The following is a 115,343-nucleotide window of genomic DNA, read 5'->3' on the forward strand; positions in this document are numbered from 1 at the left end:
ACCACCTTTATTTACATTTCCAACTATTTATTTTACATTTTTTCCATCTTTTTTGATTTTATTTCTTAACTCCCTGATAACACAATTTTTACAGCACAAACTTTTTTTGCACTTTGTCAGGTTTTTCTGCACTGCATTGTACTTTTGATAGTCTGCCGGGCTTTTTCACCACCGTTTTTATCAGGTTTTCATTCCCTAGGCCCTTTTCTAAACAAATAAACCGTTTTTCAAAACTTACTTTTATCGCTTTGTTATCAAAAAGATTTCCGGTTTTCCGCTTCCTACTTTAAAATCCTGTTTTCTTTCCTGAAATCTTTACCCAAAACAAATCTCCTAGCCCCGATAGAAGTGGAAATCCTTTTATTTTGGGGTTCAAAATAAAAGATTGGAGCGTATAGCGGGAACAGCTCCTTAATATTAGCTTTGAATTAAATCAGCCTGACAAAGCTTTTACTCTTATATAATAATGGTGAATTACACTGCGCATAAGACGCACTGCGATGCGCCCCTACAGAAAATTGGGTTTCGTTAGAATTCTATACATATATATGTATAGATAAATCGTCATATAGACTAAAGCACTATATAATACCAATAAAAGCAAGTCTATCTTTATCGTAATATCACTTCTTACATAATAAAGAAATCTTATACATATATATATTGTATGTATTTTTGTAATCACTTATATTTGCATTCACAAAATTATAAACAATGATCAAGATTACTTTACCCGATGGGTCAATTAGAGAGTTCGCTTCGGGCGTAACTCCAATGGAGGTCGCTAAAAACATTAGCGAAGGTTTTGCAAGAAATGTTATTTCTGCATCTTTTAATGGTACAACTATTGAAAGCGAGACTCCATTAACGACCGATGGTAATCTTATATTATATACTTGGAATGATGCTGAAGGTAAAAAAGCTTTCTGGCATTCGACTTCGCACGTAATGGCTCAAGCACTGGAGGAATTGTATCCCGGAATTAAATTAACTCTTGGACCTGCTATTGCTAATGGATTTTATTACGACGTAGATTTTGAAGACCAAAAGATTACTGAAGCTGATTTTAAAAAGATCGAAGATCGTGTTCTTGAAATTGCAAGAGAGAAACATGATTTTAAAATGCGTCCGGTAACTAAAGCAGAAGCTTTAGATATGTACAAGGATAATGTTTACAAGACTGAATTAATTTCAAACCTTGAAGACGGAACAATTACTTTTTGCGATCACTCTACTTTTACTGATTTATGCCGCGGTGGACATATTCCGAATACCGGGATCATCAAAGCTGTGAAAATTATGAGTGTGGCCGGTGCTTACTGGAGAGGTGATGAAAAGAATAAACAGCTTACTCGCGTTTATGGAACTTCTTTCCCTAAACAAAAGGATTTAACAGAATATCTCGAACTTCTTGAAGAAGCTAAGCGTCGTGATCACCGTAAATTAGGAAAGGAGCTTGAATTATTTGCTTTCTCACAAAAAGTTGGTCAAGGGCTACCTTTATGGCTTCCAAAAGGAGCTGCTTTAAGAGAGCGTTTGGAGCAATTTTTAAAAAGAGCGCAAAAGAAGGCAGGATACGAACAAGTTGTGAGTCCGCATATTGGTCAGAAAGAATTATATGTAACTTCCGGTCACTATGCCAAATATGGTGCAGATAGTTTTCAGCCCATACATACTCCTGCAGAAGGCGAAGAGTTTTTATTAAAACCGATGAACTGTCCTCACCACTGTGAAATTTACAATGTGAGACCCTGGTCATATAAAGATTTACCAAAACGTTACGCTGAATTTGGTACTGTTTACAGATACGAGCAATCTGGTGAATTACACGGCTTAACACGTGTTAGAGGTTTTACTCAGGATGATGCGCATATTTTTTGTACTCCGGAACAGCTGGATGAAGAATTCAAAAAAGTAATTGACTTAGTATTATATGTATTTGGTTCATTAGGTTTTGAAAACTTTACAGCGCAAATCTCATTAAGAGATCAGGAAAATAGAGAAAAATATATTGGTACAGATGAAAACTGGGAAAAAGCTGAAAATGCAATTATCAATGCTGCAGCTGACAAAGGTTTAAATACTGTCGTAGAATATGGTGAAGCTGCATTTTACGGACCGAAGCTTGATTTTATGGTTAAAGATGCTTTGGGAAGACAATGGCAGCTGGGAACAATTCAGGTAGATTACAACTTACCTGAACGCTTTGATTTAACATACAAAGGCGCTGATAATGAATTACATCGCCCAGTTATGATTCACAGAGCTCCTTTTGGCTCGATGGAACGTTTTATAGCAATTTTACTAGAGCATACTGCAGGAAATTTCCCACTTTGGCTAATGCCGGAACAAGCTATTATATTGTCTTTGAGCGAGAAATACGAAAATTATGCTAAAAAAGTTTTAGATTTGCTAGAAAATCACGAAATTCGCGCCCTAATTGACAACCGAAACGAAACTATCGGTAAGAAAATTAGAGATGCAGAAATGCAGAAAATTCCATTTATGCTTATCGTTGGTGAGGAAGAAGAGAAAAACGGAACGATTTCTATTCGTCGTCACGGACAGGAAGGAAAAGGTAACATTACAGTTTCTATCGAAGAATTTGCTTCGATTGTAGACGAAGAAATAAAAAAGACATTAAAAGTATTTACAGTTTAACTTAAATTAGAAAGTCATAGCAATAAAAAGTAACAGAGGTTTTCAACCTCGAGTAGAAAAAAAAGATGCACACAGAATAAACAATCTTATTCGTGTTCCTGAAGTACGTCTTGTAGGTGAAAACATTGAACCTGGGGTTTTTAAAATCGCTGACGCGTTACGTTTAGCAGACCAATTTGAATTGGATCTGGTTGAAATTTCGCCAAATGCAGAGCCGCCGGTTTGTAAAATCATGGATTACAAGAAATTTGTTTACGAACAAAAGAAACGTGACAAAGCTCTAAAGGCTAAATCATCGCAGGTTGTAGTAAAAGAAATTCGTTTTGGTCCTCAGACAGATGAGCATGATTATGAATTTAAAAGAAAAAATGCTGAGAAGTTCTTAAAAGAAGGAGCTAAATTAAAAGCATTTGTTTTCTTTAAAGGACGTTCTATCATCTATAAAGATCAGGGACAGATTTTATTATTACGTCTTGCTACCGATTTAGAAGAATATGGTAAAGTTGAAGCAATGCCTGTTCTTGAAGGAAAGAGAATGATTATGTTCATTGCTCCAAAAAAGAAAAAATAGTTTTCAGTTGACAGTCTCAGTAAACAGTTTTAACTCAAACTGAAACTTTAAACCTCAAACTAAAAAATATAAGTAAGTAAGAATAAATTAAAACACTAGGAAAAATGCCTAAAATGAAAACTAAATCTAGCGCTAAGAAACGTTTTAAAGTTACTGGCTCTGGAAAGATTAAAAGAAAGCATGCTTTTAAAAGTCACATCTTGACTAAAAAATCTAAAAAACGTAAATTAGCTTTGACACACTCAGCGCTAGTTCACAAAACTGATGAAAAAAGCATCAAACAACAATTAAGAATTATCTAATTATAAGTCAAAAGTTAGAAAGTCATAAAGTATAAAAGTCAGTAGCTGACTTTTGACCTTTGACTTTAAAACATTAGACTAAAGATTTTCTTTAGGTTAAAAAATTATTTATATAACCTTGGAGTATGGCTTTCAAGTTCCTTTGATTAAATTCAGGACGCCTGCTACAAAAACACATTAAAATTATGCCAAGATCGGTAAATTCAGTTGCTAAAAGAGCAAGAAGAAAAAAAATAATGAAGCAAGCCAAAGGTTTCTTTGGAAGACGTAAAAACGTTTGGACAGTTGCTAAGAACGCGGTAGAGAAAGCGATGAGCTACGCTTACCGTGACAGAAAACAGAATAAAAGAAACTTCCGTTCATTATGGATTCAACGTATTAACGCTGGAGCAAGATTAGAAGGAATGTCTTATTCTCAATTCATGGGGAAAGTTAAAGCTAACGGAATCGAATTGAACCGTAAAGTTCTTGCAGATTTAGCTATGAACCACCCGGAAGCTTTCAAAGCAATACTTAATAAAGTAAAATAAACGTTTTATAAACTCAATTTAGATTACTTACTTATCATAAAAAAGCCATTCGTTTATTCGAATGGTTTTTTGTTTTTACAACAATCTATTTTTACCTTTAAAGTCCTTTATAAACTGTCCTAAAATGTTTGCAGTACTTTTTGATCATATACAAAAATTTACAACCCTTGAACCTTCAGAAATTGATATTTTAGAATCATGCCTGAATGTTTCAAAAGTTAAAAAGAAAGAACATTTATTAAAAGAAGGGCAAGTCTGCAATACATTATATTTTATTATAAAAGGCTGCGCAAGGCAATACATTATTAATCCCAAAGGAAGCGAACAAACCTTACAGTTTGCTATAGAAAATTGGTGGATAACCGATTATTTAAGTTTACACAATCATACTCCATCACACTTTTATATTCAGACAGTAGAAAACTGTGAATTAATTGCGATTGAAAAACCTACTTTGGAATCGCTATTAATTGAAATTCCCAAGTTAGAGCGCTACTTTAGAATTGTTTCTCAAAAATCGTTTGGAGCTGCTCAAATGCGAATTAAATTTCTATTTACAATGTCGGCAGAAGAAAGATACCATCATTTTAACAATCAGAATCCAGAGTTTGTGCAGCGTGTTCCGCAGTATATGCTTGCCTCCTATTTAGATTTTTCGGCAGAATTTATGAGTAAAATCAGAGCCGGAAAAGTATGATTTGAATTTCTTGAAGTAGTTCAAGTTTTTAAAAAGATACATTACTGACCTTTGTAATGAACTTTTAAAACACATAAAATGAAATCAAGAATTGTTATCCCAAATGCTGCACCCGAAGCTTATCAGGCCTTAATGAACTTAGAAAAATACATTTCGTCTACTTCATTAACTCCTGTACATAAAGAATTAATTAAAATACGCGCATCCCAAATTAATGGCTGTGCATATTGTATTAACATGCATACAGCAGATGCAAGAAAACACGGAATTTCTGAACAAAGAATATATTTAACAAGTGCATGGCGCGAAGCAGATGTTTACACAGAAGAAGAAAAAGCAATTTTGGCTTTGACAGAACAGGTAACATTAGTTTCAAATCATGTTTCAGATCAAGTTTATCAAAATGCAGCAAACTTATTTGATGAAAAATATTTAGCCGAAATCATCCTTGCTATTATCACAATTAACTCATGGAACAGGTTAGCAATTACAACCGGAATGAGAGCTGTTTAATTTTTTATCAAGATAAAATTTACAAGATTTTAAAATTTGAAACCCTCCTGCAAGAGGGTTTCTTTGCATCTACTTGTAAATGAACCTCGATTAAATAAAAGATTGATCATTCTACAAAAACAGGTATTTATACTCTTTCACAAGAAAATAGATTTTTTAATTTTTGAGAATTGGCACAAGTAATTTTACGGAATTCCGTAATGATATAGCTGCATATAAATTTAAGTTTGCTTAAAATAATACCTGCAAATGAAATCTAAATACAAATTTGGTTTAATCTCCAAGATAAATACGGCCAACAATAAGATAATCATCAAAACAATGCTGCTTTGTTTTTTCTTATCCACAAGTTTTGCTTTCGTATCTGAAAAATCCGGCTGGCTCGAGGTAGACTGGAAATTCATTTTCATACCCTCACTTTTGGTTTTACAGATAATAATCATCAGTTCCGCTTTAAAAAGCAGGTATAAAAAACACTAGATATTTTACTACAAAATATCTAAAAATGTTATATTTGATTTTTCTTAAAAACCTCATGAAAATCATTATCACCTGCGTTCTTTTATTGTTTTTTTCCTCACAATCTTTTGCTCAAACCAAAATTATTTCGTGGAATATTGAAAATTTTGGGAAGTCAAAATCACAAGCTTCATTAGATTTTATCGCCGGTACAATTAATGACTATGATATCGCTGCAATCCAAGAAGTTGTTGCAGGATTTGGAGGCTCGCAAACAGTTGCAAAACTTGTGGCATTATTAAATCAAAAAGGAACAAAATGGGACTATTCCATAAGCGATCCTACCAGCGGAAACAGCTATAAGAAAGAACGATATGCTTTTTTATGGAAAACTAATAAGGCGAAACTAAAAGGAAAAGCCTGGCTTGAAAAAAAATATCATTCAGAAATTGACCGTGAACCTTATTTTGCCACTTTTGAAATCAATAAAAAGACTTTTACGGTGGTTAATTTCCACGCAATTACGAAAAGCAAACAACCTGAAACGGAAATTAAATACTTCAAATTTCTTCCTCAGGAATATCCGGATTTAAATCTTATTTTTTCCGGAGATTTTAATTGCCCTCAATCGCATACTGTTTTTTACCCATTGAAAAAAATGGGATATATCTCCATGTTACAAAATCAAAAAACGACTTTAAAACAAAAATGCCAGGGCGAAAATTGCCTGGCATCTGAATTTGATAATATTTTTTACTATCCCGGTAAATTAAAATATATTAATTCAGGAGCAATTTTATTCTATAAAAATTTTGATTCATTAAAAGAAGCACGCAAGATATCAGACCATATTCCTATATGGCTTCAGTTTTCCTTAAACTAAATTTACGTTTTAAGCTTTTTCTTTTTAGCTGCAGGAAACAAAACGTTGTTTAAAATCAAACGATAACCCGGAGAATTTGGATGCAGATCTAAAACTGTTGGCGGGTCTCCAACCTGATGCTGAAAATCTTCGGGATCATGGCCGCCGAAAAAGGTAAACATGCCTTTTCCTTTTTCTCCATGTATATATCTTGCTTCTCCATTAAGCTCGCAGGTTCCCATCACCAAAACATTTGATTTTACTAATGTTTCATTAAAAGAAGTGGTTTGTCCCATGAATCCTTTTACCAGTTGTGTATGATTTTGGCACAGCATACTTGGTATCGGATCCCATTTTGCCGAAAATTCCATTAAAGTAAAATAATCTTTTTCCATTGGAACTCTTCTTTTTCCCGTCATATCAATATCAGAAAACTCATAAACCTCCGGTCTTCTTTCTAAAATAAAGTCCTTAAAAGCAAAAGAATTTGAATAATTAAGTTTTGCCTGATAGTTAGATTCACTTGGGTCACCATCAAACATGGTTTCACAAATATCAACACCATCTGCTGCAAGTGCAATATCAAAACTATCAGTTGCTGAACACATTGCAAACATAAATCCTCCGCCAATAACAAAATCCCTGATTTTTTTTGCAACAGCACCTTTTTCCTGAGAAACTTTTGAATATCCCAGCTTAGCCGCTAAAGCTTCTGCATCTTTTTTTTGTTCAATATACCAAGGTGTGTTTTTATAAGCAGCATAAAATTTTCCATATTGTCCGGTAAAATCTTCATGATGGAGATGCAGCCAATCATAAAGCAATAACTGGTCTGTTAAGACTTCTTCATCATATATTGGTGTAAATGGAATTTCTGCATAAGTAAGCACTAAGGTAACTGCATCATCCCATGGCTGTTTTCCTTTTGGTGTGTAAACTGCGATTTTTGGTGCTTTTTCAAGAACTACAGATTCCATATTTTGAGATGGACTCGAAATATCATTTAATATAGAAGCTTCTTCACTATCTGAAAGTATTTCAAAACTAACCCCGCGTATTTTACACTCCTTTCGAATTTCTTCTGCATCAGGCAGCAAAAATGAACCGCCACGGTAATTAAGCAGCCAGCTCGCTTTGTAATCCCTGCTTAAGCACCAATAAGTAATTCCGTAAGCTTTTAGATGATTTTGCTGCGTTGTTTCGTCCATTGGAAGTAAAATAAACGAAGCTTTTGCAGTAAAGGAAAGCAATAAAATAAAGAGGTAAACTAAACTTTTTTTCATTAAAAAATTATTTCAGTAAAGATATAAAGTAAGCTTTTAAAAACACAAATAAGAATTGTTTTATAAGTTCATCAGACTGTTAATTAACAATAAGCTGAAATCTAATATTGAAATTATATAAAAAACAAGTAAAAGTACGTAAACTTTGAAACCATTTTCTGTCTAAATTTGAAATTCTAAAATCGACCAAAGTAATAGATTAAAAAAATAACCATGAATTATAACCAGAATAACCAGCCAAAAGGATTTAGTATAATGCAAAAAATAGGACTTTGTGTTCTTGTATTTACAATAATTGTTTACTACGTTTTATCTATTCAATTTTTAACAAGCTAAATTAAAGTGTCAATACTGCAATTTCATTTTGAATAGCATACACAACAAGACCGGCAATATTTCGTGATTCTGTTTTAAGTAATAAATTATTTCGATGTCCCTCTACAGTTCTCGGGCTCAGGAAAAGATGTTCTGCAATTTCCGTCGTTGTTTTCTGCTGACAAATAAGCTGAAGAATCTCAATTTCACGAGGAGAAAGAAAACTTGTTTCCAGGCTGCCTTTTGAGTTTTTTGAAGATACGATTGTTTCCTGAATTGTTTTTAAAACATTTTCATTGTAATAAAATCCTTTTCTGTCGACTTCGTTTATTGTGCGGATCAGATCTTTTGGGGTTGTATTTTTAATAAGGTATGCCACTGCTCCAACCTGAATCATATTGGCAATAAATGATTTTGAGTCATAACTTGTTAAGGCAATTATTTTTATTTCCGGAAAAGTTTTTCGTATAATTTTTGTTGCTTCCACGCCATTTAAAACGGGCATTTTCAAATCCATAATAATAATGTCTGGTTTGACTTCATTACTATTTAGTTTTGCAACAAGTTCTTCACCGTTTGAAGCCTCAAAAATAATTTCAATATTATCTTCTCTTTGCAATAGAAAAGCTATTCCTTTTCGAAATAAAACTTCGTCATCGACTAAAGCAATTTTAATAACGGCATTCATTTTGTCTGTTTTTGGTCATTTGGTTTATCGAAATTACAAAATATGAATTAATAAAAGCTTAAGTTCCTACTTTTATTACCATTTAAACGTGATTATTTTCTGTTTTTATCTTAAAAAGTAAAAATTACTGCAATACCTTTATTAATTTCTGAATCAAATTTTATGGTTCCATTTAAAAAAGAAATACGGCTGTCAATATTTTTCATTCCCAGACCTTTTTGATTTTCTAAATTTTTACTGTCAAAACCAATTCCGTTATCTTCATAATAGCAGGTATTAATTCCGTTATTTTTTCTAAAAGCTATCCAGATTTCGGTTGCTTTACCATGTCGAAGAGAATTATTCATTAATTCCTGCAAAATTCTAAAAATGTGTAAATGACGATCAATATTATCGTCAAAATCGATTTCATTTTTATAATACGTTTTTACAGATTTACTGCTTTCAAATTCTTCACATAATTCCTCAACACCGGCATTGAGTCCAAATTTTTCAAAAACCGGAGACAATAAATTATGAGCAATTTTTCTGGAATTTTCCAGCGCTTTTGCTGTTAAATTAATTATGTTGCCTGTAATTTCAGCCGTTTCTTCTTCTGTCAGGTTTGGAGAGGAAAGCAAATGCGTATTCAAGGATACAATATTAAGTTTAGAGCTTATATCATCGTGCAAATCTTGTGCGATGCGTTTACGTTCTTCTTCCTGGGTAATAATTACAGCATGAAGCTGTTCTTTTTGATATTGAAGTATCAAATCTTTTTTCTCCAGTTCTTTTTGAATGATTTTTTTTCTTGAGAAGTAAAAGAAAATTATTAACGAAACTGCAACAATTATAAAAAAAAGTGAGATGTATAATATAATTGTAACAAGGTCTTTTTCAGGAATTGAATGAGTATTCATGTCAAATTTCTTAATTAAAGATTTGAAATTTAGGTTAGGGTCGCTTTTTTATAAAAATTTTTAATCCAGTCGTATAAAATTAAAAACTGATAGATTAAAATTAAGAAAGCGTTTAATATCCATGTCAAATATTTGAGATCTTTACTGAGCCCAAGAGAAAAGTTTCCAATTAAATATAATACAGTACTGGCCAATAAATAAAATACAAGCCCCACAGTAGTATAATAATATGTCTTACTTTCTGTGAGCATATTGTAAAGGTGAAACAAAGCGAAAATTACTGTAAGCAGATTGGTTAAGGTAATTTCAAATAAATTAAACTTCAAAAACTCACTCGAATCCATACTAAATTGTATCAATAAAACCAGTAAAGCAATAATTAAGCTGATTTTGATGAATATTTTTTGAATCCTTATCGTTGTCAATGAATTATAAAATATTCCAAGTAACACCATTTGCCCTATAAAAAATGTATTGAGAACAATTAAATTAGTCATCGAAAGATGATACAATAGTTCCATCGTAAATTGCATGGCAAAGCAAAATGCTAAATAAGCAACAAAAAAAACATTAGCTTTTTCCTTTCGGAAAAAGCTATATGAGTAGACTATTAAATTTATTAGTAAAACAAAATAAGTCGAGTATATTAAAACATCGTTCATTTTATATACTTACAATAAATTAATAGGGCGGACTAGGACGCGTTCCATCAAAAACAATATCATCTGCAGACTCAGCCGATTTATTTTGCAGCAAAGACTGAGCGTACACATCAATGTACTTATCTGTTTCTTTGTCATACCTGGCGCCAACAAAAAGCAATGTTTTTTCGTCCTGGTCATTAATACCAATATAAGCACGAACAGCTTCAGTACCGAGTTCCAGTACTTTTTCTAAACTTTGTCTTGGTATTAAAAAAGATTTTACCTTGTTTGCACTGGTTTCAATTGTGGAGTCATCCTCATATCTTTTTTCCCATTGCTTGGCTGTAGACAGAGGTACCTGGATAGGTCCTGGAAAGGCTTTTTCACTCATAGTTTTTTTTAGATTTTAATTGGTTAATAGTTCTTGAATTGTTTATGGTTTTGCTAATCTACCGAATTAATTTTTATATAAGAAATATTATTTTGTGAAATTATAAGTGTGAGTAGAGAATCATAAAACAAAAAAAATCTTTATAAGCAGTTAACTCATAAAGATTTCTTTGTTAGTTTTTTATTTTTAATTAGAACGGAACGTCGCTGTCATCATCGTCATCATTTAAATTGCTTCCAAATGCTTCATTGGCCGAAGGAAGGTTTTTAGTAATAAACGGATTATCGTCATGGTTCATTTTTGAAGGCAGATCATCATAACCACCGCTAAAATCTTCAAGATTGTCAAATTTACCTAAATGTCCTAAGAATTTTAAACGAATATTTTCCAGTCCACCGTTACGGTGTTTTGCAATAATAAATTCTGCCTGACCTGCAGTTGGAGATGCTTCATCATCATCCCATTCTTCAATTTTATAATATTCAGGACGATAAATAAATGATACAATATCGGCATCCTGTTCAATAGCTCCGGATTCACGAAGATCCGAAAGCAGCGGACGCTTGCTTGATCCACGGGTTTCAACGGCACGCGACAACTGCGAAAGTGCAATTACCGGCACGTTTAGCTCTTTTGCCAGTGCCTTTAAGTTTCGGGAAATTGTAGAAATTTCCTGCTCACGATTTCCTCCTCCTTTTCCATTTCCACCGGCTGTCATCAGCTGTAAGTAGTCAATGATAATCAATTTAATTCCGTGTTGTGAAGCCAAACGACGACATTTCGCACGTAAATCAAATATGGAAAGCGAAGGCGTATCATCAATAAACAAAGGTGCTTTTTCTAAATCTTTTACTTTAGTACTCAGCTGTTCCCATTCATGTTTTTCTAATTTTCCTGTTCTTAATTTTTCAGAAGACAATCCCGTTTCAGAAGAAATAAGCCTCGTGATCAACTGAACCGATGCCATCTCCAGAGAGAAAACGGCTACTGCATGCCCGAACTGAATGGCAACATTTCTTGCCATCGAAAGTACAAAGGCTGTTTTACCCATACCCGGACGTGCCGCAATAATAATTAAATCCGAAGGCTGCCAGCCGGACGTTACCTGATCTAATTTTTCAAAACCAGTTGCAATACCACTCAAACCTTCTTTACCGGCAATTTCTTCAATACGCTTCTTTGCCTGAAGAACTAAACTTTGTGCAGTTTCAGAACTACGTTTAATATTCCCCTGCGTTACTTCATACAATTTTGACTCGGCTTTGTCCAGCAAATCAAAAACATCTGTCGTTTCATCATAAGACTCTTCGATAATTTCAGAAGAAATCCTAATTAAACTTCTTTGAATAAATTTTTGAAGAATAATACGCGAGTGAAATTCAATGTGGGCAGAAGAAGCAATTTTCTGAGTAAGCTGAATCAGATAAAAATCTCCTCCGGCTAGTTCTAGCTTTCCGTTTTTCTTTAACTGCGTCGAAACTGTCAATAAATCGATTGGCTGTGTTTCGGTAAAAAGCTGCAAGATTGCTTCAAAAATATGTTTGTGTGCATCTTTATAAAAAGCATCTGGCTGTAAAATATCAATTACGTCATCTACACCCTTTTTATCAATCATCATTGCACCAAGTACTGCCTCCTCCAGGTCTAAAACCTGTGGCGGAAGTTTACCTTTTTCGAGATTAATAATAGTGGTTTTGTCTACCTTTACAGGGCTTACATTCTTGAAATTTTCCATATAGCGAAAGTAACAAAATTTAAAAAAAGATTGTCAGCGAGTTATAACTATTAAATGTTTATAAATAAGTTTTTTTTGTTGATAACCAAAAAAAAATCCGAAACCGCAGGGCTTCGGATTTTTAATCATATTATATGAATTTACTCTTTATACTCACCCATATTGCTGTATTTGTCCATTCTTTGGGCAATCAGCTCGGCTGTTGATAAATCTTTCAATTCGTTATATCCTTTTGTGATGTATTCTGCTACGGTTTTAAAAGTAGTTTCACGGTCATAGTGCGCTCCGCCTAGTGGTTCCGGAATTACATCATCAACTAGTTTTTGTTTTTTCATGTCAGATGATGTCAATTTTAAAGCTTCGGCAGCACGTTCTTTGTACTCCCAGCTTTTCCATAAAATAGACGAACATGATTCCGGAGAAATTACAGAATACCAAGTATTCTCTAACATATAAACTTTATCTCCAACACCTATTCCTAATGCTCCTCCAGAAGCACCTTCTCCAACAATAATCGTTATGATTGGCACCTGCAGACGAACCATTTCAAAAATATTTCTCGCAATAGCTTCTCCCTGTCCTCTTTCTTCAGCCTCAAGCCCTGGATATGCACCCGGAGTATCTACTAAAGTTAAAACCGGAATACCAAATTTCTCCGCCATTTTCATTAAACGAAGTGCTTTACGGTATCCTTCAGGATTTGCCATACCAAAATTACGGTACTGACGTGTTTTTGTATTAAAACCTTTTTGCTGGCCAATGATCATAAACGATTGTCCGTTTACTTTTCCAAGACCTCCAACCATTGCTTTATCATCTTTAAAACCTCTGTCTCCATGAAGTTCTAAGAAAGTATCGCCGCAGATTGCTCTGATGTAATCTAATGTATAAGGTCTGTTTGGATGTCTTGACAATTGCACACGCTGCCAAGCCGTAAGGTTTTTATATATTTCTTTCTTAGTTTGTTCTAATTTTTTGTTGATTTCTTTACAAGTTGGCGTAACGTCAACTTCAGATTCTTTTCCAATTATAACACACTTTTCTAACTGTTCTTCAAGTTCTTTTATTGGAAGCTCAAAATCTAAATATTCCATGGATTTTTGAATTTTGTTTTTAAATCGAACCGCAAATATAAAAATATTATACTATTCGTATTATTATTTCGTCTTTAAAATGAAAAAATGCAATTTAAAAATAAGACAAATACTACACTTTGTCTTTGTTCTGGTAATGTTTAAAAACACCATTAAGAATAACTGTAATTACAATTATTACAGCGCCAATATAAAATTCTGTACTCATTTTTTCTTTTCCTCCAAGAATAAAATAAGCCAGCAAAATACCGTAAACCGGTTCTAAATTGGTGGTTAGCATTACTGTATACGGCGTTAATCGCTGCATAACTTTTACAGATGCCGTAAAAGCATAAGCGGTGCAGACAGAAGCTAAAATCAACAGCAAAATCCAGTTATTTAATGACATTACAAAAAAGTCTGCGTTGAACTTTCCCATCACTAAAAAATAAACAGAGATAAAGAAAACTCCTGCTCCAAATTCATAAAAAGTTATAACTGAAGGTTCATGATCTGAGATTAATTTTCCGTTCATGAGCGTAAATAAAACTCCCAAAATTATGGAAATCAATGCATAATATACGCCTGTAAGATATTTAATTTCGACCTGCAGAATCAATCCAAGGCCTGCAATGATAATTAATCCGAAGAAAACTTCATACCATAAAATCTTTCTTCCATAAAATAACGGTTCCAGCAGCGAAGCAAAAAAAGCCCCGAGTGAAAAAATAGATAGTGTTATGGAAACATTTGATACATGAATGGCTTTAAAAAAGAAGATCCAATGCATGGCAATTAATAATCCAACGAAAATTAATTTGGCAAAAGATTGTGCAGATATTTTAAAAGACTGTCTTTTATAAATAATAAATCCGCCCAGAAAAATTCCTGCAATCAGCATTCTGAACCATACCAGATTTTCAGCATCAATAGTAATCAACGCTCCAAGAATAGCCGTAAAACCCCAGATAAAAACAATTAAATGAAGATTTAAATAACTTTTTAAATTATCGTTTCGCATTACGTAATAGATAAACGGCCAGAATTCCAAAAACTATGTTTGGAAACCAAACGGCTAATAAAGGTGAGAAAGTAGATTTTTCGGCAAGAGTACCAAATATTTTATCAAAAAATACGAATGAAAATGCAATTGCAATTCCAATTGCAAGGTTCATTCCCATTCCGCCTCGGCGTTTCATTGAAGAAACAGATACGGCAATAATTGTCAGAATAAATGCAGAAACCGGTATACTGTATTTTTTATACAGCACTACTAAATAAGTATTTATATTTCCTGAACCTCTTTTTCTTTCTTTTGCTATAAAATCAATCAGCTTTCCTAACGTCAGCGTTTCTGCGATGTATACAACCGGTGTCAAATCAGCAAGTTCAAACTTAAACTTTATATTTTTTTCCGGTGCTTTTTCGATAACATCATTCAAATCTCCAACGGTTCTTTTTGAATAATCATATAAAATATATGTTTTCAGTTTCGAATCCCACTTAATTCGGCTTGCCGTAATTTTATAGGTCAGCTTGTCTTTTTCAAAATGTTCAAGCGTAAAATTAAAGGCTGTTTTCGACTCTTCGTTAAAACTGTTTACAAAAATAAAATCGTGATCATTGATCTGTCTGTAAACATTGGTGTTTTCGCCCCGCATGAGCTCCTTTCCGTTTCCTTTCAAATAGGTGTACCTAAAATTATTATAACCTTCACTTGCCGCCGGAACAATAAAAAATCCCATCAGCAAAACAAAAATAGAAACAATTGTAGCCCCTATAATATAAGGACGAAGGAAACGCGTAAACGAAATACCCGAACTTAAAATCGCAATAATCTCTGTATTGTTTGCCAGTTTTGAAGTAAACCAGATTACCGATAAAAACAAAAATATCGGAAACAAAGAGTTTATAAAATAAATAGTGAAATTGTAATAATAGAAAGCAATATCCATAAACGGAATCTTGTTTTCAAGCATCTTATTTACTTTTTCAGAAACGTCAATTACGATCCCGATTGGCGCAAACAAAAGCAGCATCACAGAAAATGTTCCGAGATATCTTTTTAAGATGTATTTATCTATTATTGACAGCATATATATTTTTTGTTTTTTTTATTTCAGGTTTGAGTTCTTTACAGAACATGAAACCTGAAACCTGAAACTTTTTTAAAGTCTTTGACTCATATTTTTAACCATCATTTCTTTCCATGGTCTGAAATCGCCTGCTAAGATATGTTTTCTAGCCTCACGAACCAACCACATATAGAAGCCAAGGTTATGAATTGTGGCAATTTGTTTCCCCAAATATTCATTGGCAGCAAACAAATGGCGTAAATAAGCTTTTGTATATTCTGTATCTACAAAAGTATGTCCCATTTCATCAATTGGAGAAAAATCTGCTTCCCACTTTTTATTTTTGATATTGATCGTTCCGTTTGCCGTAAACAGCATTCCGTTTCTCGCGTTACGTGTTGGCATAACACAGTCAAACATATCAATTCCTAACGCGATATTTTCTAATATATTTATAGGAGTTCCAACACCCATTAAATAACGTGGTTTGTCTTCTGGCAGAATTTCGCAGACTACTTCAGTCATTGCGTACATTTCTTCTGCAGGTTCTCCTACAGATAATCCGCCAATGGCATTTCCCTGCTGACCTGAATTTGCAATATATTCTGCAGACTGACGGCGCAGGTCTTTGTACGTGCTTCCCTGAACAATTGGAAAAAACGTTTGTTCGTAACCATATTTATAAGGCACTTTTTCCAAGTGATTAATACAACGATCTAACCATCTGTGTGTCATGTGCATTGATCTTTGCGCATATCTGTAATCGCACGGGTATGGCGTACACTCGTCGAATGCCATAATAATATCTGCACCAATTGTACGCTGGATTTCCATCACATTTTCGGGAGTAAAAAAGTGGTAAGAACCATCAATATGCGATTTGAATTTTACGCCTTCTTCTTTAATTTTTCTGTTTGAAGAAAGAGAATATACCTGATACCCCCCAGAATCAGTCAAAATATTACGATCCCAATTCATGAACTTGTGCAGTCCTCCTGCTTTTTCAAGAATTTCGGTCTGCGGACGTAAATATAAGTGGTAAGTGTTTCCCAGAATAATATCCGGGTTAATATCATCTTTTAGTTCGCGCTGATGCACACCTTTTACAGAGGCAACTGTTCCAACAGGCATAAAAATAGGCGTTTCGATTACGCCGTGATCAGTAGTAATGCTTCCCGCTCTTGCTTTAGACTGCGGATCTTTTTGTAATAAATCAAACTTCATAAATTCGTTTTTCTCCCTATTGTTCGGGACGGCAAAGATAAATCAATTTAAGGGAAATTTAATTAGAAAATTTGTCAATTAGATAATTACAAAAATGAAACTCAAATCAAAATAGAAAAATCATATTTCCGGTGACAAATTCTTTTTGATTTTATCTCATTTGAAAAAATTACAAAATGAGATAAAAAAGAAATGAACTCAGAACCTTAAAGGCAAACGTGAGTGATAATGCAAAATTTGCAACAATTAAACTGCAAAAATATAACGCCTGCCAAAATTCATTGCTTAATTTTAATATCCTAACACAACGAGTAAAATCGATTCATTTAAATTATAGAAATCATGGCAAATTCAGAAGATAAAAATACAAACGAAGATCAAATCGAAAGAAATCTTGAAAATTTAAATTATCCTTCAAATGAAGATATTTATAATCAGGAAGACAAATTAGAAGATATTGATCCGGAAGATATTTCTGGAGAAAGAATTATCAATCAGGACAATCATGAATGGAAACAAAACAGTGACAAACTTGGTGACGATCTTGACGTTCCGGGTTCAGAACTAGATGACAATCAGGAAGAGATTGGATCTGAAGATGAAGAAAATAATTTCTACAGCGAGGGCGATAATAACTAAAAAACATCTGCCCGACATTTTAAAGCCCATTTTGGGCTTTTTTTATTGATAATCAGATTTTTGAAAATATAACTCAGAATATATATATTAAGTCTTTATTGTTTTAAGCAATGTGTTAATTATTATCTAATACAAAAGTAAATCTTAAAAAAGTAGTATTTTTGCCACAAAATAATTTAAACACATAATTATGGGATTAGCAGAAAGACGTTTAGCAGAATCAATTAAGTCAAATGAACTTCCGGCATTTCAAAACAAAATAAATGAAATTGCCGGTTATGAAATAAAAATTGAAGTAGACTGGGATACTTTTACATCATTTGACGAAACTCCTCTTAACAGACTTACGAGTGTGATGTTTGAGAGTGTTGAATTTATAATAAAAAGCATTTGCATTGATGAAATGGGCAAAGAAGCATTAAAAGAAAAATTAAACACGATTCATTTAATTAATACAGATGATTTTGACGCAATCAAAATGGAACTCAAAGACAAGAATTTTTATCTGACATTTCAGCTTGCAGCCTATTCATATGGAAGCCTTCCAGATTCTGAAATATTAAAATACATAGAAAATCAATTATAATGATGTCAGATTATAAAAAGCATTTAATGAAAGACTTAAACACATGGTTTAAGGATTTAACAGATTTGGCAAGAACTACAGATAATGATTCCAGTTTACCAAAGCTGGAATTATTATTAACAAATGGCAGGAGTATTAGCGGGATTATTGTGGAATCACAGCAAAGGAAAAAATCGCATTTGTTAATGATTGCCAATTACACCAATCATTATTCAGAACCTAATATTACCATAATTAAAAGTTCTCAAATAGCAGGTTTAACTTTTATTGAGCCTCAAAACTATCCTCGCCTATTTACTTCAAATAATGTTGACGAGACACAACTAACCGGGGCATTACAATTTAAACGCGGGGTCAAAGATGCTGCCGAAGAATTAAATAATATTATACCAGCACCCATAAATCTTTTAATTGATATTGATTCGTATCTGGAAACAGAAAGACATATAGTTTTAAACTCTTTAAAATTAATTCCGGCTGTATTTAAAGAACTTACAGCAGACGAATTGGGAAAAAGACTGGTTTCTGAAAAGATAAAGACTATCAAAATCTCAATTGGATCAGCAAATGTTGCCACATTAAATGACCAAAATCTAGAACTCATCATAAAGAATACGTCTTTCATATCATCATCTGAAGAAACAGAAAGAATAAAAACTTCAATAGAGAACTTGCTTTAACCACAAGCTTTTATTTGTATAAAAGACAACGAAATTCATCTAATTATTTACAGCCCTAACATTTTAAAGCGCAAAATCACTTGTGTTCCCGCAAAATAAAAATTACATTTGCAATAGTTTAACTTTTACATACAAAATGAAGCCTAACACACAACAATTAAGCGATTTAACGATCCAAGTAAGAAGAGATATTCTTAGAATGGTACATGCTGTAAACTCTGGTCACCCAGGGGGATCACTAGGCTGTACTGAGTTTCTGGTAACATTATACCAAAATATTATGGACCGCAAAGAAGGTTTTGATATGGACGGAATTGGAGAAGATATTTTCTTCCTTTCAAATGGTCATATTTCTCCAGTATTTTACAGCGTTTTAGCACGCAGCGGCTATTTCCCTATTTCAGAACTTGCCACTTTTAGGTTATTAAATTCTCGTTTACAAGGACATCCAACAACTCACGAAGGTTTACCTGGAGTTCGTATGGCATCCGGATCATTAGGACAAGGTTTATCTGTTGCTCTTGGGGCGGCACAAGCTAAAAAATTAAATGGTGATAATCATTTGGTATTTACTTTACACGGTGACGGAGAATTGCAGGAAGGTCAAAACTGGGAAGCTATCATGTATGCTTCTGCTAAAAAAGTAGACAATCTTATTGCAACTGTAGATGTTAACGGAAAGCAAATTGACGGAACTACGGATGAAGTTTTACCAATGGGAAGTCTTCGTACTAAGTTTGAAGCTTTTGACTGGGATGTTTTAGAAATAAAAGAAGGAAATAATATCGATGCGATCCTTGCAGGATTAAATGATGCAAAATCCAGAACAGGAAAAGGAAAACCTGTTTGTATTTTACTTTACACTGAAATGGGTAACGGAGTAGACTTTATGATGCATACTCATGCCTGGCATGGAAAAGCTCCAAATGATGAGCAATTAGAAAAAGCATTATCTCAAAATTATTCTCCGGATCAAATCGATTATTAAAAAAGCTTTTTAGTCTCGATGTCAGTTACAGCCATGAGCTTAACCATACTTGGAGACATAGCATCTCAAAAGAAACAAAATGAAAAAATATACAAATACAGGAAGTAAAGATACCCGTTCTGGTTTTGGAGCGGGAATGACTGAATTAGGTCAAAAAAACGAAAATGTTGTAGCATTATGTGCCGATTTAATTGGTTCATTAAAATTTGATGATTTCAAAAAAAATCATCCGGAGCGTTTTTTCCAGATTGGAATTGCAGAAGCGAATATGATTGGTATTGCTGCAGGTTTAACAATTGGAGGAAAAATTCCATTTACAGGAACTTTCGCCAACTTTTCAACAGGAAGAGTTTACGACCAGATCCGTCAATCTGTTGCTTACTCAGATAAAAACGTAAAAATCTGTGCTTCTCACGCTGGTTTGACATTAGGAGAAGATGGTGCAACCCACCAAATCTTAGAAGATATCGGATTAATGAAAATGTTACCAGGAATGACCGTAATCAATACTTGCGATTACAACCAGACTAAAGCCGCAACAATTGCATTAGCAGATCATCATGGTCCTGCGTATTTACGTTTCGGCCGTCCTGTTGTGCCTAACTTTACTCCTGCTGATGAGCCATTCGTAATAGGAAAAGCAATTTTATTAAACGAAGGAACTGATGTAACTATTATTGCTACAGGTCACTTAGTTTGGGAAGCTCTTATTGCTGCAGAAGCTCTTGAAGCAAAAGGAATTTCTGCTGAAGTAATCAACATTCATACTATTAAACCTCTTGACAAAGAAGCGATCTTAAAATCAGTTGCAAAAACTAAATGTGTCGTTACTGCAGAAGAGCACAACTATCTTGGAGGTCTTGGAGAAAGTGTTTCGGGAGTATTAGCGTTGAACAATCCAACTCCACAGGAATTTGTTGCAGTACAAGATAGTTTTGGTGAATCTGGAACTCCGGAGCAGTTAATGAACAAATACAAATTAAACAATCAGGCGATTGTTGAAGCTGTAGAAAGAGTTATCAAAAGAAAATAATTTTCAGTTTTCTTACTTTATAAAACAAAAAACCTCGAAATTGAATTTCGAGGTTTTTTTATGAATTTAAATTAAAGTTTATTTTCTTGGAAAAGGATATGTTTTATCCAAATGAATTCTTAGTCTTCCGGCAGCAGTATAATCTGCAGGCACATAACTCTTAGGATTTGTTATTGATTCCGGAAGAGCAGGATTAGCAAGAGCACCTGTTGGTCTTCTTGGAATTCCTCTTGGCTCAGTTTCATCTGTATTTGGCGTGTTTGGATTATCAGCAACCGGATCCCAAGGATAATAGGTGCTTAAACCATTAAATACTCCATCTACCCATCCAACCTGATTGGTAGGTTTTGTAACTTCATAATAGGTAGAAAAACCATCTCCGTCATCATCCGTATCAACAAAATCAGCAATACCATCGCCATCTGTATCATCTTTCATAGTCGCCGGCGGAGTTGGGAATTTTGTAGTGTTTCTTAAATCATAAACATATCCGTCACCGTTTATATCTTCGTTCACATCCAAAACACCATCGCCATCATGATCTAATCTTTGCAGATCAAACAATTTAAAACTAAATACTAAAGGAGAATAAGCAGGAATATTGTCTGTACCGCCTCCATAATAAGCAAGACCAGAAGGTAAAAACATTACACCAGCTCCATAATCTTTATAAGTTATTGTACCATCCGGGCCGGCAGCATTTGGCGTACCGGTTTTGAATTGCGGGAAAATCTCACCCCAGCCATCAATTACGGCCTGAGAAGAATTCATATATAATTCAAAACTTCTACCTAAACCGTAAGACGAATCAAACTGTGTTCCGTTTAATAAAGTTCCTCTGTATGAAGCATTAATTCTGTCACTGTTTAATGGAGATTGTCCTACACCTTTGTTCAGAATCAAATAATATACCTCATAATCAACATCATTATTATAAACTTTTCTAATCTGTAAAGGATACGTTGTCTGATCCCATATAGAAACCTGTGTACCGCCCGCAGGGATTTTTTCAATCGTAATATCAAAATTAGCCGTTACTTCCTTTATATAATTAGTCTTTAAATACTTAACAATCGAATCCTTATCAGCTGCATATTGTACCTTATAATCCCTTAAAGGAACTTGTTCCGGTTCATCTTTGTCTTTGTTACAAGAAATTATAGTGATGCTTGCAATTAGTAAAACAAAGTAATATTTAAATTTATTCATTATTGTTAATTTTTTAGGTGCGCAAGATACAATATTGATTTATTTTTGTAAAGAATTTAACTTCTATTTTAGAAAAATTATGAGAATAGATAAATACTTATGGTGCGTGCGTTATTACAAAACACGAAACATGGTAACAGAAGCCTGCAAAAAGAATCAGGTTACTGTTAACGGGCAGGTTGCAAAACCATCAAAAGAGGTTTTTCCTACTGATAGAATTACCTTTAGAAAAGATCAGATTACACAAATTATAACCGTACTGGATATTCCGGAAAATCGTGTCGGAGCCAAACTTGTTGATATATATCGTAAAAACGAAACACCTCCGGAAGCTTACGAACATTTAGAGTTATTAAAACTTTCTAAAGAACATTATCGTAAATCCGGAACCGGGAGACCTACAAAGAAAGACAGAAGGGATATTGACGATTACGGCAATGACTTTATTGATGATGAAGACGAAATCTAAATCTCAAATTTTTTAAATTCCAAATTCCAACCTCAACAAAAATTGGAATTTGGAATTTAAAAAATTTGGAATTTATATACTATTTTAGCAAAAAAATAAATCATGAGCAAAAACATCATCTTAACCAACCAGGAAATCGAACACAAAATAAAACGTATCGCTTATCAAATTTACGAGACATTTGTTGACGAAGAAGAAGTTGTAATTGCCGGAATTGCTTCCAGCGGTTCCGTTTTTGCTCAAAAAATTGCCACTGTTCTAAGCGATATATCTACTCTTAAAGTTTCGCTTTGCGAAGTAAAAGTCGACAAACAAAATCCGCAGTCTCCTATTCAGACATCTTTATCTGCAGAAGAATATTCCAATAAAGGATTAGTTTTAGTTGATGATGTCCTAAACTCAGGCACTACATTAATTTATGCTGTTCGTCATTTTCTGGACGTTCCGCTTAAAAAATTCAAGACGGCAGTACTTGTAGACAGAAATCATAAAAAATACCCTGTAAAAGCCGATTTTAAGGGAATTTCATTATCAACATCTCTATTAGAGCATGTTCAGGTCGTTTTTGATGAAAACGGCGGCGATTACGCATTTTTAAGCTAGAATTTCTAAAATATCCTGAACCGTCTCATCGACAGTTTTATTATCTACCACCACTTTATGCTGTGCGTGATTATAATAAAAGCTCCTGTCGAATAAATGTTTGGCGATAAACTCTTTCATTTCTTCCTCCTCCATATTGGCAATTAAAGGTCTTTTACTTTTATTGTACACTAATCTATTGTATAGAGTTTCGATTGAAGCTTTTAAATAAACAGAGGTAATATCATCTCTTTGCAATAATAAATGATTATTGGCGTAACATGGAGTTCCTCCGCCTAAACCAATAATGCTATTTTCTGAAGACTGAAGTAATTCCAGAAACATTTGGTGTTCTAATTTCCTAAAATAGATTTCTCCATGCTGCTCGAAAATCTCTTTTATAGATAAATTTGCTTTTTTTTCGATGCAATTATCTAAATCAAGAAAAGGAATATTTGTAATTTTTGATAAGTTTTGGGCAATTGTTGACTTTCCGCAACCCATATATCCTAATAAGACGATTTTTTTCATTTTAATAAAACCCTATAAATTAAGGGATTGTAAACTTTGGTTAAAAAAAGACAAATTTATAATAAAATTGCTTGCAAATAATAAAATAAACTCCTTATATTTGCACCCGCATTCAAGAAACGAATATGACTCGATAGCTCAGTCGGTAGAGCACATCACTTTTAATGATGGGGTCCTGGGTTCGAGCCCCAGTCGGGTCACAAAATTTGTGATTTACAAAATAAGTTTCTTGAAAGCAATGACTCGATAGCTCAGTCGGTAGAGCACATCACTTTTAATGATGGGGTCCTGGGTTCGAGCCCCAGTCGGGTCACAAGAGGTCGAGTAATTTATATTACTTGACCTTTTTTCATTTTTGGCCATGTGGAGAAACGGTAGACTCGCCATCTTGAGGGGGTGGTGCTCGTAAGGGCGTGAGGGTTCAAATCCCTCCATGGTCACAAAGCCTGAGAATAAATTTCTCAGGCTTTTTTTTTATTCTAAGATTTTATTTTTTACAAATCAATATTTACTACTAACTTCAATTTGAATTTCACTGACATAATCCTCCTAAAATAATCCAAAAAGCAAAAAAACTGAAGAATTTATTACATTTGATAAGTACCTTATTACTTCAATATTCTTCATTGATGCTTATGAAATTTAATATCTATGAGTAAGATAAATTATAAAATCCAATTTATTTTATTTGTTATATGCCTTTTCTTTATAGGATTGGGTATATTTCAAGTATCAGATGAAGGATTGAAAACCGGAAATGAACTTTTTTGGCAAATTTCTCACTTTGTCCCATTTGTAATGGGAGCAATAGTTTTTGGTGTCAATTTATATTCTAAACACATTCAAAAATTTAAAGTTTAAAAAAATAAAAAATCATAAAAAAAGCCTCTCAAAGTCGTAAAACTTTGAAAGGCTTTTTAAACCAGAATAAAATCTGTACCTAAATTTATTCCTTAATTATTTTTTCAACAGAAATTCCTTTTTCAGAAGTGATTCTGATGAAGTACAAACCGTTTGATTTATCTGAAAGATTAATTTTAGAACTGTTTTTATTTTCTATTACAGACTGTAGTATCCTTCCCTGAACATCAAACAATTCAATTCTTTTAATTGCATTCTCACAATTGATAAACACCTCTCCTTTTGTTGGGTTTGGATATATTCTAATAGTGCTGTCTTTTTCAAAATCTTTATTCCCCAGCGATTTAAAAATAGTTTCGGCTGTGTTGGTATCAATTGCTTCGTTGTAATCAAAATAAATGCTGGCTTCTTTTTCTACGGCATCGCCTGAATTAAGTGACGGCAGTGTTTTTATTTTAAACAGAATATTTCCATGGCCTCCAACCGGCGGTGTTTTTGATACACTCAGATTAATTTTAGCAAAGATAAACTCGGCGATATTTCCTTTAATCACAACCTTTACAGAATGGGACGCATCTAACAACTGAAGCGAATTAATATCGTATTTCGTTTCATCGATAACTACTTTTACCACTACATTTTCAGCTTCGGCAGTTCCTGTGTTTTCAAAATTGATTCCGTAATGCAGGTAATCTCCAATTGTCGATGGCGAAACGTTCTCACCCTCCAGACAAGTAATATCATTTGGATCAAAAGAACCCACTATTTCCTGATTAAAGACAAATTGATTATCTGCCGGAAGAATGTCTCCCGTAACTGGATTTATCGTCGCAGTAAAGCTTAAAATATCGCCAATATTCGCAGGCGGATTTTGAACCGGACTATTTACATTTAATCCAACATAAATTCTTCTGCTTTCAAACGGAAGTAAATCAGAATAATTCCAGCCCATTACACCCGGAGTCTGAATGTTTGGTGCCAGCGTTGCGATTCCGTAATGCAGTATATTTTGATTGTATATAAAATCAACTGTTCCATTTAGCGTTTGGTTTCCCTTATTTCGAATCAAAATTTCATACCAGGCCATAAATCCGGGTTTTGCAGGATATATAGGCGCAATTACAATTTCAGCATCGCTGTTTACTCCTGATGCGCTTACGCAAAAGTTTTGTATCGCAGTATTATTATTGTTATCTGCAAATGAAACCGCTGGTGCTAGTGGTGAGATAGAAAACAAAGCAGGATTTTCAACCGCTGTTAGTATATTAAAATTTCCTGCATCGGTAAAGAAGGTATATTTTCCATTAGCATCTGTAAAGGTTGAACTTATTAAAGAACCATCAATTAAATTCACTTTTACATTGGCTTGTTTAGAATCGGCAGCGTCGCATCCATTATGATCAACATCAAAAGCAATTGTTCCTGTTATGGTATTATAATTCCCGCCCGGGTTAAAACTGCAATACGAATTTACAACAACTGAAGTCAGGCCTAAACCGGTTAAATAACTTTTTGTTTCGGCAACATTGGCGTCGTCCTGACAAACAAAAATTAAGTTTGGATTTCCTGTATTGATAAACAAATCTTCATCACGTCCATTCTTCGCAAATATCATTTTTAAATCCTGATTGTCATTTACGGTCAAAGACTGAAAGGTTAAAAAATTTGAAATATCAATGTTTATCAATCCTGTTTTGGTAATGTTTAAAATGGCAATATTTGGCGAATCAGAGAAATCAACAGCCGCTAAAGGCATATCAAAATAAGAAACATTATTTAATGCGCTGCATCCCGTTAAATCAATGGAGTTCACATTATTGTAACTACAGGATAGCGTTTCTAAATTGGTTAACCCGGATAAATTCAAAGAAGTAAGAGGCGCTTTTTGAACATTTGTTCCGGCAAGTGTAAGCGTTTTCAGTGCGCTGCATCCCTGAACATTTATGGAGTTCAGTACACTGCTGGTACTGCTGATGAATGTAAGCGAACTGCAATTTGAAAAATCCCCGGTTACCAACGGAATATCCTGAACAGCTAAACTTTTTAAAGCTGTACATCCTGAAAGTTCTAAATTTGATGTTGGATTATTATCCAGTTCCAAAATTTCCAAATTGGTATTTCCTGAAACATTTAAGGAAAGGATTTGATTAGAATTCAGATACACATTTTTTAAACTGACTGCACCCGTTAAATTTAAATTTGAAATAGAATTTGTTGCTGCTCTGAGGTCAGTAACATTTGGAGACGAACTCAAATCTAATGCCGTTAACTGATTGTTACTACAGTCTATAGCAGCAAGCGCAGAACATCCTGTTAAATTTAAAGTAGTCAGCGTATTGTTTTTTACATTTAATCCCTGCAAAGCGCTGCAGCCTGATAAATTTAAAGCAGTCAGCAAATTATCCGGGATTTGTAAATTTTGTAAACTCGAGCAATTTGAAAAATCTGCTGTTGTTATTCCGTGATACAAAAGAAAAGTCGATTGTGGAAAGTTGAGCAATGTACAGCCTGCAGCATTTATGTCTGTTAAAGTTGGATTGTCAGTTATTAAAAATGTAGTTAGTTTTGTTAATCCGGAAACATTTATGCCTGTCAGTTTATTGTTTACGGCATTAAAATATTCTAAGTTGGGGCAGCCGGTTAAATCAAGTTCAGCCAAAACATTATCTTCTAAATACAATTGTTTTAATCCTGAAAGACTTGTGAAATTTAATATCGAAAAAACCGGATTTTGCTGTGCTGCAATATTAGAAAGGCTGGGACAATTAGAAATATCTAAAGAAGTCATTACCGGATTTCCCATAAAAGTAACACCCGTTAAACCATTCATTCCGGAAACTGATGCTGTGGTCAGTGTCGGGCTTTTCACGTAAATTGTTTTTAAATTCGGCATCCCGGTCAAATTAATAGAAGTCGTGCTGATTCCGTTAAAACCTAATTCAGTTACATTTGCAAAACCTTCAATTCCCTGGATATTGGTTACTGAATTTGCATTAGCACCTTCTATCCATAGTTTATCGATTAAAGCCGCTTCTGATACCTGAATCTGGTTATCAAAATTAGTATCGATTCTCGTTACCGCCACGCCTCCCGAAAAAGCCGTAAAATTTGCCGCACCGCCATTTACCAGCATTGCTTTAAATGTTGGATCAGCAAAAGTCAAAACCTGAGCTTTTAATATAACGGTGAAAAAAAGTAAAAATATGGGTAATTTTTTTCTCATAACTAATGATTATTTTTTGGTTATTGGGGATAATAATTACAGGGCATTTATTAACTCCTGAAGTTTTTCTTTTTTACTCTGTGCAATCGGAATATTCGAATTATCGGCCATAATTACATAACCGCCATCGGTTTTTATATACGATTTCAGGTAAGACAAATTGATCAGATGCGATTGGTGAATACGTTCAAAACCATGTTCAGAAAGCAGTTCTTCGTATTCTTTAAGTGTTTTAGAAATTAAGATTGGTTTGTGATTTTTAATAAAAAACTGCGTGTAATTAATTTTTGCTTCACAGCGAATGATATCCGAAACTTCAAACAAATGAATTCCATCGCTTGTAGAAAGCGCAATTCTTTTAAAATTGTCTACTTTTTTTCGAATATTTTCCAGCAGCAAATCAATGTTCTCAAAAGAATTATTTTTTCCAACGGCTTCTTTTATTTTCGCCATTGTGTCTTGCAATTCTTCCGGATCAACAGGTTTCAGGATAAAATCGAGAGCACTAAATTTAAATGCTTTTACAGCGTATTGCTCGTGCGCAGTGATAAATACGATGTGTGCATTTAATTTTCCGTTTACTTTATTTAGTCTTTCGAGAATATCAAAACCCGTTCCGTCGGTTAAATGAATATCCAGAAAAATAACCTGAGGCCTTAGTTTTTCAATAACGGCAATTCCGGTTTTTACACTTTCGGCTTCGCCAATAATCAAAATATCATTTGTGTAACGTTCTAAAAGCGCTTTTAAACCCGTTCTCAAATGTTTGTCGTCCTCTATTAATACTGCTGTTATCATTTGTTTGGTATTATGGTATATATTGAACAGGCAGACGCAATACGACTTTTGTCCCTGTTTTTTTATCGTCAGATTTTAATTCGATGATTTCTATTTGTGCTGATTTGGAGGTTATGGATTCCATGATTTCCAAACGTTTCTTTGTGATTCCCAAAGCCATTGATTTATGGGCTGTGACGGAGTTTTCTTTTAAATGTCTGGACTCAGACAAACCGATTCCGTCATCCTTAATCGTGCAGATTAACTGCTCGTTTTCTACATCAAAATCAACTTCAATTTTTCCGGTTCCTTCTTTAGGCACTATTCCATGAAGAATAGCATTTTCTACAAATGGCTGAATCAACAGAGGCGGAAGCCCCATATTAAATTCAACTTTTTCGCTTGACTTAATTTCAAACTCAAATTTGTCGTGAAAACGAAGCTTTTCCAATTCCAGATAATTTTGCAGGCTTTCAATTTCTTTATCAATCGGAATCAGTGAACCTTTTGAATATTCGAGTGTAAGCCGCATCAGCTTGGAGAATTTAGATAAATATTTCAATGCAGAGTCAGTTCCGTTCTGAACAATAAAACTCGAAATCGAACTCAGGCAGTTAAATACAAAATGCGGATTCATTTGCAAATGCAGTGCTTTCTGTTCGTACTCGGCAACTTCTTTTTTTAGTGTAAGCTGGCGTTTTACCTGCATTCGGTTATAAATTACCAGGATCAGGGCAATTAAAAGCAAGGCACCTAAAATAGAGAAAACTATAAACTGAATCTGCCTTTTGTTTTTTTCAGACAATAACGCTTCTTTTTTCCTGTATTCGTAATTGACTTCTGCCAGTGCAAATTTCTGACTTGTAGTTTCGTTAATAATGCTGTCCCGGGCTTCAACATAATTTTTATAATGAAGCAACGCCGCTTTAGGATCATTTAAACCTTCGTACAATTCGCTTAATAATTTTTCAGAATGGTATGTCTGGTCCAGGACCCCTATTTCTTTGGCGTAAGCCAATGACTTTTCTGCAAAAGGCATGGCTTCTTTATATTTTTTTTGATCCTGAAGCAGACCTGCAATATTGTATAAGGAAAGTGAAGCACCAAATTTATTTTGCAATTCTTCATACAAATTCAATGATTTTATATAATATTCATTGGCAAGATTAATGTTGTTTTCTTTTTTATAATAATCGCCCAGATAATTGCATAAAAGGGCAAAGCCGCGTTTATTGTCATTGCTTTCAAAAAGTTTTTTTGCTTTTTCATAGTACAGCAAAGCGTTTTTATTTTGTCCGGTTTCAAAATAAATCGCACCAATGTTTGTTAAAGTAACGGGCGCATTTTGTTCTCCTAAAGCCGATTGAATTTTAGATGCTTTTTTTAGATATTCCAGTGCTTTTGAATAGTTTTGCTGCGATTTATAAATAATTCCAATATTGTTCAGAGCTTTAGAAACACTGCTTTGATCCTCAATTTCCTGATATAATCTTAAAGCTTCTTCGTAGTTTTTCAAAGCCAGAATCTGATTGCTTAATTCCGAATAAACCACACCGGAACTGGCATACGTGCGTGCCAGGCCGCTTTTTACTTTTTTACCGGAATCTTCTTCTAATAGTTTTTTAAATTCCCGCTGTGCTTTTTTAAAATATTGCAGCGCATTTGGATAATTTCCTAAAATGATCGAAGCATTTCCTTCATTAACGTAAGCAGCTGCAAGTCCAAAAGTAAAACCTGATTTCAAGCTTAAACCTGCTGCTTTTTGAGCATAAAACAAAGTCGAATCGGGGTTGATTTCTTTATACAAATCGGCAATTTTATTATACTGATTGACTTTTGAAGTGTCAATTTTAGTATAATGCAGCATTCTCATTAAGCTGTCGATCTGCACATTCTGAGCATTCGAAATCTGCCAGGCAAGAAAGAAAAAAAAGAAAAATATTAGACGTAATTTTTGGCTCACTATTTTTTATTTTGCTTGTTGTGAGACAAATGTATAATATGTTTTCTACTCTCATGACATCAATTATTATTTATGAGGTTTCATTTATTATTTGATTCTTTTCACTTATTCAAAATTCAAAAACACAATCAAAGCCTTAAAACATGGTTTTTGCCTGGCAGAAATCTAAAGCAGACAAAAGTCTGGACTTGCTGCAGCGATGGACTTATGTTGAACAAAAAATAATCCTTAAGGTAGATTCCAAAACAGAATTCATAATTATTTTACCAAAGAATTTCTTTACAAAAACAAAACTTTACTAAATTCGTCTGAAATAATTAATCACTAATCCCAAATTAGTTTTATGAAAAACCTACTATTATTATCATTTATTATGATAAGCTTTTCGTCGTGGTCACAAACCGCAGAAATTTATTTTAATAAAGCTTTTAACAAGGCTGCAGCCGGAAATTACAAAAGCGCAATTGCTGATTACACAAAAGCCATTGGCAAAAATTCAAAATTCGTTGAAGCTTACCAAAATCGCGGTGTCGCCAAATACCAATTGAATGATTTAAAAGGTGCAATGGACGATTTTAACAAAACCATCGAACTCGACGACATGAATGCTGATGTTTTTACGGGACGCGCGAATGTCAACTTTAAATTATCAAAATTTAATGAAGCTGTCAAAGACTGTACTTCGTCACTGGCTTTAAATCCAAGAGATTATATTGCTTATAATTTAAGAGGTTTGGCTTACAATAAAATTGGAGATAAAGTAAATTCATGCAAAGATTTCTCGAAGGCTATCGAATTAGGAAGCCAGAGTGCCATAAAAAACAGAACTTCTTTTTGTAAAAAATAAGTAAAATTTGTAATAAGAAAAAGTAATCTGCAAAAGAATGTCTTTTCAGATTACTTTTTATATCTAATTCGTAAAAAATTAACGCACATCTTTAAATAATTAGGTTATTGTTACATTTGTTACAAACTAACCTGACCATGATAAACCACTACTTCTCAAAACCTTACACAAACAAAAATCTTTTTATTGTATTGATCTTCTTTTTTTCAATGCATACAAAAGCACAAACTTTTACAGACAGCAATTTACCCATTGTTGTCATCAATACTGATCTGGATCCTAATACCGGTCAGCCAGTTGAAATTCCCGACGATCCGAAAGTACTGGCAGCAATGAAAATTATAAAAAGAACAGACGGAAGCAGGAATTATTTAACCGATATTGACAACCCGGCTTATCTTAATTATAATGGAAGAATTGGCATTGAACTTAGAGGGTCAACTTCGCAGTCGCTTCCTAAAAAGCCTTATGGTTTTACTACTTTAAAAGCCAATAATACCAGCAATAACAATGTAAGCCTGCTGGGAATGCCGGCCGAAAATGACTGGGTTTTAAATTCCTTAGCTTTTGATCCGTCGTGTATCCGGGATTATATTTCCTATAATTTATCGCGTCAAATTGGCGATTATGCCTCCAGAACAGTTTATTGTGAAGTAATAATCAACAATGAATATAAGGGATTGTACATTTTACAGGAAAAAATAAAATCGAATGTAAACCGTGTCAACGTAGTTAAAATTGCAGATACAGATAATACACTTCCAAATCTCAGCGGAGGATACATTACCAAAGCCGACAAAACCACGGGCGGAGATCCTGTTGCATGGACAATGTCGTCTTACAGCGGTTCGGTAGATTTTATTCACGAATTACCAAAACCTGAAAACGTAACCACACAGCAAAATGATTATATTAAAAGTCAATTTTTAAGTTTAGAAACAACTTCAAATGCTCACAATACAGATTTGGCAGCAGGATATTCTGCTGTAATCGATGTTCCTTCTTTTATTGATTATATGCTCTTATGCGAATTGGCTTCAAATGTAGACAGCTATCAATTTAGCACCTATTTCCATAAAGATAAAGAAGGAAAATTGCGTGCCGGCCCTATTTGGGATTTTAACTTATCATACGGAAATGATTTATTCATGTGGGGTTATGACCGAAGCAAATATAATGTATGGCAATTTTCAAATGGAGATAACGAAGGCGCTAAATTCTGGCAGGATTTGTTTAATGATCCTGCTTTTAAATGTTATTTTTCTAAAAGATGGAACGAGCTTACACAGCCCGGCCAGCCTTTAAACTACAACAGCCTGAACCAGTTTATCGATCAGACTGTAAGTTATATCAGTGAAGCCAAAATAAGAGAAAACCAGAAATGGGGAACAATCCCAGACGATGCTCTGGAAATAAATAATCTAAAAACATTTTTATCCAGCAGAATTTCCTGGATTACCAGCCAGTTAGGAAGTTTCAGCAGCTGCAGCAATATCGAAACCCCTTCGCTTGTTATTACAAAAATAAATTACAATCCGGGAGTTTCGGCAAATTTTCCAACCGGCAATGATTTAGAATTTATAGAAATCAAAAACACAGGAAACACAACGGTAAACTTAACCGGAGTTTATTTAAAAGAACTGGGACTTTCGTATCAATTTCCTGCAAATTCAACACTGGCGGCAAATCAGACACTTTACATCACTAGCAGTAAAAGTACTTTTGAATCCAGATATGGCATAACCGCTTTTGGTCAGTTTTCAAGAAATCTGTCCAATACCTCTCAAAAAATTGTTTTAGCAGACGGATTTGGAAACACCATCGACACTGTCGAATATTCAAATACAAGTCCGTGGCCAAATGCTGACGGCAACGGAAGCTATTTACAGCTTTCGAGTACAGACCTTGACAATGCACTGGCTTCGAGCTGGACTGCAGTTTCTGATAATAATTTAGCCTTGACTGAAAATCCTGAATTAAAAAATGTAGTTTTATACCCAAATCCGATAAAGAATTCCTTAACGATTCAGGCTTCAAAACCAATCCTGAATTATAAAGTATATGATGTTTCAGGACGTTTGGTATACGAATCGAAACAAGATTCAAATACAATTAAAACAGATTGGAGCGCCTATCCAAAAGGAGTTTATTTCATTTCGATTTCAAATGAAAACGGATCCAGCACCAAAAAAGTAATCAAACAATAACAGTAAAAACTACATGCCGCTTTTAAGAAAAACAAATACCATTCAGACAGATAAAAATTCAGGATTTGGAACTAACGCCGGAAATTACGGAGGAAGGTTTGTAAATAAAAACGGAACTCCGAATATTGAAAAAACCGGGATGAACCTGCTGCGCCGAATCAGCTGGTACCATACTATGATCGATATGCCAAACTGGAAATTCATGCTGATTTTGTTTTCTTTTTACATTGCCATCAATTTTATTTTTGCTGTAATTTATTATGCCATAGGTATCGAACATTTAGATGGAATTGCGCAATCCGGAAGTATTTTAACACAATTTGGGCAGGCTTATTTTTTCAGCGCGCAGACTTTTACAACAGTCGGTTACGGACATATTAGTCCAACGGGTTTCCTGACAAGTGCTTTATCTGCTGCCGAAGCCTTAATTGGTTTATTAAGTTTTGCGATTGCAACAGGTCTATTCTTTGGCCGCTTTAGCAAACCAACTGCTTTTTTAAAATTTTCGCACAATGCCTTAATTTCACCATACGGGGAAGGCAAAGGTTTAATGATACGGCTTGTTCCATTTAAAAACACCAATTTTACAGATGCAGCTGCAAAAGTAACCTTAGGATTGAGCCTCGAGGAAAATGGCCAGAGCGTAAACAAATTCTATAAACTTGATCTCGAGCTGGATCGTATAAATGCGCTTTCGCTCAGCTGGACATTGGTACATCCTATTACAGAAAGCAGTCCGCTGTATAATTTTACCGAAGAAGATTTTAAAACCATACACGGCGAAATTTTAGTTTTCATTACCACTTTTGATGACATGTTCAGCAATACCGTGGCAGCGCGTACCTCTTATACTTTTAGTGAAATAATTTATGGTGCAAAATTCAGAACAATGTACAACAGAAGTAAAGACGGATCAAAAACAATTTTATATCTGGACAAATTAAATCAGTTTGATACTACAAACTTCGCGTAAAGCATCATTTTTATGTTGTTTTACCTGTTTTTTGAGATTTTATTATACTTTTGTTTACATAAGCGTATAAAATGGTAAACAATATTAAAACTGTTTTCAGTATAAAAGATCTCGAGAATTTATCCGGAATAAAAGCACACACAATTCGCATTTGGGAGAAAAGGTATAACATTTTAGAACCAATGCGTACAGATACCAATATCCGGCTTTATAACCTCCAGAATCTGCAGAAACTTTTAAATATTACACTACTACACGAATACGGTTATAAAATCTCCAAAATTGCAACTTATCCCGAAGAGAAAATCCCGCAGTTAGTTCGTGAAATTATTTCAAAGAAAAACTCTCAGAATTACGCTATTACCTCTTTTAAAATGGCGATGATGAATTTTGATCAGGAATTGTTTTTCAACACTTTTGACTGGCTTATTTCTGAAAAAACATTCAAAGAAGTTTTTAAAGAACATTTTCTTCCGCTTTTAAAGGAATTGGGATTGTTATGGCAGTCAGAAACCATTACGCCTGCAAATGAACATTTTATGAGTCATTTGATCAAACAGAAAATCTTAATTTATACGGAAAGCCTTCAAATTCAAAAACCTACAAAAACAGACCGGATTTTTGTTCTTTCTCTTCCTTTAAATGAAATCCATCAGATTGGACTGCTTTATCTGCAGTATGAAATATTATCCAAAGGTTACAAAACCATTTATTTAGGAGAAAGTATGCCTATTGAAAACCTGCAGGATTTAACCAGACATTTTGAAAACATCACTTTTGTTTCCTTTATGACCATCCAGCCGGAGCGCAACGTGATTAATCAGTACGTGAAATCGATGGGACAAAAATTACTGCAAAAAAACAACGAAATCTGGCTTATGGGCAAAATGGTGGAGTACATTGACAGAAAAGTTCTGCCGGAAAGAATCAGAATTTTTGATTCTATGGAAGAAACAATGGAAACAATTTAGATTTTTTGTTTAAAGTTTTTGTATATTTGTTAAACAAATGACAAAAACAATTGCAATAATAGGATCAGGCTTTTCTTCGTTAGCCGCTTCGTGTTACCTCGCAAAGCAAGGAAACAAGGTTACTATTTATGAAAAAAATCCAACGATTGGCGGCAGGGCAAGACAGTTTAAAAAAGACGGTTTTACCTTTGACATGGGACCAAGCTGGTACTGGATGCCGGACGTATTTGAACGTTTTTTTCAGGATTTCGAAAAAAAACCTGCTGATTATTACGAGCTTATAAAACTGAACCCCGCTTACCGCGTTTATTTTGGCATAGACGATTTTATCAGCATTTATGATAATTTAGAAGATATAAAATCTAAGTTTGAAGAAATTGAAAAAGGAAGCGGAAAACAGCTTGACACTTTTATAAAACAGGCAAAAAGCAATTACGATATTGCCATAAAAGATTTGGTTTACCGTCCGGGAGTTTCTCCGCTCGAATTAATCACAAAAGAAACGGCTTTAAAACTCAACCAGTTTTTTAGCAATGTGAGCAGTGATATCCGAAAAAAATTCAAAAACGAAAGACTGGTTCAAATTCTGGAATTTCCGGTTTTATTTCTCGGCGCAAAGCCCTCAAAAACGCCTTCGTTTTACAATTTTATGAATTACGCCGATTTCGGCCTCGGGACCTGGCATCCTAAAACCGGAATGTTTGATGTCATCCGCGGAATTGAAAAACTGGCTCTCGAACTGGGTGTTACTTTTAAAACCAATGCTTCCATCGAAAAAATAATCGTTGAAAATAAAACCGCATCCGGAATTATTGTCAATGGCGAAACCATAAAAGCCGATATTATTTTAAGTGGTGCAGACTACCATCATACTGAAACTTTACTCGAAAAAGAACATCGCGTTTACTCTGAAAAATATTGGCAGAGCCGGACATTTGCGCCTTCATCGCTCCTGTTTTTTATTGGCTTCAATAAAAAAATTGAAAATATTTCGCATCACGCCTTATTTTTTGATACCGATTTTAACCAGCATGCGATCGATATTTATGACGATCCCAAATGGCCGAAAAATCCATTATTTTACGCCAACTTTCCTTCAAAAACAGATCCTACGGCAGCTCCGGACGGAATGGAATCCGGCTTTTTCTTAATTCCCCTTGCTCCCGGAATTGAAGATAATCAGCAACTTAGAGAAGAATATTTTGAAAAAATAATCACTCGTTTTGAAGATGTTACACAGCAAAAAATAAAAAATAACATTATATTTAAGAAGTCATTCTGCAAAAACGATTTTGTGACAGATTATAATGCCTACAAAGGAAACGCTTACGGAATGGCAAATACATTATTGCAGACCGCATTTTTAAGGCCCAAATTAAAAAGCAAAAAAGTCAGGAATTTATATTTTACGGGACAATTAACGGTACCCGGACCAGGTGTTCCGCCTGCCTTAATTTCAGGAAAACTAGCAGCTGAATTAATTCAAAAATCCTAAGATCTTAAAAAATGAAATCACTATTCGACGCCGTTTCTTTCAAATGCAGCAAATTGGTTACCAAAAATTACAGCTCGTCTTTTTCACTTGCTGTAAAAATGCTTTCGCCAAGCATTCGCGATGCGATTTACAGCATTTACGGATTTGTAAGGTTTGCTGATGAAATTGTTGATTCTTTTCATGATTATGAAAAAGAATATCTGATCGACGATTTTGAAAAAGAATATTACAAAGCCATGGAATTAGGAATCAGCCTCAACCCTATTCTCAATTCTTTTCAGCATACCGTAAAAGAATATAATATTACAGACGACCTTGTTCAGGCTTTTTTAAGAAGCATGAAACTCGATCTTATTAAATCGACTTACCACACGCAGACAGAATATGCAGATTACATTTATGGCTCTGCAGATGTCGTGGGTTTAATGTGCCTCAAGGTTTTCGTTTCCGGAAAGGAACATAAATATGAGCAGTTAAAGAGCGAAGCCATGCGTTTGGGTTCGGCTTTTCAGAAAGTGAATTTCCTGAGGGATTTAAAAGATGATAATACGATTTTAAACAGAACTTATTTTCCGGGAGTAAATCTGGAAAATTTCAACGAAGAGTCAAAAGCAAAAATCATTTCAGAAATTGAAGAAGATTTCAGCGCTGCCTATCAGGGAATTGTAAAATTACCAATGGAAGCAAAATTTGGCGTTTACACCGCGTATGTATATTACAGAAAACTGCTGAAAAAACTCAAAAACACGCCGCCGCATAAAATTGGAAATTCAAGAATAAGAGTTTCTAATTATACTAAAGCCGGACTTTTGGCGCAGTCTTTTGTTACTTATAAGCTAAAGCTGGTGTAATCAGGACAAAAGTTTTGTCAGTAGCGAAAAATAACCTTTTGAGTTAATCTTTTGAGATCTAAAGCTAAGCTCGGAGGAATTTAAATTATAATTTTAATAACAACATTTATAAAATGATTTCTTTTTTAATCTTTTTAGGCGTTTTTCTGTTTATGGAGTGTGTTACCTGGCTTACACACAAATACGTAATGCACGGTTTTATGTGGTATTTTCACGCAGATCACCATCAGCCGAAATACGAACATACTTTTGAGCGCAACGACATTTTCTTTGTCATATTTGCGGTTCCAAGTATTGTTTTGTTTTATTTTGGCGTTCAGGGCGGATTCAATTATTTGTTTTTCATTGCCTGCGGTGTTACGCTTTACGGAATCTGTTATTTTTTAATTCACGATGTATTAATTCATCAGCGTTTTAAATGGTTTAAAAACACCAAAAACAAATACCTCATCGGACTCAGAAAAGCTCATAAAATACATCATAAACACCTTAATAAAGAAAAAGGGGAATGTTTCGGAATGTTGTTCGTTCCATTTAAATATTATAAAATTTAATTTATGTAAACATAGAAACATAGTTTTCATGTCGCAGAAAAGGCATTTCACTTTCATGAACAAACATAGAATATGTGGGAGATAATTGGTTTAAATTGGAATTTGGAATTTAAAAAAATTGGAATTTGTAACTTTATGAGTTTATGAAATTATACAAAATAGCAACCGTTCAATATGTAAATGCCAGCGTTGAAGAATGCTGGGATTTTTTCTCCAGTCCAAAAAACCTGCAGACTATTACACTCGATAATATGAATTTTGAAATCAAAGATTTTGATGAAAAAAGAATGTATCACGGACAAATCATAACTTACACTTTACGACCGCTTTTAGGGATTAAAATTTCGTGGGTTACTGAAATTACCGCCTGCAGAGAAAATCAGTATTTTATCGATGTTCAGCGTTTTGGCCCTTACAAATTATGGCACCACAAACACTTTTTTGAACGCACGCCGGATGGCGGGACCAAAATGACAGATGTTGTTCATTATGCTTTACCATTTGGGATTTTGGGGCGCATCATGAACTTTTTCGTCGTAAAAGACAAACTCAAAACCATTTTCGATTTCAGATACAATAAAATTGAGGAATTGTTTAATGGAAAATCGCAGACCAAAATTATCAAAATCAACGCTGAGCAAAAAAGCATTTAAATTAATTTTTAATATAAAAGAAAGGCACAGATTGCACAGATTAACACAGATTCAATCCTTTTAAATCTGTGTTAATCTGTGGCAAAAAAACAAAACGGAATTTCACAAAATGACAAAACAAAAAGTTTCTTTTTTCTGGTTCAGACGCGATTTACGATTAGAAGACAATACCGGATTATACCATGCTTTACAGTCTGAATTTCCTGTAATTCCCTTATTTATTTTTGATGAGGATATCCTGGAACATCTGCCTAAAAACGATGCAAGGGTAAGTTTTATTTACGATTCGCTTCAAAAAATAAATACCGAATTAAACGCCCTTCAGTCTTCTGTCCTGATCAGAAAAGGAAAAACTATTGAAGTCTGGAAATCACTTATATCTGAATTTGATATCGAGACTGTCTTTTACAACAAAGATTACGAACCCTTTGCCATTAATCGTGACAACGCCATTGGTGCGCTGTTAAAAGAAAATAATATTGCCTGTACTGCGTTTAAAGACCATGTTATTTTTGAAGAAAAAGAAATTACCAAAAGCGACGGACTTCCTTACACCGTTTATACTCCTTATAAAAATAAATGGCTCGAAAAATACAAACTTTCCGGAGCGGTACCGGAATACGATACAGCACCGTTTCTGTCTAATTTTGCCAAAAACAACTTTCCGTTTCCGGATTTAGCGGCAATTGGTTTCGAAAGAAGTACGATTAAAGTCCAGCCTCATAATTTGTCGCAAATAACCAATTATAAAGAAACCAGAGATTTTCCTGCCCTGGACAGCACCTCTTATCTTTCGCCGCATCTGCGTTTTGGAACCGTCAGCATCCGGAAATTAGTAAACTGGGCCAACCGAAAAAACCAGACTTTTTTGAGTGAATTAATCTGGCGTGAATTCTTTATTCAGATTCTTTTTAGTTTTCCCCATTGTGTAAATCACAATTTCAAACCGGCTTACGACGGCATTGAATGGCGCAATAACGAAGAAGATTTTAAACGCTGGTGCTCCGGGACTACCGGTTACCCAATGGTCGATGCCGGAATGCGGCAGCTCAACGAAACCGGATACATGCACAACAGGGTCCGCATGGTTGTGGCGAGTTTTTTATGCAAACATTTACTCATTAACTGGCAGTGGGGCGAAGCATATTTTGCCGAAAAATTACTAGATTTCGAACTCGCTTCAAACGTAGGCAACTGGCAGTGGGCGGCCGGAACAGGCTGCGACGCCGCACCGTATTTCAGGGTTTTTAATCCCGAAATCCAGCAAAAGAAATTTGACGAAAAAGGACAATACATCCGCAAATGGATTCCTGAATTTGATTTAGGATATAATGACCCAATGGTTGATCATGCTTTTGCACGCGACCGTGCCATTGCAACTTATAAAAAAGGAATTTTAAAATAAAATATCTTTAAAATTCAATAAAAAAATTCCAAATTCCAATGCTGTATGTCAATTGGAATTTGGAATTTATTTTATTACTCTTTGTTCTTCTGAGCGAAGTCGAAGAACTGCAAAGCGAAGATATACAATACAGACAATCTGCCTATGCGTCGAGTTCGCTCAGCAGGACATGACATTATTCATAGAGCCAAATTCCAATAAAAATTCCAATTGACGTAATCCATTGGAATTTGGAATTTTTTTTAGGTAAGTATACCCTTTACACCGAAAATCTGTTGTTTTTAGTTTTTTACGGGCGGGTTAGTATTTAATACAAATGTTAATTCTAAGTAGTTATCAATGTAGGTGGAGTAATTTGAACAAATTGAGTAATCAATTATTAAATCCAAGTTTTTGTAAATATCAGTTTCAAGTAGTTCTGGTAAAGTAAAGAAAACTTCAGGATTAAATTTACTGATAATTGATCTAAAATATTTAGCAGATAATTTCTCACCTTCACTTGGATGATAAAATACTTTTAGTGCTTTTCCTGTATTATTAATTTCTAATTGTAGTTCTTCGGTAATGTCATAATAATTTATGACACATTTTCTCTTTTCAATTGTAATTTCTTTCGAGTTCATGCCTATTTTTTAATTCTTTCAAATTTACGAAGAATAATAATTGAAAATTCTGCTGTCGTTGATTTTGATTGCATAACTGGTATAAATAAAAAAGCCTAATTAAAGAGGCCTGGTTATGAAGCATATTAGCAAGTTACTAATACTTTGTAATTTAATTCTCTTTGGTTATCGAACCTATACATTATTTCGTTTGACGTATCTTGGAATTCTTTATCATCGAGCAGTTCTGTTTCCATAATATTAAGAATTTAATTCAGTGTTTAGCAGTTTTATTAAAATTCATTTTTATTTAATAGACCATTCCATCGAATGTATTTTGATGCCTCGAACTGGTTTGTGTAATGATGCATTGATAAATTAAATAGATCTTCATCTCCTAATATTTCTTTCATAACCATCTCATCAAATATATCTTCTACAAAATTGTTTTGCAAATAACTTACTGTTTTAGGATGGTCTAAAAAAGATTGTTCGAAGTCATTTAAATCTTTCTTATGAGCTTCTTTTAAATTTTCAATCGTTTCATCTGTATAATGTATATAATATAAACATTCGTCAAAGAAATCTTTTTTCCGATAATTCATATTTTCATCGTAGAAAGACCATTTATGAAGTTTTACAGAAAACAAATCAGAACCCATGTTTAATGGAAAATTAATTCCTTCACCGTCATTATATAATAAAATTGTCTCGTTCTTATAATATAAGTTCAGTATAAATAATGCAGACATAATATCAAATAAATATTTTATGCTGCCAAACTGTAATGAATTAGCTCTGTCATGTTTAAGATTCTGGTAAGAGTTATTCCATGTATAAGTTATTCCATTATGAAAAGTACTTGTTTCATTTTTTATAAATGGTTTTAATTCTTTCAATGTTTGAAAACAATTTGAAGAACTTATTAGTATTACTTTTTGATCCAGCTTCCATAGAGAATTTAAAAGCTCTAATGCATCTGTATCATACTTTATCTTAGTTTTTCTTCCACCGTTTAGTTTATATAATTCTTTTGATATAGATTCAATTTCGGCGGATGCTCGTAAAATAAGATCAGAAATTTGGGATGAATAAACATTTAGGTGATTATCATCAATATGAACTGAGTAACTTAAATTGAGAACTCCTATCTCTAAATTTTTATAGACTGGCCAGTAGATATTAGACATACATTCTTATTGATTTTTTTACCAAATATACCTAATTTATTAGCTCATCTTCTTCTAAAAAAGTATTTTGATTTTATTGCAATAAAATCAGGTATTTGTACTTAGGTGTTGTTTAGGTGTGTTTTATATATTTGAAATGTAATGCCCATTCTGACAAAAATAAAAGAGTTGCTAAAAGTATTAACTTAAATTTCTGAGAATGGGGAAAAGATTGCACAAAAAGGTTTATCACTTTAACTTCAGTGTTAAACTATGGCTGTTCTGGCTTTAGTAAGTGTAAATTATTAAAGGTAAGTTTGCGCTTACCTTTTTTACTTTATGGTTGATAAATTATTTTTTGGCAGGAAAAAATAAAAATAAACTACTAAATATCTAAAAATATGGCTAATTACTCTGTATTAAGTATAATAGCAACCATATATCTAAGCAAATAAGAATACCATTTAATATATACCAAAATTCATATCCTTTTCTGAATCTTATTTTAAGTTTCATCGGGTTAGTGTAAAGTGGGTATACTTACCTTATTTTATTAATCTTTGTTCTTCTGAGCAAAGTCGAAGAACCACATGCTGGTATAAATTTCAATAAAAAATTCCAAATTCCAATTGATTCATTGGAATTTGGAATTTTTTATTTGGGATTTTTTTTTTGAATTTGAAATCAAAAATTTGTCCTATTCTAACATTTTTAAAATTTTTATTAGCAAACCACTCTAAACTGTCCGTGTAATTTTGCAACTTATTATAACCATATAATTCTGTATCGATGAAAAAAACAACTTAGACAGATATGCTTTAATAATAAAGTTAGATAATACCTAGAGCGTCAGGCTTCTTTTAAGGAATTGTTTTAGTACAAAATTTTAAACCTTAAAATGCAATAAACAGATAATAAGTAGTTTAAATAAAATTACATACCTGGAGAAAACCATTAACATTCGTAAAACTTACAAAAACTGGAAATAGAGAAATAACAGATTTTAATTGCCAAACTCCATAAAAACAAAAGTTTAAGCAGTTGGTTAAATACCATTTCGCAATTCTTTATGAAACATATTTGTTTATTTACCGAATGAGGAAACAGATGAAACTGTGTAGTAATCTTTGCTTCATTAGTTTCAAATTTGAAACACATTTAGAAAAATAAACAGTGCAGCAGGGAAAACTTTACGACAGCATTTACCCTATTGGTTTCAAATTTAAAATTAGTTTCAAATTTAAAACTGCCTGATTATAGATTATTAAACAATGATATCTAGTGAAACTTACATCAAACAAGGTAATTACCGGCTGGTGTATTAAAATGAATTAGTTATTTAAAATGAATAATAAAGAAAAATGAATATGAAAAAAATAATAAACCTATTATTGTTATTTGCTTTCGCTCTGCAAGGACATGCACAGCAACAAACAGCTAACTGGGCTTTCGGAACCAGTGCCGGCCTTACATGGAATACAACACGCAGCCTGTCTGCCACTGGGTTAGCGGGAACCCCAAATGCCACTTTGGACGGATTACCAACAACTATTTCCAATATCAAAATCAATACAGGGGAGGGATGTTTTACTATGTCCGACGCCAGCGGACAGCTGCTTTTTTACTCAGATGGTATGTCTATCTGGGACAAGACTAATACAGTCATGCCTAACGCTAATAAGGCCGCAATGAGTGGGCTCACCGGAAATTCCTCATCAGCGCAATCGGGTATTATAATACCTTATCCTGGAAACCCCAATCAATATGTTGCCGTAACGATAGATCAATTTTGGAATAACAACTTAGCTTATTCGGTAATTGACATGACCTTGCGTGGTGGATTAGGTGATGTTGTTGCCGGAAAGAAAAATATACCGCTCACCGGAGGTTCGGGAGCTATAGGAGAAACCGTTACAGCCATACTCGATGCTAATGGTACAGATTATTGGATTATAGCCCTGGGTCGCTCTAATTATATGAATGCGTGGAAGCTCACCTCCAACGGGGTAGTGGCTCCTTCTGCTCCTGTCAAAAGTATGTTCCCGGCCGGTGTGGGTATTAACAGCGCTAACGTCCCGAATGGATATCTGAAAATTACACCCGACGGAAAACATTTTGCAGTTGCGGGCTATGATACTAAGACTGTAATATATGGTGACTTTAACAATAGCACCGGTACTTTTAGTAATGCGCGGCAAATTACAGGATTTGACACTAGCACTTACGGCATAGAATTCTCAAAATCAATGAACTATCTGTATGTTGGCGGTACCGCAAAGTTGTATGTTTATGACTTTAATGCTTTACTGGCGACAACCAATCCTTCATCTGTAACTCCTAAAAAAATTGCTTTTGGAAATGACATAAATGGATTACAGATGGGACCCGATAATCGTATTTACGCTACAGCGTATGGTCAGAGTTACCTGTATGTAGTTGATAACCCTGAAGAATACGATAACCTGAAAACATATCAGCTGCCTGCCAATTTCTTGGGGAGTGGTATATCCAGAATTGGTTTACCTTCATTCTCAGGCTCTTGGTTTACACCGCCACCGGCATTCTGCTACAGTCCTGCGGTTACAGCAGGTACCAGAGAGCCTTTTAAAACTATTGTGTCAACATTAGACAGAACTGCTTCGCCGCGTAATTGGTCAGACCCAAGAACGGGCAGCTTAATACTGGAATCCCAAAATAAAGGTTTGGTATTAACAAGAATCGCATCTCCGGAAACGGCAATCGCCAATCCGGTAGAAGGAATGATTGTATTCGATACCACAAATAAAGTCTTAAAGTTTTATAATGGCACTGTCTGGAAAATACTGGAACAGGGATGTCCTAATTAGTTTGTTTAGTTCTTAGTACTAAGAAATAATAAAGCAATAAAAATTAAATTATTATGAAAAAAATAGCAGCAGTAATTTTTGTGGTTTTCGCAGGATTAGCAGCAAATGCGCAGGCGTCAATTGGTAAGATTCCGCCGGACGGATCAGGAATTGTAGATTTTAATGCAGACGGAAAATCCGGCATGGTACTGCCGTGGGTTACTACACTACCAACAGGATCTGCACTTACGGGAGGTGTCATGATTTATGATACCACCCAGAAAAAGGTAATGTGTTACGACGGAACGGCATGGGTAGATTTATCCAATCACAGCGGTTTTGTCGATTTGTCTATACAGTCATCAACGACTGAGGCATCTACAAAAGGAACCGTTATTGGTGCAGCCAGCAGCAGCGCAGACGGGGTTTTGGTTTTAGAATCTTCAAACAAAGCTCTGATTCTGCCAAAAGTAGCTTCGCCGCATCTTGTTATAAGCAATCCAATGCCCGGAACAATTTGTTACGATACCGCAAGCAAAATGGTTTGCGTATTTAATGGCACAGAATGGACGTTTTGGAAATAATAAATTCACGCATAAATCAAACAATAAACCCGACAGCTTAAAAACTGTCGGGTTTATTTGTTTTTAAAAATTTCAGATTCTATTTTTCATCACAGTTTTGTCATTTCGAGGAACGAGAAATCTCCGCGACAATATTCCACAAAGATTGGAAATACTTTATAAAGCTTCTTGCGGAGATTTCTCGTTCCTCGAAATGACAAGATTGTGGTAATTTTAGTGAGATTGCTTCGTTCCTCGCAAGGACTAATCAAGAGTTTAACTTTGTCAAAGTTCTGCATGACACTTTAAACCTGAAACAAACTTCTAATATTTCAAATAATTCTTCACCACGATTTTGGCTTTTAAATCGAACATTAAATTGTACAAACCAAAAAACGTACGGTTCATGTAAATAAAGTGTTTAGAACCGCGGTTTCCGTTCATTTTTCTTAAACTGGTGTCTTCAGAAAAACGTTTTCCTAATTCGGCAATGGCATTAAAAAAAGATTCATCGGCAAAATCAAAAGTATCGTTTTGAAAAGGTTTTGTAAAGAGCGACAGCAAATCATGGAACATTTCGGTAAAATAGGCCACTTCTTCCGGTGTATCGTCTTCGCGAAGGATTTCCAGTTCAAAAAGCTTTTTATGAAACAGCGCCTGATCTGTAATAACATTTTTGTTGATGAGTTCAAAATACGGAACGTAAAAATCGTCCGGAATTTGCTTCATACAGCCAAAATCCAGAGCAATTAACTGATTGTGATCGTCAACCAAAAAATTTCCCGGATGCGGATCAGCATGCACTTTTCTCAAAACATGAATCTGGTACATATAAAAATCCCAAAGCGCCTGCCCTATTGCATCGCCCGTTTGCTGGTCGAAATTTTTGGAGGTGAATTCAGAAAGGTGAATTCCCGTCATCCAGTCCATCGTAATAATTTTCTCCGAAGAAAACTCAGGATAATAATTGGGAAAAGAAATGTTTTCAATTTTACTGCACGCTTCTACCACTTCCCTGCTCTGTTCCAGTTCCAGCAAATAGTTGGTTTCTTCGATAAGTTTGTCTTCAACTTCCTTAAAATATTTATCAGAATCTTTTCCCTGCAGGTTAAACATTCGAATAGCAATAGGTTTTACCAAAGCCAGATCTGACGAAATACTGTTGGCTACACCCGGATACTGAATTTTTACGGCGAGTTTTTTACCGTTCTTCTTTGCAAGGTGCACCTGCCCGATACTGGCCGCATTTACGGAATTTGGATTGAACTCGTCAAAAATTTCATAAGGCGTTTTTCCCAGATTACTCTTAAAGGTTTTTAAAACCAAAGGTGCAGAAAGCGGCGGAACAGAAAACTGCGACAACGAAAATTTCTCCACATAAGCCTGCGGCAGGAAATTTTTGTCCATGCTCAGCATTTGGGCTACTTTTAGCGCGCTTCCTTTTAGGCTTTTAAGTCCGTCGTAAATGTCTTCGGCATTATTTTCGTTGAGTTTATCGCGGGTTAAATCAGGATTTACTACTTTTTCAGCATAATGCTTAATGTAATTTACTCCAATTTTAGCGCCGGTCTGAACCAGTTTTCCGGCTCTTTCTATTTTTGAAGTGGGAATATAATCGATTGTTTTCATTGTTTGGTGTATATTTTTTCTTTAAACAGAAATTTTCCAAAATCTATTAAATGATTGATTGGGGCAACATTCATAAGTTCAAATGATGCGTTAACCGATTTTTCGATAAAAATATCTGTTTTTTCAAAGGCCGCAGATTCGTCTTCCATCCAGAATTTAATCGTCATCATCAATTGCAGCCACGCCGATTCCTGAATGGCTTTTTCCTGAAATCGCTGCAGTTTTTCTACTTCTAACCTGTAATCGTCCGTCAGGATTTCAGAAACGTAATTTTTAAAACTATCCCGAAGCGTTGTCAGCTGTACCAGATTTTTAAGCGGGTTCCTGTCAATTTTAAGCGACTGCAGAACGTAACTTCTGTTGGCGGTTAAAATCTCAAAAAAGGTAAAATAAAAACTCAGCATTTTATTTTTCATATCGTATTGCTGATACTCTTCATTTTGATGAAGCAGGTTGACGGTATTTTGAAAAAACAGGCGAAAAATTTCTTTTTCTAAACTTTCTAATGTTCCAAAAAAAGAATAAAATTCCGCTTCTGTAAAATCATTTTCTTTGGCAAAATGATACACAGATTTTGGTTTTTGACCTTTATCCAACACTTGATCCATATATTTTGAAACGATGTACTCTTTGGTAATTTCCCTTTTTTTAGTTCCCATTTTATTAAAATTTAGAATTTGCCATAAAGGTAAACATTGTTTAAGTATCTTTACTAATCATTAAACAAGATACGGTGTTAAATATATTATAAACTATTATGGCTCAAAATGTTCTGTTAACGGGAGGAAGTGGATTCATTGGAAAACATTTAACGAATGTTTTAATTGATGCCGGATATTCTGTTTCTGTTTTGAGCAGGTCTGATAAAAAAAACACCGAAGTGACTTATTACAAATGGGATTTAAATAAAAATTATATTGATGAAAATGCCGTTTTAAATGCAGATTACATCATTCATCTTGCCGGCGAAGGAATTGTCGAAAAACGATGGACCCAAAAAAGAAAAAAAGCAATTGTAGAAAGCCGCATCAAACCTATAGATTTGATTTATGCCGTTTTAGAAAAACACAATAAAAAATTAAATGCTTTTATATCTGCATCCGGAGTTGGAATTTACGGTGCCGTTACAAGTCATAAAATTTGTACCGAAGACATGCCGCCTGCCGATGATTTTCTGGGCACAACCTGCCAAATTTGGGAAAACACCGCCGATAAAATTGGTTCTCTCGGCATTAGAACCGTAAAAATCCGAACGGCAATTGTACTGGGCAAAGATGAAGGCTTTTTAAAAAAAGTAAATCCTGGTTTTAAATCGGGTTTTGGTGCTGTTTTAGGAACCGGAAAACAATATTTACCCTGGATTCATATTGAAGATTTATGCCAGATTTACTGCAAATCAGTTTCAGACAATCAAATGCTGGGTCCTTACAATGCTGCAGTAACAGACAATACTACAAATTTGCGATTGTCCAAAATACTGGCTTCATTGTACGGGTATACAATCTGGCTGCCCAAAATTCCTGCTTTTGTTCTTAAACTTTTTCTAGGACAAATGAGCGAAGCGGTATTAACCGGACAGAGGGTTTCTTCAGAAAAAATACAAAAAACAGGTTTTGAGTTTCAGTTCACTGATTTAGAAAAAGCACTTATCGCGAGTATTCATTAAGCTTTATTTTAAAGTCAGGTATTTCATTTCTTCGGTTGTTTTTACTACGCCAAGCAAATTCGTATTGGCCGTTTTAGAAATTTTTGCCGCCACCATACTCGGAATCGAAATATTAAAATCAGAAACTGAAATAGGATAATTACAGGAAATCTGGATGCCTTCCGGAACTCTTTTAATCAAAGCTTTCATGTCAATGATTTTGTATTTCCCATGCAGGTACAGTTTTCCTGTTACATCGTATTCTTTTTCGGTTTCATCAATATCTTTTAAATCGAATTTTTGGATTTTACCTTTAAAAACCGCTTTTGGATAACGGTGGCTTTCAATATAATTTTCATTAAAATGTTCCTGCATTAAATCCATCTTAAAAATAAAATCTTTCATTCCAACCGTACAGGTTAAAGTACTTGTTTCGGGTTCGAGAACAATAGTCCCGAGTTTGTTTACTGCTTTTACTTCTTCAAAAAAAGGTACAGAAGCTTCAAAATTAACAACTGCTGTAGTGGTTTTTAATTTATCCTGGGCTAGTATCGAAAATGCAGTAAAAAATAATATAAGCAATGTAGTTCTTTTCATAATCGTCGTCATTTAAACATTTTTTGTCATTCTGTCTCAAAACAGAACGGCAGGTGATTCCGTTAAAACTCTGCAGCCTTAAATGGTTACACTTAAAGTTACGAAATTTCAAGTTGCAATGTCCCTGAACTTATGCTAAATATTTGTGAATATTTTCGATTATGGTAATTATGTAAAGTTCCTACGGAACAAAAAAATGGCTGTATTGCTTTTTTTTGTTCCGTAAGAACCTCTAAGATTGTTTATCCCGCCATTGGGGTACAAATTTCCAGTAAAAAACCATCCGTGTCCCTTACATACGCCACAACTTGTCCCCAGGGCTTTTTCTTTGGTTCAGATACCAAAACGGCTCCAAACGAGGTTGCTTTTTGTACCAGCTCGCCAACATCTTCTGTTATAAAACCTAATTCTATCGCAAAAGGTTTGTCTTCTAAACTGCTTTCTATAAAACCTTCGCTTAAATTTTGCGATGCCAGTTTTTTTGAGGCAAAAGAAAGTGTCGTTTCGCCTGTACTTAATTCTCCGTAATCATTGTCCGGACTTATAAATTTTCTTGTAAATCCAAATACGTTTTCATAAAACTCTATCGCTTTTTCTACGTCTTCAACGTATAAAATTGTATATCCAAACTTTACCATTTTCAAAATTTTAAAATTATAAAACTATTTGTTTTCCATACAAGATAGTATAATTTTCCTGAAAAGCTGGGCTTATAATTTAATATCTCAATCTTGAGGTATTGTTTTAAACACTTCTTTTGTTTTTAAAACAAATTGAAATCATCCCTGTAATTCTTCATTAATTGTTTTCCCAATTTATGCTTTCTTGGTACATCTTGATTTATTATTTTAAATCCGTCTTTAAAATATTCAAAAACACCCGTATCATTCCACATTTCTTCAAACGTAATTTTTGAAGATGAAGGTTTATTTTATTGAAAAAATAATTCGCATTTAAATCCATAGCCCAAGGTTTCAACCCTGGGAAACGAATGTGGTGAAATTTGCTTTGCGTTCCCAAGGTTGAAACCTTGGGCTATGTTACGAAATCTCCAGCAATACATTATATTTCTCCAAACTGGCCAGATCTTCTATAGAATTGACGCTTCTTACTTTTTCATGGTCTTCGACTTCTTTTCGAACTTCAATATGTTTAATTGCTTTTCTAAATCGGCGGACTTCTTCGAGATTAGATAAAATTAACCCCGGAACCTGAACGCTTTTTCCCTCTTTATCTTTGGCCACCATTGTAAAATAAGAAGAGTTACAATGCTTGACAACGCCAGTTTGTATGTTTTCTGCTTCAACGCGAATGCCCACTACCATCGAGCTTCTGCCTACATAATTTACAGAAGCTTTCATGGTGACTAATTCTCCGACTTCGATGGGTTTAAGAAAGTTTACCGTATCTACAGAAGCCGTGACACAATAATTACCGCTGAATTTTGATGCCGAAGCAAAAGCAATCTGATCCAGTAATTGTAAAATATATCCTCCGTGAATTTTACCGCTAAAATTGGTATGCGACGGAAGCATTAACTCTGAAATACTAATTTTTGAGGAAGAAACGGGTTTAAAATCTGCGGTCATGTTTTGTTTATTTTTGGTGTTTTTTATTGTGTATTATTCTTTTTTGAGATTATAAAATCTATGTTTCTGTGTATTTAAATTATTTTTTAACTGTCAATCTGAGCGAAGTCGAAGACGTTAACTCAACAGCTCATTTTCTTCTGGATTTGAAGCTCTGGCAATAATATTTTCTGGCAGCGATTTCTTGGCCTTTGCCCCCATTTTTTTTAGTCTTTCTACACTCGAAATTAAGTTGCCTTTTCCGTCAACCAGTTTGTTCATAGCGTTTTCATATTCCGTTTTGGTGTCTTTTATTTTGTTGCCAATGCGTACCAGATCGGTTACAAAACCTTCAAATTTATCGTATAAGGCACCCGCCTGTCTTGCAATTTCAAAGGCGTTTTCCTGCTGTTTCTGGTTGGCCCACATACTGTCAATGGTGCGAAGTGTGGCCAATAAAGTACTTGGCGTAACGATTACGATATTTCTGTCGAAAGCTTTATTGTATAAAGTAGAATCTTCATTTAAGGCAATGGCAAAAGCGGGTTCGATCGGGATAAAAAGCAGTACAAAATCAGGGCTTTCTATTTGGTACAAATCGTGGTAATTTTTATTTCCCAGCTGTTCTACGTGTCGTTTAATAGACAAAACGTGTTCTTTAAGCCAGTCCGGTTTTAACAGATCCGATTCTTCGTTTACCCATTTTTCGTAAGCAATTAAAGAAACCTTCGAATCGACAATCATTTTCTTTCCATCCGGCAGATTAATCACAACGTCCGGAAAAACACGATTACCTTCGGCATTTACAAAACTCTGCTGTACTTCATATTCTCTTCCTTTTTCTAAACCGGATTTTTCGAGAACGCGTTCCAAAACTAGTTCGCCCCAATTTCCCTGCATTTTGCTGTCGCCTTTTAGTGCTTTGGTCAGGTTTAGGGTTTCTTTGCTCATTTGAGCATTCATTTCGCTTAAACCAATAATCTGCTGGCGCAGAGCTGCATGATAATCAATGCTTTCTTTGTGTGTCTGGTCTACTTTTTGTTCAAATATGTGAATTTTATCCTGAAGCGGCAAAAGGATATTTTTCATGTTTTCACTATTCTGCTCCGTGAATTTAGCCGATTTTTCTTCGAGAATTTTATTCGCCAGGTTTTCAAATTCTTTGGTAAATTTTTCCTGAAGTTCGTTTATCTCACTCTTTTGCTCTTTGTGGCGTTCCCACAGATTTTCGAAATCAACTTCTTTTTTGGAAAGCTGAATCGCCAGACTGTCTTTTTCGGTTCTTATGTTTTCTTTTTCGGAATTAGATAACTGAAGCTGTTTCTGAAAATTATTTCGCTCGGCTTCAAATTGTTCTTTTTGCAATTGAAGCTGATTTGTATTGGCCGCAAGTCTTTCTTCAAGACTTACTTTTTCTGATTGAAATTTAGCCGAAAAAAGTATTCTTCCCAAATAAATTCCAAGGAACAATGCTACGACAAAAGCCAACAAAAGCGGAACGAATTCTAACATATCTAAATTTATTTTAAGTAAAAGTATGCAATAATACGTAGTTCATGGTTTTAAAAAATAAAATAGCACGAATTAGTATCGGTCCTAAATTAAACAAACTATCCAAATAAGATTTATGGAAATCCTTTAAAAAAATAATTTTTCACGCAACCATTTTAAAAGTGTGTCATCTATTTGATATAACCTATTAAAAAATAATCATGAAAAAATTAATGCTGAGCTTATTCATAGCTTTTGGATTTAGTGCCTGCTCACTAAGCAATGACGACCTGAATGTTGATTGTGGAACTAATGCAGATTTACCATTCTCAGGTTTTCCTTTATTATGTAATTACAGCGTAAAAACTTTACCAAATAATCCCAGCGCACTTATTGTAGGTTCTCAGGAAAAACTGGACGCTTATTTTACCAAACATGCCAACACCTGTACAGTAGCCAGCGATCCAAACATTGATTTTACAAAAAATTATTTAGTGGCGCTTTTTGCAGGAATAAAACCAACAAACGGTTATGATATAAAAATTACTTCTATTGTAGAAAATAACTGCGAAATCATCATTAATTTTTATGAAAAAGGACCGCAGACCGGAGAAACTTTAACACAGACGCCAACCAATCCGGCTGATTTTATCCTGATCCCGAAAACTTCAAAATCAATTTTGTTTAACAGAACAAACGAAAGCCCTGATAATATTGTTATTGGAAGTTTTGGAACTACAAATGACTTTTTTCAGATCAATGATTATAATATTTTAAAATTTCTGGGAGTAACTACCGGAAACTATGAATTTGGCCAGTACAAATACAATGCTAAAACGGTAAGAAGCGAATATACTTTATTCTCTAAAACAATCCCGGCAGAAATTTTAGCTATTAAAGGCCAGACTAAAACATACGGTAATCCAAATTCAGGAACTCAGGGCGGTATTTATTTTGAGCTTCGTCAGGGAATTACGGTTACTAAAATTTATATCGACAATAACGATACTGCGGACCAGAGCAGTGAAATTAAAGCTTTCAAAATGGCTGTTAAAACAAAAATTAATAGTTTAAAATAATTTATATCAAAGAGATCTGCAGCTTTTAAAACAAAAACAAAAGCTGCAGATTTACCTGATAATCAAAAACTAACACAAAATACCCTTAGTTCTTACTGTTTACAAATTATAGTTTTGTAAACATTTAAGAACTATTTTTGCAAAACCAAATTAATCCATTTTTTGAAAGACGATTTAGAAAAATATATCAGGCTGTGTATGAAAAATGACAGAGAGGGACAACTGAAAATATATCAGCTGTTCTCTCCTGTTTTATATGGTATCTGCCTGAAATATATGAAAAATGAAGACGACGCTAAAGATGTCTTTCAGGAAGCCTTTGTTATTGTTTTTCAAAAAATCAGCCAATATAAATTTGAAGGGAGTTTTGAAGGCTGGCTGAAACGGATTTTTATTAATAAGCTGATTGAAACTTTAAATAAAAAAAGGAAGGAAAGTTTCTTTTTGGATGTTTTTGACCCTGATACCGATTTTGTTGAAGAGGAAGAATTGGAAATTATTCCGCTGGACCAGGAAAAATTATTAGAATACATCAGAGATTTACCAGACCAGTACCGGACAGTTTTTAACCTCTACGTTTTTGAAAAAATGAAACACAAAGAGATCGCCGAATTACTAAAAATCTCCGAAGGAACCTCAAAATCAAATTTAAACCGGGCAAAGCACATTTTGCAAAAAAGAATACTGAGCATAAAAAATTTTAAGACAGCATGAAGAAGCAGAAAATAGAAGATATTTTTTCATCAATGGAAGACTTTTCGAGTGTTCCGCCTCCTGAATTGTGGGGCCAGATTGAAGAAAAATTAGACAAACCAAAAAAGAAGAAGAGAGCAATTCTTTGGTGGTCGGCGGCTGCATGCTTATTATTAGGTTTGCTTCTTCCTTCAGTTTTGCACTTTAGTTCTGAGAATCCTGGAATTAAAACGGTACCCAATAATGCTGTCGATCAAAATGTGGTCCTGGACCAGAAAAACGGGCAGACGGATAAAACCAGAAGTATTCCGGCTGACGAAAATATTCCTCTAAAAGAGTCCGGCAGAGTTTCATCATCAGACAAAACCATACATGAATCAGAAAATAATCCGTTAAATCAAATTCCGGAAACAAACAACACTCCGGCTTATTCTCCAAACAAAACAAATAACAGCGGTTTTAAAACAAAACAAAACCCTGCAGGAAATTCTTTTGCTACCGAAAAATTTGTTCCTGCCAGAGGTGATCGATTTAATGCCGTTGCCGAAAACGCGGTTAATGCGGATAAAAAAGACAATATAAAATCGGCTGCTGCCGAAAAAACATTTGTTTCAGCTGGAGAAAATGGATTTGATGCAGCCACTAAAAATCAGGGTTCCACCCATAAAAAAGAGAATTCAAACAAGGCCGTTGCCGAGAAACCATTTGCCCCAAACAAATCGAATTCTTTTAATTATGGTTCAAAAAATCAATGGTCAGCTATTGATAATAGAAATGCTGATAAGGTTTTAGCAGAGAAGACATTTGCTCCGGCAAAAACAAATCAGTTTAATACTGCTGCCGGAAGTAAGGTACCAAATTCTATTTTTGAAAATCTTTCGCCTTCAAAAAACAAAAATTCGCTTGCGCTTAATACTCCCAACACTGCGGCTAAGAGAAATCCAAATGCTTTAAGTACTACAGCTGCAAAAGAAAACATTCAAAAAGAGCATGCAGACAGAAGCATGGCAAGCGTGCAAAACATTCAAAAAGAAAATACAGGAAACAATATTTTTAATACAAACTCAGGTGTTTTAAGTAAAAAAGATTCTGTTCAGCTCCTTGAATTGCAAAACTTAGAAAAAGGAATTGCAGCTGTTCCTGAAGAAGAAAAAAAGAAAAAAGAAGATCAGTTACTATCAAAAAAGGACAAATGGGCATTACAGCTTTTTGCAGGTGTTGCTAATTCTGAAAACTATAAAAACAATAAAACGTTAGGAAACGTAAACGATTCTAAACAAAGTAATTCATACGGTGTTAAAACACAGTATAAAATCAATAAAAAATGGGCTGTTGCTTCTGGTTTTAAAATTAACGAACTTGGACAGAGTGTGGCCAATGTTTCGTATTTAAATGCCAAAAAACAGGCACTTTTTACTTCAAGTGATTACTTTGTAAAAAATGAAAGCGTTCCCCAAATTACCAGCAGCGCAAATTATGTTTTGGTTTCAAACAGCACAAAAGATGTATTGAAAAGCGACAATGTTGAATCCGGAAGTTTAGATCAGAATTTACGCTATATCGAAATGCCTTTGGAAGTTTCCTATTCGATTTTCAACAAAAAGAAAACAAGTATCAATTTAAATACAGGCGGATTTGTTGGTAAACTGATTTCAAATACTGTAGCAATAGACGGAAATTCGATGGGAGAAAACGTTAATGCCAACAATTATGTGTATGGTACAACTTTGAGCAGTACCGTGCAGTATCGTGTTTATAAAAAAACAAATGTTTTTGTTGAACCTGCGGTTAATTATTATGCAAATCCATTAAGCAATCAGTCTTTTAATCAATTTCAATGGGGATTGAATTTTGGACTGAATGTTAACTTTTAATATCTATAGTTTATTGTTTTTAATTACGAATAGATATAACAAAAAGGCAGTTCATTCGAACTGCCTTTTTTAATTGACTGCTTTTTTTATTTATTATTTTTTCAGGATTTTATCTTTAAAAATAACTTTATTGTTTTCTGATACTGTATAAATATAAACTCCCGGATGTAAATTACCAACCGACATTACAGTATTGCTGACTTCCTGACTGCTTTTAATTTCAACCGGATTTACCAGCAAACGACCGTTTAAATCGTAGATTCTCAACTTTAGATTTCGGTTTTCGCTTGTCTTTACAGAGAAGTTTAAAATGTCTGCCGCCGGGTTTGGATATGCATTTACAAAAAATCCGTTTTTACTAAAATCAGGTGTAGATAAAACATCTGCTTTTAAATCAAATCTGGCAATTACAGGTCCGTGATCTGAAGTAGTTGTGGTATAATTGGCAATATCCGTACGCGGATCATAAACTGCAATTGAGTTTTGTATGTACTGATCGTTTAGCTCATTAGAGATCATAATGTGATCTAAAAATCCGCCAGAACTTAAATAGCTGTAAGCACCCGCCTGACTAATTCCCAGCGTAAGCGCATTGTAGTGATCCGTATCTGTAACAAAACTTTCATAAGAGGAAGGATTAGGTGTAATAACAGATGCTTTTACATCATCATTATAATCTCCTAAAATAATTAAATTAGAATTAGCATAATGCGCATCTAAACTGTCTTTTAAAACCTGGGCATCGTATTTACGCATATTGTATCTTGAAATATCGCTTCCGCTGTTAGCGCGGGCATGAAGATCAATTACGTTTAACTGTTTCGTAATGCCGCCAATATTGGTTTCTATGGTTACCAAATAAGGTAAACGTCCGGAAGAGAAAAAGCTCGATCCATTTCCGCCCGGATAATTTGGCAGTGTTTTTGTTCCCGCACGAACCTCATCATAAAATTCTTTAAACATTACGCGGGTCTTTTTTACAGTCGTGTTTTGTGTATTGTACAACACAACTAATTTTTGAGGCGGGAAATTAGGATCCGGTGCATCAAAAGAATACGACCATGATGTAGAAGTTGTTTTGCCAAATGTTTTTCCGTTAATGTTTATTTTCTGAATTAAAGCATCAATCGAAGGATCATCTGATACTTCCTGCACTACATAAACATCAGCATTTAACTTGTTCATTACTTTTGCCACATTTTCGATTTGCAGTGCATCGTCTACAGGGCCAAATTCTACTCCGTCGGTTCCTTTTACATCAGTACCAAAAAATTCTAAATTATAAGTAACAATATCAAATGTATCTGCTTTTGGTATAGAGGAACCGCTTAACAAACCAATTTGTTTGTTTAAAGAAGTTCCTGCAACTGTCAGAGGTCCTGATATTAATAATTCTTTTGTTGTTGGTGCGAAGCGTGCGTAAATTGTTTTTCCGGCTGCAGCATCTGCAGTTAAAACTATTACGCTCGACTGAAAGGTGATATTGTCCAATGATAATTGAAAAGATGCCGGTGCTGTAATTGTAATATCGCCATAACCTTCTGCATTAAAAACGAATGACTGACTTGCAGAAACTGTATTTTGTGCAGTGTCTCCAAAATCCAAAACAGGATTTGAAGCTACATAACCTGTTTCATTTGTAATTGCCACATCATCCAGCGACCATTCTGCAGCAAGGTTATTTCCTCCAGCTGTAGTTTCATAAACCCAGGCCAGATAAGTGTGGCTGGTTTTGTAATCATTTAATTTAATGTATTGCGATTTGGTGTAAGTTCCGGTAGCAGTTGGAAAATTCCCCTGTATTTCTGTCCATGTTGCTGTTTCAGGATTACTTTTTCCATCATAATCTGTAGACACTAATAATTTTAAGCCCGGACCTGTGTAAAATTTACGCGAGTAAAAAGATAATAATGCAAATTGCCCAAAAGTATCTAAATGTAATTTTGGAGAAATCAACCAGTCTTTGCTGGCTCCTGAGTCAGAATAACCGTTCATTAAAACTGCGCCGGCTCCGGAATTTACATTTCTTACAACCGTTGTAGGCGACCATTTGTTAACGGGTCCGGATACATTATACTGGGTCCATCCGCTGTTTGACAAAACATTAGGATCGTTAAAACCCTGCACGTAAGGATTAATTCCTACTCCTGTCAGCGTTACGATTTTTGTTGCGGCACCATTCGATTCATGTGTTATTTCTCCGGTAAAACTATTAACTGCATTTGGTGTAAATTTTACATATACTGTTGGAGAAGCATTTGAAGCAAAATCTGCAGCAGCAAATGTTAATGATGAGGTAAATGTAGTATTGTCTTTAGAAATCGTAAAATTTGCCGTTGAAGTTAAAACCACATCATCCGTAAGATTTGAACCCTGGATTTGATATGAAAAAATATCTGAATCGAAATTGGTTTCAGAAAAACCTAAATTTAAAGAAGAAACCGTCGTGGTTACGGACGGAATTGCAACACTTGAAGTGGCAGCATCTATTCTGTTTACTGCAGACTGCACATTTCCATAAGGATCTTCTGAAATCGAAAAAACAGAATAAGAAGTACTCAGACTTAATCCCGTAAAACTTTTAACAAATTCCTGAGATGAAGCGGTAACATCTAAAAATCCAGATTGCAGAGCCGCTGTTCCGGCCGCATCCTGTCCGGCTTTTATTTGTGCAATTGTCGGTTCTGCACTTCCACCCGGTACTAGTACATAATAAGTTTTTCCTATTTCATCCAGTTTATTGATAAAGTCAAAACTTTCAGATAAGATATTCTCTACTTTTGGGTAACCCGCTGCATTAACCGGAGCTGCTATATCGCTTTTAATATCAACATTATCAATCGCAAAGGAAGGTCTCGAACCTGCTCCTGAAATTTGTCTTGAAATCCATCGAATCTGAACAACTGGCTGATTATCACATTCTGCCGGTAAAGTAACCTTTATTGTTTTTAAATTTTGAGGCGTTGTAACTGCTGTAGTCTGCTTTACATCATTATTAGTATAAGCTGTTGATAATAATGAAACAAAAGGAGCGCTTGTACCAACCCTGTATTGTAAAACCATTTCGTTAACACGAGTGTTTGCTGTTGCCGGCGGTACATCGTAAGGATTACGAATGGTCATGGCATCATACTGAATCTGAATGGCCTGCTGCCCCGTAGCATCAAACGCAAAACCAATAGTAAGATCTAATGAACCTGTATTTAAAAATCCAATTTTGCCATCATAATTATGGAAATTACCACTCGTTGTAGCCGCAGTACTGCCTGCGACTAAAGGTCTGTCTGCTACAAGAGCTGCATTTGTATTAAAAGCAGATCCCGGAGCTGTTCCTGCCGTCCATCCCTGAAATCCTGCAGGATAAGCTGTTACCGTTGGAGCTATTGAAAAATCCTGCTGATACGGTAAATTCTGAGGAGTTGGAAAAGTTTGTGCCACTATACTTAACGAACACCAAAAAAAACTTAATGCCATAAAATGGCGTATGAAGTAAATGTTTCTCATAAGCTTAAAAGATTGTTTTAGAAATCAAATTTATACCGTTTAAAGTTAAGAGAATATTGTAAAAACATAAAGTTATTGTAAGTTATTTCATAATTAAAAATAAAATATGCCACTATATTTTTGCTAGAACTGTTGCTATTATCAATAATAATGCGTTTTAGAAGATTTTTCTTAAAGGAGAAAAATTACAAACAAGAAAATTAATTAACAAGAAAATACTTTTAAATTGAAATGAAAAAAGCCGTTCTAACAGAACAGCTTTTTAAAATTATATATGTTGACAAAAAATTAAACTGCCGTATAACCTCCATCGGCAATTATGTAACTTCCTGTGGTGAAAGAAGATTTTTCAGAACTTAAAAAAACGACCAATTCGGCAATTTCTTCTGCTGTACCCAAACGGTTCATTGGGGCTTTTGCCGCAACAGCATTCATAGCATCATTATTTAAATTGTCTTTTAATAATGCCGTTTCAATATAACCCGGACCAACTGCATTACAGCGAATGTTTTTTTGCGCATATTCTGCTGCAATATTTTTAGTCAAGCCCACTACACCATGCTTTGAAGCGGTATAAGCCGGACTTAACGGCGCAGCAACCTGACCGTGAATAGAAGCAATATTAACGATGCTTCCGCCTCCGTTTTTTTCCATTTGCTCCAGCTGATAACGGCAGGCATAAAACACACCGCTTAAATTTAGTGCAATTACGCGATCCCAGGCATCCGGTTCATATTCTCCGGTTGGTTTTGCAGGGCCGCCCATTCCTGCATTATTACAGGCAATATCAAGTCGGCCGTATTTTGAAACCGTTACCTCAACCATGTGTTTATTATCACTTGCACTCGATGAATCTCCTTTTATAAAAAAGGCTTCCCCGCCGCTATCTTTTATAACTTTTACGGTTTCTTCTCCGTGTTCAACATTAATATCCGAAATTACAACTTTTGCTCCTTCCCTTGCGTAAGCTTCTGCAACAGCACGTCCAATTCCTGAACCGCCGCCAGACACAAAAGCTACTTTGTTTTCTAAAAGTGACATAATATTAAAAATTTAAATTTGTAGTTGTAATTTACGAAGATATCGAGAGCTGACCATATCAAAAACCGGGTTTATAATAAGATTAATACTTTATCACAATCAAATGTTATTTCACATTTAAAACAGGCAAATCCCAAAATTTTTGTGTATTTATTTATCTTCATCTAATTTCATATTTCCTCTGTCTTCATGATTGTCCGGATGTGAATTGGGATAACGGTCTGCCGTGATATCAGAATTTCGGTCTTTATTTTCTACAGTCTTTTCTGCTGCTTCATCAGATGAAACGCCGCGATTGGCATTTGGATTATTCGGATCTGCGTCGTCTTTTACTTTTTTAATATCTTGATTTTCATTTCGCGCTCTGTCTACTACTTCCTTGTTTCCATCTGCGTCTGTAACTACTTCTTTTTTCAGGTTGGCATCATCTGCTTTTCCGTCATGCGAAATATTTTTCCCTTTCGTTTCATCTATATCTTTTTGTACTCCGTTTATCTTTTTAGAGCCTAAATTATTCGTTTCCATATTTGTGTTATTTTGAGTTTCTATATTAATATTACAAATTCTAAATTTTAAAAGGAAATGGTTTAACATAGCATTTAGAAATCATTTCATAACTTTAAGGATCAGTAAAAACTAGTATTATGAACTTTTTAAAAATCAAAACAAGCTGGTCAAATGCCGAATTTGTGCTCATCAAATTATGTATGGCATCAATCTATATTATTGTTGGAAGTTATTTTCATAATTTTTTCGAAAACTACTATGTTCCGCTTTTTGTTTTATTCGGAATCACAGTAATTTGGTTTGTTTATCAATGGCTGAAAAAAATGAATTCGAAAAGTGAATAATCAATCTCCGTATTACTTTAATTCTTGAAGAACAAAACTATCTTTGCAAAAAAATAAACATGCACCGACACTTCATTCTTTTTAAACCTTACGGCTATTTAAGCCAATTTATTTATGAATTAAAAAGAAAGAAAAAGCTTTTGGGTGAATTGTTTGATTTTCCCAAAGGTACAATGGCTATTGGCCGTCTGGATGAAGATTCTGAAGGTTTGCTTTTACTTACTACAGACGGACACGTAAGCGAACTGATAAGAAGTAAAAAAGTCGACAAAGAATATTACGTACAAGTTGACGGTAAAATTACTCCCGAAGCAATTGAACAATTGCAAAAAGGTGTAGAAATAGGTTTTGATGGAGGAAAATACAAAACAAAACCCTGCACTGCTTTTATTGTAGATGAAGTTCCTGATTTTGGCATGAGGGCAAAAAAAATCAGGGATGAAAGACATGGTCCGACTTCCTGGGCTTCGATTACCATAAAGGAAGGAAAATTTCGTCAGGTTCGAAAAATGACTGCTGCGGTTGGTTTTCCTACTCTGCGTTTAGTCCGCGTACGTATAGGAAATGTATATTTGCAAAACTTAAAAGCCGGAGAAGTTCGCGAGGTTTCTGATTTTAAACTTGATAATGTGTAATTTGATAATTTCCAAAAACCCATAACCCATAACTTATAACTTTAAAAAAATGCTAAACGTAGTTCTTGTAGAACCGGAAATACCAAATAATACCGGAAATATTGGAAGATTGTGTGTAGGAACTGAAAGCAGACTCCATTTAATTCATCCTTTTGGTTTCGTGATTAATGATAAAAACCTAAAACGTTCCGGTCTGGACTATTGGGTTCATCTTGATGTAACCGAATATCAAAATGTTGAAGAATGGATACAGCAAATTCCGGATCATTCCCGTGTTTTTTTAATGAGTTCACATTCTGATAAATCGTATTTGGAAAATGATTTTCAGGATGGTGACTGGTTAGTTTTCGGAAAAGAAAGTGTTGGTTTGAGCGCAACATTTATGGCCAGATTCGAGAATCATTTAACCATTCCGATGTCGCCGCTTATTCGTTCTTTTAATATTGCTAATTCTGTGGCTTTTGTTGTTGGTGAAGCTAAGAGGCAGATTGGGTTAAAGAAATAATTACAGTATTCCTGCAGGTTTTCAAATCTTGCAGGAAAGAAAAACTATGTTACAATAAACTTTCCTTTTTCGGCATCAAAAATAATATGTTCATCTTTGAACAAAGCTGCAAAACTTCCGTTTGAAATTAAATTACACGGTTCGTCCTGAACTACACTTTCAGGAGTCATCACAATCATTTCATCGCTTAATTGTATTGCCAGATCAATATCATGTGTTGAAAACAAAATGCATTTCTGCGTTTCCTGAGTTAGTTTCTTCAATAATTTAAATAGAGAAACTTTATGCAATAAATCAAGATGCGTTGTTGGCTCATCTAAAATAATCAGCGGTGTATCTTGCGCCAAAGCTCTGGAAATCAAAACCTTTTGCAATTGTCCGTCGCTTATTTCAAAATGTTTTTTTTGAGAAAGATGTTCTATCTGCGTCAGGTGCATGGCTTCCTGAACTTTTTCGATATCCGTTTGAGTTAAAGTCCCCACCCAATTTGTATAAGGCTGACGGCCAAGCGCCACCAATTCAAAAACAGAAAGATTACTTGATGGTAATTTTTCGGTTAAAACCAAACTTAAATTCTGTGCTAAATCTAAAGGTTTATATGTTGAAATATTTTTATCATTCAAATAAACATTTCCAGATAATGGATGCTGAATTCCGGTAATCGTCCGCAATAAAGTCGACTTCCCAATTCCGTTTGCTCCAATCAAAGAAATGAGTTTTCCGGAACTTAAATTCAAATTAAGGTTCTCAGCAATCGTTACAACGCTTTTTTTGGATTTATATCCGATATTTAAGTTTGATGTATTTAAAATGTTTATCATTTTTTAAAGTTGCTAAGGTTCTGAGATACTAAGTAGCTGAGTTTTTTTTTCTTTTGCCACAGATTAAAAAGATTACATGGATTTTTAATCTTTTTTAATCTTTTTAATCTGTGGCAAAAAAATTATTGAAAATTTCGTTTCCTTACTAAAAGCCAGATTACTACCGGTGCACCTATTATTGACGTTATGGCATTTATCGGCAGCGTTATATCAAAGCCGGGCATTTGCGAGACAATATCACAAAATAACATTATAATCGATCCAAAAAATAAAGTACTCCAAAACAAAATAGTATGATTACTGGTTTGAAAAGTGAGTTTTGCAATATGCGGAACAGCAAGCCCTATAAAAGCAATTGGTCCTGCAAAAGCCGTTATTGCTCCGGATAAAATACTGGTTGCAAATATTATAATCAATCTGGCACTTTTAAAATTCAGCCCCATACTTTTTGCGTAATTTTCTCCTAAAAGCAAAGCATTTAGAGGTTTTATACTTTTAGCACTCAAAACCAATCCAATTAAAACACAAAAAGTTAAAATTACGATCGTCGGCCACGAAAGATTTCCAAGACTTCCCATTGACCAAAAAGTAAATTTCTGAAGCTGTTCTGCCGTACTGAAATAGGTCAAAACGCTGACAATGGCTGTGGTAAAACTTCCAAACATTAAACCAACAATTAAAATTGCCATTGTATCCCGTAATCGCTGCGAAACGCCTAAAACTAACAGCAAAACTAATGTACTTCCACAAGTTGAAGCAATTACAATTCCGTATGATGATAAAGCGATTGCACTTAAAAAAGAGGGTAAAAATCCGGCACCCAAAATCACAAAAGCAACACCTAAACTAGCTCCCGAACTTAATCCTAAAACGTAAGGTCCTGCAAGCGGATTTCGAAATAAAGTCTGCATCAAAAGTCCGCTGATTGAAAGTCCGGTTCCAACCAAAACTGCCGTAATTGCTTTTGGCAGGCGATAATTAATAATAATATATTCCCAGGTAGATTTTGCTGCATGTCCGCCGGTTAAACTGGCAAAAACATCTTTTAACGGAATAGTGACTGATCCTAAACTGATGCTTGTCAAAAACATCAGCAGAAGGCCTAAAGTCAAAACAACAAATAAAATGGTATTTCGTTTTTTGTCAGCCAATTTAGTTCAGTTTTGATGCAAAAGTAAATTCGTAACTCGGCAATAAATCAGGATGGAAAATTTTAATGTAATCTTTTAAAACCAAATCAGGACGGCTTGGAGCCAGTTCATAATAAACAGTTCCGCCAGTTGCCCCTATTTTTCCTTCAAAACTATATACACTTTTGTTTGTAAAAGCATCAAATTCACCATAATGCGGATTTGCTTTCTGTAGTTCATCCAGACTTTTAAATGATCCCGAAGCAATCCATATATTGGCTGTTTTTGCCTTATCTAAAACTTTTTCAAAAGACAATCCTTCACTTCCCGTTCCTTTTAAATCTGCCCATAAATAATTGGCATGAGCATCTTTCATAAACTCGGCAACCCAGCTGTTTCCTTTTGCAACATACCAGACATCTTCGTACATAGAACCGTATAAAACTGTTGATGAAGAAGGTTTATCAACGACTAACTTTTGAGCCTGTTTATAACTGTCGGCAATTTTATCAAAAAATTCTTTTGCTTTTTCTTCTTTACCAAATAATGCTCCGTAAAGTTTAATCCATTCTGCTTTTCCAAGCGGAGATTGTTCCATCCAGTCGCCCTGAATTAAGACATTTAAACCGCTTTTTTTCAAATTATCCAGTGTTGGGTTATTATTGTCAACTCCAAACGTAATTATCAAATCCGGAGATAATTCGATTAATTGTTCGATATTTAATTTTTCATTTTGTCCAACGTTTTTCACAGAACCTTTGTCAATTAAAGCCCTTGTCTTTTCAGACGAAATATAATCGGTATGCGGAAAACCGACTAATTTATTTTCTACTTCAAGCATTTCTAAAAACGGAATATTGGTAGTCGATGTTACCACAACAGACTCTAACGGAACCTGAATTGTTGTATAAGACTGAAGACTATCCGGAACTTTTGCGTCTTTTTCTTTTAAGATATATTTGAAATCTTTATTGGAGTCAGGCCATGGATTTGAAACGGTTACAACCGAATAATCATCATATTTTACAATAGAAAGTCCGGATGCATATTCGATGCTGTTTTTTACAACTTCCGTTTTAGCTACTTCGCTCGTTTCGTTCTTCTTACATCCGAAGAGAATAAAAAAAGAAGAAATAAAAATCAATTTAGGGAATAAATGTCTCATATTTTACGTTTTCGAATGGAACAAAGGTAAAGTATTTTCTATTTTTTTTGTTTATCTTTATTCTTACAAAATTCAACAATTTGTATCTTTGCTTTATGAATACCACAAAAATAAAAATTTGCTCAGGCTGTGAATCTGAATTCAGCTGTGGCGATATTTCGGTTGAAAATAAATGCTGGTGTAATGATTATCCGCCTATTTTCAATCTTTCTGAAGGAGGGGACTGTCTTTGTCCTGTTTGTTTCAAAGAAGCCTGCGAAGACAAAATTGATGCTTATGTTGAAACGATTACTCCTAAAAATGCCCTAAAAAATAAAGCTATATCTTTACCCAAAACGCAAAAATTAATTGAGGGAATTGACTATTATACAGAAAATGGCAACATGGTTTTTAAAGCCTGGTTTCATTTAAAAAGAGGAAACTGCTGCGGAAATAAATGCCGGCATTGCCCTTATTAATTGTTAATTATGAAAACAACATTAATAAAAACAAAAGTTTTGATTTCCCGATCAGAATTGTCAAACTATATCAATATTTAAATAATGATGCTATTCAATTTTAAAATTAATAACCCGTATCCTAAAACACCAAAAATCAATTAGCATTAAAAATACTTTCTAATAATTAATAATTAACAATCAATAATCAACCATTATAAATGTTTTATCTAATAACCGGAGGCGAACGATCAGGAAAAAGCAGTTATGCACAAAATTTAGCGTTAGAACTTTCCGATGCTCCAATGTATGTTGCAACAGCCCGAAAATGGGACTCTGATTTTCAAAACAGAATTGACCGTCATCAGCAGGACAGAGATCAACGCTGGACAAATATTGAAGAAGAAAAGTATTTAAGTAAAATTGATTTTTCTGGAAAAGTGGCTTTAATAGATTGTGTAACACTCTGGCTGACTAACTTTTTTGTCGATCATAAAAATGATGTTTCACTAAGTCTGGAAGAAGCCAAAAAAGAATTTCTTTCAATAGCAAATCAAGAAAACGCAGTTTTGATTATTGTAACCAATGAAATTGGAATGGGAGTTCATGCCCACACCGAAATAGGAAGAAAATTTACCGAACTGCAAGGCTGGATGAATCAGTTTCTGGCCTCAAAGGCTGACGAAGTTGTTTTGATGGTTTCCGGAATTCCGGTTAAAATAAAAGGAGAAAATTCCAAATTTTAAACTCCAAATTCCAATGCCGTGGAGTATATTATGCAAATTCCAAAATTTAAATTCCAAATTCAAATATCGTGGAGTATCTTTACGTAAATTAAAATTGATTTTGGAATTTGGATTTTAAAAAATTGGATTTTAAATGAACTTAGACGATATATTAAAATCACGTCGTGATACCCGGCATTTTACAACCGATGAGGTTCCTGATGAGGTAATCCAAAAAGCTTTGCAGGCCGGACACTGGGCACCATCTGTTGGACTGACTGATGCTACACGATATTATATCATTAAATCTGATGAGGTTAAATGTGCCATTAAAAACCTGTTTTTAGAATACAATAAAAAGGCAGAAGAACTGACCGACAATCCGGAACAGAAAAAACTTTACAAATCGTTGAAACTGGAAGCAATTGAAGAAGCCCCAATTGGACTTATAATTGCTTACGACCGATCTGTTTTAAATCAGTTTACGATTGGAACAATTGGCAGTAATGAAGCAGTAAAATTTAGTTCGGTTTGTGCGGCGCAGAACATCTGGCTTTCGCTGACAGAACAAGGCTATGGAATGGGCTGGGTTTCGATCCTGAATTATTATCAGTTTAAAAAAATCCTTGATTTACCAGAAAACATAGAACCTCTTGGCTATTTCTGTATTGGAAAACCTGCTACAAATTATGGCAATCAGCCTATGTTGCAGCAATTGCACTGGAAACAAAAATCTGAAACAGCAGATTCCAAAGAAATCACAGAAATTCATAAAATAAACACTTCTGATTTTAATTTAAAAACAGAAAATAATGCTGAAAACAAATTCGGTTTCAGCAAGCTTTTACAAGAAAAAATAGATTCAAAAACAAAACCTGTTGGTTCTTTGGGAACTTTGGAGAAAATCGCTTTTCAAATGGCATCTGTTTTTGAAACTCTAAATCCAAAAATCATAAATCCGAATATTGTTGTTTTTGCTGCAGACCACGGAATTGCAAATCATGGTGTAAGCGATTATCCGCAGGATGTTACGCGGCAAATGGTCAATAATTTCCTTGAAGGCGGAGCGGCCATAAATGTGTTCTGCCGCCAAAATAATATCGAACTGTCGATTGTAGATTCGGGGGTAAATTATGATTTCCCCACAAAATCCAAATTAATAAATGCCAAAATAGGAAAAGGCACACAATCTTTTCTGCATGTTCCCGCAATGAGCGAAACAGAATTACAATTGTGCTTTGAAAAAGGAAAATCGATTGTTGAAAATATTGCCAAAGCAGGTTCTAACTGCATTGGTTTTGGCGAAATGGGAATTGGGAATACTTCTACAGCTTCTGTTTTAATGAGTTTGTTAACCGGTTTTCCTCTTGAAGAATGTGTTGGAAAAGGAACCGGAATTAACGATCAGAAACTTTTGGACAAGCAAAATATTCTTAAAAAAGCAGTCGAAAATTATTCCGGTCAAGCCGAATTAAAACAACAGCTGGCGCATTTTGGAGGTTTTGAAATTATGCAAATTGCCGGTGGAATGTTAAGTGCTTACGAAAATAAAATGCTGATTCTGGTTGATGGTTTTATTTGTTCTGTCGCTTATTTAATTGCCTTTAAAATAAATGCTGATATTAAAAGAAATGCCGTTTTCTGTCACTGTTCTGCAGAAAAAGCACATCAAAAATTATTAACTTATCTTGACGCAAAACCCGTTTTAAATTTAGATTTGCGCCTTGGAGAAGGAACCGGATGCGCGGTGGCGTTTCCTATTTTAAAATCGGCTGAGGCTTTTTTAAATGAAATGGCCAGTTTTGAAAGTGCCGGAGTTAGTAGGAAATAGTTTTCAATTCTAAATCTTAGTTTATAACTTTGAAGTGCAAATTGAAAATTCTTTTAAAGAATTATACATGCCTTTTACCAAAGAGAAAATTTTGAATATTTGCCTCTCAAAAGGGCTTTAGCCAAATAACAAACAATCTTTAAATGAAAAAAGAACTACACATTTTCTTCACGTGCTTAATGTTTTACACCAGAATTCCATGTCCTAAAAACATCAATCATGATCCTGATTATTTAAATAAAGCAACCCGATATTTTCCGTTTATTGGCTGGATTGTCGGATCAGTTTCATTTTTGGCTTTTTCTCTTTTTTCTCTTTTTCTTTCTACAGAAACAGCTGTTATTCTGGGGATGATTGCTTCCATTCTTACAACCGGAGCTTTTCATGAAGATGGTTTTGCTGATGTCTGTGATGGATTTGGAGGCGGATGGACCAAAGAAAAAATCCTGATGATAATGAAAGACAGCGCAATTGGCGCTTATGGAGCAATTGGTTTGGTATTACTTTTTTTGCTAAAGTTTAAATTACTTTCAGAATCCATTTTGATTTATCAAACAGATATTCCGGTTTCTGTTTTTCAAATATATTTGTTATTCATTTCTGCACATTCATTAAGTCGTCTGGCAGCAATTAGTATTGTTTTTACACATCAGTATTCACGTGATGATGCATCGAGCAAAAGCAAACCAATTGCCAAAAATTACAGCTGGAAAGAAGTTTTCGGTTCTTTTTTCTTCGGATTAATTCCTGTTTTTGCACTCTCCTATTTTAATTATAAAATTCTTTTGGCTTTAATTCCTGTTTTTCTAACGCGATATTATTTGGCAAGATATTTTCAAAAATGGATCGACGGTTACACCGGAGACTGTCTTGGCGCTACGCAGCAGGTATGTGAAGTAATTTATTATTTAAGTATTCTTTTTGTATGGAAGTTTATTTAGTCCGCCACACCGAAACCATTTGCGAAAAAGGAATCTGTTACGGACAATCTGATGTAAATATTGCTGCACCATTTGACGAAACTTTTAGTCGAATTATTTCAGAATTACCACCAGAAGCTTCCATTTTTTCAAGTCCGCTAAAACGCTGTTCTATTTTAGCAAAGCACATTCAGCAAAGTATAAAAACAATTTCTTCTGAGGAAGACGATCGTCTGAAAGAAATGAATTTTGGTGATTGGGAAATGAAAAACTGGAACGAAATTCCGCCTGGAGAATTAAATTTGTGGATGGAAGATTTTGTAAATATACAAGTTTCAAACGGCGAATCATTTGTTGAGTTACATGACAGAGTTGGTCGTTTTTTATCTGAACATATTTCGGAAAAAGTAAAAGAACCAATTATTATTGTCACTCATGCCGGAGTCATCAGAAGTATACTTTGTCATCAATCTAAACTGCCGTTAAAAGAGGCTTTTCAAAATAAAATCGATTTTGGAGAAGTTATTAAAATCGAACTTTAATTTTTGTTTTGTTCATAATTTACAGTAAAAAGTAAAACAAATTTGAAAATTCAATATTTTTAACTTTATCTTTGCAGCAAATTAAGGTTGTGTTTTATTTCAAAACACATTAAAAGGGAATCAAGTAAAATCTTGAGCTGTACCCGCAACTGTAAGCTTTGTTCTGAAAAGAATGCTTGTTGTAAACTACAAAACCACTGTTCGCCGCGGCGAATGGGAAGGTAAACAACAAGACGCGAGCCAGGAGACCTGCCTTTATAACAAATATCGAGCTCTCGGGAAAAAGAGTGTAGAAATTATGATTTTAAAAATACGATTTGCTTTTTTACTTTGTATGTTGTGCCAATTTATTTCGGCGCAGAGTGATTCTATTAAGCTAAAAGAAGTTATAGTTTCTGATGCAAATCTTAAAAAATATTCCAATTCGCAATCGGTTTTAAAGCTGACGGATTCTATTATCCAAAAAAATGAAGCTTTACTTACTGATCTTCTGAATTTTAATTCAACTATTTATTTTAAAGAATACGGTCGCGGAATGCTTTCTACAGTTTCTTTCCGCGGTACAACTTCTTCGCAGACAGCCGTCATCTGGAACGGAATTAATATTAATTCACAGATGAATGGAAGCACCGATTTTAATACTATTTCGGGTTCAGACTATAATTCGATTAGTGTAAAAGCCGGCGGAGGAAGTGTTATTTACGGAAGCGGTGCAATTGGCGGAACGGTGCATTTAAATAACGATTTGGTATTTAATAATCGTTTTGAGAATACTTTAAAACTTGATTACGGAAGTTTTAATACTATTGGAATAAATTATAAAACCAATATTTCTAACGAAAAATGGAGTACCCAAATTGGTTTTTCTAAAAATAGTTCTACCAACGACTATAAGTATTTAAACCGCTACACGTGGCGCGGCGAACAGCGCTGGAACCAAAATGGCCAGTACGATGTTATAACCATGAGTGCAGATGCAGGTTATAAAATTGATTCAAAAAATACTTTAAAACTTTACAGTCAGTTTTCAAATACAGACAGAAATACTTCTTTGGTTGTTGAAACGGAAACGAAAAGCAAATATATAAATGGCTTTAATCGAAATTTACTGGAATACGACGGTGATTTCGGAAAATTTAAAACGAATTTCAAAACGGCTTATATCTTTGAAAATTATCAATATTTTGCAGATAATTCAAGCGACATATACATATACGGAAAGACTGAAAGTTTAATTACAAAACTTGATTTGGGCTACACTCTGTTCAAATCGACACAAATAAACGGAATTTTAGATTACAACAGAACCAAAGGTTACGGAAGCAGTTTTGGCGATCATGTCCGCGAAATCAGTTCGGCGGGATTATTAATCAAACAAGATTTTTCTGCAGACTGGAAAAATGAACTTGGGATTCGAAAAGAATTTACAAATAATTATAAATCACCGGTTTTGCTCTCTTTAGGATCTTCGTATCAGTTTAGCAGATTGTACAATTTTAAACTGAATTTATCCCGAAATTTCAGAATCCCGACTTATAACGATTTGTATTGGGAAGAAGGCGGAAACCCGGATTTAAAACCGGAAAGTTCCTATCAGGCGGAAATTGGAAACGTTTTTACTTTCAAGAATATTTCGCTTACGCAGACTTTTTACTATATCAAAATTAAAGATTTGCTGCAATGGGTTCCAGGAAAAAATGGCATTTGGAGTCCTACAAACAAAGACAATGTCAATAGTTATGGTGCCGAAACTTTGTTAAGCTGGAGAAAACAATTCGGTAAAAACAATTTAAGTGCAAATGCTTCTTATGCTTACACCGCTTCAAAAGATCAAGCGACTAAAAAGCAGTTGTTTTTTGTGCCTTATAATAAAATAACAGCTTCTGTCGCTTATTCCAGAAACAGAATTGCTGCTTATTATCAGTTTTTGTATAACGGCTTTGTGTACACAAGAGCCGATAATAATCCGGACGAAATAATAAACGATTATATGGTTTCAAATATCGGAATCGATTATGATTTTAAATTCTTAGACTCTTTCAAACTTGGTTTTCAGGTTTTAAACATCTTCAACAAAGATTATGAAAGTCTGGAAAACAGACCTATGCCGGGTCGCAATTTCAACATGTATTTAACTCTAAAATTTTAATATTTATGAAACTTAGTAAATTACTTTTAATAGCGCTTAGCGTTTCGTTATTCGTTTCTTGTTCAAACGATGACGATAATGATTCAAAAGGGCAATACGAAAACGGATTTTTTATTTTAAATGAAGGAAGTGCTGATGTTGGAAGTGTTTCTTTTTCAAGCAATGATTTTAGCGCATTTACAAAAGATGCGTATACTACAGCAAATGGAAATGATTTGGTTGGAAAATATCTTCAAAATATCTTTTTTGACGGAGACAGAGCATATATTATTGCTGGTGGTTCAAATGTTATAAATGTTGTAAACAGATATACTTTTAAACTTATCGCGAAAATCGACAGCGGACTTGCTAATCCAAGATATGGTGTTGTAAAAGATGGTAAAGCTTATGTAACTAATGCTAATACTTATTTTTCAGCAAAAAATCCAAATGGAAATACTGATGATTATGTTGCTGTAATAAATTTAGCTACTAATACATTTGAATCTAAAATCAATTTGAATGCAACAGCAAACAGACTGGTAGAAAACAATGGTAAATTATATATCACAGAACCGTATAATAATGATAAATTATTAGTAGTAAATATTGCAACTAAAGCTTTAGAAGCACCTATAACAATTGGTTCAAGTGCAGATTCTATTGAAGAAGATAACGGAACTTTATATATTTTAAGAGGTCCTTACGGAGACAGAAGTGAAATTGTAAAAGTGAAATTAGCTGATAAATCTGTTTCTAAAATTACATTTCCGGAATCATTGGACGGAGCTGGTTTCTTAGATATCTATCAAAATAAAATTTATTATACAGTAGGAAATTCAGTTTATTCTATCGCTGAATCTGCGACTGAGGCTTCAACAACTGCAATTTTAACAGCTAATTTGGGTTATTTATACGGATTTGCTGTGAACAACAATCATATTTATTTAGCAGACAGCGGCGATTATAAAGCTGACAGCAAAGCATACATTTACAGTTTAACTGGAAGTTTGCAAAAAGAATTAACTGTTGGAGTAGGTCCAAACGGTTTTTACTTTAATGATTAATTCATTTTTAGAATTAGAATTAGTTTATGTTTTTGGAAAAAAAAAGGCTTTCATATGAAAGCCTCTTTTTTTTATTATCTCAATGTTCTCAGAAACTCTTTTGGAGCACTTTCCAGATACATTTCATTTCGCAATCCGTTGATTTTTTTAGAATCGCTGATGTATGGTAAAACAGCACTGTGATCATTTTGGATTTTCTTGGCGGCATTACCCGTTATTTTTGATATAGCAAGATTCAATAAAGGCTCAGAAGGATCACCTAAAACACCATAATTGCTGATATATTCGTACTGAACATAAGTTGGAACCAAGCCTTGTGTATAATCTCCAAAATCTGCGGCATTTGTAATTTTGAAAACCAAAGGCTGCATGGCGTATTTATGATTTGGATTGACATTTGTTTTAGTCAAAGTTGGCGAATCGTAAACCGTAAATGATCCTACGTTTTTACCTATAGTCGTTTCGCCAATCTGTACTACATTAATATACGGTTTTAAACCGTTTATAACTAATTCACTTGCCGATGCAGTATTTGAAGTTGTAATAATATAAACCGTTGTCAGTTTTAAGCTATTGACCGCATTTCCGTCAAAATTACTAACAAACCTTTCATTCAAAAGTTCCAAATCATCAGAAGTCATTCCTGCCATTTGTTTGAAATTATATTGTCTTTTAGAAAATATTTCTCCTTCAAACTGGCCTGTAATCATACTTGCCAAACGTGTGGAAGAACGTACAGAACCTCCTCCATTATATCTTAAATCTAAAACAAAATCTGTAATTCCCTGCGCTTTCAATTCTCCAAAAGCCTGATTTAGTCTCGCATCATAATCTGAATAAAAACCGTTATACATTAAATATCCTATTTTATGACTTCCGGAAGTAATAACTTTATTAAGTAAAATTGGGTTTTCTTCTAAGGTCGTTTTAGTTAAAGCTACAGATTTTCCATTTAACGTAAATGAAGAACCATTATAGTCAGCAAAGTTTAAAGTATAATTATCTCCGCTTAATAATAAGGACTGGTAATTGGAAACCGTCAATTTTGTTCCGTTTACGGCAGTAAATAAATCTCCACGTTTTATAGCTTTATTCGAAGCATCAGAATTTGGAATAATATAACGAACATACCCCACTAAATCGTTCGAGCCTTCTGCAACTCGGGTAAGTTTAAAATCAACTCCGTTATTTTTTGTAATTCCGTTAAGTTCTTGCTCTAAAACCGTATAATCGTCAACAATCCAGCTAAAACGATCAATTGCATTACTCGGATATTTGCTGATTGGCTTGTTTAATAAGTCCTGAAACAGATCTTCGGGTTTAGAATATCCGGATAAAAAAGAATTTAATTCATCCTGCGAACTAAAACGATCATCGGCTAAATTAGGCACATCTGCCTGCCATAGATAAACTTCATTTAGCCCTTTCCAAATAAAATCATTCACTTGTAATTTTGCAGGAGACCTTACATCATCCTCATCTTCACAAGATTGCAGGGCAAATGCGAATACAAATAAAAACAGTATCGATTTTAAAATTGGTTTCATAGAATTTAGGTTTCGGTGTATTGGTAATAGTATTAACGTAAAAATACTACCTTTAGTTTTAAGTAGTATTCTTTTTATCTAAAAAAAATTTACATAATTCTTGTAACAAAAATAATTGTGCCTCGTCTTGACTATATAAGCTAACGAATAACCTTTTAATTTATGAACCAAAATGTGTTTATAGAATTAGTTAATCCTTTCAAAGACAAAGTTTTTCGTCTGGCAAAACGATTGCTCACCAGTACTGAAGAAGCAGAAGATGCTACTCAGGAAGTAATGGTAAAATTATGGAATAAAAAAGAAAACCTGGGCACTTATAACAGCGTAGAAGCACTGGCAATGACAATGACAAAAAATTATTGTTTAGATCAGCTGAAATCTAAAAGAGCCGGAAATCTGCAGATTGTCCATAATAATTTTACAGATCGTGAGCCGCAGTTAGACCGACAGCTTGAGGATGCAGATAGCTTAAAATGGGTTGAAAAAATTATAGATCAGCTGCCGGAACAGCTTCAAATATTAATTCAGCTCCGGGATGTTGAACAATATGAATTTGAAGAAATTGCCAAAATAGTGAATATGAATGAAACAGCAATTCGGGTAGCACTTTCGAGAGCAAGAAAAAAAATAAGAGAATCAATGGTAAATGCACACAGTTATGGAATTAAATAAAATAGAAAATATATTAGAAAAATACTTTCAGGGAGAAACCACTATTGCAGAAGAAAATCAATTAAAACAATATTTTTCTTCACCGGATGTTGCGCAGCATTTGGAGCAGTACAAACCAATTTTTGGTTATTTCTCTCAGGTAAAACAAGAAAAATCAACGCAGGAAATACCACTAAAAACTAAAAAACGAAACGTGGCGTGGTTATCGATTGCAGCATCAGTTGTTGTTTTACTAGGAATTGGAACCTATTTATTTGTAAGCGAAAAAAATGCAGCCCCGGCGGTTGCAGCGCAGTCAGAATTAGGAACCTATGACGATCCTCAAGAAGCTCTTGCAGCAACGCAAAAAGCTTTGGCACTATTGTCAAACAATGTTAATGTAGGTATTGAAAGTGTACAGTATATTAACGAATATGAACAATCGAAAAACAAAATTTTTAAACAGTAATTAAAATCCAGTCAAAATGAAAAATTTCATCATAACTCTAGTATTCGCATTTGTTACACAAGCTTTTTATGCACAAAGTGCATTTGACAAATTTGATGGTCAGGACGATGTGACATCAGTAATTGTAAACAAAAAAATGTTTGACTTAATGAGTAAAGTAAAAGTTGATGCTTCTGACAAAGAAACACAACAATACATTAGTCTGATCAAAAAATTAGATTATTTAAAAGTGTTTACAACTAAAAATCCTAAAATCGAAGCCGACATGAAAGCTTCTGCAGATAAATACATAAAATCTGCCGGTTTAGAAGAATTAATGCGTATAAATGACAGCGGTAAAAATGTCAAAATAATGGTAAAATCCGGTGCAAGCGATACACAAATTAAAGAATTGTTAATGTTTGTTGACGGCGCAAAAAATGACGAAACTGTTTTATTGTCGCTTACCGGTAATTTCGATTTAAATGAAATCTCTGTCCTTACCGACAAAATGCAGCTTCCTGGCGGAACTGATTTAAAAAAGGCTTCTAAAAAACGATAATCATGAAAATCAGTTTTTTCACCACAGCCATTTTAGCATTACTAACTTTTGTAAGTTGCAGTTCTGAACCTTCACTACAAAAATATTTTGTAGAGCACACAGATAAAAAAGACTTTATCGCAGTTGATGTTTCGCCTAGTATTTTAAACCTGAACGAAACTAAATTATCTGCAGCGCAAAAAGAAGCTATAAACTCATTTGACAAAATGAACATCTTAGCTTTTAAAGCGAATGACAAAAATCAGGCAGAATTTGAATTGGAAAGAAACAAGGTCAAAGCGATATTAAAAGATCCTAAATATCAGGAATTGATGAAGGTTGGCTCAGGAAAAGACGGCGCATCAATAAGTTATGTCGGCTCTGATGATAACATCAAAGAATTCATTGTTTTTGCAAACAGAAAAGAAAATGGTTTTGCTGTCGTTCGTGTTTTAGGAAACAATATGAACCCTAACCATATTATGACTTTAATGTCGGTTTTAAAAGAATCAAAAATTGACATGGAACAATTAAAACCTTTGCAGCAGCTGGTTAAATAATTAGAATTTTACTTTAAAATAAAAAAACTCCTTAATTGGGGCTTTTTTTTATTTATTGAGAATACGATGTGTAGACGCACTGCAGTGCGTCTCTATGGAAAATTGGCATGAATAATGCTTGGTTCTACAAAAAAACACAAAGCATATTGTAAAGACGCATAACTGTGCGTCTTATGCGCAAAGCAAATAGACAATGTAAACTTTAAGACGATACTAAGAGACACACTGCGGTGCGTCTCTACGGAAAATTGGAATGAATATAATTTGAGTTTAACAACCCAATTACACAACGCATATCGTAGAGACGCACAGCTGTGCGTCTTATGCGCAACAAATATCTAACAAGAATAAGCTTAAAAACCAATTCAAAATAAAAAAGCTCCAATAAAATTGGAGCTTTTCTTTTATAATAGAATCTGAGCTTATTTACTCAAATACATTTTTCTTCTAGAATACAATTCGTAGAATTGGTCATCTTTTAAGTCATCAATAAACAAGATACTTTCTCCTGTTGATTTCATTTCTGGCCCTAATGCTTTGTTTACATTCGGGAATTTGCTGAAAGAGAAAACCGGCTGTTTGATTGCATATCCTTTTAATTGTGGGTTGAAATCAAAGTCAGTTACTTTATTGTGACCCAACATTACTTTTGTAGCGTAGTTTACATAAGGTTCCCCGTAAGCTTTTGCAATGAACGGAACCGTTCTTGAAGCTCTTGGATTTGCTTCGATAATATAAACTGTATCATCTTTAATCGCAAACTGAATGTTGATTAATCCAACAGTTTTCAGAGCTCTGGCGATTTTATGTGTATGATCTTTTATTTGCTGCATTACAAATTCTCCTAAGTTAAAAGGAGGTAATGTTGCATTACTATCTCCAGAGTGAACTCCGCAAGGCTCAATGTGCTCCATAATTCCGATGATGTACACATTTCCGTCAGCATCACAAATGGCATCAGCTTCTGCTTCGATTGCTCCCGCTAAATAGTGATCTAAAAGTAATTTGTTACCCGGAATGGTTTTCAACAAATCGATTACGTGCTCTTCAAGCTCTTTTTTGTTAATTACAATCTTCATTCCCTGACCTCCTAATACATAAGAAGGGCGAATTAAAAGTGGAAAATCTAAACTATCCGCTAATTTTGAAGCTTCATCTGCCGTTTCAGCGATTCCGAATCTTGGGAAAGGAATATTTAATTCTGTTAATAAATCTGAGAATCTTCCTCTGTCTTCTGCTAAGTCTAGGGCATCAAAACTAGTTCCGATGATTTTCACACCATATTTAGACAATTTGTCTGCCAATTTCAAAGCTGTCTGACCACCAAGCTGAACAATTACACCTTCTGGTTTTTCGTGCTGGATGATGTCGTAAATATGTTCCCAGAAAACAGGCTCAAAGTATAGCTTATCTGCTGTATCAAAGTCTGTAGAAACCGTTTCAGGATTACAGTTAATCATGATCGTTTCGTAACCACATTCTTTAGCCGCTAAAACTCCGTGCACACAAGAGTAATCAAACTCGATTCCCTGACCAATTCTGTTTGGTCCAGAACCCAGAACTATGATTTTCTTTCTGTCAGTTAAAACACTTTCGTTATCTACATAACGTTCGCCATTTGCTTTTTCTATTTCAGCTTCAAAAGTTGAGTAGTAATAAGGTGTTTTAGCTTTAAACTCAGCCGCGCAGGTATCTACTAATTTAAATACACGGTTGATGTTTTTTTCCATACGTAAAGAATGCACTTCACTTTCCAGACAATTCATCATGTGAGCGATTTGTCTGTCGGCAAAACCTTTTTGTTTTGCTTCAAGTAATAATTCTTTAGGCAGATCAGCAATTTTATAGTTTGAAATTTCTTTTTCTAAAGTATAAAGTTCTTCATATTGTTTTAAGAACCACATATCGATTCTTGTAATTTCATGAATTGTACTCAACGGAATTCCCATTGCAATTGCATCATAAATTACAAAAACACGATCCCAGCTTGCATAAGTCAGTTTTTCGATAATCTGCTCGTAATCTTTGTACCCTTTTCCGTCAGCTCCTAAACCATTTCTTTTAATTTCTAAAGACTGCGTTGCTTTATGAAGTGCTTCCTGGAAAGAACGTCCGATTCCCATAACTTCACCTACAGATTTCATCTGAAGACCTAAAGTTCTGTCTGAACCTTCAAATTTATCGAAGTTCCAACGTGGGATTTTTACGATTACGTAATCTAAAGTTGGTTCGAAAAGAGCCGAAGTAGATTTTGTAATTTGGTTTTGTAATTCATCTAAATTATATCCTAAAGCTAATTTTGAAGCAATTTTAGCGATTGGATATCCAGTTGCTTTTGATGCTAAAGCAGAAGAACGAGACACACGAGGGTTAATCTCGATTGCAACGATATCTTCTTTTTCGTCTGGTGAAACGGCAAACTGAACGTTACATCCTCCTGCAAAATTCCCGATACTTCTCATCATCAAAATAGCATAATCACGCAATTTTTGGAAAGTCGTATCAGATAATGTCATCGCTGGTGCAACCGTAATCGAATCTCCGGTATGGATTCCCATCGGATCCATATTTTCGATTGAACAAATGATTACTACGTTATCATTTTTATCTCTTAAAAGCTCTAATTCGTATTCTTTCCATCCCATTAAAGCTTTATCAATCAAAACTTCGTGAATTGGAGAAGCTTCTAAACCACGGGTTAAAAGCTCATCAAAATCTTCTTTTTTGTACACTACCGCTGCTCCTGTTCCTCCTAAAGTAAACGAAGGGCGAATTACAAGCGGGAAACCAAATTCCTGAGCAATTTCTTTTCCTTCAAGGTAAGAAGTCGCTGTTTTTGCAGGCGCCGTTGGCACATTTATTCTTTCTAAAAGCTGTTTAAACTGTTCTCTGTCTTCAGTAATATTAATGGCATTTACATCAACTCCAATTAATCTTACTCCAAAATCCTGCCAGATTCCTTTTTCTTCAGCTTCTAAACACAAGTTCAAAGCAGTCTGACCTCCCATTGTTGGTAAAACAGCGTCAATTTGTGGATGTTCCTTCAGAATTTCAATAATCGATTTTGTAGTTAGAGGTTTCAAATAAATATGATCGGCCATAGATGGGTCGGTCATAATAGTCGCTGGATTTGAGTTTATCAAGATAACTTCAATTCCTTCTTCACGAATTGAGCGTGCAGATTGAGATCCCGCATAGTCAAATTCGCAAGCTTGGCCAATAACGATAGGTCCTGAACCTATAATTAAAACTGATTTTATTGATGTGTCTTTAGGCATTTTGTATGTATTGTGTAGTTGTTTACGATTTAAAAAACATTTCTAGTAGGTTATAAACTAGAATGTTGAGGATTTTTTTACCGACAAGGTATAAAAAAAGGCGATACTAAAAAAGTAATCGCCTTATGTATGTTTATACAAACATTATTTTTTGTGTCTAGGCTCGCTAGAAACAGTTAATTTATGTCTTCCTTTTGCTCTTCTACGCGCTAGAACTTTTCTTCCATTCGCAGAAGCCATTCTGTCCATAAATCCGTGCTTATTTCTTCTTTTTCTTTTCGATGGTTGAAATGTTCTTTTGCTCATTGCTTTGTATCTTTAAAAATGGTATCTATTAACTCTTTCTTGGTTTTGGATATCGTTATTCAAAAACCGAGTGCAAATATACAAAGACTTTTTTTTCTGGCAAGCAGTTTTATAAAAATATTTTTAATTCCTTTTACTATCTTTGCAATCACAAATATACATCTATTATGTTTAACAAAATTATCAAACTTATTCTAGCCGGACTTCTTGTTATAGCTGGCGTTTGGCAGATTATCGATAAAGAAATCGGAAATGGTGTTTTCCTGATATTATTGTCTGCAATTCCAATTTTTCTTTATTTTAAAAACGAATTTATCCTTTTAGCCTTCCTTAAATTGAGAAAACAAGACTTTGAAGGAGCTAAAAAATGGCTCGCATATATCAAAAATCCAGAAACTGCTTTAGTTAGAAAACAACAAGGTTACTTTAATTATCTTCATGGTATTATGCTTTCACAGACAAATTTAATCCAGGCTGAGAAACATTTTAAAAAAGCTATCGAACTTGGACTATCAATGGACATGGATTTAGCTGTTGCTAAATTAAACCTTGCAGGAGTTGCTATGTCACGCAGAAGAAAACTTGAAACGACTAATTTATTAAACGAAGCTAAAAAATTAGACAAACAAGGAATGCTGAAAGAACAGATTTCCATGATGAAAGAACAAATGAAAAAAATCTAACGATTTTTAAATTTCAATATTTTAAATCCCAAATTCCAAGTGAGTTTGGGATTTTTTAATTTTAGATTGTTGAGTTTAGATTTTAGATTTTTTCTACTTCCTCAGGACATCATCAGTAGTTTGTCATTTCGAGGAACGAGAAATCTCCGCGAGAAACTCTACAAAGATTGGCGATTTACTTTACGGAGCTACTTGCAGAGATTTCTCCTTCGTCGAAATGACAAGATTGTGCATAGCGCATGGAATTTTGAATTTACTCCAATATAATCGAAGGCAGATTCTCATTCAGCCATTTGTATTTATTGAGAATCATAATATGAGTTCCTCCTTTTACAATTATACAGCTGTTAATATATTTTATAGGAAAAACTTCGTCTTTGTCTCCGTGAATGTGAATTACATTTTCATCAACTTCATTCCTATTCCACAATACAACAGATTCTACAGCCCATTGCAAATAATTAAGATCACGAACTGCCAAAAACTTTTCATATAATTTAATACGTTTATTTATTTTTTCTCCAAAAGAATATTTCGCCAGACTTTCAATGTTTAAAATCAGCTTCATCGGAATGAGTTTATAAGCTTTTGTTTTCTTTCCTATTTTCATTCTTCTTGGAAATTCAACACTGCTTCTCACACTCGAAATAATAATAACTTTTCTGACCTGAATATGTTTTGAAATTTCCTGAACTAAAATTCCGCCGAAAGAAACCCCTATTAAAACGGGATTTTCATGTTTGATTTTTTTAGAAATACGAAGCGCATAATCTGCCAATGGCTCTTTTGGATGTGGTATTTCCCATTCAAGCAAGCATGTTTCAAAAACAGATTCATCTAATTTGATTCTTTCAAATATGGCCGGACTTGCAGCGAGACCCGGCATAAAATAAACAGGAATTTTACTCATTTGTTCGTAATTAAGGATCTTAATTTGAAGATAAATTTACTTTTTTTAGCAATATACACAGCAAAACACAGTCCATAATTATATATTAAAACAAAGAATGCAGGAAAAAAGATTAATTTTTCAATGAATGCACATCTTTAAAAAATAATTTCATATTGAAAATCAAATGATTAACTTTGCATACCAAATCAACCTTAATTAGAGATCTTTTTAAAGATTTTGCTTAACCACACATTACCGTTCTTTAATATTTTTTTCACCCCAAAAACATGACGCGTATGGAACCTGCTAAAACTATGGAAATCAAAGACAACACGTTTGCAAGACAATTTGAAACCGTAATTCCCGAAGGGAAGTTAAGTGTTGAATACTCTTTTCAGGAAAAAAAGATTTTTTTAACTAAAATCAACACGCCGGAAAATTTTGAAAATCAGCCTGTAATCGACTCTCTGCTTAAAAGCATTATGGAATTAAGTACCGAGAAAAACTTCAGAGTTGTACCAATTCATCCAAAGATTGCGACATTTTTCAAAAAAAATCCAAAGTACAAAGAGTTATTGCCGCCGGGAATCAGGATTTAAAAATCTCCGATTACCCAAAGCCATAATCCTCCTATTACCATATAAATAAAAAGCATTACGAGTCCGGTTATTAAACCTTTGACCCACCAGCTTTTTAAATCGACATATCCGCTCCCAAAGAAAACGGGAGCCGGACCGTGTCCGTAATGCGTTAAAGTTCCGTAAATCGAACCCATAAAACCAAGCATAAAAGCGAGAAGCAAGCCCGGAATTCCGAGTGAAACTCCAACTCCTAATAAAGCGGCATACATTGCTGCTACGTGAGCCGTGGCACTTGCAAAAAGATAATGGCTGAAAAAGTATACTAATATTATTATCGGAAAAGCCATCTGCCAGCTTAATCCGCCTATTTGCGCTTTTACAACATTACTAAACCAGCCGATAAATCCGAGTTCGTTAAGCGAACTTGCCATCATTACTAAAACTGAGAACCACACGATGGTATCCCACGCTCCTTTTTCGGCTTTTACATCATCCCAAGTCAAAACTGAAGTAAGTAATAAAATTACTAATCCTATAAAAGCCGTTGTTGTAGCATCAATTGAAAATAAATCTCCAGTCATCCACAGAAATAATAATATAAAGAAAGTCAGGAGCATCATCCATTCATTTCGGGTAATTGGTCCCATTTCTTTTAATTTTTGAGAAGCAATCTGCGGTGCATCACCAGTTTTTTTCAACTCAGGCGGATATATTTTGTATAACACAAACGGAATCACAAAAAAAGCGCATAAACCCGGAACAATTGCCGCCGCAGCCCATGACATCCAGGTTATTTTAATACCTAAATTGAGTGCAAACTTCTGACACATTGGGTTACTGGCTGTTCCGGTAAGAAACATTGATGAGGCTATTAAATTCATATTATAACAGTTCAATGTTAAATACGAACCTAGTTTTCTGTGTGTTTCAGGCTGTTCGGGCACTGAACCAAAACTCATTGACATTGATTTCATTATGGGATAAATAATTCCGCCGCCGCGTGCAGTATTACTTGGTACGGCTGGTGCCAAAACTAAATCAGCAAGACCTAAACCGTAGGCCAGACCAAGAGAGCTTTTTCCAAATATTCTAATAAACAAAAAAGCAATTCGGTTTCCTAAACCTGTTTTTATAAATCCACGTGCTATAAAAAATGAAATTCCGATAAGCCAAATTACTTTATCTCCAAAACCTTTTAATGCCAGTGTAATAGATTTTCCGGGATCATTTGGCGCTAAAACCTGTGTAAAAGCCGTTAGCGCTATCGCAATCATACACATAGTTCCCATTGGTGCTGCTTTTAGAATAATTCCTAAAATTGTGGCAACAAAAATGGCAAATAAATGCCAGGCTTCTGTAACAACACCGTCTGGCGCAGGAATAAACCAAATTGCAATTCCAACTGCAAGTGTAATCAGGGTTTGCGGAATTTGTACTTCTTTCATAATTATAGCTTTTGAATTAAACTACAGTCTGCACTGAAACTGAATTATAAATAAATTATCACTATACGTTGATGTATCTGGGATGTTTCGATCAAAATGATCTATCTCAAATCCCATTTCTATACGACCTGTATATGCTTTTCCAAATTCTAAACTTATCATTGGCGTATAGGTTTGTCTTACGTTTGAATCTATTTTATAACTGGGATCAAATCTTTCATAACGACAGGATAATTCCAGAGAAGTCAATTTTTTATAATCGATTTGGTATCTTACATTAGGAAGAAAATAAATACCGCGCATTTGGTAATCGGCAACATCATCTGTTCTCGAGTCGACGGGTAAAGAAAAATACAAATTATGGTTTGTTCCTTGTTTGTATTCTATCTGCAAATCGAATGTAAAGCGATCTGTAAGTCTAAAATCGCTGGTAATATCGACGCCAACGGCGTATACTTTTTCTTTGGCATATTTCCCGATACCGCCATTTAATCCTAGATTAATTTTATGCTGTTTTGATAATCCAAAAACAAATCTCGAAGAATATTGTTTTCCGTTGTCATTGTCTTTTTCCTGATTTTTTCCATTTCCATTTAAAACAGAAACTGAATAGTTTACAGGCATTTTTCCGATGTCAAAATTTCCGGTTGCCGAAGCTCCTATTTGAAAACTGGTCCACCCATTTTTTCCAAATTCGTAATATTGATTAGAGAAATCAAAAGATTTAATAATATCGACAGGAACTAATTCTTCTATACCAAAAGCGGGACGAAACTGTCCTCCTAAAACGGCTATGTATTTATTGAAAGTATATTTTGCGTAAGCATTTTCGAGAACTTTACCTTTTGTATCCGATTTAAAATCGGCAAGATTTACCAGAATAACAACTTCTGTGGCTTCGCTAAGTTTTGTGCTTAGCCCAACACGCATCCTTTTTATATCAAATGAGCTTTGGGTAACGTCACCAATGGAGTGATGAACTCCTAAAACATCTACATTGTCTCCAAAACTTTCGAGATATCTGGCCTGAAAAAGGCCTTTAAACTGAAATTGAGGATATTTAATACTACTTTCAGAATCTACTGCTTTTTGAGTTTCGGCAGTCTGAGCATTCATAAAAAGTGGTATTAGAAAAACAAAAGCAATTCTTATTAGTAAAGGTGTATTCATACGCTCCAGAAATAAAAAATTAAACTTCGCTTTCTGTTTTTAAAAACAGCTAATGATGTTTTTGGAAAACACTATACCAAATTACTAAAAAAATCAATACTTGTAAAAATTATTGCATTAAAAATGCAAAAGGCATAAGAAGTAACTTATGCCTTTTAAAATATTTTAATTATTTATCAATTTGTATATCCCAATAAATTTAGCCATAATCCTCCAACGACCAGATAAATCAGTAACATTGCCAGTCCTGTAATAAGCCCATTCATCCACCAGTTCTTTAGATCGACATAACCGCTTCCAAAATAAACCGGTGCAGGTCCGTGTCCGTAATGTGTCAATGTTCCATACACAGAACCTACAAATCCTAACATAAAAGCCAGAAACAGTCCAGGCACTCCAAGTGAAACTCCAACGGCTAACAATGCTGCATACATTGCCGCAACATGGGCTGTTGCACTTGCGAAGATATAATGACTAAAGAAGTAGACAGAAATAATAATTATAAAAGCTATTTGCCAGCTTAGACCTGTCATTTGTGCTTTTACAATTTCACTAAACCAGCCAATAAATCCTAATTTGTCTAATGAGCTGGCCATCATTACCAAAACTGCAAACCATACAATTGTATCCCACGCTCCTTTTTCACCTTTGACATCTTCCCATGTCAGTACTGATGTAAGAAGTAAAACCACTAAACCAATGAATGCTGTGGTAGTTGCATCTATTGAAAACAAATCTCCGGTCATCCACAGAAATAATAAGATAACAAAGGTTAAAAGCATTAACCATTCATTTTTTGATACTGCCCCCATTTCTTTTAATTTCTGAGCAGCTACTTTTGGAGCATCGCCTGTTTTCTTTAATTCTGGCGGGTAGATTTTATATAATAAAAATGGAATTACAAAAAATGCGGTTAAGCCGGGAATTAAGGCTGCAATTGCCCATGATGTCCATGAAATATGTATGCCCAGATTTTCTGCAAATTTTTGACACATCGGATTACTTGCTGTTCCTGTTAAAAACATTGACGATGCTATAAGATTTACGTTATAACTGCTCAAAGTAAGAAAGGCTCCCAGTTTTCTTCTGGTTTCCGGTTTATCAGGATCTGAATCAAAATTCATAGACATTGATTTCATAATAGGATAAATTATCCCGCCGCCTCTGGCCGTATTACTCGGTACGACAGGTGCTAAAACTAAATCTGCCAAACCCAATCCGTATGCTAATCCTAAGGAACTTTTACCAAATATTTTTATGAATAAAAAAGCTATTCGGTTTCCTAATCCTGTCTTTATAAAACCCCTGGCAATAAAAAATGAAATCCCAATAAGCCATATTACTTTATTACCAAAACCGCTTAATGCAAAGGTTATAGAGTCTCCTGCACTTTCTGGTGCTAAAACCTGAGTAAAAGCAGTAACCCCAACTGCGATCATACACATAGTCCCCATTGATGCAGCTTTTAAAATAATTCCGAAAATTGTTGAAATAAAAATTGCGAATAAATGCCATGCTTCTGGCGTAAGACCAGATGGAGTTGGAACAAACCAGATTATCAAACCTATTACTAATGTAGTAATTGATTTTTTTATGTCTATTTCTTTCATGATTAGTATTATTAAAAATTAATTTTAGAAAAATCTCCCTTGAAATTGTATGATAAATAAGTTATTATCATATATAGAAGTGTTTGGAATATTACGCTTGTAGTTGTCAAACTGCATTCCCATTTCGATACGGCCGGTATAACCTTTTCCAAACTCCAAACTTGCCATAGGTGTATAGGTTTGTTTCGCATTTGAATCTATTTTGAAATTCCTGTCAAAATATTCATATCTGCATGAAAATTCTATTGCTGTTAATTTTCGATATTGTATCTCATATCTTAGATTAGGCAGGAAATACGCTCCTCGCATTTGATATTCGTTAAGATTTGAAGTTCTCGTATCTGGAGCTAATGAATAATATAAGTAATGATTAATTCCCTGTTTTGCTTCAAGTTGTGTTTGCAGTATAAATTTGTCTCCCAACTTAAAATCGGCAGTAAGATCAAGACCAAGTGCAAAAACTTTGTTTTTATAAACTTCACCAATGCCGCCATTAAGACCAAAATTGATGTTATGTTTTTTATCTAATTCAAAACCCAGACGTGTTGAATACTGCTTTCCGTTATCCTTATCAGAAACCTGATCTTTTCCATTTCCGTTTACTGCTGAAACCGCATAAGTAACGGGCATTTTTCCTAAATTAAGACTTCCGAACATAGAAGCTCCAATTTGAAAACTTGTCCATCCATTATTTCCAAATTCTGAGTATTGATTTGAGTAATCAAATGATTTAAGAATATCTGCCGGGTTTAATTCCTCGATTCCAAAAGCTGGTCTAAACTGCCCCACTAAAAAACCAATATTTTTATTAAAAGTATATCTCGCAAAAGCATTTTCGAGGACTTTGCCTTTAGGATCTGATTTGAAATCTGCAAAATTTGCCAGTACTACAACATCAAAACTTTCTCCTAATTTAGTTGTAACTCCCAACCGCATTCTTTTAACATCAAAGGTATCTTCTACCGCTTTATCATCCGAATGATGAAGTCCGCTTACTGCGTCAACTCCATTAGTAAATCCACTTAAATACCTCGCCTGAAAAAGACCCTGAAATTTGAATTGTGGATATTTTACTTCTGTCTTAGAATTAGAATCTATTGTTTGTCCATTCGATAAAAATGGAAATAATAAGCCCAATAGAAAAGCCTTAAAAACTGAAAAATTATGTATTCGATTCATAACTATAAAAATTAAATTCAATCCAAAAACAAACATTAAGTAAGTTTATTCTTACTTTAAATTTAATTTTATGTCAGTTCTAAAAACCTGATTTAAATCATCATTTTAATTATTATTAACTTTTAGCTTTTTTAATATTAGGCACAAAAAAAAGCATAAGAATTAACTTATGCTTTCTATGATTATTTGTATTTTAACTTATTTTTCAATCTCTCTCATCGAATCCATTTTTTTATGAGCAAGGAAACCTGCCACATCTTCAAAGTGTTCTTTTACTCTTTTGTTTCCAAATTCAAAAACTTTAGTGGCTAATCCGTCAAGGAAATCACGGTCGTGAGAAACCAAGATCAAAGTTCCGTCAAAATCACGTAAAGCATCTTTAATAATATCTTTAGTCTTCATATCTAAGTGATTAGAAGGCTCATCCAGAATTAACAAGTTCACTGGCTCCAGCAACAATTTAATCATTGCCAAACGTGTTTTTTCTCCTCCGGAAAGCACTTTTACTTTTTTAGTGATATCATCTCCCTGAAACATAAAAGCTCCTAAAATATTTTTGATCTGGGTTCTGATATCTCCTACTGCAATCGCATCGATAGTTTCAAAAATGGTGGCATTTTCATCTAGTAAAGCGGCCTGATTTTGCGCAAAATATCCAATTTGAGAATTATGTCCAATTTCAACGCTTCCTGAATCAATACCAATTTCTTTCATGATAGCTTTGATCATGGTAGATTTTCCTTCACCATTTTTACCAACAAAAGCTACTTTCTGACCTCTTTCAATAACAATATTTGCGTCTTTAAAAACTACATGATCACCATAAGATTTCGCAAGATCTTTTACCACAACAGGATATTGACCTGAACGTGCTGCCGGCGGAAACTTTAAACGCAATGCCGATGTATCTACTTCATCAACCTGAACAATTTCTAATTTTTCAAGCATTTTTACACGCGACTGAACGGCATCTGTTTTAGAAAAAGTTCCTTTAAAACGGTCAATAAAAGCTCTGTTATCGGCAATCATTTTCTGCTGTTCATCATACGCTTTTTGCTGATGAATACGACGGTCTTTTCTTAATTCTAAATAATGAGAATATTTAGCTTTATAATCATAGATTCTTCCCATTGTCACTTCAATGGTACGATTGGTAATATTATCAACAAATGCTCTATCGTGCGAAATTACCACAACTGCCTTAGCCTGATTTAATAAAAAATCTTCTAACCATTGAATACTTTCAATATCCATGTGGTTGGTTGGCTCATCAAGCAAAATAAGATCCGGTTTTCTCAATAAGATTTTAGCCAATTCAATACGCATTCTCCATCCTCCGGAAAACTCAGAAGTCTGACGTGTAAAATCTTCTCTTTCAAATCCTAAACCAACTAAAATCTTTTCTACTTCGGCTTCGTAATTTATTTCTTCGATTGCATAAAATTTCTCGCTTAAGTCAGAAACTCTTTCGATTAATTTCATGTAAGCATCACTTTCGTAATCTGTACGTACTGTTAACTGCTCATTGATTTCATCAATTTCAGCTTTCATATTAAAAATTTCACCAAAAGCTTTAGATGCTTCTTCCATAACAGTTGCGCCATCTTCTGTAAGCAAATGCTGCGGCAGGTAAGCAATTACGGCTTCTTTTGGAGCAGAAATATTTCCTGTTGATGGTTTATTTACTCCGGCAATTATTTTTAAAAGTGTCGATTTTCCCGCACCATTTTTACCCATAAGGGCAATTTTATCATTTTCATTTATAGCAAAAGAAACATCGCTAAAAAGTGTAGTTCCGCCAAACTGAACCGAAATATCGTTAACTGTAATCATTTAGATTTTTAGATTTTAGACTGCTTAGATTATTAGATTTCCTTTACAGCATTTTTTTGAAAGCGCAAAGATAATCTAATTAGATAATTAGGCAATTAGAAAATGTGCCAATTTGATAATTAGATAATTTTGAGAATGTGGCAATTAGAAAATTTTCTTTTTGCCACAGATTAAAGGATTTCCAGTGATTATTTTGTTCAGGAATTGACTTTGATAAAAAAATCTTTTTTAATGTTTTTAATCTGTGACAAACAAAAAATGTTTCATTCTATTTTTTAACCGGATCAAAATTCGCCCCTGCAATATAGGTCGAGCCGAAGGCTCTCTTTTAAGTTCCGAAGGAACAAATTATATTGTAGAGCTGGACTTCAGTCCAGTTTAATATGTAAAATAAATAAAATAGCGGGTTTTAAAAACCTGTCGAATTGGAATTATCTCTGTTTCATCAAATTCTATATTGTTGCTCTTAACTGGACTGAAGTCCAGCTCTACAATATAATTTGTTCCTTCAGAACTTTAGTTGAGAGCCTTTGGCTCTTCATATTGTTGGGCTCTCTTTTGTTTGGTTAATATGTAAAAAACAAAACCCGACAGGTTTTAAAAACCTGTCGGGTTACAAATTATCTCATTATCAAATTGACTAGTTATCTAATTATCTAATTTTAGTCCTTTCTCCATTTTTTTGTTTCTTCAAAAATATGCTCTAAGATTGAAGCCTCTGTTTCATCAAATTCGATATTTCTTCGGCTCATTACTAATTTTGCTGTTTCAAAAGCTTTTTTAGTAACATAGGTTGTAAATCCTGCTGCGCCGCCCCATGAAAAACTCGGAACAAAATTTCTTGGAAAACCGCTTCCAAAAATATTAGCACTTACACCAACAACAGTTCCGGTGTTAAACATTGTGTTAATTCCGCATTTACTATGGTCTCCCATCATTAAACCGCAAAACTGAAGTCCTGTTTTGGCAAAACCTTCTGTTTCATAACTCCACAATTTTACCTCTTCGTAATTGTTTTTCAAATTCGAATTGTTACTGTCTGCACCAATGTTACACCATTCGCCCAAAACAGAATCTCCTAAAAATCCTTCATGGCCTTTATTTGAATTAGCAAAAAGAACGGAGTTTTTAACCTCCCCGCCTATTCTTGATCCTGGACCAACAGTCGTTGCACCATAGACCTTAGCCGACATTTTTACCATAGCATTTTCGCATAATGCAAAAGGGCCGCGAATTACGGTTCCTTCCATGATTTCGGTATTCTTACCTATATATATAGGACCATTTGAAGCGTTAAGCGTTACAAATTCTAATTTGGCTCCTTCTTCAATAAATATATTTTCCGGTGCTATCGTGTTTACGCTTTTTGGAATTGGCTGCGATTTTCTGTCTTCTGTTAAAAAATCAAAATCAGCACGAATAGCCGCATCATTTTTTGAAAAAATATCCCAGGTATGCTCAATTGTCAAACAATCACCATTATATTGAATGATTTCATAGGAATCAAAATCAACTTCTTCCTGATTTTCTGAAGCAAAAAAAGCAATTACATCATCTCCTTTAAAAATAGCCTGATTGGCTTGCAAATCAGAAACTAACTCCACCAGCGCATCATTTGGCAAATACGCTGCATTTATCATTACATTTTCTTCCATTTCTACCATTGGAAACTTGGCAGATAAATAATCTTCAGTAATTGTTGTTATGGTTGAACCTAAACGAGTTTCCCATTTTTGGCGAATCGTCATAATTCCGATTAAGATATCAGCCACGGGTCTGGTAAAGGTAAAAGGTAATAGAGCATTCCGGACGGGACCGTCAAAAAGAATGTAATTCATAAAATTAATTTAATGTGTTAAAATTTGTTTGGTTACCGAGATCAAAGTTACAAATATTTTATTTGTCGTATTTATGATACATTATCCTATGCGGAAAAAACTATATATTTTAACATTAAAAAAAGAATGAAATTTGAGGGTTAAATTAGGACAAAAAAAAAGCCTCCCAATCCGGAAGGCTTTCTGTATATTGTAAACAGCTATTATTTTTTAGCGTGTTTTGCATATTTAGTTTTGAATTTATCAATACGTCCTGCAGTATCGATAAGTTTAGATTTACCAGTATAAAAAGGGTGAGATGTTCTAGAAATCTCCATTTTTACAACTGGATACTCAACTCCGTCAACTTCAATTGTTTCTTTTGTATCTGCAGTAGATTTAGTGATAAAAACGTCATCATTTGACATGTCTTTAAATGCAACTAATCTGTAATTTTCTGGGTGAATTCCTTTTTTCATCTTTCTTTTTATTTATTGTTTAGAACATTTTTATTTTGAAGCTTTTTCATGGTTAGAAAAAGGTATAAACAAATGATGCTCTTTTTTGTTTAAAATTTTAATTAATTTTGAGTGTGCAAATTTACAATTCTTTTTTAATAAACAAATACTTAGCGTACTTTTTTTTAGTTAAATTCAAAAAGCTTTTTTTCTCTTCGATTATAGTGGGAATTGCTATATTTGTGGATTAATTTTAAAACACATAGAAATATGATTAATGAAGTTATAAAAAAGAACGGTATTACATATGGTGTAATGATTGGAATTGCATCTGCCTTGGTTACTGCAATTATATATTCAGTTGATTTGAATTTATTTACAGCATGGTGGATGGGTCTTATAGGTATTGCAATAAGTGTTACGATCAGCATCATTTTACTTTCTAAAACCAAGAGAGAATTAAATGGTATTTTTAGTTTCAAAGATGCTTTTACCACTTATTTTATAGCCGCAGTAGTCGGTATTTTAATTTCTACAACTTTTAATATCCTCCTTTTTAATGTTATCGATCCGGGAGCAAAAGAAACTTTAAGCGAAGTCATGATCAAATATACAGTTGGCATGCTGCAAAAGTTTGGCACTCCGGCTTCTGCCATTAACGAAGCTGTTGCAAAAATGAAAGAAAGCAACCCATACTCTACTGTTGAATTATTAAAGGGGTCTGTTTTCGCCATGGTAATCAGTGCAATCTTTGGACTAATTTTCGCAGCATTTTTCAAAAGTAAATCTACACAAGAATAAAAAACATAAATGAATCTATCTATACTTATACCGCTTCTAAACGAGGAGGAATCGCTTAAAGAACTCTATTCATGGATTATTAAAGTGATGCAGTCTAACAATTACTCTTATGAAATCATTTTTGTTGATGATGGAAGTACGGATGATTCCTGGAATATTATTGAAAGTTTCTCAAACGAAAATCCAAATGTAAAAGGGATTCGTTTCATGAAAAATTTCGGAAAATCGCAGGCGCTGCATGCCGGTTTTGCAAAAGCAAAAGGTGATGTCATTATCACTATGGATGCCGACCTGCAGGACAGCCCGGATGAAATTCCGGAATTATACGAAATGATTACCAAAGAAAAATTTGATTTGGTTTCCGGCTGGAAAAAGAAACGTTACGACTCTGTTGTGGCAAAAAACCTTCCATCTAAATTATTCAACTGGGCAGCAAGAAAAACTTCCGGAGTTGAACTAAATGATTTTAACTGCGGATTAAAAGCCTATAAAAATGCCGTTGTAAAAAATATTGAGGTTTCTGGCGAAATGCATCGATACATTCCTGTTCTCGCTAAAAATGCAGGTTTTGCTAAAATTGGCGAAAAAGTAGTAATTCATCAGGCTCGTAAATATGGTGAAACTAAATTTGGAATGGAACGTTTTATCAACGGATTTCTGGATTTAATCACAATTTGGTTTTTATCAAGATTTGGAAAAAGACCAATGCACTTGTTTGGTGCAATTGGTTCATTAATGTTTATTATAGGATTCTTATTGGCTGGTTATATTGGTATTTCAAAATTATACCATATGTATACCGGAATGAGATACAGTCTGGTTACAAACAATCCATGGTTTTTTATAGCCTTAACAACAATGATTTTAGGAACCCAGCTTTTCCTGGCGGGGTTTTTAGGCGAAATTATTTTAAGAACTAAAAATAATGAAGAGCGTTATAAAGTATCCAGAGAGGTTAATTTTTAACTTAAACCTTCTTACTGCTCTAAAAAAAGATAAGTAAAGACAAAATAGGTCTTGGATTAAATCCTGAAAAATACTTATCTTTAATTAAAACATTAAAAAAATACATACAAATGAATATCGCACCTAATATATTAAATGCTGTGAACGAATGGCTGACGCCGACATTTGATCAGGAAACGCAGGCAGCTGTAAAAGAATTAATGACAACGTCGCCAAAAGAACTTGAGGAAAGTTTTTATAAAAATCTTGAATTTGGAACTGGCGGTATGCGCGGTGTTATGGGTGTTGGAAACAACAGAATCAACAAATATACACTTGGAAAAAACACACAGGGTTTATCAGATTATTTACATCAGGTTTTTCCAAATCAACCGTTAAAGGTTGTTATTGCTTACGATTGCCGTCACAACAGTAATACTTTAGCAAAAGTTGTTGCTGATGTTTTTTCAGCAAACGGAATTCAGGTTTATTTATTCTCAGATTTGAGACCAACTCCAGAATTATCTTTCGCTCTTAAATATCTTGGCTGCCAATGCGGAATCGTCCTTACAGCTTCCCATAATCCGCCGGAATATAACGGATATAAAGTGTACTGGCAGGATGGCGGACAGATTGTTCCTCCGCAAGACGGCGAAATTATTAAAGTAATCGAAAGCTTGGATTACGATAAAATTAAATTCAACGCAAACGAAAGTTTAATTCAGTACATCGATACTGAAATTGATAAGGCTTTTGTAAAATCATCTATCGAAAACGCAAGTTTTAATACTCCGGCTGAAGCCAAAGATAATCTGCAGATTGTCTTTACTTCACTGCACGGAACTTCTATAAAATCTATTCCGGACACTTTATCGCAGGCAGGCTACAAAAACGTTCATATTGTTCCTGAGCAGGCGGTTCCGGACGGAGATTTCCCAACTGTAAAATCACCAAATCCTGAAGAACCTGAAGCTTTAACTATGGCTTTGGCTTTGGCAGACAAAACGAATTCGGATATTGTGGTAGGTACAGATCCTGACTGTGACCGTTTAGGTGTTGCCGTTCGCAATAACGATGGCAAAATGATTTTGCTTAACGGAAATCAAACCATGATTTTAATGACTTCTTTTCTTTTAAAACAATGGAAAAAGGCCGGAAAAATTAACGGAAAACAATTCGTAGGTTCAACCATTGTTTCAACTCCAATGATGATGGAATTAGCAACAAGCTACGGTGTTGAATGTAAAGTTGGATTAACCGGTTTTAAATGGATTGCCAAAATGATCAAAGATTTCCCTGAACTTCAATTTATTGGGGGCGGTGAAGAAAGCTTTGGTTTTATGGTTGGCGATGCAGTAAGAGATAAAGATGCTGTTGCGGCTACTTTGTTAATCTGCGAAGTTGCAGCACAGGCTAAAGCTGCAGGAAGTTCTGTTTACAAAGAACTAATACAACTTTATATTGAAAATGGTTTTTATAAAGAATATTTAGTTTCACTGACTAAAAAAGGAATGGAAGGTTTAGAAGAAATTAATCAGATGATGATTAATTTACGCCAAAACCCTTTAAAAGAAATCAACGGTCAGCGCGTCATTATGGTTGAAGATTATCAATCATCGACTGCATTGAATTTATTGACAAATGAAGAATCGTCAATGGACATTCCGAAATCGAATGTACTGATTTATTACACTGAAGACGGTTCAAAAATATGCGCAAGACCAAGTGGAACAGAACCTAAAATTAAATTTTACATCAGCGTAAATGCAGAATTAGAATCTGCTGCAGATTTTGATGCTGCTGAAACTTTCTTAGATGAAAAAATACAGAATATCATTGCAGACATGCAATTGAAGTAATAAAAACGAGTGGTAAGCTCTTAAATCTCTATTACAGTTTCGATACCCAGAACTCTGATTTACATTTGTCATAAATGTAAATCAGAGTTTTTTAATAAAAAAAAAGCAAAAAAAAATTGAAAACAAACCAATTGGATTAATTTTGTGCAGTAAAAATCCCCAAGCAAATTACATAACCAAAAAAAAACATTGCCAAAACTCGAAAGAGTAATATCAAAAAGCAGAAAAATAATATTCAAAAATAAATGAGTAATTTCAAAAAAATAGTTCCTTTTATATACCCATATAAAAAATACGCATTCTTAAACATTTTTTTTAATGTTTTATATGCACTTTTCAGTACCCTTTCGTTTGTAGCATTAATTCCAATGCTTCAGGTTTTATTTGACAAAACAAAGCAAAACAATGTAAAACCGGTATTTCACGGAATTTTAAAAATCCAGCAATATGGCGAAGATTATCTGAGTTACTATATTACAACAACAAAAGGCACACACGAATCAGGCTATGTTTTGTCTATAATGGTTGCCATCATTATTTCCATCTTTTTATTAAAAAACTTAGCCGATTATGCCGCTATGTTTTTCATTACTTTTTTACGAAATGGTGTTTTAAGAGATATGCGAAATGCATTATACAAAAAAACACTGGAACTGCCTTTGGCATTTTATTCTGAAAAAAGAAAAGGAGATGTTATTTCAAGAATTGCCGGCGATGTAAATGAAGTACAAACCTCTTTTTTAGCAATTTTAGAACTTATTGTAAAAGAACCTTTAACGATTGTTTTCACAATTGTTGCCATGTTAATCATTAGTGCAAAATTAACTTTGTTTGTATTTATTTTTATTCCGGTTTCAGGTTACATCATTTCATTAATTGGAAAACAGCTTAAAAAACAATCTACAAAAGCACAGCAGGAACAAGGAACTTTTTTATCTACAATTGAAGAAACAATTGGCGGACTGAAAGTTGTAAAAGGATACAATTCTGAAAACTATTTCAACAATGTTTTCAAAAACTCTACCGAACGTTTTTTCAGCTTATCCAACAGCATTGGTAACCGCCAGAATTTAGCATCGCCAGCCAGCGAATTTATGGGAATCACTGTAATTGCCATATTACTTTGGTATGGAGGCCAGATGGTTTTAATTGACAAAACACTAGACGGAGCTGCTTTTATTGCTTACATGGGACTGGCATATAATATTCTAACTCCTGCTAAGGCAATTTCTAAAGCTTCATATGGAGTAAAAAGAGGAAATGCTGCCGCAGAACGTGTTTTAGAAATTTTAGATCAGGAAAACACGATTACTTCTAAACCAGATGCAATCGAAAAAACAACCTTTGAAGACAATATAACGATTCAGAATATTAACTTTAAATACGAAGATGAAAATGTTTTAAAAGATTTTTCTCTTTATATCAAAAAAGGACAAACTGTGGCACTTGTTGGTCAATCCGGAAGTGGAAAAAGTACAATTGCTAATTTATTGACTCGTTTTTATGATGTAAACGAAGGTTCAATTTCAATTGACGGAATTAACATTAAAGATATGAACCTGCAATCTCTTCGCAGTCTGATGGGATTGGTTACTCAGGACAGTATTTTATTTAATGATACGATAAAAGCAAATATTGCACTGGGTAAATTAGATGCTACCGATGACGAAATTATCGAAGCTCTTAAAATTGCCAATGCTTATGAATTTGTAAAAGAATTGCCTTTAGGAATTTACACAAACATTGGTGACAGCGGAAACAAACTTTCCGGAGGACAAAAACAACGTTTGTCTATTGCCCGTGCCGTATTGAAAAATCCGCCGATTATGATTTTAGATGAAGCTACTTCGGCATTAGATACGGAAAGCGAAAAATTTGTTCAGATTGCTCTTGAAAATATGATGCAAAACAGAACTTCTATTGTAATCGCCCACAGACTTTCAACGATTCAAAAAGCAGATATGATTGTCGTAATGCAGAAAGGAAAAATTGTAGAACAAGGAACTCACGATCAGTTAATTACCCTTAACGGAACTTACAACAAACTGGTAACCATGCAGTCTTTCGAATCTTAAGACTTACATATACATCAAATAATCTAACACAGATTAAGGAAATATTAAAACTCAGTTTAACTTTCTTTAATCTGTGTTTATTTTTATAACTTTAGGTTAGTTAAAGATTGAAATCGTTTAATTCTTTTTAAAATGTATCTTAACAATCCAAACATTAAATTACCTGCCGATCCTGATACTATAGTTTGGAAATATCTCGACTTATCTAAATTTCTTGATTTATTACTTTCGAAAAAACTATTCATGTCCCGATCTGATAAGTTTGAAGATCAGTATGAAGGTACTTTTAGTGAACCAACATATGAAGAGATTAAAAAACTGGCTGTAGATAATCCTGACTTTTTAAATTATTACAAAACGCACCGCGAAAAAGTGGCTATTAGCAGCTGGCATATTAACGAATATGAATCTTTTGCAATGTGGCAGATTTTTACAAAAAACAATGAAGGTTTAGCTATTCAGTCTACAATTGGAAGACTTCAAAAAGCGGTTAAACCAGAGAACAATTTTGATCAGTATATTGGTGAAGTAAATTATATTGATTATAAGAAAGAATATATTCCGTTTGAGGATTTGTTTTTTCCGTTTTTGTTCAAAAGAAAAAGCTTTCAGTACGAGCGTGAAGTACGAATTCTGACTGACACTTCAAAAAGCGACATCAAACTAAATGACGGTCTAAAAATTAATGTAGATATCAACCAATTAATTGAAAAAATCTACATCCATCCTAAATCTGAAAACTGGTATAAAAAACTCGTAATAGAACTAGTAGAGCGATTAGGTTTTGGCTTTGAAATCGAAAAATCCGATCTCGAAAGTGATATATTAATCTAAGGCACTAAGGTTCTGAGATACTAAGATTCTAAGGTGCTAAGATGCTGTGCTTAGTTTTTTTTTGCCACTGATTAAATGAATTAAAAGGATTGTTTTTTCTACTTTTATCATACTAAAAAGCCTGCTAAAATAGCAGGCTTTTTATGTCGAAAGACTAAAAATCTTAGTCCCTTAGAATCTTAGCATCTTAGTACCTCAGAACCTTAGTACCTTAAATTGGCTTATAATTCTTTACCTCCCATTTTTTGGCAGTCAAATCAATATAATTGTAATGCAGAACATCATTTTTATCGAATTGACCGTTTTGGTTGGTATCTTCGATTGTTCTGAAATACAAACGGTTTTTTGATTCGATCAGGTTCCAGTCTACCAGTTCCTGAAGATCAGCAGAGATTTTAGTAAAATTCTCCCCGCTGATATCACTTAAATATAAAGTTTTTATATCGCTGGTATCTATTTTGCCATCTCTATTGGTATCCGAATCTGTTAAGGTATAAACCATAATTTTATTTTTAGTTTTATCTGCAACGGTTTTCAAATATGTTGCTGTTAAAATTAAAACCGGTTTATCTGATAAAGGACGAATGGAATCTGAATCTACTTTCTGAAATTTAAGGTTTTGCAAATATCCTGTAATTTCATATTCGCCTAAATTAGAGATTGTAAAACTTACATCATTAACACTGGAAGATCCGTAACGCGCTTTTGATCCTCTTTCAAAAACTCTTAAATCGCCAACCGGATGAATTAAATAATCTGTTCCTTCCATTTGAATAGGAAGATCTGCCACTTCAATTTGAGTCGAATCTGTTTTGGCAACAGTATTCGTTTTATTAGAAGCATCATAAATTACTTTTGGTTTCTGGACTTCTTCCCGGCAGCTAATTACTGTCCCGACAAGTATTAGGGCGATATATTTAAAATACTTTTTCATCTACAATGGTTATATACGATTATCAAATATACTATTTTTGATTGTATTTTTTATTTTTATTGAATTTTACAAGACAAATTCAGGACTTACAGCCTCGCATTCAGTTTTACATTAAAAACTCTCGAAGTCATATAATTTGGAATCGCGTATTGATTTTTAGAATACACATCACGAACCCAGGTATTTGTAATAGCATTTTGATTGTTGAAGATGTTGAAAATTTCCAGTCCAAGCGATAATTCCTTAAAGTTTTTTAACCAGCTTGTTTTAGAGCTCTGCGTACTGCTGTCTACAAAAACTTTGGCAAAACCAATATCAGCCCTTCTGTAATCATTTAATCTGTTTTGATATAAATACGGATCAGAATATGCCGGCGCACCGCCCGGCAAACCTGTATTGTAAACTAAATTAAGATAGACTTTTACACTTGGAATATTCGGCATATAATCCTGAAACAACATTGCAAACTTTAAACGCTGGTCTGTTGGACGGGCAATATAACCTTTGTTTTCGTAATTTTCTTCTGTTTTTAAATAACCAAAACTAACCCAAGATTCAGTTCCTGGCACAAATTCTCCATTTAGCCTGAAATCCAGTCCCTGTGCGTATGCTTTTGCATTATTATTGGCTACATATCGAATTCTGACATTATCAATCGAATATACGTTTACATCTGAAAGTGATTTATAGTAAATCTCCGTTACCCATTTAAAAGGGCGATTCCACATTTTAAAGTTGTAATCGTTACCCAAAACAATATGAACTGCTTCCTGCGCTTTTACATTTGGATTTACAACACCGTCCAAATCACGGAGTTCACGATAAAATGGAGGCTGATGATACAAACCGCCGGAGATTCTGAAAACCATATCCCGGTCCCAATCCGGTTTTATAGCAAACTGTGCTCTCGGACTTACTACAAATTGATTTTTACCTTCTTCTAAAGCCCTGGAAACATTCCAGCTCTGAAAACGTCCACCAATGTGATACCAAATCTGGCTTGAACCAAGTGCAGCTTGTTTGTTCCATTGTGCATAACCTGAAAATCGATCGATTGTATTGAAATTTACAGCCCGAATATCCTGATAAGGCAAAAGCGGACCCGTATATGGCGAATAAGGCTGATTGTTTTCCGGCAGAATAATTACCGGAGGATTTACAGAGAATCCTGCCGAATCGATTACCTCCCACTCTACTACTCTGTCACGAATAGATTCTCGTGTATATTTTAAACCAAATTCAAGCTGGCTTTCCTGCCATTCTTTAGAACCTTTAATTTCCATATTGGCAATCAAGGCATCTAAATCATTTCTGGCGTGATTTAATTGAGAACCTATTCCGCGTGTAAAATCAATATTTGAAGCATCTGTTGGGTTTTCGGCATCAACGTTTCCTAAACGGTATTGCGCCAGAATATCAAAATGTTCTTTTTCTGTAGTATGAAATAACGAACCAATAAATTTTAAAGTGAGCGAAGGTGAAACTTTATAAGTCGTTTTTAAAGCTCCGAAATAAGTATCGTACTGATCTTTTTCCTGGCCTTCATAATAAACCGCAAGCGCCATTGGCTGATCAATGGTTCCAAATTTTGTTTCGCGTGTTAAAGGCTGATACAAATATTTATTCTGCGAAATATTGCCTAAAAAACTCATCTGCCATTTTTTGGAAATATCATAATTTATATTCGTCTGAATATCTGCAAAAGTGGGTGTATAATTCGTCTGCGTGTCCTGACTATTTACCAGTAAACTATTATTTCGGTAACGGACTCCTGTTACAGCAGACCATTTTTTATTTTTTGAAACTAAATCTACAGAAGCGCTCCCTCCCAAAAAACTAGCTTCAAGTGAAGCTCCAAACTGAGTTGGTTTTCGGTACGTAATATCTAAAACTGACGATAATTTATCGCCAAATTTAGCCTGAAATCCTCCGGCCGAGAAATCCACATTCTGAACCAAATCTGTATTTGTAAAACTTAATCCTTCCTGCTGACCGGAGCGAATTAAAAACGGACGATAAACTTCGACTTCGTTTACATAAACTAAATTTTCATCATAACTTCCGCCTCGCACTGCATATTGTGTGCTTAATTCATTGTTCGAATTTACACCCGGAAGTGTTTTGAGGATATTTTCGATACCGGCATTTGCGCCCGGAATCTTTTTAATTGTTGCAGCATCGACTGTAGTAATTCCCTGAACCCTTTTTCTGTTTCTGGACGACACAAAAATTTCTCCCATTTGCTCCTGCGAATTATTCATTACAGGATTAAAAACAAAAACTTCGTCTGGCTTTAAACTCACCGTAAGACTGATCATTTTTAGAGAAATATGGGTAAAAATAATTGAAGCTTTTTTATTCGAAATTACATCAATTTCAAAAAAACCATTTGCATCAGACTGTACCGCATTTTTACCTGAAGTAATATTTACATTCGAAACAGGATGATTTTCATTATCTAAAATAACTCCTTTTACATGAGCATTTTGAGCAAATGAAATACAAGTAAAGCACAAACAAAGTAAAGCGAATATTAACCTGTTTTTATTCAAAGATTTGGGGATTTATTTTTGTTGACTTCTAAAAAACTGAGTTTCAAAGATAGTAGAATTTCCTACATTATCAACAACTTCGAGTTTTAAAAAGTTTTCACCTTCAGTCAAATACTGATCATCAAAAGTATGGGTAATTTTTCTGTTTTTATTTTCATATTCAAATAAAATCCAGCTTCCGTTTAAATAACCGTTATAAGATTTTATTCCGGACAACGAATCACTAATTACAAATTCAATCTTTTTTTGATTACTAATCCATTTACCTTCCACAGGCTTTGTAATTTTTATAACAGGGGCAATCGTATCGAGCACCAAACCATATTGTCCTAATATTTTTGCCTTAGCAGTAAAGACATCTCCTTTTCTAATAGTCCCGTTGTAGCTATTCCCTTTTCCAATGTAAAGTTTATCACGAAGCGATTCCGGATACAGCGTATCTTTTATTGTAATTGTAAAATTGGAATGCACCGGAACAGTATCATCGTGAATGTAAATTTTATTGTTTTTTACATCAAAATTCAAATTAAAATCATCATAAAAAGTTCCTGCAGGAAAGAATACTGACATATTATCTTTCTCAAAATTAGAATCCTTATTATAACGAACCAAATACTTAGATTCTGTAGTTTCAGGCTCTATAAGTGGTGTTGCCGTATCATATTCAATAGGAACCGTAATTGAATTTAAATTTCCGAAATAATCCGAAACTTCAATTCTGTAAGTTGAAGCCAGATTAGGCTGAGGCGAAATTATGCCGCGAAGAGAATCTGTTTTAATAATACTCAATGCAAAAGGTGTTTTCATAAAAAGCTTCTGAACACGCTGACTTGTTTTTTTATATCTGGGATAATCAATAAAAGCATTGATGTATCGCATTTCATCAAAAGAATAAGTATTAAACTGATAATTATAATTCTGATTTCCGTTTAAAAATGTTGAAACATTAAAAACACCATTTTTATTAAAAGATACATCATCAGTGTCTACTGCATTAATTCCAAAACCAATTTTTCCGTTTGCTTTTACTTTTCCGGCAAGGTAAGTTCCATCTTTTTGAAGCGTCATATTTACCAGTAAAGGCTGTTTTGACTGATTGACCGTTGCATTATCTAACGGATAAACATATAAGCCGGACAAAGTTGGCTTCTTAGTATCTTTAATATTTTGGTCAAAGCCAAAGAAAATTGGATTGATAACAAATTCTGTTTTAGTATCACGGATTTCGAAATGCAGATGCGGACCTTCAGAAGATCCGGTGTTTCCCGAAAGTGCTATTAATTGTCCTTTTGTAACAGGAAGTTCGTCTGGTTTTGGAAACATTTCAATTTCATATGCTTTTTCCTGATAATGGGTTTTCTTGACATAATCCTGAATTGGCCCAACTGTAGTCTGCAAATGTCCGTAGACAGAAGTATACCCGTTTGGATGTGTGATATAAATGCATTTTCCGTTTCCAAAAGTTGAAATTTTAATCCTTGACACATAGCCGTCAGCAATTGCATACACATTTAATCCTTCTTTCTGATTTGTTTTTAAGTCAAAACCGGCATGAAAGTGATTCGGTCTTAATTCACCAAAATTCCCCGAAAGCTGCATTGGAATATCGAGAGGCGGACGAAAATAATCTTTAGGATATTGTGTCTGGGCAAATAAAAAAGAACTGAATAATAAGGCAAGTACAGATAATTTCATAGGTAACATTTTTGCTAAGATAAAAAATTAACAGGGAAAAACCGAGGAAAAACTCACAAAAACACAATTAATTGAAATTCATTTATTTGTCTATTTTTAATGCAAAAAAATCCAGAAAAAATTGCATTAATAAAAAGGAATACTAACTTTGTAGGATTAAGTAATGAATAGGATTTATAATGAGTGTAATTGCCGAAATAATTGATACTCTTGAATATAAAGTCGAAAAGCTTTTTGAAAAATCAAAAGGCCTGGAGAAAAACAATCAGGATTTACGATTAGAATTAGCCAAAGCCGTGCAAATTATCCAGAAACAATCTGAAGAAATGGAAGCTTTGAAGAAGCAGTATGAAACACTTAAGATAGCCAATTCGTTGCTTGGCAGTGACAACAATAAGAGAGAGACAAAGCTTAAAATAAATTCATTAATTCGCGAAATTGATTACTGTATAGCACAACTATCAGACTAGAAAACATGGACGGAAAGCTTAGAATTAAAATATCAATTGCAGACCGCGTTTACCCGCTAACGGTTGAACCCGCTCAGGAAGAAGGACTTAGAAGTGCCTCAAAAAAAATTGATGCTATGATCAAGCAATTTGAAGAAAGTTACGCTGTTCGCGACAAACAAGATGTATTAGCCATGTGCGCACTGCAATTTGCATCGCAGGTGGAACAAAAACAAATTGATAATGCAATCGATGGAGAAGAAACTATCGAAAGAATTAAAAGATTAAATTTGCTTTTAGATCAATATCTCGAAAATTAAACGTTCTTTACATAAACTAAGATACTGCCTACATTAGTTCACAATTGGTAAACTCAACACTAACAATTTAGAATGAGCAAATCGTCGCTACTATAGTATGCCCTCCTTTTGGCTGGGAAACTTGAACAGTGAGTTAGCTCAAAACTTGTCTTTACGAGTTTATACAAGCAATTAATGTAGGCTTTTTTTATATATAAACCTTAACAAACATGGACACCATAACTATCATTATTGGTATTGTAGGTATTGCGGCAGGATTTGCAATAGCTAAAATTATCGAGAAAAGTAATATTTCAAACCTAATCAAAAACGCTAAAAAAGAAGCAGCTTCCATTTTAAAAGACGCTAATTTAGAGGCCGAAAATATTAAAAAAGATAAAATACTTCAGGCAAAAGAACGTTTTATCGAATTAAAATCTGAACACGAACAAGTAATTCTGGCACGAGATAAAAAAGTAGCCGAAGTAGAAAAACGCGTTCGTGACAAAGAATCTCAGGTTTCTAACGAACTTTCTAAAGCTAAAAAAGTTAATGACGATTTTGAAGCTAAAACAGCAGAGTACAACAACAAAATTGAAATTTTAGATAAAAAACAAGCCGAAGTTGACAAATTACACAAAAGTCAATTACAGCAGCTTGAAGTGATTTCAGGACTTTCTGCAGAAGAAGCAAAAGAGCAATTAGTGGAAGGATTAAAAGCCGAAGCTAAAAGCAAAGCTATGTCGCATATTCAGGAAACTATTGAAGAAGCGAAACTTACGGCACAGCAGGAAGCTAAAAAAATTATTATCAATACAATTCAAAGAGTTGGAACTGAAGAAGCAGTTGAGAACTGCGTTTCTGTTTTCAACATTGAATCTGACGATGTAAAAGGTAGAATTATTGGTCGTGAAGGTCGTAACATTAGAGCTCTGGAAGCTGCAACAGGAGTAGAAATCATCGTTGATGATACACCGGAAGCAATTATTCTTTCTTGTTTTGATCCGGTTCGAAGAGAAATTGCCCGTTTGTCTTTACACAAATTAGTAACCGACGGACGTATTCACCCGGCCAGAATTGAAGAAGTTGTTGCCAAAACAGCAAAACAAATTGACGATGAAATTATCGAAGTTGGTAAACGTACTGTTATCGATTTAGGAATTCATGGTTTACACCCGGAATTAATTAAGGTTGTGGGTAGAATGAAATACCGTTCTTCTTACGGTCAAAACCTATTACAGCACTCCAGAGAAGTTTCTAAACTATGCGGAATTATGGCTGCTGAATTAGGACTGAATGTAAAACTGGCTAAAAGAGCTGGTTTACTTCATGATATTGGTAAAGTTCCGGATACTGAAAGTGATTTACCACACGCTTTATTAGGAATGCAGTGGGCAGAGAAATATGGCGAAAAAGAAGAAGTCTGCAACGCTATTGGAGCTCACCACGATGAGATTGAAATGAAATCATTATTATCACCAATCGTTCAGGTTTGTGATGCGATTTCCGGAGCAAGACCAGGTGCAAGACGTCAGGTTTTAGATTCTTATATTCAACGTTTGAAAGATCTTGAAGATGTAGCTTACGGATTCAGCGGTGTGAAAAATGCTTATGCAATTCAGGCTGGTAGAGAACTTCGTGTAATCGTAGAAAGCGAAAAAGTTTCTGATGACAATGCAGCAAATCTTTCTTTTGAGATTTCTCAGAAAATCCAGACCGAGATGACTTATCCGGGTCAGGTAAAAGTTACTGTAATAAGAGAAACAAGAGCGGTTAATATTGCTAAATAATTCTCATTCATTATAATAAAAAAGGCTGTCGATTGACAGCCTTTTTTATTTAAAGGTCATTAAAAACAATTTTAAAACTGGTTCCTACTCCAACTTCACTTTCTACAGAAACCGTCCCTTTCATTGCTTCTATTTGGTTTCTGGTAATATACAAACCTATTCCGCGTGCTTCTTCGTGTTTATGAAATGTTTTATACATCCCGAATAACAGATCTCCATAAATTTTCAAATCTATTCCCAAACCATTATCTGTAATTTTTAATGATTTATAACCTTCGGGTTCGATTCCAAAATCAAAGATAATAAACGGGTCGCGATCCGGATGCGCATATTTGATCGCATTTGTTGTAAAATTCAGCAAAACACTTTCCAGATAAGCCGGATTATAATTGATAGTTAAATATTGCGGAACATTGTTTATAATCGTAATCTTTTTTTGTTTGTCGTAGCCTTTAATCGTCGAAATAGTTTTCTCAATATATTCATGAAGTTTTAAAGGAACAACGGCAATATTTATATTACTCTGCGTTTTTACAATTTGCGTTAAATTAGAAATTGTTTCATTTAAATCATTTGAAACTGTTCTTAAATGTTCCAACATTTCAGACACAGTTTCCTTGTTTTCGTCCTGATCAATAAAATCTAAAATCGATTTTATATTTCCGGCCTGTGTATTTAAATTATGGGAAACAATATGGGAGAAATTCAGCAGTCGGCTGTTTTGATCGCTGTATAATTTCATTGTTTTTAATAACTCCAGCTCTTTTTCTTTTTGGAAAGAAATATCGGTATGAGTACCAATGACGCGCAGCGGTTTGCCGTTTTCATCGCGCTTTATTACTTTTCCTCTATCGAGAATCCATTTATAATTTCCGCTCGATGTCATTACACGATGATAATTTTCGTAGTGTGGAATTTTATTATCGAAATGTTCTTTTATATCTGAATAATATTTTGGAAGATCGTCCGGATGTACAATTTTGTCCCATCTTTCCGGATCATCAAAAATATCTGCCGATTCCAGTTCTAAAATTTTTAATGATAATGAAGAATAAAAAACATTATTGGTTACCATATCCCAATCCCAGATTCCAACAGTCGAAGCATCGAGCGCAAACTGAAAACGTTCTTCAGAAATACGAAGTTTTTCTTCCTTGTCTTTTAAATCGGTTATATCCGAAATGTGTCCAAAAAAACTAACTTTCCCATCAGATGACAATTCTGTTTTTGCAGAAACCTTAAACCAGCGAAGTCCTTTTTTAGGCAAAACAGCCCTAAATTCGAGCTGCCACGGCTGAATTTCCCTGCGTGCTTTTACTAACGACTGAAAGAATAATTCTTTGTCCTGATCAAAAATTCTTTGGTAAATTATAAATTTATTCTCGTCTGTAAATTCTTTAATTGAAAGTTCGAAAATCTCGTCAACAGATTTGCTGACTAAAGGAAAAGTATATTGATTGTTCCTGTCTATTACAAATTGGAAAAGCAAATCGGGCATTTCGGCAAATAATTTTCTGTAAAAATTATTTACTTCTATGCAATCCTCATTACTGTATAAATCAAAAACCATATGTCACTGTTTAAGTAAATACTATTTTATTGAATCTGAATTTAAAAAAGCTTCAAACCCTTTAATTTACTTCCTTTGAATACAAATGTGAGACCAAGTTATGACTTTTTGATTATAAAACACCGGCTTTTGTAAAAAATTACTTTCGTGGATGATACGAGTACATGACTTCTTTCAAAAAACTTCTGTCCAAATGAACATAAATTTCTGTTGTTGTAATAGATTCATGTCCCAGCATGAGCTGAATCGATCTTAAATCGGCGCCGTTTTCTAATAAATGAGTTGCAAATGAGTGTCGCAAAGTATGCGGACTAATATTTTTATGCAGACCGATTTTTACAGCCAAATCTTTTATAATGGTAAAAATCATTGCTCTGGTGAGCTGATTTCCTCTTCGGTTTAAAAAAAGTGTGTCTTCGCAGCCTTTTTTAATAGTAAGATGAACACGAACTTCATTTTGATAAATCTGTATATATTTCTGAGTTAATTTGCCAATTGGTACAAAACGTTCTTTATTTCCTTTTCCGGTGATTTTTATAAAACCTTCGTCAAAAAATAAATCGGATATTTTAAGTGATACTAACTCAGAAACCCTCAATCCGCAGCCATATAAAGACTCAAGGATGGCTCGGTTTCTCTCTCCTTCATTACTGCTTAAATCAATTGCCGCGATAAGTGCGTCAATTTCATTTAATGACAATGTATCAGGAAGTTTTCGGCCCGTTTTGGGACTTTCAATTAATTCTAGCGGACTGTCATTGCGATAATCTTCAAAGACCAAATAGTTAAAAAAACTTTTTAAACCAGAAATAATCCTTGCCTGCGAACGTGGATTTACTTCTTTAGAAACCGAATAGATAAACTGCTGAACCGTTTCATCTGTAATTTTAATTGGCGAAACATCGATTTGATTCGTTTCTAAAAAAAGGCATAAGCGCTCAATATCAAAACTATAGTTTTCAATTGTATTTTTAGACAAACCTCTTTCTATTCGCAAATACGATTGATAGTCTTTTATGTATTTATCCCATTTCATATTTACAAAGTAAAACATTTTTGAGCATAAAAAAACCTTCCGGTTTGGAAGGTTTTTGAAATTATTTAAAAATTTTGATTAGAATTTATACGCCGCAGTAATTGCTAGAACGCTATTTTTTGGGCTGTCTAAATAATCATCGATATCATCTGTATCATAATCTGCAACATTAGATAAACCAACTGTGTAGCGCAATCCTACAGAAAAATTGTCAGTAAAGTTATATCCGGCACCAAAATTAAAACCTAAGTCGGTACTTTTGTAAAAATCTTTTACGTCGTCACCGTCGCTTTTAGCCGAAACAAGAAAACCTATTTGTGGCCCAGCTTCTACGGTAAATTGTTTAGTGATATAAAATTTTGCCAATACAGGAATATTTATATAATTCAATTTAAGATCTAAATCATTATTACTCCCATTTCGGTCAAATTTTGCTCCCTGTGTAGAAAACAAAAGTTCTGGCTGAATAGACAATCTCTCAATAACTTTAATTTCTGCAAAACCGCCTAACTGAAAACCTACTAATGCATTTGAGTCATTATCTCCACTAAAATTTGTGATATTAAGACCTCCTTTTACTCCAAATCTTGTTTGCTGTGCATTTGCAAATCCAAATGCCAAAATAGCAATTGTTGTTAAAATAACTTTCTTCATCGTAATTTGTTTTGGTTAAATTTATACTCAAATATAAAAAAATTCTTCACAAAAACTAATTTGGATTTTAACAAATAAAATAGTAATAGGCGTCTAAATTGTTAAATGTGTGTAAATATGATTTTAAGATAAATTAAAAAAGCCTCCTCAAAATGAGGAAGCCTTTAAAAAAACTAACTAAATATTATTAGAATTTGTAAACAACTCCAAAACTTACATCTCTTAAGTCAGTACCAAAACTAAAACTATTAGTTTTCTCTGCCCCGTGACCTCCGTTATTGTTTACGTTGTATCCTAAACCTAACCAAGTAGCCTCAATTGCAAAATGATTAGATAAGAAATAGCTTAAACCTAAACCAATGTTTGCGCCAACTTCATTTGACTTAACATCACTTGGTTTAACTTTACTGCTTGTAAAATCAACACCAGCCTGACCATAAACAGAAAACTGAGAAGCAGGAGTAAAATAATATCTACCAAAAGCTCCAACTGTAAAATCATTAGTTTTGATTTCATCAATTTTTCTTGAACCAAAACCTAATTTTCCCCCAATAGCAATGTTCTCAGTAACGAAGTAACCTACTTTTGGTTCAATTATAAATCCATTAGATTTTTCGTCACCTGTTTTCTGAGAGTCTACTGATAAAGCTCCTGAGATAAAAGTATCTCCTTTTGAAAAGCTCGTTGTTTGTGCGTTCGCAGATGCAAAACCTAATACTGCAATAGCAGCTAAAATAATTTTTTTCATGATTTTTTTTTAAATTTTCTAAGTCAAAATTAGGATTATACTTATTAAAACTACTCCGCTAAAAGCCACGAAAATGACAAAATAAGACAAAAATACATGTGTATTTACTCATTTGATTTTCAATAAATTAATTCAAAATCTGCCATAAAAGCCAATTTAATCGCCTAAAAAGTGAGAATTTTAATAATTATAGAAAGCCAGATGTAAAACAATAAATTCAAAATAATGTAGTTTTGATCTATAGAATAACATTAAATACCAAACTAAAAAAAACATTTATGAAGAAAATACTTTTAGCAGCAGTGATGTTCATGGCAACTTCAGCTGCAGTTCAGGCACAATTACTAAAAATTGGTGTTAAGGCAGGGGTTAACTTTGCTAATCAAACTGGGGATGCTAGTTTTGATGGAATTGATTACAGCAAAGATGGAATAACAAGCTATCATGCAGGTCTTGTAGCTGAGGTTAAATTACTTGAAAAATTTTCAATTCAACCAGAGCTTTTATATTCAACACAAGGAGCATCATATAAAAATGCTGTAAGTGAGTTTAAAAATGAATTAGGTTATCTATCTATTCCTGTAATGGCTAAAATATATTTAAATAAATCATTAAGTTTAGAAGTTGGACCTCAGGCTTCATTTTTATTAAGTAATAAAGAACAGTTTGATGCTCAAGATCCAAAAACTTTTGATTTTGCTGTAAATGCAGGACTTGGATTAAAAATTACTGAAGGAATCTTTATTCAAGGGCGTTATGGATTTGGTTTAACTGAAGTTTCTTCAAAGGCAGATCTTAAAAACTCTGTATTCCAACTTTCTGCTGGATTTATGTTCTAAAAGAATATCACATACTTTTATAAAAACCGGTCTATTAATTAGATCGGTTTTTTTATTTTTACACTGTTGTGAATTTAAAATATAATATGAATTCACATATCTTATAATTAAAACAAATCATTTATGAAAATCTGCATTATCAACGGACCCAATTTGAATCTTTTAGGAAAACGCGAACCAGAGGTTTACGGAAGCCAGACTTTTGAAGATTATTTTGAGACGTTGAAACAAAAATTTTCTACCATCGAACTTTCATACTATCAAAGTAATATTGAAGGTGAATTAATTGGAAAAATTCAGGAATGCGGTTTTACATTTGACGGAATTATTCTAAACGCCGGCGCTTATACGCATACTTCTATAGGTTTAGGCGACGCTATGAAAGCTATTACAACTCCTGTTATTGAAGTTCATATTTCTAATACATACGCGCGCGAAAGTTTCAGGCATCAATCTTATTTGTCCGGAAATGCAAAAGGTGTCATTTTAGGATTCGGATTGAAAAGCTATGAATTGGCTATTCAGTCTTTCTTGTAACTAATTAATGGCTTAGATCCTACAGACAATTTAACAAATTATTAATAATCTCATTTTCAACATGCTTTATTTTTGTGAAAGAAACCACTTTCATGAAAAACTTTATTTTATCTGCCTTTTTATTTTTTTCGATTTACGGTATTGCCCAAATCAAAGGAACTATAACCGATGAAAAGGGAAATCCGCTGCCGTTTGTTTCTATTTTTGAAGAAAGCACTTATCGGGGAACAACTTCAAACGAAAATGGACAATATCAGTTACAGGTAAAAGAAATAGGGAAAAATAAAATTGTTTTTCAATATCTCGGATTCAAAACCCAAAAAATAACAATTGCTCCTGATTCCAAAATAATAACATTAGATGTAAAAATGCAGGAAGAAAGTTTTGCATTAAATGAAGTTGTTATTGATCCCAAAAATAATCCTGCAAATACCATTATTAAAAGTGCGATCGCAAACCGAAAAGAAAATGCTGAAAAAATGTCTCGTTTTACAGCCGATTTTTATTCTAAGGGAATCTTAAAAGTAAAAGATTTACCTAAAAAAATCCTCGGTCAAAAGCTGGATCTTGGTCCCGATTTATCTTCTAATTTGGATTCGACCGGAACCGGGATTTTATATTTGTCCGAAACGATTTCAAAACTTTCCTATCAAAAACCGGATAAGTTAAAAGAAACCATTATTGCCTCAAAAATCTCAGGAAACAATAAAGGTTTTAGTTATAATACCGCTGCCTTATCAACTTATGACTTCTATGATAATACATTAGAATTTGACGTTAATCTTATTTCTCCTATTGCCAACAATGCTTTTAGTTATTACAAATATAAACTGGAAGGAAGTTTTTATGATGACAATAAACATCAGATTTATAAAATTAAAGTAACACCAAAACGCGACAAAGAACCTGTTTTTGAAGGTTACATTTATATTGTCGATGAGAGTTTTGCCATTTATGCTATCGATTTTGATATAAAAGGCTATCGAATGAAAAATGAATTTACTGAAGTAATGAATTTAAAACAAAGCTTTAGTTATAATGAAAAAAATAAAATCTGGTCAAAAAATGCCCAGACACTTTCGTTTACTGCCGGTGGTTTTGGAATAAAATTCTCCGGACAGTTTAACTACGTTTATTCAAATTATGAATTTCCGGAGTCGTTTGCCAAAAAAACTTTTGGAAATGAAATTGTTGCCTTTGATTTGAATGCTAATAAAAAAGATGATTCTTTCTGGAATGAAATTCGCCCAATTCCGTTAACTCTGGAAGAAAGTACGGATTATACTAAAAAAGACAGTCTGCAGACGATTCGAAAATCAAAAAAATATACAGACTCTATTGATGCAAAAGAAAACAAATTTAAAGTTCTGGATATTTTAAGAGGTTATGATTATAAAAATACTTTTAAAAAATATTCTTTTAAATACGAAGGATTATTAAATCTGACATCTTTGAGTTTTAATACTGTTCAGGGATTTAATTTTGATTCTGGTTTTTCATTTAAAAAATGGAATGAAGAAACCGGAAAAAGCACCTCGATAAGCACAACCTTTAATTATGGTTTTTCTGATGAGCGTTTTCGTGCTGTCGCAGAATTTATTCATCGATTTAATACTATAAATTATGCCGCTATTTCAGTTTCGGGAGGAACGAAAACAACTCAATTCAACAGCGCAGAGCCAATTAGTAAATTAGTCAATTCGGTAAGTTCTTTATTTTTCAAAGACAATTATATGAAATTGTATAATTTGGAATTTGCACAAATCAACTACACTCAGGATATTGCAAACGGAGTCAATCTAAATGCAAAAGCAGCATACGAACAGCGTAAACCGCTTTTTAACACAACAGATTATTCTTTCTTTAAAAGAGATGATATTTATTCGTCTAATAACCCGCTCGCACCCAATGATTTTAATACACCTTCTTTTGATCCGCATCATTTAATAAAAGCAAATTTAACGGCGAGAATTAATTTTGGAAATAAATACATTTCAAGACCGGACGGAAGATATAATTTTAAGAACGATAAGTATCCTACTATATTTTTAGCTTTTGAAAAAGCATTTGCAGCAAGCGACAAAAAATATGAGTTCGAAAGAATTGGTGCTTCTGTACAGTACGATTTATCGCTAAATAATAAAGGTCTTTTGGGAATGAACTTTAGAGCAGGGAAATTCTTTAATGCCGAAAACATTTCTTTTATTGATTACAAACATTTTAACGGAAACCAAACTCATATTGGAACAAGCGATCGTTATTTGAATGTTTTCAATTTAATGCCTTATTATGATAACAGCACCAACGACAGTTATTTTGAAATGCATTTAGAACACAACGATATGGGATTTATTACCAATAAAATTCCGCTGATAAATCTTTTAAAGTCAACGATGAATCTTGGTTTTCACTCGCTGGCAATTCCAAATAGAAAACCTTACACAGAGTTTACTGTTGGTTTAGATAATTTAGGTTTTGGAAAATTTAAATTATTCCGAGTCGATTATATACATTCGTATCAAGGCGGAATAAAGCAAAACGGCGTTGTATTTGGATTGAAGATTTTGAATGTTCTTAATTAAGGTATTAAGGTTCTAAGGGGCTAAGTTTCTGAGATTTTTTTGCTCTCGCAGATTTGGCTGATTCAGGAGATTTCTTTTGTGTTTTTTTTATAAAAATCAATTTCAAAATATAAAATCTGCTGAATCAGCCAAATCTGCGAGAAAAAATCATAAAAATTGATTTATCTACAAAGACAAAACTGGATTTGGGCTTCGACTTCGCTCAGGCTGACAAAAACTTCGAAAAAAATCTTAGCATCTTAGAACCTTAGCAACTCAGAACCTTAACAATGATAATCATCCGGTTCAATATGGATTAAAACATTTCCTAGCTGAGGAATTTCTTCTTTTAAGGTATCTTGTAATTTATGAGATAAATCATGGCCTTCTTTTACAGATATATTAGCCGAGACAATGGCATGAAGATCAACATGATAACGCATTCCGGCTTTGCGGATAAAACACTTTTCAGTTCCAAGAATTCCCGGCACGGTTAAAGACACAACCCGGATTTCTTCTACTAAATCATCGTTCATGTTTTCATCCATGATTTCGCCAAGTGCCGGCCTGAAAATTTTATAACAATTATATAAGATAAAAAAAGCGGCAAAAAGTGCTGCCCAATCATCTGCAGACTCATACCCTTTTCCCATAATCAGGGCAATCGAAATTCCGATAAAAGCGGCAACCGAAGTTATTGCATCGCTTCG

Annotated in this window: 104 protein-coding genes, 3 tRNA genes and 1 riboswitch (1 of these 108 running past the window's edge); of the genes, 60 read left to right on the forward strand and 47 right to left on the reverse strand. The window is 34.1% G+C overall.

Annotated features, from left to right (window positions below; translation table 11 throughout):
* Positions 1 to 714 precede the first annotated feature (714 nt).
* The 7 genes from thrS (at position 715) to ASE21_RS17355 (ending at position 6,616) form a co-directional block, all read left to right on the forward strand.
* The gene (thrS, locus tag ASE21_RS17315; RefSeq protein ID WP_057123989.1) at positions 715 to 2,661 is read left to right on the forward strand and encodes a threonine--tRNA ligase; all 1,947 of its coding nucleotides are present in this window, start codon (positions 715 to 717) and stop codon (positions 2,659 to 2,661) included.
* A 16-nt stretch (positions 2,662 to 2,677) separates the two neighbouring features.
* The gene (infC, locus tag ASE21_RS21640) at positions 2,678 to 3,232 is read left to right on the forward strand and encodes a translation initiation factor IF-3 (protein WP_373921656.1); all 555 of its coding nucleotides are present in this window, start codon (positions 2,678 to 2,680) and stop codon (positions 3,230 to 3,232) included.
* A 104-nt stretch (positions 3,233 to 3,336) separates the two neighbouring features.
* Entirely contained in the window at positions 3,337 to 3,534 is a 198-nt protein-coding gene (gene rpmI / locus ASE21_RS17330; RefSeq protein ID WP_011921545.1) for a 50S ribosomal protein L35, read from the forward strand.
* Positions 3,535 to 3,719: 185 nt separating this feature from the next.
* On the forward strand, positions 3,720 to 4,064 hold the full coding sequence (gene rplT, locus ASE21_RS17335) for a 50S ribosomal protein L20 (RefSeq protein WP_008464948.1): 345 nt from the start codon (positions 3,720 to 3,722) through the stop codon (positions 4,062 to 4,064).
* 124 nt (positions 4,065 to 4,188) lie between these two features.
* The gene (locus ASE21_RS17340; protein ID WP_057123991.1) at positions 4,189 to 4,761 is read left to right on the forward strand and encodes a Crp/Fnr family transcriptional regulator; all 573 of its coding nucleotides are present in this window, start codon (positions 4,189 to 4,191) and stop codon (positions 4,759 to 4,761) included.
* A 78-nt stretch (positions 4,762 to 4,839) separates the two neighbouring features.
* Complete coding sequence (locus tag ASE21_RS17345; RefSeq protein ID WP_057123992.1) at positions 4,840 to 5,274, forward strand: carboxymuconolactone decarboxylase family protein; 435 nt, start codon at positions 4,840 to 4,842, stop codon at positions 5,272 to 5,274.
* 535 nt (positions 5,275 to 5,809) lie between these two features.
* Positions 5,810 to 6,616, forward strand: a complete 807-nt coding sequence (locus ASE21_RS17355) for an endonuclease/exonuclease/phosphatase family protein (protein WP_057123994.1) — start codon at positions 5,810 to 5,812, stop codon at positions 6,614 to 6,616.
* A gap of 2 nt (positions 6,617 to 6,618) precedes the next feature.
* On the opposite strand, the gene ASE21_RS17360 is transcribed toward ASE21_RS17355, so the two are convergent.
* The 9 genes from ASE21_RS17360 to tgt all read right to left on the reverse strand — a co-directional run bounded on the left by ASE21_RS17360 (position 6,619) and on the right by tgt (position 16,922).
* The gene (locus tag ASE21_RS17360) at positions 6,619 to 7,878 is read right to left on the reverse strand and encodes a hypothetical protein (RefSeq protein WP_057123995.1); all 1,260 of its coding nucleotides are present in this window, start codon (positions 7,876 to 7,878) and stop codon (positions 6,619 to 6,621) included.
* A gap of 337 nt (positions 7,879 to 8,215) precedes the next feature.
* Entirely contained in the window at positions 8,216 to 8,881 is a 666-nt protein-coding gene (locus tag ASE21_RS17365; RefSeq protein WP_057123996.1) for a response regulator transcription factor, read from the reverse strand.
* 110 nt (positions 8,882 to 8,991) lie between these two features.
* Positions 8,992 to 9,780 carry a sensor histidine kinase gene (locus tag ASE21_RS17370; RefSeq protein WP_057123997.1) on the reverse strand — a complete coding sequence of 263 codons (789 nt, stop codon included), beginning with the start codon at positions 9,778 to 9,780 and terminating at the stop codon, positions 8,992 to 8,994.
* A 681-nt stretch (positions 9,781 to 10,461) separates the two neighbouring features.
* Complete coding sequence (locus ASE21_RS17380; protein WP_057123999.1) at positions 10,462 to 10,815, reverse strand: hypothetical protein; 354 nt, start codon at positions 10,813 to 10,815, stop codon at positions 10,462 to 10,464.
* Between the two features lie 190 nt (positions 10,816 to 11,005).
* A complete protein-coding gene (gene dnaB / locus ASE21_RS17385) occupies positions 11,006 to 12,550 on the reverse strand; it encodes a replicative DNA helicase (protein ID WP_057124000.1) in 1,545 nt (514 codons plus the stop codon).
* Between the two features lie 140 nt (positions 12,551 to 12,690).
* Complete coding sequence (locus tag ASE21_RS17390; RefSeq protein WP_057124001.1) at positions 12,691 to 13,644, reverse strand: acetyl-CoA carboxylase carboxyltransferase subunit alpha; 954 nt, start codon at positions 13,642 to 13,644, stop codon at positions 12,691 to 12,693.
* Between the two features lie 112 nt (positions 13,645 to 13,756).
* Positions 13,757 to 14,644 carry a DMT family transporter gene (locus tag ASE21_RS17395; protein WP_057124002.1) on the reverse strand — a complete coding sequence of 296 codons (888 nt, stop codon included), beginning with the start codon at positions 14,642 to 14,644 and terminating at the stop codon, positions 13,757 to 13,759.
* Positions 14,631 to 15,719: an LptF/LptG family permease gene (locus tag ASE21_RS17400; protein ID WP_057124003.1), complete on the reverse strand. Its 1,089-nt coding sequence runs from the start codon at positions 15,717 to 15,719 to the stop codon at positions 14,631 to 14,633. The genes ASE21_RS17395 and ASE21_RS17400 overlap by 14 nt, the downstream gene beginning before the upstream one ends.
* 72 nt (positions 15,720 to 15,791) lie before the next feature.
* On the reverse strand, positions 15,792 to 16,922 hold the full coding sequence (gene tgt / locus ASE21_RS17405; RefSeq protein ID WP_035649585.1) for a tRNA guanosine(34) transglycosylase Tgt: 1,131 nt from the start codon (positions 16,920 to 16,922) through the stop codon (positions 15,792 to 15,794).
* Positions 16,923 to 17,264: 342 nt separating this feature from the next.
* Between tgt and ASE21_RS17410 the strand changes: the two genes are divergently transcribed.
* From ASE21_RS17410 to ASE21_RS17430, 5 genes are all read left to right on the forward strand, one after another.
* Positions 17,265 to 17,561: a hypothetical protein gene (locus tag ASE21_RS17410; RefSeq protein ID WP_057124004.1), complete on the forward strand. Its 297-nt coding sequence runs from the start codon at positions 17,265 to 17,267 to the stop codon at positions 17,559 to 17,561.
* Positions 17,562 to 17,751: 190 nt separating this feature from the next.
* Positions 17,752 to 18,147 (forward strand): hypothetical protein, encoded by a 396-nt coding sequence (locus ASE21_RS17415; protein WP_057124005.1) that lies wholly within the window; start codon positions 17,752 to 17,754, stop codon positions 18,145 to 18,147.
* Between the two features lie 26 nt (positions 18,148 to 18,173).
* Positions 18,174 to 18,827: a hypothetical protein gene (locus ASE21_RS17420; RefSeq protein ID WP_128414719.1), complete on the forward strand. Its 654-nt coding sequence runs from the start codon at positions 18,174 to 18,176 to the stop codon at positions 18,825 to 18,827.
* 136 nt (positions 18,828 to 18,963) lie between these two features.
* Positions 18,964 to 19,815, forward strand: coding sequence for a transketolase (locus ASE21_RS17425; RefSeq protein ID WP_057124007.1), 852 nt, complete (start codon positions 18,964 to 18,966; stop codon positions 19,813 to 19,815).
* Positions 19,816 to 19,894: 79 nt separating this feature from the next.
* On the forward strand, positions 19,895 to 20,848 hold the full coding sequence (locus ASE21_RS17430) for a transketolase family protein (RefSeq protein WP_057124008.1): 954 nt from the start codon (positions 19,895 to 19,897) through the stop codon (positions 20,846 to 20,848).
* Positions 20,849 to 20,926: 78 nt separating this feature from the next.
* Here ASE21_RS17430 and ASE21_RS17435 read toward each other — a convergent pair whose 3' ends face one another.
* Complete coding sequence (locus ASE21_RS17435; protein ID WP_057124009.1) at positions 20,927 to 22,057, reverse strand: FKBP-type peptidyl-prolyl cis-trans isomerase; 1,131 nt, start codon at positions 22,055 to 22,057, stop codon at positions 20,927 to 20,929.
* A gap of 79 nt (positions 22,058 to 22,136) precedes the next feature.
* Between ASE21_RS17435 and ASE21_RS17440 the strand changes: the two genes are divergently transcribed.
* Together ASE21_RS17440 and ASE21_RS17445 are read left to right on the forward strand one after the other, a co-directional pair.
* Entirely contained in the window at positions 22,137 to 22,526 is a 390-nt protein-coding gene (locus ASE21_RS17440; protein ID WP_057124010.1) for an RNA-binding S4 domain-containing protein, read from the forward strand.
* 102 nt (positions 22,527 to 22,628) lie between these two features.
* Entirely contained in the window at positions 22,629 to 23,129 is a 501-nt protein-coding gene (locus ASE21_RS17445; protein ID WP_057124011.1) for a phosphoribosyltransferase domain-containing protein, read from the forward strand.
* Here the strand turns inward: ASE21_RS17445 and ASE21_RS17450 are convergent.
* Entirely contained in the window at positions 23,121 to 23,639 is a 519-nt protein-coding gene (locus ASE21_RS17450; RefSeq protein ID WP_057124012.1) for a shikimate kinase, read from the reverse strand. The genes ASE21_RS17445 and ASE21_RS17450 overlap by 9 nt on opposite strands.
* Positions 23,640 to 23,766: 127 nt before the next feature.
* On the opposite strand from ASE21_RS17450, the gene ASE21_RS17455 reads away from it, so the two are divergent.
* From ASE21_RS17455 to ASE21_RS17470, 4 genes are all read left to right on the forward strand, one after another.
* Positions 23,767 to 23,839, forward strand: a tRNA-Lys gene (locus tag ASE21_RS17455).
* Positions 23,840 to 23,879: 40 nt separating this feature from the next.
* Positions 23,880 to 23,952 (forward strand) — tRNA-Lys (locus tag ASE21_RS17460).
* 44 nt (positions 23,953 to 23,996) lie between these two features.
* Positions 23,997 to 24,079: transfer RNA gene (locus ASE21_RS17465), tRNA-Leu, on the forward strand.
* 211 nt (positions 24,080 to 24,290) lie between these two features.
* Positions 24,291 to 24,500, forward strand: a complete 210-nt coding sequence (locus ASE21_RS17470; RefSeq protein WP_057124013.1) for a hypothetical protein — start codon at positions 24,291 to 24,293, stop codon at positions 24,498 to 24,500.
* A gap of 85 nt (positions 24,501 to 24,585) precedes the next feature.
* Here ASE21_RS17470 and ASE21_RS17475 read toward each other — a convergent pair whose 3' ends face one another.
* The 3 genes from ASE21_RS17475 to ASE21_RS17485 are packed head-to-tail and all read right to left on the reverse strand — an operon-like array spanning position 24,586 to position 30,463.
* Positions 24,586 to 27,723 carry a T9SS type A sorting domain-containing protein gene (locus ASE21_RS17475; RefSeq protein ID WP_057124014.1) on the reverse strand — a complete coding sequence of 1,046 codons (3,138 nt, stop codon included), beginning with the start codon at positions 27,721 to 27,723 and terminating at the stop codon, positions 24,586 to 24,588.
* Positions 27,724 to 27,759: 36 nt separating this feature from the next.
* On the reverse strand, positions 27,760 to 28,521 hold the full coding sequence (locus tag ASE21_RS17480; RefSeq protein ID WP_057124015.1) for a LytR/AlgR family response regulator transcription factor: 762 nt from the start codon (positions 28,519 to 28,521) through the stop codon (positions 27,760 to 27,762).
* Positions 28,522 to 28,531: 10 nt separating this feature from the next.
* Positions 28,532 to 30,463, reverse strand: coding sequence for a tetratricopeptide repeat protein (locus ASE21_RS17485; protein WP_057124016.1), 1,932 nt, complete (start codon positions 30,461 to 30,463; stop codon positions 28,532 to 28,534).
* 343 nt (positions 30,464 to 30,806) lie between these two features.
* On the opposite strand from ASE21_RS17485, the gene ASE21_RS17490 reads away from it, so the two are divergent.
* From ASE21_RS17490 to ASE21_RS17530, 9 genes are all read left to right on the forward strand, one after another.
* Complete coding sequence (locus tag ASE21_RS17490) at positions 30,807 to 31,310, forward strand: tetratricopeptide repeat protein (protein ID WP_057124017.1); 504 nt, start codon at positions 30,807 to 30,809, stop codon at positions 31,308 to 31,310.
* A gap of 137 nt (positions 31,311 to 31,447) precedes the next feature.
* On the forward strand, positions 31,448 to 33,517 hold the full coding sequence (locus ASE21_RS17495; RefSeq protein ID WP_082603501.1) for a CotH kinase family protein: 2,070 nt from the start codon (positions 31,448 to 31,450) through the stop codon (positions 33,515 to 33,517).
* 13 nt (positions 33,518 to 33,530) lie between these two features.
* Positions 33,531 to 34,490, forward strand: coding sequence for an ion channel (locus ASE21_RS17500; protein ID WP_057124019.1), 960 nt, complete (start codon positions 33,531 to 33,533; stop codon positions 34,488 to 34,490).
* A 71-nt stretch (positions 34,491 to 34,561) separates the two neighbouring features.
* Entirely contained in the window at positions 34,562 to 35,461 is a 900-nt protein-coding gene (locus ASE21_RS17505; protein WP_057124020.1) for a MerR family transcriptional regulator, read from the forward strand.
* Between the two features lie 37 nt (positions 35,462 to 35,498).
* Entirely contained in the window at positions 35,499 to 36,956 is a 1,458-nt protein-coding gene (locus ASE21_RS17510; RefSeq protein ID WP_057124021.1) for a phytoene desaturase family protein, read from the forward strand.
* Positions 36,957 to 36,967: 11 nt separating this feature from the next.
* Positions 36,968 to 37,807, forward strand: a complete 840-nt coding sequence (locus ASE21_RS17515; RefSeq protein ID WP_057124022.1) for a phytoene/squalene synthase family protein — start codon at positions 36,968 to 36,970, stop codon at positions 37,805 to 37,807.
* Between the two features lie 113 nt (positions 37,808 to 37,920).
* The gene (locus ASE21_RS17520) at positions 37,921 to 38,361 is read left to right on the forward strand and encodes a sterol desaturase family protein (protein ID WP_057124023.1); all 441 of its coding nucleotides are present in this window, start codon (positions 37,921 to 37,923) and stop codon (positions 38,359 to 38,361) included.
* 143 nt (positions 38,362 to 38,504) lie between these two features.
* On the forward strand, positions 38,505 to 39,014 hold the full coding sequence (locus ASE21_RS17525; RefSeq protein ID WP_057124024.1) for an SRPBCC family protein: 510 nt from the start codon (positions 38,505 to 38,507) through the stop codon (positions 39,012 to 39,014).
* 109 nt (positions 39,015 to 39,123) lie between these two features.
* On the forward strand, positions 39,124 to 40,419 hold the full coding sequence (locus ASE21_RS17530) for a cryptochrome/photolyase family protein (RefSeq protein ID WP_057124025.1): 1,296 nt from the start codon (positions 39,124 to 39,126) through the stop codon (positions 40,417 to 40,419).
* Positions 40,420 to 40,700: 281 nt separating this feature from the next.
* Here the strand turns inward: ASE21_RS17530 and ASE21_RS17535 are convergent, their stop codons facing one another.
* Both ASE21_RS17535 and ASE21_RS17540 read right to left on the reverse strand, forming a co-directional pair.
* Complete coding sequence (locus ASE21_RS17535) at positions 40,701 to 41,042, reverse strand: hypothetical protein (protein ID WP_057124026.1); 342 nt, start codon at positions 41,040 to 41,042, stop codon at positions 40,701 to 40,703.
* 272 nt (positions 41,043 to 41,314) lie between these two features.
* Positions 41,315 to 42,211: a hypothetical protein gene (locus ASE21_RS17540; RefSeq protein WP_057124027.1), complete on the reverse strand. Its 897-nt coding sequence runs from the start codon at positions 42,209 to 42,211 to the stop codon at positions 41,315 to 41,317.
* A gap of 1,667 nt (positions 42,212 to 43,878) precedes the next feature.
* On the opposite strand from ASE21_RS17540, the gene ASE21_RS17545 reads away from it, so the two are divergent.
* Together ASE21_RS17545 and ASE21_RS17550 are read left to right on the forward strand one after the other, a co-directional pair.
* Positions 43,879 to 45,036 carry a hypothetical protein gene (locus ASE21_RS17545; protein ID WP_128414720.1) on the forward strand — a complete coding sequence of 386 codons (1,158 nt, stop codon included), beginning with the start codon at positions 43,879 to 43,881 and terminating at the stop codon, positions 45,034 to 45,036.
* A 53-nt stretch (positions 45,037 to 45,089) separates the two neighbouring features.
* Positions 45,090 to 45,599, forward strand: coding sequence for a hypothetical protein (locus ASE21_RS17550; RefSeq protein ID WP_057124029.1), 510 nt, complete (start codon positions 45,090 to 45,092; stop codon positions 45,597 to 45,599).
* 303 nt (positions 45,600 to 45,902) lie between these two features.
* On the opposite strand, the gene ASE21_RS17555 is transcribed toward ASE21_RS17550, so the two are convergent.
* Together ASE21_RS17555 and ASE21_RS17560 are read right to left on the reverse strand one after the other, a co-directional pair.
* A complete protein-coding gene (locus ASE21_RS17555) occupies positions 45,903 to 47,207 on the reverse strand; it encodes an ABC1 kinase family protein (protein ID WP_057124030.1) in 1,305 nt (434 codons plus the stop codon).
* Positions 47,204 to 47,866 (reverse strand): TetR family transcriptional regulator C-terminal domain-containing protein, encoded by a 663-nt coding sequence (locus ASE21_RS17560; RefSeq protein ID WP_057124031.1) that lies wholly within the window; start codon positions 47,864 to 47,866, stop codon positions 47,204 to 47,206. Before ASE21_RS17560 ends, ASE21_RS17555 begins: the two co-directional genes overlap by 4 nt.
* A gap of 98 nt (positions 47,867 to 47,964) precedes the next feature.
* On the opposite strand from ASE21_RS17560, the gene ASE21_RS17565 reads away from it, so the two are divergent.
* On the forward strand, positions 47,965 to 48,873 hold the full coding sequence (locus ASE21_RS17565; protein ID WP_057124032.1) for a TIGR01777 family oxidoreductase: 909 nt from the start codon (positions 47,965 to 47,967) through the stop codon (positions 48,871 to 48,873).
* 3 nt (positions 48,874 to 48,876) lie between these two features.
* Here the strand turns inward: ASE21_RS17565 and ASE21_RS17570 are convergent, their stop codons facing one another.
* The 4 genes from ASE21_RS17570 to rmuC form a co-directional block, all read right to left on the reverse strand.
* Complete coding sequence (locus ASE21_RS17570) at positions 48,877 to 49,449, reverse strand: YceI family protein (protein ID WP_057124359.1); 573 nt, start codon at positions 49,447 to 49,449, stop codon at positions 48,877 to 48,879.
* A 242-nt stretch (positions 49,450 to 49,691) separates the two neighbouring features.
* Positions 49,692 to 50,087 (reverse strand): VOC family protein, encoded by a 396-nt coding sequence (locus ASE21_RS17575; RefSeq protein WP_057124033.1) that lies wholly within the window; start codon positions 50,085 to 50,087, stop codon positions 49,692 to 49,694.
* Positions 50,088 to 50,489: 402 nt separating this feature from the next.
* A complete protein-coding gene (locus ASE21_RS17580; protein WP_057124034.1) occupies positions 50,490 to 51,038 on the reverse strand; it encodes an acyl-CoA thioesterase in 549 nt (182 codons plus the stop codon).
* A gap of 117 nt (positions 51,039 to 51,155) precedes the next feature.
* Positions 51,156 to 52,529, reverse strand: coding sequence for a DNA recombination protein RmuC (gene rmuC, locus ASE21_RS17585; protein WP_057124035.1), 1,374 nt, complete (start codon positions 52,527 to 52,529; stop codon positions 51,156 to 51,158).
* A gap of 200 nt (positions 52,530 to 52,729) precedes the next feature.
* Here rmuC and ASE21_RS17590 point away from each other — a divergent pair, with 200 nt between their 5' ends.
* The 3 genes from ASE21_RS17590 (at position 52,730) to ASE21_RS17600 (ending at position 56,154) form a co-directional block, all read left to right on the forward strand.
* A complete protein-coding gene (locus ASE21_RS17590; protein WP_057124036.1) occupies positions 52,730 to 53,587 on the forward strand; it encodes a protease complex subunit PrcB family protein in 858 nt (285 codons plus the stop codon).
* Positions 53,588 to 53,749: 162 nt separating this feature from the next.
* Positions 53,750 to 54,301: an RNA polymerase sigma factor gene (locus ASE21_RS17595; RefSeq protein ID WP_057124037.1), complete on the forward strand. Its 552-nt coding sequence runs from the start codon at positions 53,750 to 53,752 to the stop codon at positions 54,299 to 54,301.
* Positions 54,298 to 56,154, forward strand: coding sequence for a hypothetical protein (locus ASE21_RS17600; protein ID WP_057124038.1), 1,857 nt, complete (start codon positions 54,298 to 54,300; stop codon positions 56,152 to 56,154). The genes ASE21_RS17595 and ASE21_RS17600 overlap by 4 nt, the downstream gene beginning before the upstream one ends.
* Positions 56,155 to 56,247: 93 nt before the next feature.
* Here ASE21_RS17600 and ASE21_RS17605 read toward each other — a convergent pair whose 3' ends face one another.
* The 3 genes from ASE21_RS17605 to ASE21_RS17615 form a co-directional block, all read right to left on the reverse strand.
* Complete coding sequence (locus tag ASE21_RS17605; RefSeq protein ID WP_242410298.1) at positions 56,248 to 59,628, reverse strand: T9SS-dependent choice-of-anchor J family protein; 3,381 nt, start codon at positions 59,626 to 59,628, stop codon at positions 56,248 to 56,250.
* 318 nt (positions 59,629 to 59,946) lie between these two features.
* Positions 59,947 to 60,699 carry an SDR family NAD(P)-dependent oxidoreductase gene (locus ASE21_RS17610; protein ID WP_057124040.1) on the reverse strand — a complete coding sequence of 251 codons (753 nt, stop codon included), beginning with the start codon at positions 60,697 to 60,699 and terminating at the stop codon, positions 59,947 to 59,949.
* A gap of 150 nt (positions 60,700 to 60,849) precedes the next feature.
* Complete coding sequence (locus tag ASE21_RS17615) at positions 60,850 to 61,224, reverse strand: hypothetical protein (protein WP_057124041.1); 375 nt, start codon at positions 61,222 to 61,224, stop codon at positions 60,850 to 60,852.
* 119 nt (positions 61,225 to 61,343) lie between these two features.
* Here ASE21_RS17615 and ASE21_RS17620 point away from each other — a divergent pair, with 119 nt between their 5' ends.
* From ASE21_RS17620 to ASE21_RS17630, 3 genes are read left to right on the forward strand one after another with little or no spacing between them, the layout of a single operon-like run.
* The gene (locus ASE21_RS17620) at positions 61,344 to 61,550 is read left to right on the forward strand and encodes a hypothetical protein (protein WP_057124042.1); all 207 of its coding nucleotides are present in this window, start codon (positions 61,344 to 61,346) and stop codon (positions 61,548 to 61,550) included.
* Positions 61,551 to 61,609: 59 nt separating this feature from the next.
* Positions 61,610 to 62,185, forward strand: coding sequence for a pseudouridine synthase (locus tag ASE21_RS17625; protein ID WP_057124043.1), 576 nt, complete (start codon positions 61,610 to 61,612; stop codon positions 62,183 to 62,185).
* 49 nt (positions 62,186 to 62,234) lie between these two features.
* Positions 62,235 to 62,690 (forward strand): tRNA (cytidine(34)-2'-O)-methyltransferase, encoded by a 456-nt coding sequence (locus tag ASE21_RS17630; RefSeq protein ID WP_057124044.1) that lies wholly within the window; start codon positions 62,235 to 62,237, stop codon positions 62,688 to 62,690.
* A 44-nt stretch (positions 62,691 to 62,734) separates the two neighbouring features.
* Here the strand turns inward: ASE21_RS17630 and ASE21_RS17635 are convergent, their stop codons facing one another.
* From ASE21_RS17635 to ASE21_RS17645, 3 genes are all read right to left on the reverse strand, one after another.
* Positions 62,735 to 63,511 carry an ABC transporter ATP-binding protein gene (locus tag ASE21_RS17635; protein WP_057124045.1) on the reverse strand — a complete coding sequence of 259 codons (777 nt, stop codon included), beginning with the start codon at positions 63,509 to 63,511 and terminating at the stop codon, positions 62,735 to 62,737.
* Positions 63,512 to 63,633: 122 nt separating this feature from the next.
* Positions 63,634 to 64,662 (reverse strand): iron ABC transporter permease, encoded by a 1,029-nt coding sequence (locus tag ASE21_RS17640; RefSeq protein WP_128414721.1) that lies wholly within the window; start codon positions 64,660 to 64,662, stop codon positions 63,634 to 63,636.
* 1 nt (position 64,663) lies between these two features.
* Positions 64,664 to 65,806, reverse strand: a complete 1,143-nt coding sequence (locus ASE21_RS17645) for an ABC transporter substrate-binding protein (protein ID WP_057124046.1) — start codon at positions 65,804 to 65,806, stop codon at positions 64,664 to 64,666.
* Between the two features lie 95 nt (positions 65,807 to 65,901).
* Here ASE21_RS17645 and ASE21_RS17650 point away from each other — a divergent pair, with 95 nt between their 5' ends.
* The 7 genes from ASE21_RS17650 to ASE21_RS17680 all read left to right on the forward strand — a co-directional run bounded on the left by ASE21_RS17650 (position 65,902) and on the right by ASE21_RS17680 (position 73,456).
* Positions 65,902 to 66,264, forward strand: a complete 363-nt coding sequence (locus tag ASE21_RS17650) for a DUF5522 domain-containing protein (protein ID WP_057124047.1) — start codon at positions 65,902 to 65,904, stop codon at positions 66,262 to 66,264.
* 200 nt (positions 66,265 to 66,464) lie between these two features.
* On the forward strand, positions 66,465 to 66,989 hold the full coding sequence (gene cobU / locus ASE21_RS17655) for a bifunctional adenosylcobinamide kinase/adenosylcobinamide-phosphate guanylyltransferase (RefSeq protein ID WP_057124048.1): 525 nt from the start codon (positions 66,465 to 66,467) through the stop codon (positions 66,987 to 66,989).
* A 133-nt stretch (positions 66,990 to 67,122) separates the two neighbouring features.
* Entirely contained in the window at positions 67,123 to 68,799 is a 1,677-nt protein-coding gene (gene cobT, locus ASE21_RS17660) for a nicotinate-nucleotide--dimethylbenzimidazole phosphoribosyltransferase (protein WP_057124049.1), read from the forward strand.
* Between the two features lie 143 nt (positions 68,800 to 68,942).
* The gene (locus ASE21_RS17665) at positions 68,943 to 69,740 is read left to right on the forward strand and encodes an adenosylcobinamide-GDP ribazoletransferase (protein WP_057124050.1); all 798 of its coding nucleotides are present in this window, start codon (positions 68,943 to 68,945) and stop codon (positions 69,738 to 69,740) included.
* On the forward strand, positions 69,725 to 70,261 hold the full coding sequence (cobC, locus tag ASE21_RS17670; protein WP_057124051.1) for an alpha-ribazole phosphatase: 537 nt from the start codon (positions 69,725 to 69,727) through the stop codon (positions 70,259 to 70,261). The genes ASE21_RS17665 and cobC overlap by 16 nt, the downstream gene beginning before the upstream one ends.
* 67 nt (positions 70,262 to 70,328) lie before the next feature.
* Positions 70,329 to 70,533, forward strand: a riboswitch (cobalamin riboswitch).
* 26 nt (positions 70,534 to 70,559) lie between these two features.
* A complete protein-coding gene (locus ASE21_RS17675) occupies positions 70,560 to 72,410 on the forward strand; it encodes a TonB-dependent receptor plug domain-containing protein (RefSeq protein WP_057124361.1) in 1,851 nt (616 codons plus the stop codon).
* A gap of 5 nt (positions 72,411 to 72,415) precedes the next feature.
* Positions 72,416 to 73,456: a YncE family protein gene (locus tag ASE21_RS17680; RefSeq protein WP_057124052.1), complete on the forward strand. Its 1,041-nt coding sequence runs from the start codon at positions 72,416 to 72,418 to the stop codon at positions 73,454 to 73,456.
* Positions 73,457 to 73,530: 74 nt separating this feature from the next.
* On the opposite strand, the gene ASE21_RS17685 is transcribed toward ASE21_RS17680, so the two are convergent.
* The gene (locus ASE21_RS17685) at positions 73,531 to 75,003 is read right to left on the reverse strand and encodes a S41 family peptidase (protein ID WP_057124053.1); all 1,473 of its coding nucleotides are present in this window, start codon (positions 75,001 to 75,003) and stop codon (positions 73,531 to 73,533) included.
* A 162-nt stretch (positions 75,004 to 75,165) separates the two neighbouring features.
* On the opposite strand from ASE21_RS17685, the gene ASE21_RS17690 reads away from it, so the two are divergent.
* The 4 genes from ASE21_RS17690 to ASE21_RS17705 are packed head-to-tail and all read left to right on the forward strand — an operon-like array spanning position 75,166 to position 77,203.
* Positions 75,166 to 75,675: an RNA polymerase sigma factor gene (locus tag ASE21_RS17690; RefSeq protein WP_057124054.1), complete on the forward strand. Its 510-nt coding sequence runs from the start codon at positions 75,166 to 75,168 to the stop codon at positions 75,673 to 75,675.
* Positions 75,662 to 76,123: a hypothetical protein gene (locus ASE21_RS17695; protein WP_057124362.1), complete on the forward strand. Its 462-nt coding sequence runs from the start codon at positions 75,662 to 75,664 to the stop codon at positions 76,121 to 76,123. The genes ASE21_RS17690 and ASE21_RS17695 overlap by 14 nt, the downstream gene beginning before the upstream one ends.
* 16 nt (positions 76,124 to 76,139) lie before the next feature.
* Positions 76,140 to 76,664, forward strand: coding sequence for a DUF4252 domain-containing protein (locus ASE21_RS17700; protein ID WP_057124055.1), 525 nt, complete (start codon positions 76,140 to 76,142; stop codon positions 76,662 to 76,664).
* Between the two features lie 2 nt (positions 76,665 to 76,666).
* Entirely contained in the window at positions 76,667 to 77,203 is a 537-nt protein-coding gene (locus tag ASE21_RS17705) for a DUF4252 domain-containing protein (protein ID WP_057124056.1), read from the forward strand.
* 422 nt (positions 77,204 to 77,625) lie between these two features.
* Here ASE21_RS17705 and carB read toward each other — a convergent pair whose 3' ends face one another.
* Positions 77,626 to 80,481 carry a carbamoyl-phosphate synthase large subunit gene (gene carB / locus ASE21_RS17710; RefSeq protein ID WP_057124057.1) on the reverse strand — a complete coding sequence of 952 codons (2,856 nt, stop codon included), beginning with the start codon at positions 80,479 to 80,481 and terminating at the stop codon, positions 77,626 to 77,628.
* Between the two features lie 144 nt (positions 80,482 to 80,625).
* Positions 80,626 to 80,787, reverse strand: coding sequence for a 50S ribosomal protein L34 (rpmH, locus tag ASE21_RS17715; protein ID WP_008464848.1), 162 nt, complete (start codon positions 80,785 to 80,787; stop codon positions 80,626 to 80,628).
* A gap of 167 nt (positions 80,788 to 80,954) precedes the next feature.
* Here rpmH and ASE21_RS17720 point away from each other — a divergent pair, with 167 nt between their 5' ends.
* On the forward strand, positions 80,955 to 81,470 hold the full coding sequence (locus tag ASE21_RS17720; RefSeq protein ID WP_057124058.1) for a hypothetical protein: 516 nt from the start codon (positions 80,955 to 80,957) through the stop codon (positions 81,468 to 81,470).
* A gap of 253 nt (positions 81,471 to 81,723) precedes the next feature.
* Here the strand turns inward: ASE21_RS17720 and ASE21_RS17725 are convergent, their stop codons facing one another.
* A complete protein-coding gene (locus tag ASE21_RS17725; RefSeq protein ID WP_057124059.1) occupies positions 81,724 to 82,380 on the reverse strand; it encodes an alpha/beta hydrolase in 657 nt (218 codons plus the stop codon).
* Between the two features lie 269 nt (positions 82,381 to 82,649).
* Here ASE21_RS17725 and ASE21_RS17730 point away from each other — a divergent pair, with 269 nt between their 5' ends.
* Positions 82,650 to 82,961 (forward strand): GNAT family N-acetyltransferase, encoded by a 312-nt coding sequence (locus ASE21_RS17730; RefSeq protein WP_242410299.1) that lies wholly within the window; start codon positions 82,650 to 82,652, stop codon positions 82,959 to 82,961.
* Here the strand turns inward: ASE21_RS17730 and ASE21_RS17735 are convergent.
* From ASE21_RS17735 to ASE21_RS17765, 7 genes are all read right to left on the reverse strand, one after another.
* Positions 82,958 to 84,388 carry an anion permease gene (locus tag ASE21_RS17735; protein WP_057124060.1) on the reverse strand — a complete coding sequence of 477 codons (1,431 nt, stop codon included), beginning with the start codon at positions 84,386 to 84,388 and terminating at the stop codon, positions 82,958 to 82,960. The genes ASE21_RS17730 and ASE21_RS17735 overlap by 4 nt on opposite strands.
* Before the next feature lie 21 nt (positions 84,389 to 84,409).
* Positions 84,410 to 85,504 (reverse strand): porin, encoded by a 1,095-nt coding sequence (locus ASE21_RS17740; protein WP_242410300.1) that lies wholly within the window; start codon positions 85,502 to 85,504, stop codon positions 84,410 to 84,412.
* Positions 85,505 to 85,734: 230 nt separating this feature from the next.
* Positions 85,735 to 87,168, reverse strand: a complete 1,434-nt coding sequence (locus ASE21_RS17745) for an anion permease (protein WP_057124062.1) — start codon at positions 87,166 to 87,168, stop codon at positions 85,735 to 85,737.
* Positions 87,169 to 87,192: 24 nt separating this feature from the next.
* Positions 87,193 to 88,347 carry a porin gene (locus ASE21_RS17750; protein ID WP_082603512.1) on the reverse strand — a complete coding sequence of 385 codons (1,155 nt, stop codon included), beginning with the start codon at positions 88,345 to 88,347 and terminating at the stop codon, positions 87,193 to 87,195.
* Positions 88,348 to 88,545: 198 nt separating this feature from the next.
* Positions 88,546 to 90,180: an ABC-F family ATP-binding cassette domain-containing protein gene (locus tag ASE21_RS17755; protein WP_057124064.1), complete on the reverse strand. Its 1,635-nt coding sequence runs from the start codon at positions 90,178 to 90,180 to the stop codon at positions 88,546 to 88,548.
* 662 nt (positions 90,181 to 90,842) lie between these two features.
* Entirely contained in the window at positions 90,843 to 92,018 is a 1,176-nt protein-coding gene (locus ASE21_RS17760; RefSeq protein WP_057124065.1) for a GlmU family protein, read from the reverse strand.
* Positions 92,019 to 92,221: 203 nt separating this feature from the next.
* Positions 92,222 to 92,476: a type B 50S ribosomal protein L31 gene (locus tag ASE21_RS17765; protein ID WP_011921626.1), complete on the reverse strand. Its 255-nt coding sequence runs from the start codon at positions 92,474 to 92,476 to the stop codon at positions 92,222 to 92,224.
* A 249-nt stretch (positions 92,477 to 92,725) separates the two neighbouring features.
* Between ASE21_RS17765 and ASE21_RS17770 the strand changes: the two genes are divergently transcribed.
* The 5 genes from ASE21_RS17770 (at position 92,726) to ASE21_RS17790 (ending at position 98,969) form a co-directional block, all read left to right on the forward strand.
* Positions 92,726 to 93,256 (forward strand): DUF4199 domain-containing protein, encoded by a 531-nt coding sequence (locus ASE21_RS17770; RefSeq protein ID WP_057124066.1) that lies wholly within the window; start codon positions 92,726 to 92,728, stop codon positions 93,254 to 93,256.
* Between the two features lie 9 nt (positions 93,257 to 93,265).
* Entirely contained in the window at positions 93,266 to 94,222 is a 957-nt protein-coding gene (locus ASE21_RS17775) for a glycosyltransferase family 2 protein (protein WP_057124067.1), read from the forward strand.
* Between the two features lie 110 nt (positions 94,223 to 94,332).
* Positions 94,333 to 96,060 (forward strand): phospho-sugar mutase, encoded by a 1,728-nt coding sequence (locus tag ASE21_RS17780; RefSeq protein WP_057124068.1) that lies wholly within the window; start codon positions 94,333 to 94,335, stop codon positions 96,058 to 96,060.
* 245 nt (positions 96,061 to 96,305) lie between these two features.
* Entirely contained in the window at positions 96,306 to 98,135 is a 1,830-nt protein-coding gene (locus ASE21_RS17785) for an ABC transporter ATP-binding protein (RefSeq protein WP_057124069.1), read from the forward strand.
* 132 nt (positions 98,136 to 98,267) lie between these two features.
* Positions 98,268 to 98,969 carry a DUF2971 domain-containing protein gene (locus ASE21_RS17790; protein WP_057124070.1) on the forward strand — a complete coding sequence of 234 codons (702 nt, stop codon included), beginning with the start codon at positions 98,268 to 98,270 and terminating at the stop codon, positions 98,967 to 98,969.
* 211 nt (positions 98,970 to 99,180) lie between these two features.
* On the opposite strand, the gene ASE21_RS17795 is transcribed toward ASE21_RS17790, so the two are convergent.
* The 3 genes from ASE21_RS17795 to ASE21_RS17805 all read right to left on the reverse strand — a co-directional run bounded on the left by ASE21_RS17795 (position 99,181) and on the right by ASE21_RS17805 (position 104,150).
* Positions 99,181 to 99,903, reverse strand: a complete 723-nt coding sequence (locus ASE21_RS17795) for a hypothetical protein (protein ID WP_057124071.1) — start codon at positions 99,901 to 99,903, stop codon at positions 99,181 to 99,183.
* A gap of 86 nt (positions 99,904 to 99,989) precedes the next feature.
* The gene (locus ASE21_RS17800) at positions 99,990 to 102,455 is read right to left on the reverse strand and encodes a TonB-dependent receptor (protein ID WP_057124072.1); all 2,466 of its coding nucleotides are present in this window, start codon (positions 102,453 to 102,455) and stop codon (positions 99,990 to 99,992) included.
* Positions 102,456 to 102,467: 12 nt separating this feature from the next.
* Positions 102,468 to 104,150, reverse strand: coding sequence for a M23 family metallopeptidase (locus tag ASE21_RS17805; protein ID WP_057124073.1), 1,683 nt, complete (start codon positions 104,148 to 104,150; stop codon positions 102,468 to 102,470).
* A gap of 179 nt (positions 104,151 to 104,329) precedes the next feature.
* Here ASE21_RS17805 and ASE21_RS17810 point away from each other — a divergent pair, with 179 nt between their 5' ends.
* The 3 genes from ASE21_RS17810 (at position 104,330) to rny (ending at position 106,688) form a co-directional block, all read left to right on the forward strand.
* Positions 104,330 to 104,620, forward strand: a complete 291-nt coding sequence (locus ASE21_RS17810) for a hypothetical protein (protein ID WP_057124074.1) — start codon at positions 104,330 to 104,332, stop codon at positions 104,618 to 104,620.
* A gap of 5 nt (positions 104,621 to 104,625) precedes the next feature.
* On the forward strand, positions 104,626 to 104,919 hold the full coding sequence (locus ASE21_RS17815; protein ID WP_057124075.1) for a cell division protein ZapA: 294 nt from the start codon (positions 104,626 to 104,628) through the stop codon (positions 104,917 to 104,919).
* 209 nt (positions 104,920 to 105,128) lie between these two features.
* Positions 105,129 to 106,688 carry a ribonuclease Y gene (rny, locus tag ASE21_RS17820; RefSeq protein ID WP_057124076.1) on the forward strand — a complete coding sequence of 520 codons (1,560 nt, stop codon included), beginning with the start codon at positions 105,129 to 105,131 and terminating at the stop codon, positions 106,686 to 106,688.
* Between the two features lie 49 nt (positions 106,689 to 106,737).
* Here rny and ASE21_RS17825 read toward each other — a convergent pair whose 3' ends face one another.
* The 4 genes from ASE21_RS17825 to ASE21_RS17840 all read right to left on the reverse strand — a co-directional run bounded on the left by ASE21_RS17825 (position 106,738) and on the right by ASE21_RS17840 (position 110,696).
* Positions 106,738 to 108,258: a PAS domain-containing protein gene (locus ASE21_RS17825; RefSeq protein ID WP_057124077.1), complete on the reverse strand. Its 1,521-nt coding sequence runs from the start codon at positions 108,256 to 108,258 to the stop codon at positions 106,738 to 106,740.
* 139 nt (positions 108,259 to 108,397) lie between these two features.
* Complete coding sequence (xerD, locus tag ASE21_RS17830; protein ID WP_057124078.1) at positions 108,398 to 109,294, reverse strand: site-specific tyrosine recombinase XerD; 897 nt, start codon at positions 109,292 to 109,294, stop codon at positions 108,398 to 108,400.
* A 78-nt stretch (positions 109,295 to 109,372) separates the two neighbouring features.
* Positions 109,373 to 109,948 (reverse strand): porin family protein, encoded by a 576-nt coding sequence (locus tag ASE21_RS17835; RefSeq protein WP_057124079.1) that lies wholly within the window; start codon positions 109,946 to 109,948, stop codon positions 109,373 to 109,375.
* Between the two features lie 187 nt (positions 109,949 to 110,135).
* Positions 110,136 to 110,696 (reverse strand): porin family protein, encoded by a 561-nt coding sequence (locus ASE21_RS17840; protein ID WP_057124080.1) that lies wholly within the window; start codon positions 110,694 to 110,696, stop codon positions 110,136 to 110,138.
* Between the two features lie 278 nt (positions 110,697 to 110,974).
* On the opposite strand from ASE21_RS17840, the gene ASE21_RS17845 reads away from it, so the two are divergent.
* The 3 genes from ASE21_RS17845 (at position 110,975) to ASE21_RS17855 (ending at position 114,654) form a co-directional block, all read left to right on the forward strand.
* On the forward strand, positions 110,975 to 111,535 hold the full coding sequence (locus ASE21_RS17845) for a porin family protein (RefSeq protein ID WP_057124081.1): 561 nt from the start codon (positions 110,975 to 110,977) through the stop codon (positions 111,533 to 111,535).
* A gap of 123 nt (positions 111,536 to 111,658) precedes the next feature.
* On the forward strand, positions 111,659 to 112,072 hold the full coding sequence (gene aroQ / locus ASE21_RS17850; protein WP_057124082.1) for a type II 3-dehydroquinate dehydratase: 414 nt from the start codon (positions 111,659 to 111,661) through the stop codon (positions 112,070 to 112,072).
* Positions 112,073 to 112,164: 92 nt separating this feature from the next.
* Positions 112,165 to 114,654 carry a DUF5686 and carboxypeptidase regulatory-like domain-containing protein gene (locus ASE21_RS17855; protein WP_057124083.1) on the forward strand — a complete coding sequence of 830 codons (2,490 nt, stop codon included), beginning with the start codon at positions 112,165 to 112,167 and terminating at the stop codon, positions 114,652 to 114,654.
* 263 nt (positions 114,655 to 114,917) lie between these two features.
* Here the strand turns inward: ASE21_RS17855 and ASE21_RS17860 are convergent, their stop codons facing one another.
* On the reverse strand, positions 114,918 to 115,343 hold the final stretch of the coding sequence (locus ASE21_RS17860) for a cation diffusion facilitator family transporter (protein WP_057124084.1). It continues 453 nt past the right edge of the window; 426 of the gene's 879 nt are visible here — the last part of the coding sequence; its start codon lies off the right edge, out of view; its stop codon occupies positions 114,918 to 114,920.

Source organism: Flavobacterium sp. Root901, assembly GCF_001429765.1.
GTDB lineage: Bacteria > Bacteroidota > Bacteroidia > Flavobacteriales > Flavobacteriaceae > Flavobacterium.

Excerpts from the sequence above, each read along its gene's own strand:
- thrS (WP_057123989.1), top strand. The coding sequence starts at position 715 with ATGATCAAGATTACTTTACCCGATGGGTCAATTAGAGAGTTCGCTTCG.
- rpmI (WP_011921545.1), top strand. The coding sequence starts at position 3,337 with ATGCCTAAAATGAAAACTAAATCTAGCGCTAAGAAACGTTTTAAAGTT.
- rplT (WP_008464948.1), top strand. The coding sequence starts at position 3,720 with ATGCCAAGATCGGTAAATTCAGTTGCTAAAAGAGCAAGAAGAAAAAAA.
- ASE21_RS17340 (WP_057123991.1), top strand. The coding sequence starts at position 4,189 with ATGTTTGCAGTACTTTTTGATCATATACAAAAATTTACAACCCTTGAA.
- ASE21_RS17345 (WP_057123992.1), top strand. The coding sequence starts at position 4,840 with ATGAAATCAAGAATTGTTATCCCAAATGCTGCACCCGAAGCTTATCAG.
- ASE21_RS17355 (WP_057123994.1), top strand. The coding sequence starts at position 5,810 with ATGAAAATCATTATCACCTGCGTTCTTTTATTGTTTTTTTCCTCACAA.
- ASE21_RS17360 (WP_057123995.1), bottom strand. The coding sequence starts at position 7,878 with ATGAAAAAAAGTTTAGTTTACCTCTTTATTTTATTGCTTTCCTTTACT.
- ASE21_RS17365 (WP_057123996.1), bottom strand. The coding sequence starts at position 8,881 with ATGAATGCCGTTATTAAAATTGCTTTAGTCGATGACGAAGTTTTATTT.
- ASE21_RS17370 (WP_057123997.1), bottom strand. The coding sequence starts at position 9,780 with ATGAATACTCATTCAATTCCTGAAAAAGACCTTGTTACAATTATATTA.
- ASE21_RS17380 (WP_057123999.1), bottom strand. The coding sequence starts at position 10,815 with ATGAGTGAAAAAGCCTTTCCAGGACCTATCCAGGTACCTCTGTCTACA.
- dnaB (WP_057124000.1), bottom strand. The coding sequence starts at position 12,550 with ATGGAAAATTTCAAGAATGTAAGCCCTGTAAAGGTAGACAAAACCACT.
- ASE21_RS17390 (WP_057124001.1), bottom strand. The coding sequence starts at position 13,644 with ATGGAATATTTAGATTTTGAGCTTCCAATAAAAGAACTTGAAGAACAG.
- ASE21_RS17395 (WP_057124002.1), bottom strand. The coding sequence starts at position 14,644 with ATGCGAAACGATAATTTAAAAAGTTATTTAAATCTTCATTTAATTGTT.
- ASE21_RS17400 (WP_057124003.1), bottom strand. The coding sequence starts at position 15,719 with ATGCTGTCAATAATAGATAAATACATCTTAAAAAGATATCTCGGAACA.
- tgt (WP_035649585.1), bottom strand. The coding sequence starts at position 16,922 with ATGAAGTTTGATTTATTACAAAAAGATCCGCAGTCTAAAGCAAGAGCG.
- ASE21_RS17410 (WP_057124004.1), top strand. The coding sequence starts at position 17,265 with ATGGCAAATTCAGAAGATAAAAATACAAACGAAGATCAAATCGAAAGA.
- ASE21_RS17415 (WP_057124005.1), top strand. The coding sequence starts at position 17,752 with ATGGGATTAGCAGAAAGACGTTTAGCAGAATCAATTAAGTCAAATGAA.
- ASE21_RS17420 (WP_128414719.1), top strand. The coding sequence starts at position 18,174 with ATGAAAGACTTAAACACATGGTTTAAGGATTTAACAGATTTGGCAAGA.
- ASE21_RS17425 (WP_057124007.1), top strand. The coding sequence starts at position 18,964 with ATGAAGCCTAACACACAACAATTAAGCGATTTAACGATCCAAGTAAGA.
- ASE21_RS17430 (WP_057124008.1), top strand. The coding sequence starts at position 19,895 with ATGAAAAAATATACAAATACAGGAAGTAAAGATACCCGTTCTGGTTTT.
- ASE21_RS17435 (WP_057124009.1), bottom strand. The coding sequence starts at position 22,057 with ATGAATAAATTTAAATATTACTTTGTTTTACTAATTGCAAGCATCACT.
- ASE21_RS17440 (WP_057124010.1), top strand. The coding sequence starts at position 22,137 with ATGAGAATAGATAAATACTTATGGTGCGTGCGTTATTACAAAACACGA.
- ASE21_RS17445 (WP_057124011.1), top strand. The coding sequence starts at position 22,629 with ATGAGCAAAAACATCATCTTAACCAACCAGGAAATCGAACACAAAATA.
- ASE21_RS17450 (WP_057124012.1), bottom strand. The coding sequence starts at position 23,639 with ATGAAAAAAATCGTCTTATTAGGATATATGGGTTGCGGAAAGTCAACA.
- ASE21_RS17470 (WP_057124013.1), top strand. The coding sequence starts at position 24,291 with ATGAGTAAGATAAATTATAAAATCCAATTTATTTTATTTGTTATATGC.
- ASE21_RS17475 (WP_057124014.1), bottom strand. The coding sequence starts at position 27,723 with ATGAGAAAAAAATTACCCATATTTTTACTTTTTTTCACCGTTATATTA.
- ASE21_RS17480 (WP_057124015.1), bottom strand. The coding sequence starts at position 28,521 with ATGATAACAGCAGTATTAATAGAGGACGACAAACATTTGAGAACGGGT.
- ASE21_RS17490 (WP_057124017.1), top strand. The coding sequence starts at position 30,807 with ATGAAAAACCTACTATTATTATCATTTATTATGATAAGCTTTTCGTCG.
- ASE21_RS17495 (WP_082603501.1), top strand. The coding sequence starts at position 31,448 with ATGATAAACCACTACTTCTCAAAACCTTACACAAACAAAAATCTTTTT.
- ASE21_RS17500 (WP_057124019.1), top strand. The coding sequence starts at position 33,531 with ATGCCGCTTTTAAGAAAAACAAATACCATTCAGACAGATAAAAATTCA.
- ASE21_RS17505 (WP_057124020.1), top strand. The coding sequence starts at position 34,562 with ATGGTAAACAATATTAAAACTGTTTTCAGTATAAAAGATCTCGAGAAT.
- ASE21_RS17510 (WP_057124021.1), top strand. The coding sequence starts at position 35,499 with ATGACAAAAACAATTGCAATAATAGGATCAGGCTTTTCTTCGTTAGCC.
- ASE21_RS17515 (WP_057124022.1), top strand. The coding sequence starts at position 36,968 with ATGAAATCACTATTCGACGCCGTTTCTTTCAAATGCAGCAAATTGGTT.
- ASE21_RS17520 (WP_057124023.1), top strand. The coding sequence starts at position 37,921 with ATGATTTCTTTTTTAATCTTTTTAGGCGTTTTTCTGTTTATGGAGTGT.
- ASE21_RS17525 (WP_057124024.1), top strand. The coding sequence starts at position 38,505 with ATGAAATTATACAAAATAGCAACCGTTCAATATGTAAATGCCAGCGTT.
- ASE21_RS17530 (WP_057124025.1), top strand. The coding sequence starts at position 39,124 with ATGACAAAACAAAAAGTTTCTTTTTTCTGGTTCAGACGCGATTTACGA.
- ASE21_RS17535 (WP_057124026.1), bottom strand. The coding sequence starts at position 41,042 with ATGAACTCGAAAGAAATTACAATTGAAAAGAGAAAATGTGTCATAAAT.
- ASE21_RS17540 (WP_057124027.1), bottom strand. The coding sequence starts at position 42,211 with ATGTCTAATATCTACTGGCCAGTCTATAAAAATTTAGAGATAGGAGTT.
- ASE21_RS17545 (WP_128414720.1), top strand. The coding sequence starts at position 43,879 with ATGAGTGGGCTCACCGGAAATTCCTCATCAGCGCAATCGGGTATTATA.
- ASE21_RS17550 (WP_057124029.1), top strand. The coding sequence starts at position 45,090 with ATGAAAAAAATAGCAGCAGTAATTTTTGTGGTTTTCGCAGGATTAGCA.
- ASE21_RS17555 (WP_057124030.1), bottom strand. The coding sequence starts at position 47,207 with ATGAAAACAATCGATTATATTCCCACTTCAAAAATAGAAAGAGCCGGA.
- ASE21_RS17560 (WP_057124031.1), bottom strand. The coding sequence starts at position 47,866 with ATGGGAACTAAAAAAAGGGAAATTACCAAAGAGTACATCGTTTCAAAA.
- ASE21_RS17565 (WP_057124032.1), top strand. The coding sequence starts at position 47,965 with ATGGCTCAAAATGTTCTGTTAACGGGAGGAAGTGGATTCATTGGAAAA.
- ASE21_RS17570 (WP_057124359.1), bottom strand. The coding sequence starts at position 49,449 with ATGAAAAGAACTACATTGCTTATATTATTTTTTACTGCATTTTCGATA.
- ASE21_RS17575 (WP_057124033.1), bottom strand. The coding sequence starts at position 50,087 with ATGGTAAAGTTTGGATATACAATTTTATACGTTGAAGACGTAGAAAAA.
- ASE21_RS17580 (WP_057124034.1), bottom strand. The coding sequence starts at position 51,038 with ATGACCGCAGATTTTAAACCCGTTTCTTCCTCAAAAATTAGTATTTCA.
- rmuC (WP_057124035.1), bottom strand. The coding sequence starts at position 52,529 with ATGTTAGAATTCGTTCCGCTTTTGTTGGCTTTTGTCGTAGCATTGTTC.
- ASE21_RS17590 (WP_057124036.1), top strand. The coding sequence starts at position 52,730 with ATGAAAAAATTAATGCTGAGCTTATTCATAGCTTTTGGATTTAGTGCC.
- ASE21_RS17600 (WP_057124038.1), top strand. The coding sequence starts at position 54,298 with ATGAAGAAGCAGAAAATAGAAGATATTTTTTCATCAATGGAAGACTTT.
- ASE21_RS17605 (WP_242410298.1), bottom strand. The coding sequence starts at position 59,628 with ATGGCATTAAGTTTTTTTTGGTGTTCGTTAAGTATAGTGGCACAAACT.
- ASE21_RS17610 (WP_057124040.1), bottom strand. The coding sequence starts at position 60,699 with ATGTCACTTTTAGAAAACAAAGTAGCTTTTGTGTCTGGCGGCGGTTCA.
- ASE21_RS17615 (WP_057124041.1), bottom strand. The coding sequence starts at position 61,224 with ATGGAAACGAATAATTTAGGCTCTAAAAAGATAAACGGAGTACAAAAA.
- ASE21_RS17620 (WP_057124042.1), top strand. The coding sequence starts at position 61,344 with ATGAACTTTTTAAAAATCAAAACAAGCTGGTCAAATGCCGAATTTGTG.
- ASE21_RS17625 (WP_057124043.1), top strand. The coding sequence starts at position 61,610 with ATGCACCGACACTTCATTCTTTTTAAACCTTACGGCTATTTAAGCCAA.
- ASE21_RS17630 (WP_057124044.1), top strand. The coding sequence starts at position 62,235 with ATGCTAAACGTAGTTCTTGTAGAACCGGAAATACCAAATAATACCGGA.
- ASE21_RS17635 (WP_057124045.1), bottom strand. The coding sequence starts at position 63,511 with ATGATAAACATTTTAAATACATCAAACTTAAATATCGGATATAAATCC.
- ASE21_RS17645 (WP_057124046.1), bottom strand. The coding sequence starts at position 65,806 with ATGAGACATTTATTCCCTAAATTGATTTTTATTTCTTCTTTTTTTATT.
- ASE21_RS17650 (WP_057124047.1), top strand. The coding sequence starts at position 65,902 with ATGAATACCACAAAAATAAAAATTTGCTCAGGCTGTGAATCTGAATTC.
- cobU (WP_057124048.1), top strand. The coding sequence starts at position 66,465 with ATGTTTTATCTAATAACCGGAGGCGAACGATCAGGAAAAAGCAGTTAT.
- cobT (WP_057124049.1), top strand. The coding sequence starts at position 67,123 with ATGAACTTAGACGATATATTAAAATCACGTCGTGATACCCGGCATTTT.
- ASE21_RS17665 (WP_057124050.1), top strand. The coding sequence starts at position 68,943 with ATGAAAAAAGAACTACACATTTTCTTCACGTGCTTAATGTTTTACACC.
- cobC (WP_057124051.1), top strand. The coding sequence starts at position 69,725 with ATGGAAGTTTATTTAGTCCGCCACACCGAAACCATTTGCGAAAAAGGA.
- ASE21_RS17675 (WP_057124361.1), top strand. The coding sequence starts at position 70,560 with ATGATTTTAAAAATACGATTTGCTTTTTTACTTTGTATGTTGTGCCAA.
- ASE21_RS17680 (WP_057124052.1), top strand. The coding sequence starts at position 72,416 with ATGAAACTTAGTAAATTACTTTTAATAGCGCTTAGCGTTTCGTTATTC.
- ASE21_RS17685 (WP_057124053.1), bottom strand. The coding sequence starts at position 75,003 with ATGAAACCAATTTTAAAATCGATACTGTTTTTATTTGTATTCGCATTT.
- ASE21_RS17690 (WP_057124054.1), top strand. The coding sequence starts at position 75,166 with ATGAACCAAAATGTGTTTATAGAATTAGTTAATCCTTTCAAAGACAAA.
- ASE21_RS17695 (WP_057124362.1), top strand. The coding sequence starts at position 75,662 with ATGGAATTAAATAAAATAGAAAATATATTAGAAAAATACTTTCAGGGA.
- ASE21_RS17700 (WP_057124055.1), top strand. The coding sequence starts at position 76,140 with ATGAAAAATTTCATCATAACTCTAGTATTCGCATTTGTTACACAAGCT.
- ASE21_RS17705 (WP_057124056.1), top strand. The coding sequence starts at position 76,667 with ATGAAAATCAGTTTTTTCACCACAGCCATTTTAGCATTACTAACTTTT.
- carB (WP_057124057.1), bottom strand. The coding sequence starts at position 80,481 with ATGCCTAAAGACACATCAATAAAATCAGTTTTAATTATAGGTTCAGGA.
- rpmH (WP_008464848.1), bottom strand. The coding sequence starts at position 80,787 with ATGAGCAAAAGAACATTTCAACCATCGAAAAGAAAAAGAAGAAATAAG.
- ASE21_RS17720 (WP_057124058.1), top strand. The coding sequence starts at position 80,955 with ATGTTTAACAAAATTATCAAACTTATTCTAGCCGGACTTCTTGTTATA.
- ASE21_RS17725 (WP_057124059.1), bottom strand. The coding sequence starts at position 82,380 with ATGAGTAAAATTCCTGTTTATTTTATGCCGGGTCTCGCTGCAAGTCCG.
- ASE21_RS17730 (WP_242410299.1), top strand. The coding sequence starts at position 82,650 with ATGACGCGTATGGAACCTGCTAAAACTATGGAAATCAAAGACAACACG.
- ASE21_RS17735 (WP_057124060.1), bottom strand. The coding sequence starts at position 84,388 with ATGAAAGAAGTACAAATTCCGCAAACCCTGATTACACTTGCAGTTGGA.
- ASE21_RS17740 (WP_242410300.1), bottom strand. The coding sequence starts at position 85,504 with ATGAATGCTCAGACTGCCGAAACTCAAAAAGCAGTAGATTCTGAAAGT.
- ASE21_RS17745 (WP_057124062.1), bottom strand. The coding sequence starts at position 87,168 with ATGAAAGAAATAGACATAAAAAAATCAATTACTACATTAGTAATAGGT.
- ASE21_RS17750 (WP_082603512.1), bottom strand. The coding sequence starts at position 88,347 with ATGAATCGAATACATAATTTTTCAGTTTTTAAGGCTTTTCTATTGGGC.
- ASE21_RS17755 (WP_057124064.1), bottom strand. The coding sequence starts at position 90,180 with ATGATTACAGTTAACGATATTTCGGTTCAGTTTGGCGGAACTACACTT.
- ASE21_RS17760 (WP_057124065.1), bottom strand. The coding sequence starts at position 92,018 with ATGAATTACATTCTTTTTGACGGTCCCGTCCGGAATGCTCTATTACCT.
- ASE21_RS17765 (WP_011921626.1), bottom strand. The coding sequence starts at position 92,476 with ATGAAAAAAGGAATTCACCCAGAAAATTACAGATTAGTTGCATTTAAA.
- ASE21_RS17770 (WP_057124066.1), top strand. The coding sequence starts at position 92,726 with ATGATTAATGAAGTTATAAAAAAGAACGGTATTACATATGGTGTAATG.
- ASE21_RS17775 (WP_057124067.1), top strand. The coding sequence starts at position 93,266 with ATGAATCTATCTATACTTATACCGCTTCTAAACGAGGAGGAATCGCTT.
- ASE21_RS17780 (WP_057124068.1), top strand. The coding sequence starts at position 94,333 with ATGAATATCGCACCTAATATATTAAATGCTGTGAACGAATGGCTGACG.
- ASE21_RS17785 (WP_057124069.1), top strand. The coding sequence starts at position 96,306 with ATGAGTAATTTCAAAAAAATAGTTCCTTTTATATACCCATATAAAAAA.
- ASE21_RS17790 (WP_057124070.1), top strand. The coding sequence starts at position 98,268 with ATGTATCTTAACAATCCAAACATTAAATTACCTGCCGATCCTGATACT.
- ASE21_RS17795 (WP_057124071.1), bottom strand. The coding sequence starts at position 99,903 with ATGAAAAAGTATTTTAAATATATCGCCCTAATACTTGTCGGGACAGTA.
- ASE21_RS17805 (WP_057124073.1), bottom strand. The coding sequence starts at position 104,150 with ATGAAATTATCTGTACTTGCCTTATTATTCAGTTCTTTTTTATTTGCC.
- ASE21_RS17810 (WP_057124074.1), top strand. The coding sequence starts at position 104,330 with ATGAGTGTAATTGCCGAAATAATTGATACTCTTGAATATAAAGTCGAA.
- ASE21_RS17815 (WP_057124075.1), top strand. The coding sequence starts at position 104,626 with ATGGACGGAAAGCTTAGAATTAAAATATCAATTGCAGACCGCGTTTAC.
- rny (WP_057124076.1), top strand. The coding sequence starts at position 105,129 with ATGGACACCATAACTATCATTATTGGTATTGTAGGTATTGCGGCAGGA.
- ASE21_RS17825 (WP_057124077.1), bottom strand. The coding sequence starts at position 108,258 with ATGGTTTTTGATTTATACAGTAATGAGGATTGCATAGAAGTAAATAAT.
- xerD (WP_057124078.1), bottom strand. The coding sequence starts at position 109,294 with ATGAAATGGGATAAATACATAAAAGACTATCAATCGTATTTGCGAATA.
- ASE21_RS17835 (WP_057124079.1), bottom strand. The coding sequence starts at position 109,948 with ATGAAGAAAGTTATTTTAACAACAATTGCTATTTTGGCATTTGGATTT.
- ASE21_RS17840 (WP_057124080.1), bottom strand. The coding sequence starts at position 110,696 with ATGAAAAAAATTATTTTAGCTGCTATTGCAGTATTAGGTTTTGCATCT.
- ASE21_RS17845 (WP_057124081.1), top strand. The coding sequence starts at position 110,975 with ATGAAGAAAATACTTTTAGCAGCAGTGATGTTCATGGCAACTTCAGCT.
- aroQ (WP_057124082.1), top strand. The coding sequence starts at position 111,659 with ATGAAAATCTGCATTATCAACGGACCCAATTTGAATCTTTTAGGAAAA.
- ASE21_RS17855 (WP_057124083.1), top strand. The coding sequence starts at position 112,165 with ATGAAAAACTTTATTTTATCTGCCTTTTTATTTTTTTCGATTTACGGT.